This is a genomic window from Flavobacterium ginsenosidimutans, assembly GCF_003254625.1.
Lineage (GTDB): Bacteria > Bacteroidota > Bacteroidia > Flavobacteriales > Flavobacteriaceae > Flavobacterium > Flavobacterium ginsenosidimutans.
The window spans coordinates 1-115,343 of record NZ_QJRJ01000071.1 but is presented as its reverse complement, the minus strand read 5'-3'; the positions used below and the strand labels follow the sequence as shown (position 1 = coordinate 115,343).

102 protein-coding genes (1 of these 102 running past the window's edge) are annotated in these 115,343 nt (G+C 34.1%); 52 read left to right on the top strand and 50 right to left on the bottom strand.

All coding sequences use genetic code 11. The features are described from left to right. The 4 genes from DM444_RS06105 to DM444_RS06090 all read left to right on the top strand — a co-directional run. A protein-coding gene (locus DM444_RS06105; protein WP_111284915.1) for an OmpA family protein crosses the window boundary here: on the top strand, nt 1-134 show its 3' portion. 1,003 nt of this gene lie to the left of the window's left edge; the window shows 134 of its 1,137 coding nt (coding positions 1,004-1,137); its start codon lies beyond the left edge, outside the window; its stop codon occupies nt 132-134. A 190-nt stretch (nt 135-324) separates the two neighbouring features. Beyond that, the gene (locus DM444_RS06100; protein WP_111284914.1) at nt 325-843 is read left to right on the top strand and encodes a ferritin; all 519 of its coding nucleotides are present in this window, start codon (nt 325-327) and stop codon (nt 841-843) included. An 81-nt stretch (nt 844-924) separates the two neighbouring features. Continuing rightward, a complete protein-coding gene (locus DM444_RS06095; RefSeq protein ID WP_111284913.1) occupies nt 925-1,110 on the top strand; it encodes a hypothetical protein in 186 nt (61 codons plus the stop codon). Nucleotides 1,111-1,192: 82 nt separating this feature from the next. Then, nucleotides 1,193-1,885 carry a DUF2461 domain-containing protein gene (locus DM444_RS06090; RefSeq protein WP_111284912.1) on the top strand — a complete coding sequence of 231 codons (693 nt, stop codon included), beginning with the start codon at nt 1,193-1,195 and terminating at the stop codon, nt 1,883-1,885. 314 nt (nt 1,886-2,199) lie between these two features. Here the strand turns inward: DM444_RS06090 and DM444_RS06085 are convergent, their stop codons facing one another. Next, on the bottom strand, nt 2,200-2,532 hold the full coding sequence (locus DM444_RS06085) for a single-stranded DNA-binding protein (protein ID WP_111284911.1): 333 nt from the start codon (nt 2,530-2,532) through the stop codon (nt 2,200-2,202). Nucleotides 2,533-2,709: 177 nt separating this feature from the next. On the opposite strand from DM444_RS06085, the gene DM444_RS06080 reads away from it, so the two are divergent. The 12 genes from DM444_RS06080 to DM444_RS06025 all read left to right on the top strand — a co-directional run bounded on the left by DM444_RS06080 (nt 2,710) and on the right by DM444_RS06025 (nt 16,070). Further along, nucleotides 2,710-4,239: a bifunctional GNAT family N-acetyltransferase/carbon-nitrogen hydrolase family protein gene (locus tag DM444_RS06080; RefSeq protein WP_111284910.1), complete on the top strand. Its 1,530-nt coding sequence runs from the start codon at nt 2,710-2,712 to the stop codon at nt 4,237-4,239. Further along, nucleotides 4,236-4,583, top strand: a complete 348-nt coding sequence (locus tag DM444_RS06075; RefSeq protein ID WP_111284909.1) for a hypothetical protein — start codon at nt 4,236-4,238, stop codon at nt 4,581-4,583. The genes DM444_RS06080 and DM444_RS06075 overlap by 4 nt, the downstream gene beginning before the upstream one ends. 16 nt (nt 4,584-4,599) lie before the next feature. Continuing rightward, the gene (locus tag DM444_RS06070; RefSeq protein ID WP_204251665.1) at nt 4,600-6,993 is read left to right on the top strand and encodes a M28 family peptidase; all 2,394 of its coding nucleotides are present in this window, start codon (nt 4,600-4,602) and stop codon (nt 6,991-6,993) included. 94 nt (nt 6,994-7,087) lie between these two features. Next, complete coding sequence (locus DM444_RS06065) at nt 7,088-7,924, top strand: Rossmann-fold NAD(P)-binding domain-containing protein (RefSeq protein ID WP_111284908.1); 837 nt, start codon at nt 7,088-7,090, stop codon at nt 7,922-7,924. A gap of 135 nt (nt 7,925-8,059) precedes the next feature. Beyond that, nucleotides 8,060-8,629 (top strand): hypothetical protein, encoded by a 570-nt coding sequence (locus DM444_RS06060; RefSeq protein ID WP_111284907.1) that lies wholly within the window; start codon nt 8,060-8,062, stop codon nt 8,627-8,629. A 217-nt stretch (nt 8,630-8,846) separates the two neighbouring features. Then, on the top strand, nt 8,847-9,323 hold the full coding sequence (locus DM444_RS06055; RefSeq protein ID WP_111284906.1) for a methylated-DNA--[protein]-cysteine S-methyltransferase: 477 nt from the start codon (nt 8,847-8,849) through the stop codon (nt 9,321-9,323). 190 nt (nt 9,324-9,513) lie between these two features. After that, nucleotides 9,514-10,227 carry a 3'-5' exonuclease gene (locus DM444_RS06050; protein ID WP_111284905.1) on the top strand — a complete coding sequence of 238 codons (714 nt, stop codon included), beginning with the start codon at nt 9,514-9,516 and terminating at the stop codon, nt 10,225-10,227. Between the two features lie 68 nt (nt 10,228-10,295). Continuing rightward, a complete protein-coding gene (locus tag DM444_RS06045) occupies nt 10,296-11,369 on the top strand; it encodes a winged helix DNA-binding domain-containing protein (protein ID WP_111284904.1) in 1,074 nt (357 codons plus the stop codon). Between the two features lie 110 nt (nt 11,370-11,479). Further along, nucleotides 11,480-12,919: a nucleoside recognition domain-containing protein gene (locus tag DM444_RS06040; RefSeq protein WP_111284903.1), complete on the top strand. Its 1,440-nt coding sequence runs from the start codon at nt 11,480-11,482 to the stop codon at nt 12,917-12,919. Nucleotides 12,920-12,939: 20 nt separating this feature from the next. Beyond that, nucleotides 12,940-13,620: a hypothetical protein gene (locus DM444_RS06035; RefSeq protein WP_111284902.1), complete on the top strand. Its 681-nt coding sequence runs from the start codon at nt 12,940-12,942 to the stop codon at nt 13,618-13,620. Between the two features lie 21 nt (nt 13,621-13,641). Further along, nucleotides 13,642-14,385 carry a hypothetical protein gene (locus tag DM444_RS06030; protein WP_111284901.1) on the top strand — a complete coding sequence of 248 codons (744 nt, stop codon included), beginning with the start codon at nt 13,642-13,644 and terminating at the stop codon, nt 14,383-14,385. A gap of 80 nt (nt 14,386-14,465) precedes the next feature. Then, nucleotides 14,466-16,070, top strand: coding sequence for a fumarate hydratase (locus DM444_RS06025; RefSeq protein WP_111284900.1), 1,605 nt, complete (start codon nt 14,466-14,468; stop codon nt 16,068-16,070). Between the two features lie 126 nt (nt 16,071-16,196). Here DM444_RS06025 and DM444_RS06020 read toward each other — a convergent pair whose 3' ends face one another. Beyond that, entirely contained in the window at nt 16,197-16,697 is a 501-nt protein-coding gene (locus tag DM444_RS06020; protein WP_111284899.1) for a PAS domain-containing protein, read from the bottom strand. A gap of 101 nt (nt 16,698-16,798) precedes the next feature. Further along, entirely contained in the window at nt 16,799-17,881 is a 1,083-nt protein-coding gene (gene dinB, locus DM444_RS06015) for a DNA polymerase IV (protein WP_111284898.1), read from the bottom strand. A gap of 139 nt (nt 17,882-18,020) precedes the next feature. On the opposite strand from dinB, the gene DM444_RS06010 reads away from it, so the two are divergent. Both DM444_RS06010 and DM444_RS06005 read left to right on the top strand, forming a co-directional pair. Then, nucleotides 18,021-18,755 (top strand): metallophosphoesterase family protein, encoded by a 735-nt coding sequence (locus DM444_RS06010; RefSeq protein WP_111284897.1) that lies wholly within the window; start codon nt 18,021-18,023, stop codon nt 18,753-18,755. Between the two features lie 50 nt (nt 18,756-18,805). Then, the gene (locus DM444_RS06005; protein WP_111284896.1) at nt 18,806-19,333 is read left to right on the top strand and encodes a DUF6646 family protein; all 528 of its coding nucleotides are present in this window, start codon (nt 18,806-18,808) and stop codon (nt 19,331-19,333) included. A 101-nt stretch (nt 19,334-19,434) separates the two neighbouring features. Here DM444_RS06005 and DM444_RS06000 read toward each other — a convergent pair whose 3' ends face one another. From DM444_RS06000 to DM444_RS05975, 6 genes are all read right to left on the bottom strand, one after another. Beyond that, entirely contained in the window at nt 19,435-19,878 is a 444-nt protein-coding gene (locus DM444_RS06000; protein ID WP_111284895.1) for a hypothetical protein, read from the bottom strand. Between the two features lie 172 nt (nt 19,879-20,050). Beyond that, the gene (locus DM444_RS05995; protein ID WP_111284894.1) at nt 20,051-20,707 is read right to left on the bottom strand and encodes a CoA transferase subunit B; all 657 of its coding nucleotides are present in this window, start codon (nt 20,705-20,707) and stop codon (nt 20,051-20,053) included. Nucleotides 20,708-20,795: 88 nt separating this feature from the next. Then, a complete protein-coding gene (locus tag DM444_RS05990; RefSeq protein WP_111284893.1) occupies nt 20,796-21,497 on the bottom strand; it encodes a CoA transferase subunit A in 702 nt (233 codons plus the stop codon). Between the two features lie 166 nt (nt 21,498-21,663). Further along, nucleotides 21,664-23,970 (bottom strand): penicillin-binding protein 1A, encoded by a 2,307-nt coding sequence (locus DM444_RS05985; protein ID WP_111284892.1) that lies wholly within the window; start codon nt 23,968-23,970, stop codon nt 21,664-21,666. A gap of 9 nt (nt 23,971-23,979) precedes the next feature. After that, nucleotides 23,980-24,459 carry a gliding motility lipoprotein GldH gene (locus DM444_RS05980; RefSeq protein WP_111284891.1) on the bottom strand — a complete coding sequence of 160 codons (480 nt, stop codon included), beginning with the start codon at nt 24,457-24,459 and terminating at the stop codon, nt 23,980-23,982. Next, a complete protein-coding gene (locus DM444_RS05975) occupies nt 24,443-25,852 on the bottom strand; it encodes a PSP1 domain-containing protein (RefSeq protein ID WP_111284890.1) in 1,410 nt (469 codons plus the stop codon). The genes DM444_RS05980 and DM444_RS05975 overlap by 17 nt, the downstream gene beginning before the upstream one ends. A gap of 355 nt (nt 25,853-26,207) precedes the next feature. Between DM444_RS05975 and DM444_RS05970 the strand changes: the two genes are divergently transcribed. Genes DM444_RS05970 through DM444_RS05950 form a run of 5 tightly spaced genes read left to right on the top strand, consistent with a single transcriptional unit; the run spans nt 26,208 to nt 31,251 of the window. Then, entirely contained in the window at nt 26,208-27,389 is a 1,182-nt protein-coding gene (locus DM444_RS05970; RefSeq protein ID WP_111284889.1) for an ankyrin repeat domain-containing protein, read from the top strand. A gap of 28 nt (nt 27,390-27,417) precedes the next feature. Beyond that, nucleotides 27,418-28,767: an ankyrin repeat domain-containing protein gene (locus tag DM444_RS05965; protein ID WP_111284888.1), complete on the top strand. Its 1,350-nt coding sequence runs from the start codon at nt 27,418-27,420 to the stop codon at nt 28,765-28,767. Between the two features lie 20 nt (nt 28,768-28,787). Next, nucleotides 28,788-29,330, top strand: a complete 543-nt coding sequence (locus DM444_RS05960; protein ID WP_162614925.1) for a hypothetical protein — start codon at nt 28,788-28,790, stop codon at nt 29,328-29,330. Between the two features lie 43 nt (nt 29,331-29,373). Continuing rightward, nucleotides 29,374-30,438: an ankyrin repeat domain-containing protein gene (locus tag DM444_RS05955; RefSeq protein ID WP_111284886.1), complete on the top strand. Its 1,065-nt coding sequence runs from the start codon at nt 29,374-29,376 to the stop codon at nt 30,436-30,438. Nucleotides 30,439-30,498: 60 nt separating this feature from the next. Further along, entirely contained in the window at nt 30,499-31,251 is a 753-nt protein-coding gene (locus tag DM444_RS05950) for a hypothetical protein (protein ID WP_111284885.1), read from the top strand. A gap of 353 nt (nt 31,252-31,604) precedes the next feature. Here the strand turns inward: DM444_RS05950 and DM444_RS05945 are convergent, their stop codons facing one another. The 6 genes from DM444_RS05945 to DM444_RS05920 form a co-directional block, all read right to left on the bottom strand. Beyond that, complete coding sequence (locus DM444_RS05945) at nt 31,605-31,835, bottom strand: ferredoxin (protein WP_111284884.1); 231 nt, start codon at nt 31,833-31,835, stop codon at nt 31,605-31,607. Next, nucleotides 31,835-33,076 (bottom strand): peptidase U32 family protein, encoded by a 1,242-nt coding sequence (locus DM444_RS05940; RefSeq protein ID WP_111284883.1) that lies wholly within the window; start codon nt 33,074-33,076, stop codon nt 31,835-31,837. Before DM444_RS05940 ends, DM444_RS05945 begins: the two co-directional genes overlap by 1 nt. Before the next feature lie 314 nt (nt 33,077-33,390). Further along, entirely contained in the window at nt 33,391-33,822 is a 432-nt protein-coding gene (gene tnpA / locus DM444_RS05935; protein ID WP_111284882.1) for an IS200/IS605 family transposase, read from the bottom strand. A 24-nt stretch (nt 33,823-33,846) separates the two neighbouring features. Beyond that, the gene (gene trhO / locus DM444_RS05930; protein ID WP_111284881.1) at nt 33,847-35,205 is read right to left on the bottom strand and encodes an oxygen-dependent tRNA uridine(34) hydroxylase TrhO; all 1,359 of its coding nucleotides are present in this window, start codon (nt 35,203-35,205) and stop codon (nt 33,847-33,849) included. Between the two features lie 213 nt (nt 35,206-35,418). After that, on the bottom strand, nt 35,419-37,089 hold the full coding sequence (locus DM444_RS05925) for a SulP family inorganic anion transporter (RefSeq protein WP_111284880.1): 1,671 nt from the start codon (nt 37,087-37,089) through the stop codon (nt 35,419-35,421). Between the two features lie 31 nt (nt 37,090-37,120). Then, complete coding sequence (locus tag DM444_RS05920; protein ID WP_111284978.1) at nt 37,121-38,083, bottom strand: polyphosphate kinase 2 family protein; 963 nt, start codon at nt 38,081-38,083, stop codon at nt 37,121-37,123. A 255-nt stretch (nt 38,084-38,338) separates the two neighbouring features. On the opposite strand from DM444_RS05920, the gene DM444_RS05915 reads away from it, so the two are divergent. From DM444_RS05915 to DM444_RS05905, 3 genes are read left to right on the top strand one after another with little or no spacing between them, the layout of a single operon-like run. Then, nucleotides 38,339-39,484, top strand: coding sequence for an efflux RND transporter periplasmic adaptor subunit (locus DM444_RS05915; protein WP_111284879.1), 1,146 nt, complete (start codon nt 38,339-38,341; stop codon nt 39,482-39,484). A gap of 18 nt (nt 39,485-39,502) precedes the next feature. Then, a complete protein-coding gene (locus DM444_RS05910; RefSeq protein ID WP_111284878.1) occupies nt 39,503-42,676 on the top strand; it encodes an efflux RND transporter permease subunit in 3,174 nt (1,057 codons plus the stop codon). Further along, nucleotides 42,669-44,036, top strand: coding sequence for an efflux transporter outer membrane subunit (locus DM444_RS05905; protein ID WP_111284877.1), 1,368 nt, complete (start codon nt 42,669-42,671; stop codon nt 44,034-44,036). The genes DM444_RS05910 and DM444_RS05905 overlap by 8 nt, the downstream gene beginning before the upstream one ends. 160 nt (nt 44,037-44,196) lie before the next feature. Here the strand turns inward: DM444_RS05905 and DM444_RS05900 are convergent, their stop codons facing one another. From DM444_RS05900 to DM444_RS05865, 8 genes are all read right to left on the bottom strand, one after another. Then, nucleotides 44,197-44,607 (bottom strand): BrxA/BrxB family bacilliredoxin, encoded by a 411-nt coding sequence (locus tag DM444_RS05900; RefSeq protein WP_111284876.1) that lies wholly within the window; start codon nt 44,605-44,607, stop codon nt 44,197-44,199. 128 nt (nt 44,608-44,735) lie between these two features. Beyond that, nucleotides 44,736-45,188 (bottom strand): ArsR/SmtB family transcription factor, encoded by a 453-nt coding sequence (locus tag DM444_RS05895; RefSeq protein WP_111284875.1) that lies wholly within the window; start codon nt 45,186-45,188, stop codon nt 44,736-44,738. 328 nt (nt 45,189-45,516) lie between these two features. Then, nucleotides 45,517-46,314, bottom strand: coding sequence for a tetratricopeptide repeat protein (locus DM444_RS05890; RefSeq protein WP_111284874.1), 798 nt, complete (start codon nt 46,312-46,314; stop codon nt 45,517-45,519). Nucleotides 46,315-46,317: 3 nt separating this feature from the next. Continuing rightward, nucleotides 46,318-47,523 carry a lycopene cyclase family protein gene (locus DM444_RS05885; protein WP_111284873.1) on the bottom strand — a complete coding sequence of 402 codons (1,206 nt, stop codon included), beginning with the start codon at nt 47,521-47,523 and terminating at the stop codon, nt 46,318-46,320. A gap of 18 nt (nt 47,524-47,541) precedes the next feature. After that, nucleotides 47,542-48,006, bottom strand: a complete 465-nt coding sequence (locus DM444_RS05880; protein ID WP_111284977.1) for a thioredoxin family protein — start codon at nt 48,004-48,006, stop codon at nt 47,542-47,544. 304 nt (nt 48,007-48,310) lie between these two features. Beyond that, on the bottom strand, nt 48,311-50,563 hold the full coding sequence (locus tag DM444_RS05875; RefSeq protein ID WP_111284872.1) for a TonB-dependent receptor: 2,253 nt from the start codon (nt 50,561-50,563) through the stop codon (nt 48,311-48,313). A gap of 214 nt (nt 50,564-50,777) precedes the next feature. Beyond that, a complete protein-coding gene (locus DM444_RS05870) occupies nt 50,778-51,683 on the bottom strand; it encodes an NAD(P)/FAD-dependent oxidoreductase (protein WP_111284871.1) in 906 nt (301 codons plus the stop codon). Between the two features lie 10 nt (nt 51,684-51,693). Beyond that, nucleotides 51,694-52,047: a MerC domain-containing protein gene (locus DM444_RS05865; protein ID WP_111284870.1), complete on the bottom strand. Its 354-nt coding sequence runs from the start codon at nt 52,045-52,047 to the stop codon at nt 51,694-51,696. 93 nt (nt 52,048-52,140) lie between these two features. Here DM444_RS05865 and DM444_RS05860 point away from each other — a divergent pair, with 93 nt between their 5' ends. From DM444_RS05860 to DM444_RS05850, 3 genes are all read left to right on the top strand, one after another. After that, nucleotides 52,141-52,533 (top strand): Fur family transcriptional regulator, encoded by a 393-nt coding sequence (locus DM444_RS05860; RefSeq protein WP_095930227.1) that lies wholly within the window; start codon nt 52,141-52,143, stop codon nt 52,531-52,533. A gap of 74 nt (nt 52,534-52,607) precedes the next feature. Then, a complete protein-coding gene (locus DM444_RS05855; protein ID WP_111284869.1) occupies nt 52,608-54,476 on the top strand; it encodes an Nramp family divalent metal transporter in 1,869 nt (622 codons plus the stop codon). Nucleotides 54,477-54,569: 93 nt separating this feature from the next. Then, complete coding sequence (locus DM444_RS05850; RefSeq protein ID WP_111284868.1) at nt 54,570-55,223, top strand: metal-dependent transcriptional regulator; 654 nt, start codon at nt 54,570-54,572, stop codon at nt 55,221-55,223. A gap of 129 nt (nt 55,224-55,352) precedes the next feature. Here DM444_RS05850 and DM444_RS05845 read toward each other — a convergent pair whose 3' ends face one another. The 8 genes from DM444_RS05845 to DM444_RS05810 all read right to left on the bottom strand — a co-directional run bounded on the left by DM444_RS05845 (nt 55,353) and on the right by DM444_RS05810 (nt 61,804). Beyond that, nucleotides 55,353-55,751: a hypothetical protein gene (locus DM444_RS05845; protein WP_111284867.1), complete on the bottom strand. Its 399-nt coding sequence runs from the start codon at nt 55,749-55,751 to the stop codon at nt 55,353-55,355. A gap of 182 nt (nt 55,752-55,933) precedes the next feature. Continuing rightward, nucleotides 55,934-56,716 (bottom strand): enoyl-CoA hydratase/isomerase family protein, encoded by a 783-nt coding sequence (locus DM444_RS05840; RefSeq protein WP_111284866.1) that lies wholly within the window; start codon nt 56,714-56,716, stop codon nt 55,934-55,936. A gap of 10 nt (nt 56,717-56,726) precedes the next feature. After that, nucleotides 56,727-58,142 carry a sensor histidine kinase gene (locus DM444_RS05835; protein WP_111284865.1) on the bottom strand — a complete coding sequence of 472 codons (1,416 nt, stop codon included), beginning with the start codon at nt 58,140-58,142 and terminating at the stop codon, nt 56,727-56,729. A gap of 124 nt (nt 58,143-58,266) precedes the next feature. Further along, nucleotides 58,267-58,815: a CopD family protein gene (locus tag DM444_RS05830; protein ID WP_111284864.1), complete on the bottom strand. Its 549-nt coding sequence runs from the start codon at nt 58,813-58,815 to the stop codon at nt 58,267-58,269. Beyond that, nucleotides 58,815-59,387 carry a hypothetical protein gene (locus DM444_RS05825; RefSeq protein ID WP_111284863.1) on the bottom strand — a complete coding sequence of 191 codons (573 nt, stop codon included), beginning with the start codon at nt 59,385-59,387 and terminating at the stop codon, nt 58,815-58,817. Before DM444_RS05825 ends, DM444_RS05830 begins: the two co-directional genes overlap by 1 nt. A 7-nt stretch (nt 59,388-59,394) precedes the next feature. Further along, nucleotides 59,395-60,408, bottom strand: a complete 1,014-nt coding sequence (gene hemH, locus DM444_RS05820) for a ferrochelatase (protein ID WP_111284862.1) — start codon at nt 60,406-60,408, stop codon at nt 59,395-59,397. A gap of 157 nt (nt 60,409-60,565) precedes the next feature. Then, entirely contained in the window at nt 60,566-60,928 is a 363-nt protein-coding gene (locus tag DM444_RS05815) for an FEKKY domain-containing protein (protein WP_111284861.1), read from the bottom strand. Between the two features lie 3 nt (nt 60,929-60,931). Next, nucleotides 60,932-61,804 carry an AraC family transcriptional regulator gene (locus DM444_RS05810; RefSeq protein ID WP_111284860.1) on the bottom strand — a complete coding sequence of 291 codons (873 nt, stop codon included), beginning with the start codon at nt 61,802-61,804 and terminating at the stop codon, nt 60,932-60,934. Nucleotides 61,805-62,031: 227 nt separating this feature from the next. Here DM444_RS05810 and hemA point away from each other — a divergent pair, with 227 nt between their 5' ends. The 10 genes from hemA (at nt 62,032) to DM444_RS05760 (ending at nt 70,844) form a co-directional block, all read left to right on the top strand. Then, complete coding sequence (hemA, locus tag DM444_RS05805) at nt 62,032-63,282, top strand: glutamyl-tRNA reductase (protein WP_111284859.1); 1,251 nt, start codon at nt 62,032-62,034, stop codon at nt 63,280-63,282. An 84-nt stretch (nt 63,283-63,366) separates the two neighbouring features. After that, nucleotides 63,367-64,290: a hydroxymethylbilane synthase gene (gene hemC, locus DM444_RS05800; protein WP_111284858.1), complete on the top strand. Its 924-nt coding sequence runs from the start codon at nt 63,367-63,369 to the stop codon at nt 64,288-64,290. Then, nucleotides 64,290-64,955, top strand: coding sequence for a uroporphyrinogen-III synthase (locus DM444_RS05795; protein WP_111284857.1), 666 nt, complete (start codon nt 64,290-64,292; stop codon nt 64,953-64,955). Before hemC ends, DM444_RS05795 begins: the two co-directional genes overlap by 1 nt. Nucleotides 64,956-65,005: 50 nt before the next feature. Further along, entirely contained in the window at nt 65,006-66,031 is a 1,026-nt protein-coding gene (gene hemE / locus DM444_RS05790) for a uroporphyrinogen decarboxylase (protein ID WP_111284856.1), read from the top strand. 72 nt (nt 66,032-66,103) lie between these two features. Then, complete coding sequence (locus DM444_RS05785) at nt 66,104-66,481, top strand: hypothetical protein (RefSeq protein ID WP_111284855.1); 378 nt, start codon at nt 66,104-66,106, stop codon at nt 66,479-66,481. A 1-nt stretch (nt 66,482) separates the two neighbouring features. Continuing rightward, nucleotides 66,483-67,028, top strand: a complete 546-nt coding sequence (locus DM444_RS05780) for a GNAT family N-acetyltransferase (RefSeq protein ID WP_111284854.1) — start codon at nt 66,483-66,485, stop codon at nt 67,026-67,028. Then, nucleotides 67,025-67,930 (top strand): oxygen-dependent coproporphyrinogen oxidase, encoded by a 906-nt coding sequence (gene hemF, locus DM444_RS05775; protein WP_111284853.1) that lies wholly within the window; start codon nt 67,025-67,027, stop codon nt 67,928-67,930. The genes DM444_RS05780 and hemF overlap by 4 nt, the downstream gene beginning before the upstream one ends. Nucleotides 67,931-68,366: 436 nt before the next feature. Further along, nucleotides 68,367-68,825, top strand: coding sequence for an IS200/IS605 family transposase (tnpA, locus tag DM444_RS05770; RefSeq protein WP_111284852.1), 459 nt, complete (start codon nt 68,367-68,369; stop codon nt 68,823-68,825). Nucleotides 68,826-68,927: 102 nt separating this feature from the next. After that, nucleotides 68,928-69,866 carry a DUF4421 family protein gene (locus tag DM444_RS05765; RefSeq protein ID WP_111284851.1) on the top strand — a complete coding sequence of 313 codons (939 nt, stop codon included), beginning with the start codon at nt 68,928-68,930 and terminating at the stop codon, nt 69,864-69,866. Between the two features lie 81 nt (nt 69,867-69,947). Continuing rightward, the gene (locus tag DM444_RS05760) at nt 69,948-70,844 is read left to right on the top strand and encodes a fructose bisphosphate aldolase (protein ID WP_111284850.1); all 897 of its coding nucleotides are present in this window, start codon (nt 69,948-69,950) and stop codon (nt 70,842-70,844) included. 47 nt (nt 70,845-70,891) lie between these two features. Here the strand turns inward: DM444_RS05760 and DM444_RS05755 are convergent, their stop codons facing one another. From DM444_RS05755 to DM444_RS05735, 5 genes are all read right to left on the bottom strand, one after another. Next, nucleotides 70,892-72,757, bottom strand: coding sequence for a hypothetical protein (locus DM444_RS05755; RefSeq protein WP_111284849.1), 1,866 nt, complete (start codon nt 72,755-72,757; stop codon nt 70,892-70,894). A gap of 4 nt (nt 72,758-72,761) precedes the next feature. Continuing rightward, nucleotides 72,762-73,394: a hypothetical protein gene (locus DM444_RS05750; protein WP_111284848.1), complete on the bottom strand. Its 633-nt coding sequence runs from the start codon at nt 73,392-73,394 to the stop codon at nt 72,762-72,764. A 75-nt stretch (nt 73,395-73,469) separates the two neighbouring features. Beyond that, a complete protein-coding gene (locus DM444_RS05745) occupies nt 73,470-73,991 on the bottom strand; it encodes a hypothetical protein (protein WP_111284847.1) in 522 nt (173 codons plus the stop codon). An 80-nt stretch (nt 73,992-74,071) separates the two neighbouring features. Next, nucleotides 74,072-74,503, bottom strand: a complete 432-nt coding sequence (locus tag DM444_RS05740) for an Imm12 family immunity protein (protein WP_111284846.1) — start codon at nt 74,501-74,503, stop codon at nt 74,072-74,074. A gap of 133 nt (nt 74,504-74,636) precedes the next feature. After that, complete coding sequence (locus tag DM444_RS05735) at nt 74,637-75,404, bottom strand: hypothetical protein (protein ID WP_111284845.1); 768 nt, start codon at nt 75,402-75,404, stop codon at nt 74,637-74,639. A 276-nt stretch (nt 75,405-75,680) separates the two neighbouring features. Here DM444_RS05735 and hemB point away from each other — a divergent pair, with 276 nt between their 5' ends. The 3 genes from hemB (at nt 75,681) to DM444_RS05720 (ending at nt 77,612) form a co-directional block, all read left to right on the top strand. Next, a complete protein-coding gene (gene hemB / locus DM444_RS05730) occupies nt 75,681-76,676 on the top strand; it encodes a porphobilinogen synthase (RefSeq protein WP_111284844.1) in 996 nt (331 codons plus the stop codon). 1 nt (nt 76,677) lies between these two features. Next, nucleotides 76,678-77,076: a c-type cytochrome gene (locus tag DM444_RS05725; protein WP_111284843.1), complete on the top strand. Its 399-nt coding sequence runs from the start codon at nt 76,678-76,680 to the stop codon at nt 77,074-77,076. Between the two features lie 86 nt (nt 77,077-77,162). Continuing rightward, on the top strand, nt 77,163-77,612 hold the full coding sequence (locus DM444_RS05720; protein ID WP_111284842.1) for a GyrI-like domain-containing protein: 450 nt from the start codon (nt 77,163-77,165) through the stop codon (nt 77,610-77,612). Nucleotides 77,613-77,990: 378 nt separating this feature from the next. Here DM444_RS05720 and DM444_RS05715 read toward each other — a convergent pair whose 3' ends face one another. Continuing rightward, entirely contained in the window at nt 77,991-80,048 is a 2,058-nt protein-coding gene (locus DM444_RS05715) for a M13 family metallopeptidase (RefSeq protein WP_111284841.1), read from the bottom strand. Between the two features lie 226 nt (nt 80,049-80,274). On the opposite strand from DM444_RS05715, the gene DM444_RS05710 reads away from it, so the two are divergent. The 3 genes from DM444_RS05710 to feoB all read left to right on the top strand — a co-directional run bounded on the left by DM444_RS05710 (nt 80,275) and on the right by feoB (nt 83,382). After that, nucleotides 80,275-80,940, top strand: a complete 666-nt coding sequence (locus tag DM444_RS05710) for an SCO family protein (protein WP_111284840.1) — start codon at nt 80,275-80,277, stop codon at nt 80,938-80,940. Between the two features lie 103 nt (nt 80,941-81,043). Continuing rightward, nucleotides 81,044-81,283, top strand: a complete 240-nt coding sequence (locus tag DM444_RS05705) for a FeoA family protein (RefSeq protein ID WP_008465698.1) — start codon at nt 81,044-81,046, stop codon at nt 81,281-81,283. Beyond that, complete coding sequence (gene feoB, locus DM444_RS05700; protein ID WP_111284839.1) at nt 81,283-83,382, top strand: ferrous iron transport protein B; 2,100 nt, start codon at nt 81,283-81,285, stop codon at nt 83,380-83,382. Before DM444_RS05705 ends, feoB begins: the two co-directional genes overlap by 1 nt. 813 nt (nt 83,383-84,195) lie before the next feature. Here the strand turns inward: feoB and DM444_RS05690 are convergent. The 3 genes from DM444_RS05690 to DM444_RS05680 all read right to left on the bottom strand — a co-directional run bounded on the left by DM444_RS05690 (nt 84,196) and on the right by DM444_RS05680 (nt 86,907). Next, nucleotides 84,196-84,849, bottom strand: a complete 654-nt coding sequence (locus DM444_RS05690; protein ID WP_111284837.1) for an HD domain-containing protein — start codon at nt 84,847-84,849, stop codon at nt 84,196-84,198. A 270-nt stretch (nt 84,850-85,119) separates the two neighbouring features. Continuing rightward, the gene (locus tag DM444_RS05685; protein WP_111284836.1) at nt 85,120-86,115 is read right to left on the bottom strand and encodes an acyl-ACP desaturase; all 996 of its coding nucleotides are present in this window, start codon (nt 86,113-86,115) and stop codon (nt 85,120-85,122) included. A gap of 45 nt (nt 86,116-86,160) precedes the next feature. Continuing rightward, entirely contained in the window at nt 86,161-86,907 is a 747-nt protein-coding gene (locus DM444_RS05680) for a lysophospholipid acyltransferase family protein (protein WP_111284835.1), read from the bottom strand. Between the two features lie 206 nt (nt 86,908-87,113). On the opposite strand from DM444_RS05680, the gene DM444_RS05675 reads away from it, so the two are divergent. The 6 genes from DM444_RS05675 to DM444_RS05650 all read left to right on the top strand — a co-directional run bounded on the left by DM444_RS05675 (nt 87,114) and on the right by DM444_RS05650 (nt 91,889). Continuing rightward, entirely contained in the window at nt 87,114-87,383 is a 270-nt protein-coding gene (locus tag DM444_RS05675) for a hypothetical protein (RefSeq protein WP_162614924.1), read from the top strand. Then, nucleotides 87,371-88,123 (top strand): hypothetical protein, encoded by a 753-nt coding sequence (locus DM444_RS05670; RefSeq protein ID WP_111284833.1) that lies wholly within the window; start codon nt 87,371-87,373, stop codon nt 88,121-88,123. Before DM444_RS05675 ends, DM444_RS05670 begins: the two co-directional genes overlap by 13 nt. A gap of 1 nt (nt 88,124) precedes the next feature. Then, nucleotides 88,125-88,529 carry a ribonuclease P protein component gene (gene rnpA / locus DM444_RS05665; protein WP_111284832.1) on the top strand — a complete coding sequence of 135 codons (405 nt, stop codon included), beginning with the start codon at nt 88,125-88,127 and terminating at the stop codon, nt 88,527-88,529. Nucleotides 88,530-88,599: 70 nt separating this feature from the next. Next, a complete protein-coding gene (locus tag DM444_RS05660; protein ID WP_111284831.1) occupies nt 88,600-89,442 on the top strand; it encodes a DUF4349 domain-containing protein in 843 nt (280 codons plus the stop codon). A gap of 2 nt (nt 89,443-89,444) precedes the next feature. Continuing rightward, nucleotides 89,445-91,082, top strand: coding sequence for a S41 family peptidase (locus tag DM444_RS05655; RefSeq protein ID WP_111284830.1), 1,638 nt, complete (start codon nt 89,445-89,447; stop codon nt 91,080-91,082). A 3-nt stretch (nt 91,083-91,085) separates the two neighbouring features. Beyond that, nucleotides 91,086-91,889: an OmpA family protein gene (locus DM444_RS05650; RefSeq protein WP_111284829.1), complete on the top strand. Its 804-nt coding sequence runs from the start codon at nt 91,086-91,088 to the stop codon at nt 91,887-91,889. 168 nt (nt 91,890-92,057) lie between these two features. On the opposite strand, the gene DM444_RS05645 is transcribed toward DM444_RS05650, so the two are convergent. Genes DM444_RS05645 through DM444_RS05635 form a run of 3 tightly spaced genes read right to left on the bottom strand, consistent with a single transcriptional unit; the run spans nt 92,058 to nt 94,250 of the window. Continuing rightward, nucleotides 92,058-93,104, bottom strand: a complete 1,047-nt coding sequence (locus DM444_RS05645) for an alpha/beta hydrolase family protein (RefSeq protein ID WP_111284828.1) — start codon at nt 93,102-93,104, stop codon at nt 92,058-92,060. Continuing rightward, complete coding sequence (locus DM444_RS05640) at nt 93,067-93,915, bottom strand: hypothetical protein (protein ID WP_111284827.1); 849 nt, start codon at nt 93,913-93,915, stop codon at nt 93,067-93,069. The genes DM444_RS05645 and DM444_RS05640 overlap by 38 nt, the downstream gene beginning before the upstream one ends. Before the next feature lie 14 nt (nt 93,916-93,929). After that, complete coding sequence (locus DM444_RS05635) at nt 93,930-94,250, bottom strand: 4Fe-4S cluster-binding domain-containing protein (RefSeq protein ID WP_111284826.1); 321 nt, start codon at nt 94,248-94,250, stop codon at nt 93,930-93,932. 419 nt (nt 94,251-94,669) lie between these two features. Here DM444_RS05635 and DM444_RS05630 point away from each other — a divergent pair, with 419 nt between their 5' ends. Then, nucleotides 94,670-94,987, top strand: coding sequence for a helix-turn-helix transcriptional regulator (locus DM444_RS05630; protein WP_111284825.1), 318 nt, complete (start codon nt 94,670-94,672; stop codon nt 94,985-94,987). On the opposite strand, the gene DM444_RS05625 is transcribed toward DM444_RS05630, so the two are convergent. From DM444_RS05625 to DM444_RS05595, 7 genes are all read right to left on the bottom strand, one after another. Further along, nucleotides 94,984-95,430, bottom strand: coding sequence for a GNAT family N-acetyltransferase (locus DM444_RS05625; protein ID WP_111284824.1), 447 nt, complete (start codon nt 95,428-95,430; stop codon nt 94,984-94,986). The two genes, DM444_RS05630 and DM444_RS05625, sit on opposite strands and share 4 nt — an antisense overlap. Nucleotides 95,431-95,584: 154 nt before the next feature. Further along, nucleotides 95,585-96,226: a DUF1579 domain-containing protein gene (locus DM444_RS05620; RefSeq protein ID WP_111284823.1), complete on the bottom strand. Its 642-nt coding sequence runs from the start codon at nt 96,224-96,226 to the stop codon at nt 95,585-95,587. A gap of 183 nt (nt 96,227-96,409) precedes the next feature. Further along, nucleotides 96,410-97,378 (bottom strand): DUF4837 family protein, encoded by a 969-nt coding sequence (locus DM444_RS05615; protein ID WP_111284822.1) that lies wholly within the window; start codon nt 97,376-97,378, stop codon nt 96,410-96,412. A 46-nt stretch (nt 97,379-97,424) separates the two neighbouring features. Further along, nucleotides 97,425-99,236, bottom strand: coding sequence for a LysM peptidoglycan-binding domain-containing protein (locus DM444_RS05610; RefSeq protein WP_111284821.1), 1,812 nt, complete (start codon nt 99,234-99,236; stop codon nt 97,425-97,427). 110 nt (nt 99,237-99,346) lie between these two features. Next, nucleotides 99,347-100,534 carry a phosphoglycerate kinase gene (locus DM444_RS05605; protein ID WP_111284820.1) on the bottom strand — a complete coding sequence of 396 codons (1,188 nt, stop codon included), beginning with the start codon at nt 100,532-100,534 and terminating at the stop codon, nt 99,347-99,349. A 157-nt stretch (nt 100,535-100,691) separates the two neighbouring features. Then, nucleotides 100,692-101,648 (bottom strand): PorP/SprF family type IX secretion system membrane protein, encoded by a 957-nt coding sequence (locus tag DM444_RS05600; RefSeq protein ID WP_263523707.1) that lies wholly within the window; start codon nt 101,646-101,648, stop codon nt 100,692-100,694. Between the two features lie 43 nt (nt 101,649-101,691). After that, on the bottom strand, nt 101,692-115,326 hold the full coding sequence (locus tag DM444_RS05595; RefSeq protein WP_204251664.1) for a T9SS type B sorting domain-containing protein: 13,635 nt from the start codon (nt 115,324-115,326) through the stop codon (nt 101,692-101,694). Nucleotides 115,327-115,343 lie beyond the last annotated feature (17 nt).

Here is a 115,343-nt window from a genome sequence, read left to right as displayed (position 1 = left end):
AAACTATTTTTGAAAAAGCAGGAATCGCTTCTTCTCGTTTAAATGTTGTTGCAAATGGTGCAGATACATCTATCCAAAAAGATTCTGATGAAGCTAGAAGATTAGCTAGAAGAGTTACTTTTATTGTAAAATAATTTCTTTTTAAGATTTGACTAAAAGTCCTTAAGATTTGTTCTTAAGGACTTTTTTTGTTTAAGAAACAATTCCAGAAATTGTCCCCTTGCTAAAAATTAATTGAGTGTTAATCCAAAAGGCTCATGTTTTCAAGGTTTCTAAAAAGGGTAATCAATAATTTTTCTTAATTTTACAAAAAAGACATCTATTATGCTATCAAAAAATATTGAATCAGCTTTAAACAAGCAAATCCGCATAGAAGCAGAATCTTCGCAAACTTATCTTTCTATGGCTTGTTGGGCTGAAGTACAAGGATTAGAGGGAATTGCTCAATTTATGTACACACAGTCAGACGAAGAGCGTGCACATATGCTTAAACTAGTTAAGTATGTAAACGAACGCGGAGGTCACGCTCAGGTAACAGATCTTAAAGCGCCAAAAACAACATATTCTACTTTCAAAGAAATGTTTGAGGAGCTTTACAATCACGAACTTTTTGTTTCGAAATCTATCAACGAATTGGTGCATATTACTTTTGAAGAAAGAGATTATGCGACTCACAATTTCTTGCAATGGTACGTTTCTGAACAAATTGAAGAAGAAGCTACAGCAAAATCTATCTTAGATAAAATCAACTTAATTGGAGATGACAAAGGTGGACTTTACTTGTTCGACCGTGATATTCAGCAATTAACAGTTACTAGCTCAATCGCTATCAATCCTAAATAAAAAAGTTAAAGTTTATTTAGAATATTTAAAAATAACTTTTTTGGTTTATATTTGTCTCTGTTTTTATAATACAGAGGAAAATTGAGCAAGAAAGAAAAAGACAAGGACAAGAAAAAGGATAAAAAAGACAAAAAGAATAAAGTTATCCTTGATAAAATTAAGAAGATTGAAAATTGTAAATCTTCTTGCTGTGAGAAATATAAGAAAAGTGAAAAGAAACGCTGCTCACGTTGTCCCATGTTTGATTTATTCAAAAAAACTGCTTAACAAAATATACAAAACCCACCAGAATTCTCGGTGGGTTTTTTAATTTTAGAAAATAATTATCTTACGATTTTTAAACTGCATTATGGAAAACACCAATACAATCCCAAAATCGAGCTTGGATTTTTTAGTCCAGCTTAAAGAAAACAATAACAGACCTTGGTTTGACGAGCACAAATCTGAATATTTAATTGAGTTAAATCATATTGAGAATTTTGCTGGTGCATTATTAAAAGAACTTTCCAAAACTGATGTCTTAGAAAATACTTCAGGCAAAAAAAGCGTTTATAGAATCTATCGCGACATTCGTTTTTCCAAAGATAAAACTCCTTTTAAAACATTTTGGGGCGGAAGCTATACTCGTGCCACTGCTGCGAGACGTGGTGGCTATTATTTTCATCTCGAAAAAGGAAATAGCTTTTTTGCAGGTGGCTTTTGGGGTCCAAATACAGCAGATTTAAAACGAATAAGAACCGAATTTGCTCACGATCCAGAAACCTTCCAAGAAATACTGAATTCGAAATCTTTCAAAAGCAATTTTGGAACTCTTCAAGGCGAACAATTAAAAACATCTCCAAAAGGTTTTGATTCAGATCATCCTGCGATCGATTTACTTCGCTTCAAACAGTTCTTGGTGATAAAACGTTTTACCGATGACGAAGTATTAAGTCCGCAATTTTTAGAACTGGCTCTTGATGCTTTTAAAAATATGAGGCCTTTTTTTGATTATATGAGCGAAGTGCTGACGACTGACGCTAATGGGGTATCAATTTTATAAAAATAATTTTCTGTAAAATATAAACCCGACAAGTTTTTGAAACCTGTCGGGTTTGGTATGATTATTCCGTTAGGAATATCTCGTTGGTAGAAAAAAATGATTTTGTCTAGATCGTGTCCTGTAGGGACACCTGTTATGCGGAATAACATCCGCTTTAACAATCAAACGTTCCTACGGAACGTAAAACCATAATTCAAATCGAGTTCTACCGATGAAACATTCCTACGGAATGAATTGTTTTTAGAGATAAACAGCGATTAGCTAAACCCGACAAGTTTCAAAAACCTGTCGGGTTTAGCTATTTTGCAAAAGCGTTATTTACTCAGCAGTAAAATTTCATTTATTACAACCTCAGTTATATATCTCTTTTCTCCGTTTTTGTCATCATAGCTTCTGTGCGTCAGTTTTCCTTCAACAGCAATTTCTTTTCCTTTCACAACATACTTTTCAATTATCTCAGCTGTTTTCCCCCAAGCTGTTATACGATGCCACTCGGTTTGCTCTACTTTTTCGCCTTTATCATTTCTATAAATCTCATTTGTTGCGATTGTCAAATGTGCTAGTTTTCTACCGCTTTCTAATGTTTTAATTTCTGGATCATTACCAACATTCCCGATTAATTGTACTTTGTTTCTAATTGCACTCATGGCGTATACTATTTTTATGTTACTATTAAATTGAATCGTTCATCAAATTCAACACGGCAAAGATGCAAAACCCAAGTACTGACAGTCGGTTGCTAACTATTTACTATCGACTGTAAGTATTTGTAAGCGTTTGTAAATGGAAATTGTTTTTTGTATATTTGAGATAAATCTTACGATATGCAGACAAAAATTAAAAAAGTCGAATTACGAAATCTTGAAATTGAAGACTATAAACAATTAAAAAAATCAATGATCGAATCGTATCCAGAAATGGCCGATTCCTATTGGGGATCTGATGATATTGAAAGACTGCTTTCAATTTTTCCAGAAGGACAACTGGTGATTTTGGTTGACGGAAAAGTTGTTGGCTCTGCCCTATCTCTTATTGTCGATGAAAAATTAGTAGAGAAGAGACACAATTATCAACAGATTAGCGGTGACTACACTTTCTCTACTCACAATGATAATGCTGAAATTTTATACGGAATTGATGTTTTTATTCATCCAAACTACAGAGGCTTGCGTCTTGGCCGTCGATTATACGATGCTAGAAAGGAACTTTGCGAACAATTAAACTTAAAAGCGATTGTTTTTGCGGGAAGGATTCCGAATTACAGAGAACATGCCAAAAAAATGTCTCCCAAAACGTATATTGAAAAAGTACGAACCAAAGAATTATACGATCCCGTTCTTTCTTTCCAATTAAGCAATGATTTTCACGTTTTGAGAGTCATAAAAAATTATTTGGAAGGAGATGAAGAATCGAAAGAATTTGCAGTTTTACTGGAATGGAATAATATTTATTATGATGATAGTCCTAAACTGATTAATCTTAAGAAAAATATTATTCGTTTAGGATTAATTCAGTGGCAGATGCGTCCGTTGAATAATGTCGAAGCACTTTTTGAACAAGCTGAATTTTTCATCGATGCCGTTTCGGGTTATGGATCTGATTTCGCTTTGTTTCCAGAATTGTTTATTGCGCCGTTAATGGCCGATTATAATCATTTGTCTGAAGCAGAAGCCATTCGTGAATTAGCACGTCACTCTGACCCTATTAGAAAGAAGTTTCAGGAATTTGCCATTTCATACAATATCAATATTATTACTGGAAGTATGCCTTATTTAGAAGGTGGAAATCTCTATAATGTTGGTTTCTTATGCAAAAGAGACGGGACTTCAGAAATGTATACCAAAATTCATATCACGCCAAACGAAGTTGTTCATTGGGGTATGAAAGGTGGATCGCAATTTAAAACCTTCGATACAGATTGTGGTAAAATTGGAATTCTAATTTGCTACGACGTTGAATTCCCTGAACTTTCTAGACTTTTGGCAGATGAAGGAATGGATATCTTGTTTGTGCCTTTTTTAACAGATACACAAAATGGTTATACACGCGTAAAACATTGTTCTCAAGCACGCGCCATCGAAAACGAATGTTACGTTGCAATAGCTGGCTGTGTTGGAAATCTTCCGAAAGTAAATAATATGGACATTCAATATGCACAGTCATCTGTATTTACTCCTTCTGATTTTGCTTTTCCAAGTAACGGAATCAAAGCTGAAGCTACTCCAAATACAGAAATGACATTAATTGTAGATGTTGATCTTAATTTATTGAAAGAACTTCACGAACACGGAAGCGTCAAAACATTAAAAGACCGAAGAACAGATCTTTACGAAATTAAAAAATTGAATTCATGAAAACATGCCTCGAATGCTCAGCCAAAATTTTCGGTCGCGAAGACAAGAAATTCTGTTCAGATAGCTGCCGAAATGCCTACAATAACAAAATAAATAAAGATAGTACGAATTTCATGCGAAATATAAACAACAAGTTACGCAAAAATTACCGTATTTTGGCAGAGTTAAATGTAGACGGAAAATCGAAAGCTTCAAGAGACAAAATGCTGAACAAAGGCTTTGATTTTGAGTTCTTTACAAACATTTTACAAACCAAGACAGGAAATACATATTATTTCTTGTACGATCAAGGCTATCGTTCCTTGGACAATGATTATTTTATGCTTGTTAAAAAAGAAATATAGTTAGTATTTATTCACCATGAGAAAAAACCAAACCTCAATTCTAGCCATAGCCTGCGTTTTAGCTTTACTCGGCATTATATATGCCACGATGATGCCGCAAGGAATCTCTAAAGATGACGAAGCGCTAGCTGAATTCTCAACCGAAAGAGCCTTAAATCAGGTTGAGATTATTGCGCAGAAACCGCACTACGTCGGATCGACAAATCACGAATTAGTTGCCAATTATCTAAAACTCGAATTAAACAGAATAGGCTTAGAAACGAGTATTCAGGAAGGTTTTACTCTAAATGATAAAGGTCTTTTAGTAAAGTCAAAGAATATTTTAGCTCGAATTAAAGGAACGGACAATACAAAAGCACTTTTGCTTCTTTCTCATTACGATAGCGCGCCACATTCTTTCTCAAAAGGTGCAAGCGACGACGCTTCTGGTGTCGCAACAATTTTAGAAGGTGTACGTGCCTTTTTATATTCTAAACATCCTCAAAAAAACGATATTATTATATTATTCTCAGATGCTGAGGAATTAGGATTAAATGGAGCTGCATTGTTTGTGAATAAGCATCCTTGGGCAAAAGACGTTGGTTTGGTTTTAAATTTCGAAGCAAGAGGAACTTCTGGACCAAGTTACATGCTGCTGGAGACCAACAAAGGAAATGAGGCCTTGATTAAGGAATTTACTAAAGCAAAACCTTCTCATCCAGTTTCAAACTCTCTCATGTACAGCATTTACAAAATGCTTCCGAATGATACTGATCTAACCGTTTTTAGAGAACAAGGAAATATCCAGGGTTTCAATTTTGCTTTTATCGATGGTCATTTCAATTATCATACACAGCAGGATGATGTACAGCATTTAAACAAAACAACACTTGCGCATCAAGGCACTTATATCATGCCTTTGATAAAATACTTCTCAAACATTGACTTAAACCAAACAGAATCTACTCAAGATAATGTTTATTTCAGTGCTCCATTTTCTTTCATCAATTATCCGTTTTCTTGGGTAATGCCAATGACACTAATTGCTTTTGGCTTATTGGTTTTCTTTATTTTCGTTGGAAAAGTAAAAAGAATCATCACTTTTACAGAAATTTTCAAAGGTTTTGTTCCTTTTCTTGGCTCAATTATAATTGCAGGATTGGTGACATTTTTAGGATGGAGGTTAATGCTTGAAATTTATCCGCAATATTCTGATCTTTTAAACGGATTTACTTATAACGGACACGCTTACATAGGCGCTTTTGTTACTTTGAGTATCGCAATTTGTTTTGCTTTCTACCACCATTTCTCTGAAGCTAAAATTACCATGAATCATTTTGTGGCTCCTTTATTGCTTTGGATTATCATAAACGGGTTTTTAGCAAACAGCTTAACCGGCGCTGGCTTCTTAATCATTCCCGTTTATTTCGGAATACTTTTATTCGGAATATTTGTCTTTACACAGCATTACAGTTTAGGAATGAATTTAATTTTCAGCATTCCAGCTTTAGCCATTATTGCTCCGTTTATCGTAATGTTTCCAATTGGTTTAGGACTAAAAATTTTATATGGAAGTGCTATTTTAACCGTTTTATTATTCGGATTGCTGCTTCCAATTTTTGGAGCATTCGCTAAAAAAGGCGCTTGGATTGTAATTTTCTTTATCGCTTCGATCTCATTTTTCGTCTACGCAGGATATAATTCAGGTTACGAACAAGGTAAAGCCAAATCAAACAGTCTATTGTATGTTTATAATGCAGATAATAATTCTGCTGTATGGACAACTTATGATACTAATTTAGACGAATGGACTAAATCTTATTTAGGACAAACGAATCAGAAAGCGATTGGTTTGAATACACTGCCTCTTTCAAGCAAATACAATTCAACATTTACTTACAGCGCTATAGCGCCAGTTGTGGAGGTTCCAAAACCAACAATTCAATTTTTGAGAGACAGCGTTATTGGAAACAATAGATATTTGAAAATCAGGATTACTCCAAATAGAAAAGTAAATCGTTATGACATTTACGCTAATCCAAAAATGACGTTTTATAACTTTAAAGCAAATGGCGTAGCGACTTCAGGAGAAAAAGGAAATCGTCTGCAGAGAGAAGACAGCAAAATTTTATGCTATTATGTTGTAGGCAATGAACCGCTTGAAATGGAATTCTACATCAATAAATCGTCTATTTTTAATATGGATTTAATCGAAAGTTCATTTGATTTAATGAGCAATCCATTATTAAATGTTAAACCAAGAGAAAACTGGATGATGCCAACTCCTTTTGTTTTGAATGATGCAGTTTTAATACAGCAGAAAATCAAAAGATATACACCACCAGTAAAACCGATAGAACCAGTTGTGGTCAAAGATAGTTTAACGGTTGCAAAAGATAGCGTAACAGCTCCAGCTGTAAAACCAGAATAAAAAACACAAAGGCAGATTTAAATCTGCCTTTTTTATTAACTGTAACCAAAAATTCTTTACTCCTCTTTACCTTTGCGTCTTTGAATCTCAAAAAATGAAACAAATAAGCATATTAGGCTGTGGCTGGCTTGGTCTTCCTTTAGCAAAAGCATTAATTGAAAAAGGAAATTCAGTAAACGGATCAACAACTTCCGAAAACAAACTTTCTATTTTAAAAAATTTAGGAATAAATCCTTTTCTTGTCCTCCTGAGCGAAGTCGAAGGAAGACTTGAAAGCGAAAGTGTTTCTGAGAATATCAATACTTTTTTAGCGGAAAGCGAAATTTTAATTATTGATATTCCGCCAAAATTAAGAGCTGCCGATCCAAATTCTGAAAAGAAGATTTTTGTCGAAAAAATTCAAACTTTAATTCCTTTTATAGAAAAATCAACCATTAAAAAAGTACTTTTTGTGAGTTCAACTTCTGTTTATAGCGATGATAATAGCCTTATAAACGAAGAAACTATTCCTAATCCAGAGACTGAGAGTGGTAAACAATTGGTTTTAGCAGAAAATCTTCTTAAAGAAAATCAAAACTTCGAAACCACAATTCTACGCTTCGGCGGATTAATTGGCGAAGATCGTCATCCTGTAAAGTTTTTAGCTGGAAAAGAAAACCTTGAAAATCCAGATGCGCCAATCAATTTAATTCACCAAAAGGATTGCATTAGCATTATTGAGGAAATAATAATCCAATCGAAATGGAATGAAATTTTTAATGCCGTTGCACCTTTTCATCCAACGAGAGAAGAATATTACACAAATAAAGCGATCGAAATGAACTTGGAGAAACCGAAATTCAGTTTTGAAAAATCGAATATCAAAAAGGTTGTTTCGAGTGAAAGAATAGAAAACTATTTGAACTATAAATTCTGTTTAGATAATTATTAAACTCTAAAATATTAGGTTTGGTAAAGTTGAAATCCTCATTTAAACTTAAAGTGATATAAATACATCTTTTTGAGGCTATTAAAAACGCATCCATAAAACATTTTTGCAAAAAATTTTAAAGCGAAAATCATGTCAATGGAACACAAATCATTTTTGTTTAATACATCAGCCTTTACAAAAGAATTATCAGAAATTATTCTTACTGCTGGAGAAACAGACAACGAAAAATTGCTAATTTCTTTTATAAACCAAAATTTAAACGATTTAAAGTCACCTTATTCAGGAGAAGAACTTACCGCTCAATGGATAGAAGAATTAGAAACCGAAGACATTCAAGAACTAGCCGATTTTGCAATGACAAAATATTATAATCCTGATGAAGAATTAGGGTTATCCTATAGCTGGGAATTATTATTAGAGTCATTTGATGAATTAGACCTTAAGTTCAATAATGAATATTATATACTTGGCAAATCATTAGATTCTGAAAATTTTACTCTAGACCCAGGCAAAATGGGACTTGGTTTTATTGACTCTCAGCAAATTTCAAGCATTCATAAAGAACTAATAAGCTTAAAACAAAACTTCATAGATATCTTCGAGACTGAGAGCTTAGATAAAGAAATTATACAAGCTTATGAAGAATTAATTGAGATTTACGAAGAAGCAAAAGAATCAAACTGTGGTTTATTAATGACTTTTTAATTGATTATTTATATTTCTATATTTAATAAAAGTCAGAGAGATATATTATTTTTCACAAACCTTCGACTTCATTCAGGCTAACAATCGTATAAACCGTGTGATGCAAAAACAATAAACTTAAATTACTTTATGTAATTTATATGGTTTAAAAAAACTTTGCTCCCGATAACTATCGGGAATGCGAAACCTTCCTATCTTTGTAATTAACTCAAAAATCATGGAAACAGTCTACATCAATTCACCTCTAGGAATCACCAAAATCATTGGAGATGAAAATGGTATTGCCGTGATTTCTGTTTCTGATGTTGGCACAAATGAAGTTTCTAAGAAAATTCCAAAGGTTTTACATGACGCCGTTTCACAATTAAATGAATATTTTGAAGGCAAAAGAACCGATTTTGATCTAAAACTAAATCCGCAAGGAACCGAATTTCAGCAAAAAGTCTGGAAAGCATTATTAGAAATTCCATATGGGAAAACGGTAAGTTATATGGATCAAACCAAAAAATTGGGAGATGTAAAAGCAATTCGTGCCGTAGCTTCTGCAAATGGTAAAAATCCGCTTTGGATCGTTGTGCCTTGCCACCGCGTTATTGGCACAAATGGATCTTTAACTGGATACGCCGGCGGATTATCACGTAAAAAATGGCTTTTGGAACACGAAAGTCCATCTGCACAGCAAAGCTTGTTTTAGTATTTGCTACTAATTACACAAATTATCCCTTATTTTTCTTCCCTTTAACTTTCTTTATTTTTTACATTTCAATATTTAAATAAGAAAATTCATTCAATTATATATTTCATGCTCCATAAAAAATCAAATTTGTGTACATTTATAGCAAATAAAAATTAGAATAAATTCGTGAATTCGTGGCTAAAAAAATATGATTGAAAAGATAAACCTTAATAACATTCTCTTTCTTGATATAGAAACTGTTCCTGAAGAAGAGAATTTCAATTCGCTTGACGCGGAAATGCAGTCACTTTGGGATTTAAAAACGCAATATCAACGTAAAGATGATTTTACACCAGAAGAATTTTACGAACGCGCCGGAATTTGGGCTGAATTTGGAAAGATTATTTGCATTTCAGTTGGCTTCTTTACGATTAAAGGCGATGTTCGTAATTTTAGAGTGACTTCTTTTTTTGGTGAAGAAAAGAAAATCCTAAAAGACTTTTCAAATCTGATCAACAATCATTTCAAACAGCCACAGCATTTGTTGTGCGGACATAATTCTAAAGAATTCGATATTCCGTTTATTGCAAGGCGAATGATCATCAATCAAATGCCAATTCCAGACAAACTTAATTTATTCGGGAAAAAACCTTGGGAAATTCCACATCTCGACACTTTAGAATTATGGAAATTTGGCGATTATAAGCATTTTACTTCTTTAAAATTGTTGACTAAAATTCTTGGTATTCCTTCTCCAAAAGGAGATATTGACGGAAGTCAGGTTGCTCATGTCTATTATGTCGAAAAAGATATTGACCGAATTATTACCTATTGCGAAAAAGATACAATTGCTGTTGCCCAAATTTTCTTGCGCTTACGCCGAGAAGATTTGCTTATTGAAGATGAAATTATTCATGTTTAACTAGAGGTACAAAGGGTCAAAGTTGCAAAGGAACAAAGGTTTAAACTCATAATCTTTAATTTTTTTAAATGACGCATTCTGAAATTTCACATCATCGTTTGGTTGCCCAAAAGCTTTATAAAACAAGTTCTTGTTTGCCACAAGAAATTGTAAAACATTTTGGTGCTATGCAGGCTCAAGATTACGCAATGGCGAAATGGGCTATTGGCTCTCGATGCGATTTTTCAGAGAAAGAAATTGAAGAAGCTATTAATTCGGGCCAAATTGTTCGGACCCATATTCTGAGACCAACTTGGCATTTTGTTTCGGCAGAAGATATTTATTGGATGATGGATCTTTCTGCACCTCAAGTGAAACGTTTTACAGCTTCTGCAGCGAAAAAATTTGGTTACGATGACAAAAAGCTAAATCAAACCAATAATTCGATTGAAAAACTATTAACAGGAAATAATCATTTGACTCGAAATGAAATCATGCAGGAACTTGGAATTACCAAAACTGGAAGTGACGATTTTTTGAGCGCGGCGATTATGATGAATGCCGAATTGGATGGTTTGGTTTGTAATGGAAAAATGAAAGGCAAACAAATCACTTATGCTTTGCTCGAAGAAAGAGTTCCTAAACCAAAAACTAAATTGACCAAAGAAGAAGCGTTAGCAAAACTTGCTCAACGTTATTTTGAAAGTCATGGACCAGCAACAGTCTCCGATTTTTCGTGGTGGTCAGGTTTTCCGCCTACAATTTGTCAAAAAACAGTTAACGCAATAGAGTTGCAATTAAATCATGTTACCATTGATAATCTGGAATATTGGTTTAAAAAAGATGGTTTTGATGCGGATGTCTTTCGCGAAAGCGTACATTTTCTTCCTGCTTTTGATGAGATTTTAATTTCGTATAAAACACGTGAAGCGTCTTTCAATACAGAACATCAATCGAAAGTTTTTACCAACAATGGCATTTTTAAGCCCATAATTTTAGAAAATGGAAAAGTAATCGGAATCTGGAAAAGAACCGTCAAAAAAGATCATGTTAAAATAGAAACAGAATTTTTCAAAGAAACTGAAAGTTCGAAAAAAGAAATCCTGTTTGAAGGGATTAAATCTTTTGAAACGTATTTGGAAACCAAAATTATTATTGAATAGATTGATTTTTAATTAAAATTTTACCGTTAAGATCTATTTCCACTTGTTTCGTTACTAAAATCTTTATGCTTATTATTGCTAAATAATTACATTTACAAAAAATTAGAATTATGGTATTAAGCAGATTTTGGTTAACGATTTTTATTTCTTCGATTGTTTTTATTGTAGTCAGTTTGTTTACTGCCAATACTTATACCATTGATTCTGTTTTGAATGGAAAGAAAGACGATCCTGTTTTAGTTTCTGAAAAATATCTTGAAGAACTTCCTGCTTTTATCAAAGACAGCATAAAAAAAGCGCCAGATCAAACCATGATTATCAATCGTGATACGCTAAATGCCGACACGACTTATGTTTTTAAAAGCAAAACGGTAAAAATTTATTGCGGTCTTCAAAAATCAGATGGTTTATTGCCAACTTGTAAAAGCACTTTGGTTGATTTAATTTTGCCGCTTATTGCCTATTTAGCTTTTTTCTGCGGATTAATGGAACTTTTAATCGTTTCTGGAGCTTCTGGAAACTTAGCCAAAGCTTTGAGTCCGGTTTTTGTGAAAGTATTTCCGAGTATTCCTAAAAATCACCCTTCGATTTCCTACATGACATTGAACTTCGCTGCCAATTTCCTCGGATTGGATTCGGCAGCGACACCATTCGGATTGAAAGCAATGGAAAGTTTACAGGAAATAAACCCCGAAAAAGATAAAGCGAGTGATGCGCAAATCATGTTTATGTGTCTTCATGCTTCTGGATTAACTTTAATTGCAACTTCGATTATTGGATATCGCGCTGCGGCAAATGCAAGTAATCCTGCCGATGTAATGCTTCCGTGCATAATTACTTCGTTTATTGGAACCATTGCGGCTTTCTTGATTGTTGGAATCAAACAAAAAATCAATTTCAAAAGTGCTTCGCTTCTTATTGGTTTAATGGTTTTGATCGCGGCTATTGTTGGTTTGCTGATGTATGTGAATCACTTGGATTTAATTGGAAAAAACTACTTTACTTCTAACCTTTCGGGATTAATTTTACTTTCGATTATTGTTTTCACTTTGATCTTCTCATTCAAACATGAGAAAAAATTCAAAGATGCCAATACAACAGTATTTGACACTTTTGTGGTTGGAGCCAATAACGGAGTTAAAACCGGAGTTACTATTTTTCCTTATGTTTTAGGGATGTTAGTTGCGATTTCGCTATTTAGAAATAGTGGCTTATTTGAAATTATAAGCGACGGAATCGGATTTATCTTTTCGAACTTAGGCGTAAGCAAAGAAATTACCAATGCGTTGCCAGTTGCCATGCTTCGTCCGTTTAGTTCTGCTGGATCAAGAGGTTTCTTAATTGATTCGATGAATACCTTTGGAGCAGATTCTTTAACAGCAAGACTGAGCAGTATTTTCCAGTGCAGTGCTGAAAGTACTTTTTATGTAATTGCAGTTTATTTTGGATCTGTAAATATCAAAAACACACGTTACGCTTTAGGCACAATGCTTTTGGTTGATTTGATCTGTGTTATTACGGCGATTTTTGTAGCGACTTGGTTTTTTTAATTTAAACCCGAAAACGAAATATGAATTTATTCAAGAAAATTTTTGCTAAAGAAAAACAGGTCGTAAACAAAGAAGAAGATCAAATTTTAGAACAAACTCCAATTGTTGAAGAAGAAAAGCCCGTTGAAGAAGTAAAATTGGAAGAAAAGCAATTCGAATCCAACAAAATTGATTGGCTTATAAATGATTCTATTTTGACTTTTTTGCCTCGTGAATTATTTATGCATTATTGGGACAGCAATACCGAAAAAAACCTGCAAGATCCGTCTTGGCAAAATCAGGGTATTTATTTTTGGGATTACAATGAACCGTTTAAAAGAAAGTCTCTTCCTGATTTTTTTGAAAATTTCGAGAAGAAACCATTTGTCTTTAATAAATTTCCTGACTATATTTCACTGATGTCTGCAAAAGTTATTCCGTGGTTTGGAATGCCTGGCGGAGGAGACAAACTTTCTCTTCGATATGAAGACAGCTCAATAACTTTAGAAGAAGCTCATAAATTGGATATTATAAATTATATTGAAATTATAGAGTTAAATTATGATAATTTAAGTGTTTTGAATGATCGAGATAATTATCATTTTCTAATAAATCCTAATGAAGTTAAATTCGAAAACCAGCTTTTTTATCTCAATGGAGAAAGTATTTCTTTAGCTGAACTTTACCAAAAAAAGAAGCTTTTCGTAATATCTTTAAAATAAATAATCTTAACCACTACAAATATGAAACTAGCCCCCCTCTTCTTCGTATTGCTTTTGATCGGATGTCAAAAAACAAAACCTACAGACGCTGCTCCAACAATTGCAGAAATTATTGAACCACAAGAAACAGTAGCTGTTACAAATGATGAAAAGATCATTAAAACTGACACTGTAGCCATTTACACTGACGGAACAGAATCTACAACAGATTATATTCTTGCGAATTTAATAGATCAGCAGGCAGATAAAGACAGTATTGTAACTGTAAAATACAGATTAGATTTTTATCAGAATAAAACCAAAACAGCATCTTCAGGAATTGCAATTACAGGCTTTCAAAAAGGTTCTGAATGGATCGCCTCTTACGGGTTAACATCTGAAACTTCTAAAAACTCTCCTTTCATACAAATCTCAGTTGGATATCCTGCTTGCGGTTATACGCATGATAATTACTTGTATTATTTAAAAAACAAAGAATTGCAACAGGTTCACCAATGGAGCACAATGTCTGACAGCGGCTGGGGAAGCTGGGTCGAAATTGTAAATCCTACAGCCAAATCTGAACCAAAATCTTTTTATTGCAAAACTGTTGCATTTACACCTGCAGACGAAGATGAGAATATAGACATGGGAATCCTACAGCATTCAGATTCAATATCTTTCGAATTAAAAGACAGTAAATGGAAAAAGATTTTGTTGTCTGCAAAGGACAAGCCTTACTTCGAAAAAAAGATGACTTTTGATCAATTCAACAGTACAGAATAAAATGCATAAAACTGTTTAAGAGTTCTTATTCAAATTCTTTCTTAGGTAAATAATTTCTAAATTTGTAAAAAAACAAAACAATGATCGATTTTATATACCAAGATCCTTACCCGATCTTAAAGGATGATACGCAGTATCGCAAAATCACTTCTGATTTTGTGAAAGTTGAAAAATTTGGAGAACGCGAAGTTTTAACCGTTGACCCAAAAGGTTTGGAATTATTGGCTGAAGAAGCATTGACAGATGTTTCATTTATGCTAAGAACAACACATTTACAAAAACTTAGAAAAATTCTTGATGATCCAGAAGCAACAGACAATGATCGTTTTGTGGCTTATAATTTGCTTCAAAATGCATCTGTTGCTGCCGAAGGTCAACTTCCAAGTTGTCAAGATACAGGAACTGCGATCGTAATGGCTAAAAAAGGCGAAAGCATTTTTACAGGTGTTGATGATGCAGAATGGTTAAGCCGAGGTATTTTTAATACTTATCAAAAAAGAAACTTACGTTATTCGCAGATTGTTCCGATTTCGATGTTTGAAGAAAAAAATTCAGGATCAAATCTTCCGGCGCAAATTGATATTTATGCTAAAGAAGGAACTTCTTACGACTTTTTGTTTATGGCAAAAGGTGGAGGATCTGCAAACAAAACATATTTATACCAACAGACAAAATCTTTGCTGAATGAAAAATCATTAGACGAATTCATTCGCATAAAAATCAAAGATTTAGGAACTTCTGCTTGCCCTCCGTACCATTTAGCTTTGGTAATTGGCGGAACTTCTGCGGAAGCAAACTTAAGCGCTGTTAAAAAAGCATCTGCAGGATATTATGATCATCTTCCAACTTCAGGAAATATGGCTGGTCAAGCTTTCCGTGATTTTGAGTGGGAAGAAAGAGTTCAGAAAATCTGTCAAGAAAGTGCAATTGGAGCGCAATTTGGAGGAAAATATTTCACACATGATGTTCGTGTAATTCGTTTGCCACGTCACGCAGCTTCTTGCCCAGTTGGACTTGGAGTTTCTTGTTCTGCAGATAGAAATATCAAAGGAAAAATCACGAAAGATGGAATTTTCGTTGAGCAATTAGAAGTAAATCCAAAACAATTTTTACCAGAAACAGCTCCGCATTTAGAAGCGCCAGTAGAAATTGATTTAGATCAGCCAATGGCAGATATTTTGGCGAAATTGTCTCAATATCCAGTTAAGACTCGTTTAAAACTAAACGGAACTGTAATTGTTGCCCGAGATATTGCTCACGCAAAAATCAAAGAATTATTAGACGCTGGAAAACCAATGCCTGATTATTTCAAAAATCACCCAGTATATTACGCAGGTCCAGCAAAAACTCCAGACGGAATGGCTTCTGGAAGTTTTGGACCGACAACTGCTGGACGTATGGACGTTTATGTAGATGAATTCCAGAAAAATGGCGGAAGTATGATTATGCTGGCAAAAGGAAACCGCACAAAACAGGTTACGGACGCTTGTAATAAATACGGCGGATTCTATTTGGGTTCTATCGGAGGGCCTGCTGCTATTTTGGCTCAAGACAACATTCTAAAAGTAGAAGTTGTTGATTTTGAAGAATTAGGAATGGAAGCTGTTCGTAAAATCACAGTTAAAGACTTCCCTGCATTCATTATTACAGATGATAAAGGAAATGACTTCTTTGCTAACTTATAATTTCTTTTGCCACAAAGGCACTAAGACACTAAGTTCTATAAATATAAAAACCGCTCAAAAAGCGGTTTTTTTTGTTTCTTGGATAAAAAACTTAGTGTCTTAGTGCCTTTGTGGCAATCACAAAACCTAAGCGCTTAAATCTTGCTTTTCAAAAGCTATAAAATGTGATGCTTCTCCTTTCAGGTTGAAAACAGGAAATGCATTGATTATACATTTATAAGTATTTCCATTTTTTCTATAATTTTCGAGTGTTTTCTCAAAAGGGATTTTCAGTTTCACAGCATCTCTGATTTCTCTCAAGTCTTTTTGGGAAGTTGCAGGCCCTTGAAACATTTTCGGAGTTTTACCCAGAATTTCCTCTTCTCTATAACCTGTCATTTTCTTTATTCCGCTTGACGCGAAAACGATCCTCAAATCCAAATCTGTAACTAAAACAACTTCATCCTTAATTCTTTCCTGAATATTGAGCTTTTTCTCATCCCAAGTAAATTCAGTCGAAATTTGGCTCACTTTTTTTAGATCAGCACTTAACGCTTTTAGCTCATTCACATATTCATAGTGAAAATCCCAAGCTAAGATTGGAACTGAATTTCGCTCTAAGAAATCGTCAATGTTTTTATTTTTCATATAAAATGCATTAAATGATCAATAAATCTTTTTACTCAAAGATAGAGGAAAAATCTTGTTATTAGTCACAAAAACTATCATTTTTAATATCGAAAGCGTTATCAAAATGTAAACTTTAATTGAACCACAACTGCTTTTTTTACTTCATTATTCAAGTTACTCAATGAAATGCCAAGAAGCCGCACAGAATCTTTCATTTTTTCCTGATATAATAACTCTTCTATATTTTCCATAATTAATTTTTTATCTGAAATAAAATACGGCAGCGTTTTACTTCTTGTTTGTTGAGAGAAATCACTGTATTTAATTTTCAGTGTAATTGTTTTTCCAGAAAGATTGTGCCTTTGAAGCCTCTTTTCTAAAGATGCAGCAATTCGTTCCAATTGTTCCATCATAAAAATTTCAGAAGACAAATTCACATCAAAAGTATGTTCTGCAGCTACAGATTTAGTAATTCGGGAAGATTTTACTTCACTATTGTGAATACCTCGAACAACATGATAATAAAATGCTCCAGATTTTCCGAAGTGCTTTTCTAAGAACTCTAAAGATCTATTTTTTAAATCGGTTCCTGTGAAAATTCCGAGTTGATACATTTTTTCAGTTGTCACTTTTCCAACTCCATAGAATTTACGAATTGGCAAATCTTCCAAAAAAGCTTCCACTTCATCTGGATTTACCGTTTTCTGTCCGTTTGGTTTGTTGTAGTCGCTGGCGATTTTAGCCACAAATTTATTTATCGAAATTCCTGCTGATGCGGTTAAGCCTACTTCATTAAAAATTCTTGCTCGAATTTCCTGTGCCAAAAGACTTGCGCTTGGATTTCCTTTTTTGTTTTTGGTAACATCCAAATAAGCTTCGTCAAGCGAAAGAGGTTCAACCAAATCAGTATAATCGTGAAAAATTTTATGGATTTTGGATGAAATCTCTTTGTAACGATCAAATCTCGGCCGAACAAAGATAATGTCGGGACAATATTTCTTGGCTAAAACTCCACTTATGGCACTTCGAACACCAAATTTTCTAGCCTCATAACTTGCCGCCGAAACCACTCCTCGATTTTCTGAACCTCCAACAGCAACTGGTTTTCCTCTTAATTCCGGGTTGTCCATCTGCTCTACCGATGCATAAAAAGCATCCATATCAATGTGAATAATTTTGCGATATGTTGGTGTTTCAGACATGCTACAAATTTAAAAAGGATAGCAATAAAAAAGTGCTGTAAATAGTTATAAATCATATCAATTTTTAAAGAATAGAAATTCGATGAGCCCAAACCAATTATTCTTTTTATTTTTGTTCTTCTACTCGAAAAATTAAATAATGCGAACATTTGTTATAGGTGACATTCATGGCGGATTACTTGCACTTGAACAAGTGATACAAAGAGCCGAAGTTACTACTGAAGATACTCTAATTTTTTTGGGCGATTATGTTGACGGCTGGAGTCAGTCTGTTGAAGTAATCGACTATTTGATTGATTTAAAAAGCAAACAAAACTGCATCTTCATACGAGGAAATCACGATCAGCTGGCATTAGACTGGCTAGAAAACAGACATGATGATTTTGATGAAGAAATGTGGTACAAACATGGCGGAAAAGCAACTGTTGAAGGATACGCCAAAATCTCTGAAGAGAAAAAAAGAACTCATATCGAATTTCTAGAAAATCTTCAGGATTATTATCTTGATGATCAAAACCGTTTATTTGTTCATGCCGGTTTTACCAATTTGAATGGCGTGAAATGGGAATACTTTTCAAAACTATTTTATTGGGATAGAACACTTTGGGAATCAGCTCTTGCATTGGATCCAAAATTAAAAGAAGACGATTTACACTATCCGAAACGTTTTACCGTTTACAAAGAAGTTTATATTGGCCACACGCCCGTGACAAGAATAGGAAAAACTATTCCAATAAACAAAGCCTGCGTTTGGAACGTAGATACGGGCGCAGCATTTAGAGGTCCGCTTACAATTTTAGACGTCGATACCAAGGAATATTGGCAAAGCGAACCGCTAAACGAACTGTATTTTAACGAAAAGGGTAGGAATTAATTTATTTAAAATTTACATTTGCCCTGCAAAATATTAATATTTAAAATTTTATGAAAAAGGTTATTACATTCTTGTTTTTAGTTTCATTCGGATTTATTAATGCACAAAGCGCCTTTACAGGAAAAGGTGACACGAGAGTAAACGTAGGTGCTAATTTACAAGATGGTGGTTCTGGAATTCAGGGTTCTATTGATTTTGGTTTAGGAGAAAATTTCTCTGTTGGTTTTGTTGCAAATTACTTATTAGGAGTTGATAATTTCAACGGTTTTTATCACGGAAGTTCTTCTGCTTATTATGATGAGTCTCCAGATTTCTCAGATCGTTTTGATGCAAAAGCAAGAATGAATGCTAACTTATCTAGTGTAATTGGTGTTGAGCAATTAGACGTTTACCCTGGATTAAGCTTAGGTTTACATAATTTTGGAGGTCACGTTGGTGGTCGTTATTTCTTTACTGACGGATTTGGTGTTTTCACAGAAATCGGATTTCCAATTGCAAAATATGGTTCAAACAATGATCCTTTTTATCATTTAAATAATCAAGCTGCTTTTAGTTTAGGAGCTTCGTTTAGTTTATAGTTTTTAAAAGTTGCTAAGATGCTGAGATTCTAAGTTTCTAAGACTTTAAAACGAAAAAACCGCCTTTAGGGCGGTTTTTTCGTTTTTTATTTAATGTGAATTTATGATCTGCTGAACTTTCTTTTTAACGCATCAATAAACTCATTAAGTGTAATTCCGTTATATTCTTTTGGATCATCTTCTACTAATAATTCTGCAATATCTTTTTTCCTATATGGCACAAATAAAGACAAGTACCAACTATCTGTCTCCGTAATTGCATTCCCATTCAAAAATGACGTCAGAAGATAAAAGAACATTAAAAGCCTAACAAAAACAAAAAACTTTCTATAACCTTTACTTAAATCATTCTTTTTGTTTTCCGATATCGCTTTAATAGTAAAATATATTAATTGAATGATAAAAACTAGTATAAGAATATTTGACAAATATCTTAAACTTTGATAGTCAACTAACAACATTAAAAGTGATATTACAATTGAAACTACTGCATTTGCTATAAACAAATAACTTCCCCATTTAATATCGATTTCAAACTTTTCCAAAGGCGTATTTTTTTAAATCACAGCAAATGTAAAGAAAAAGATTACGTTTCCATTATACGCTCTAGCAGAAAACAAAAAAGAGAACTCCATTAATGAAGTTCTCTCTATCTAAATCACTGTACAGCTTTGCAACTTGAACCTTTGCCCCTCTGAACCTTTCTACCTAAAAAAATCAAATCACCATTTCAGGAATTTCACCTTCAATGATCAAATCAGCTTCTGTTGATGCGATGATGTGCTCGACTGAGATACCTGGCGCTCGTTCTAAGAGCTTAAAACCTTTTTCTGTTACTTCGAGAACTGCAAGCTCAGTTACAACCTTTTTAACGCATCCTACGCCTGTTAATGGTAAAGTACATCTTTTTAAGATTTTAGACTCTCCTGCTTTGTTTACGTGCATCATGGCAACGATTATATTTTCGGCGGAAGCCACCAAATCCATTGCGCCTCCCATTCCCTTAACCATTTTGCCTGGAATTTTCCAATTGGCGATATCTCCGTTTTCAGAAACCTCCATTGCTCCCAGAATCGTCAAATCGACTTTCTGACTGCGAATCATTCCGAAACTGAAAGCCGAATCAAAGAAACTTGCACCAGGAAGTGTCGTAATGGTTTGTTTTCCTGCATTGATAATATCTGCATCTTCTTCTCCTTCAAAAGGAAAAGGTCCCATTCCAAGAACTCCATTTTCACTTTGAAATTCTACTGCTATATCTTCTCGAACGTAATTCGCAACCAAAGTAGGAATCCCAATTCCAAGGTTTACGAAATAACGATCTTTTACCTCTTTTGCAATTCGTTTTGCTATATCTTCTTTACTAAGTGCCATATCTTTAATGTGTCAATTAGAAAATTTGATAATTAGATAATTCTTACGCTATGTGTTTAATTATCCAATTGTCACATTTTCTCATTATCTAATTTCTAGTTCTTACTGTGCGTTGTTCAATTCGCTTCTCAAATTTTTCTCCTTGAAAAATGCGCTGCACCATAATTCCCGGAATATGAATCTGATTTGGATCTAAAGTCCCAACGGGAACCAGTTCTTCAACTTCCGCAATTGTAATTTTTCCAGCTCCAGCCATACAAGCATTAAAGTTTCTAGCTGTTCCTTTGAAAATCAGATTTCCTGCTTCATCACCTTTCCAAGCTTTTACAATAGCAAAGTCAGCTTTGAAAGCTTCTTCCATGATATGCATTTTTCCGTTGAATTCTCTTGCTTCTTTTCCTTCTGCCACTTCAGTTCCGTAGCCTGCTGGTGTAAAGAAAGCTGGAATTCCGGCCTGAGCCGCACGACAGCGTTCTGCTAGAGTTCCTTGAGGCGTTAATTCAACTTCAAGTTCTCCAGAAAGCATCTGACGCTCGAATTCGGCATTTTCGCCCACATAAGACGAAATCATCTTTTTGATTTGTTTTTTCTGCAACAATAATCCCAATCCAAAATCATCGACTCCTGCATTGTTAGAAATACAAGTTAAATCTGAAATCGAAGTATTTACTAAAGCCGCTATTGTATTTTCAGGAATACCACATAATCCAAAACCACCAAACATGATGGTCATACCGCTTTTAATTCCGTCAATAGCATCCTGAACGCCATTTACTTTTTTTGTTATCATAACAAACTGTCTTTATTGCTGAATATTTTTGATAAAAATAAGATTTTTAGATGGAATTATAACGATTTCGTAAAAATAAAACCAAAAGAAAAATCCCTTTACTAATCTTTTGAAAAGAGTTGTAAAGGGACTGAAATATAATTAGATACGTTTTATTGCAACATTGTTACAATTCAAATTCGTCTGTATTTTGTTCCGTTTGTGTAGTGTCTTTTACCACAGCTGGCCTAGCATAACAATCTACTTTTATTGAAAGGTTTGCTGGACGCTCAAATTCTCCTTTAGAAATCTGAAGGTTTTTATCGGCATAACATTTTTTCATGTAATACCCCCAAACAGGTAACGCGGCAGTTGCTCCTTGTCCATAAGTCAAACTTTTGAAACGTGCTGAACGGTCTTCGCATCCAACCCAAACTCCAGTTACCAAGTTTGGAACCATTCCCATAAACCAACCATCAGATTGATTTTGAGTTGTACCGGTTTTACCTGCAATAGGATTTGTAAACATGTATGGATAACCTGTCCAACGATTGTCTCCACTTCCGCCGCCTTGAGTACGTAAACGTACACCAGAACCACTTTCTGTTACCCCTTGAAGTAATTTGATTACTGCAAAAGCAATATCTTTATTTAAAACGTCATGAGATTCTGGAATTGGTTCGTAAATAACCTCTCCACTTTTGTTTTCAATTCGGCTTAAAAACTGTGGTTTTACATAAACTCCCTGGTTCGCAAATGTACTATATGCCGCAACCATGTCTTCAACTGTAATATCTACAGCTCCCAATGCGATTGAAGGCTGAACTGGAATTTCTGTTTTTACTCCTAATTTCTTCGTCAATTCTACAACAGCTTCTGGACTAGTTCTATCAATTAATTTAGCTGAAACTGTATTGATAGAAGCCGCTAGAGCTTGTTTTAAAGTTACCATTCCGCGGTATCTGTAATCTGAGTTTCTTGGTTCCCAGTCTTCTGTTACGTGGTGACGTCCTTTATGAATCATGAAAGGTCCATCCAAAATAGAATCACATGGAGACATATTTAATTGTTCAATAGCTGTTGCGTAAACGAAAGGCTTAAAAGTCGAACCAACTTGTCTTGCTCCTTGTCCTACGTGGTCGTATTGGAAATATTTGTAATTGATTCCTCCAACCCAAGCTTTAATTGCTCCAGTCTGAGGCTCCATTGACATTAAACCAGATTGCAAAAAGTGTTTGTAATAGCGAATAGAATCAAGCGGTGTCATAATCGTATCGCGTTCCCCTTTCCATGTAAAAACACGCATTTTTGTTTTTACTTTGAATGAAGCAATGATATCATCTTCGCTTTTATCCATATCTTTCATCTGAGCCCAACGAACAGAATTTTTCATTGCCTGCATCATGATTCGGTCTGTTTCTGCTTGTGTAATATTCACGAAAGGAGCATTTTTATTGTTTTTCATATCAATAAAAAATTGTTCCTGCAGATTTTTCATATGTGCCGCAACAGCTTCTTCCGCATATTGCTGCATTCTAGAATCTATCGTTGTATAGATTTTAAGACCGTCTTTGTAAATATCATATTCCGATCCGTCAGGTTTTTTGTTTTCAGTAACCCATTTTTTCATGTAATCACGAAGATACTCTCTAAAATAAGTTGCCATACCTTCACGGTGGCTTTCTAATTTAAATTTCAAAGTAATTGGTAAAGCTTGAAGTCTTTCTTTTTCAGATTCTGAAATCATTTTTGCTTTTGCCATTTGAGACAAAACCACATTACGACGGTTTTTTACTCCCTGCGGATTTCTTACTGGATTGTATAAACCTGAATTCTTGAACATTCCAACCAAAATAGCAGATTCGTCTACTGTCAAGTCTTTCGGCTCTTTAGAAAAATAAGTCTGAGCTGCAGAACTTACACCAACAGAGTAATTTCCGAAATCATAAACGTTACAGTACATCGCCAAAATTTCATTCTTCGTGTATTGTCTTTCTAGACGAATGGCGATAATCCATTCTTTAATTTTTTGAACAATTCTAAACGGTAAAAACTTAGATCCTTCACCGTGAAACAATTGTTTTGCAAGCTGTTGTGTCAATGTACTTGCACCACCATTTGTTCCTAAAGTAAAAACTGCTCTTAAAGTTCCGCGTCCATCAATTCCCGAATGTTCGTAGAAACGTGCGTCTTCAGTTGCAACAAGCGCTTCAACCAAATTTTTAGGTAAATCTGAATATTTAAGCTGAGATCTATTCGTTTTGAAATATTTACCAATTACGACTCCATCAGAAGAGATAATTTCAGTAGCAAGATTTGAATCTGGATTTTCTAAATCTTCAAAGGAAGGCATAGAACCAAATAATCCCCAAGAAGCAAATAAAAAGAAAGCTAAAACTCCAAGTAAAGAGTAGGCAAAAATTCGCCAAAATTTCTTTTTGTAATAATTGATATCCTTAACGGTATTGGATTGATTGTTTTTTTTAGCAGCCATATTATTTATCTAATCTTTTTGTTCTATTCTAAAACCAACGTCTGTAATTCCTTCTAAAGCTTCAACACCAGGAATTTTACCTGATTGTCTTACAGCTTGTTTGATGTGAACTTTATAATTTCCTCTAAACTTTACATCTTCTTTGTAATAAAGCTTACTTTCTTTTATATCTGAAAATCCGTTTCCTAATAAAGTTCCGTCTGGCTCAGCCATTTGGTATTCTAAGGTATCCACTTTTGTAAATCCGTTTGGCATTTCCATTGAAACAATCAAAAACAAATTATTAAACGGATAATTGTTATTGTCTCGTATGTTTACAAACAGATTGTATTTTTTTGTAGAATCTAAAACCGGCAGATTAAAAGTTACAATACTGTCTTTATGCCAAGCACTTCCAACAGATTTGTACTCATCGAATACTCTTTTTTTATCGCAAGAAAAAAGAAGTATCGCTGCCAAAAGAAGAATTCCGCTATTTTTTATTCTCATTTTTAGTATTCGTTATTGGTTTTCTAGGTTCAGCAGGTTTATTTTCATTTGAATTTTGCTTATTCGGATTGTTTTTGTTCGAATTATGCTTTTTCTTATGATTTGGCTTGTTTGGATTGTTTGGTTTAGCCACATTTCCGTTGTTCACATTTCCGTTGTTCGCATTACCATTGTTCGGATTATTATTTCCTGCTGGTTTAGCGTTATTAGCATTTTTTTCTTGCTGTGGTTTCACTGGAACTGCAACACCAGCCGCCTCTGCATTTTGCTTACGTTTGCGATTTGGTTTTTTCTTTCTTTTTGGCTGATCAAAACGAGTTAAACTCTCTTGACCCATTGCATTATTGAAGTCTTTTTCAGGCTCTGAAGTAACCTCAACAGCAAAATCTTCTAAAGAAGAAACCTTATTTTTCTGCTTGTTTTCAGCTATAATTTCTTTTACCTGATCGATTTTTAAAACATGCCAGTTTGCAAAGTTGTTTGTATAAGCAAACCACATTAACCCTTTAAAAATATCTTGTTTTTGGCAGACAGCATCTCCTTTTTCAGTGATCAGTTTTGTATCATAATCAGGGAAATCTTTTAATGCGTCCATGTAAGTATCTAACTCATAGTTCAGACAGCATTTTAATTTCCCACATTGTCCCGCTAATTTCTGCGGATTCAATGATAACTGCTGATAACGCGCTGCAGAAGTATTTACACTTCTGAAATCGGTTAACCAAGTCGAACAGCAAAGTTCACGTCCGCAAGAACCAACTCCACCTAAACGAGCCGCTTCCTGACGGAAACCAACTTGTTTCATTTCTACTCTCGTACTGAATTCTTTAGCAAAATCTTTAATCAGCATTCTAAAGTCAACACGATCGTTTGCTGTGTAGTAAAAAGTCGCTTTTGATCCGTCTCCTTGAAATTCGATATCCGAAATTTTCATTTCCAATTTGTGCTGAATCGCCAATTCACGTGCGCGAACCTTCATTGGCTCTTCACGATCACGCGCTACAGACCAAATATCGATATCTTTTTGAGATGCTTTTCTGTAAATTTTTGGAACTTCGTTACTTTCGTAATTCACCCCTTTTTTCTTCATTTGAATTTTAACTAATTCTCCTGTAAGAGTCACAATTCCAATATCATGTCCTGGCGAAGCAACAGTTGCTACAATATCGCCAATACTTAAAGTTAATTTCTCCGAATTTCTAAAAAATTCCTTACGTCCGTTTTTAAAACGAACCTCAACACAATCAAAAATCGCCTCTCCATTAGACGGGCTCATGTTTGAAAGCCAGTCAAAAACCGTCAATTTATTGCAGCTATCGGTGCCGCAAGTCCCATTATTTTTACAACCTTTTGGTGCGCCACCGTCTGAGGTTGAACAACTTGTACATGCCATAATTATATATGTAGTGCTGCCAGAATGCAGCTTAAGTTCATAAACGTTTGATCGGTAAAGATAGTATTTTTTTTATTTGGCTATTTATAGATTAGTTGTAAAGGGTTGTTAAATAAAAAATGAATTGTTTTATAAATCAAATTCATTACAAAATAGAAGCTTATTCCTACTTTAAAACAAAAAAGCCTACAAATGATGTTTATGTTTGTTAATAAGTTGTAAAAACCCCTTTTTAATTTTTATCCTGAAATATATTTCTCATTTTTATGTTTTATCTTACAGCATGGTTTGCGAAGCCAACAATTACAAGCCAAATTGCAATTAAAACTTATCATCATTTTTAAATATATTTCAAATGCAAACACAAAACCAGATTGAAAACTTCCTTTTTCAGGGAAAATTTGACGCGGCCAGAGAATGCCTAAATAACGGGGAAAAATTTAACGATCAATATCTTAAAAACAATTTTTCTCAAATATCAGCCAAAATTATTGAAGCCAAAGAAATTGATTTCATTGAAAGACTAATTAAAGCCGGATTTATCGAAACCGACATTTATGAATTAGACAGTTTTGACCAATCGATTTTTAGTCCTTTAACCCGATATTTAAAAGATGACGACGAATCGATCATTTTTTTCAAAGAATTGATGTCGAAAATGGATAACCTTAACGACGAAATCAGCGACAAAACTCTTCTTGGTTATTTTCTTGAAAAAGGAATTTCGCCAAAAATAGTTCAAGTTTTAGTTGAAGATTTTGGAGCTAACACACAGTATAAGAACAATGCAGGAGAAAATTTTATCTATAACATTTTGAATACTTATGGTCTTGATCCAGAAAAAGTAAAAGAATATATTACCATTTTGATCAATAATGGCGTTGACATCAACGAGAAAAATATTGTTGGAACTACTCCCTTAATGTGCGCAGTTAAAAGAAATCGAAAAGAACTTCTTCCATTTTTACTAGAAAACGGTGCCGATGCCAACGAAACCGACAACCAAAACAATACTGCTTTTTATTATGCTGTTGCAGAGCAGCTTTCGTATGATATGTACGACGCTTTAGCATCTGTCTCCTCGCCAGATTTTAATATCGTGAATAAAGACGGACGAACTTTGTTTACTAATTTCATCAGTTCTGTTTCTGTTTCTCCAAACGATATAACTTTTTTAGAAAGACTTTTATCTGATGGTGCTGATGTGAATTTCTGCGCGCAATATTACGGACAACCCAAATCAGGAATTGATTTTATTGTCGAAAAGAAATCGGATATCTTGAAATCGGTTTTAGAGAATGTTTCTTTAGATGTGAACGAACAAGACAATCAAGGAAATACCATTTTGCATAAAGTCTGCGCTTACAATGTCAACTACGATGCAGAAATGGCTAAAGAAACCTATAGAAAAGTGAAATTATTACTAGATCAGGGCGCAGATATTTCGATTACGAACGATAAAGACGAAACGGCCTTGATGCTTGCCTCTGGAGACAACCTGAAAATTAAAACGGTTGAGCTTTTAATGAAACAATAAAACAATCATTTACTAAAATACCACATACATGTCAATGTCATTTATAATTGCCTGTGAAAACGGCAACCGAAAAATAGCCGAATTACTGCTTCAAAATAAAGAAGTAGATGTAAAATATACAGATGAAAAAGGAAGAACGGCTCTTCATTACGCCGCGCACAGAGGTTATCTTGATATCGTAAAAATTCTAACCGAAGATGGTGCAGATATTAACTACGAAGATCATCAAGGAGAAACGTCTTTGTATTTTGCTTGTCTTCAAAAACAGAAACAAACGGCCCTGTATCTTTTGGAAAATGGTGCTGACATTACCAAAAATGATAAATACGGAAATAGTCTTCTGCATTTAGTTGTTCAAACGGCTCAAATCGAAATTGCAACAAAGTTGCTTCAATGTGGAGTCGATGTTAATTTACTGAATAACAATGGAGAAACTCCTTTATTATTGGCTTCAGCAAAACTAAATCGAGAAATCATTCAATTGCTTTTAGACAATAAAGCCGATATTAATGTAACCGATAAACAAGGAAATACTCCATTACTTTATGCTTGTTATACCAAATCGATTCCGATGGTAACTTTGCTTTTAGACAACGGCGCTAATATAAACTATACGAATCATTCTGGTGAAAATGCACTTTTAATTGCCTGTTATGAAACCAATCGAATGTTAGCTAAATTATTGATTGAAAGAGGATCAGATGTATTTACTTCTAGTAATAATGGATATTCTCCAATTTGGTACGCCTGCGCGAATAATCAAAAGGAGATTGTCTCTTTATTTTTAGAAAATGGAGTTGATGTAAATTACAGTAAACCTGTTGCGGGCGATACCTCATCTATGAATGATTATTTGGATTGGATTGTCAGCGCTACTAATATTTCTAACGAATCTAGTTTTACACTAAACAGTTCTTATAATTATGGCGGAGAAAGTCTTCTGCATGTAGCAACCAAAAAAGGCAATCTGAGTATGGTAAAATTGCTTATCGAAGCTGGAGCAGACATCAACATTCAGGACGAATCTGGAAATACGCCTTTACATTACAGCGCAGCCAACGGAAAGAAAGATGTTGTAAAATATCTATTGGATAATAAAGCCGATGCTTCTATTGTAAATGTGAAAGAGCAAAAAGCAATTGATTATTCAAACGTAAAAGGCTTTAATGAAATTACAGAATTGATTCTGAAATATGCGCCTTCGGGAACAGTTGTAAACCCAATTCAAACAACACAAACTGAAACTTCAAAAGCAGACGCTTTAAATTCGATGGAAACCAAAAAGAAAGCATTATTAGACTTAAAAGAACTTTTGGATGCTGGAATTTTGAATTCAGAAGAATTCGAAAGTGAAAAAAGTAAAATTTTAAAAGGATAAATAATAAAATGAATTTAAAAATGAAAAAAATCTTAAATACCACAATTCTATTCTTAGTATTAATCGCTGGAAGTTTAGTTTCTAGTTCTTGCACCAATCTTTCGCCAGAAAAAACCTTTGAAATAGCTGTTTTAAATTCGAACTTATTATCTCGTTTTGGAAGTAAAGAAATCAATGAAAAACTGCAATCTGAAGCACAGATTTATGATGAAAACCAAAAAAAGATGGTTCCTTCTTCTTACTACGATGCTTTTAAATATGATATTACCAATTTAGAAACTCGTTTTCAAACTATTAAAGATATAGCCGAAGATGATGACAATAAAGAACTTCTTCAGGCCTCAAAAGATTTATTCGCATATGCGATTGCCAAACAAAAAGAAGGTTATTTACCAATTGCAAAGCTGAAAGACGAAAAAGCTTCACAAGAACAAATACAAAAAGCAATTGCCGATTTCGACGCATCAACACAAAGCGAAATTGATGCAAAGTTTACCAAATTGATGAATGTTGCACAAGCATATGTAGATAAACATAATATCAATGCTAAAATAGGTATTTGAAATCAAATATCTTGATGAATGATTTTAAAAAGTAATAAGAATAATGGCAAAGAAAAAGAAAACACTTCCCAAGAATTTTAACGAATTAATTGAAAAGAAAGACATTGAAGCGTTAAAAACGGTATTTGAAACTTGTGAATTGGATGCAAGGGGCGGCTACGGAAAAACAACAGCATTAAGCTTTTGGGGTATTCCTGATGAGCTTATACATTGGCTAGTGCAAAATGGCGCAGATTTAGAAGCCGTTGATACTTATAACCGTACTGCATTACATCAAAACACAATGATGCGCACTGGCAAGGTTTCAACTTTATTAGAACTCGGTGCAAATGTACATGCAAGAGACAATTATGGAGATACGCCTTTACATTTTGCTGCTGGAAGCGGTTTTAATACAGATGCCGTTAAAAAACTGATTGAATATGGAGCAGATATCAATGCTTTGAATAACTACAAACAAACTCCTTTAGAAAGAGCGTTGATTAGAGCAAGCAACATTGACCTTCCAAATTTGGCCGAAATATCAAAAATACTTTTAAAGTCTAACAGCGAAATAACTCAAACTATGAAAGATGCTGTCATCCGAAAAGGAGAAGATTTTGAATTTCATCGAGAAAATTTCAATAAAGATTATTTAGAAGAGACAGACAATGCATTAAACGAACTTTATAAAATGTATAATGTTCCGCCTGTAAAAAGACGAATTCTGCATGATGGCGAATCGCCAATTTTTGTAACAGGAACAACTTGGGAAAAACAGTATGAAGAACTATGGGAACTCTTAATACCATCTAGTGGCAGTTCAAAAACCGTACAAGGCGAAGTGGTACGTATTGCGGGAAAAGTAAGAGATGAAATATATAGAAATGGCGGTGGAAATTGGAATATTGATTTTAAAAAAATGCTAGATGCTTTTTTTATCCATTTGTCTTCAAATAATTCATTTTCTGATAATGAACTTGCAAAAGCAGATTTAATTATAAAAGATATTCGAAAAAATGGAGATGGAGAAATCGATGAACTTAATTTTTTATGCGAACTCGCAACTAAATGGGTTCTTGCTAATACGACGCCCATTTTGCTAAGCAAACCAAATTACAAAAGATAAGATCATCAAACGCTTTGAACGACACAAAATGGTTGTTTTGATAAAATATAAAAAACTATTATGATTAGAAACCTACTTTTTACAGTCAGTATCTTAATCCTTATTGGATTTTCAAGTTGTAACAAAACCAAAGAAAAAACCGAATCTGGTCAGGTTTCAGAAATTCCGACTATTCCAGAAGTTTTTGAGGGAGACACAACTTCAATCGAAATAAAGAAAAAGCCTGAAGATTTTATTCCGAAAGGATATGTTCCTTTTGATACAATTAAAGGCGATTTTAACAAAGACGGACTGGAAGACTGCATATTAATTATTAAAGGAACAGATAAGAGTAAAATAATTCAGCATGAATATCGTGGAGAATTAGACAGAAATCGCAGGGGAATTATAGCATTATTAAACAAAAATGGTGGTTATGAATTAGCTGCTAAAAATTACAGCTGTTTTTCTTCCGAAAATGAAGAAGGTGGTGTTTATTATGCCCCAGAACTTGACCTTGAAATAAAAAACGGAAAATTGTACATAAACTATGCTCACGGAAGATACGGTTATTGGAGTTACACTTTCAGATATCAAAATTCGGATTTTGAACTCATTGGTTACGATGCAAGTAGTAATCACGGACCAATTGTACTAACAGAAACTAGCATCAATTTCCTTACTCGAAAAAAGATTGTAAACCAGAACGTAAACGAAAACACATACGACGGTGATGAAATTTTTGAAAAAACCGAAAGTAAAATCAACAAAAACAAACTTCTAAAATTATCTGAAATTAAAGATTTTGATGAGCTCGAATTTTCAGAAGAATGATTTGAAAAGACGAAATTATAAATGAAAATCAAACGTTCCTACGGAACGTAAACAACAATTTAATCGATTTGGGCTACCTATGAAATGTTCCTACGGAACAAAAAAATCTATTTCTTATCCATTTTTCGTTTTAAACATTATTTCTATTATCGGTCAAATGTTCCTATGAAACAAAATCTATATTTCTTTTCTCGTTCCGTAGGAACGTTTTATCGGTAGAAAAAAAAATTACGGTATTCAATTACGTCCTGTAAGGACGTTTGAAATTTGCGTAAACATTGAACGCAAGATAAAAATCAATAAAAAAGACTTCCTTAGAGAAAGTCTTTTTTATTATTATTTCTAAAATCTTATTATGTTTCCTTAACCGTAATAATCTTCACTGGACAAGCTTTTGCGGCCAACTCACAACTTTCGACAATTGTATGATTTGGTGATTTTAAAGTAAAAAAGCCTTTTGCATTCTGCGAATGAAGCAATACCGATTTACCATCTTTTTTTGACATTTGAAAATGAACTGGATCCATTTCAACGCAATAATTACAGCCAATGCATTTGTCTCTTTGTAAAGTAATGATAACCATTATGACTCAACAATTTTATATAATTTGTCCGACATTCTGATTCTAAACGGAAGTTTGAAAGTACAATCGTCTCCTTTTGTTGCTTTTTCTGCCGTAAGATCGTTCACAAACATTTCGTCGATAATCATTTCCTGAGCACCTGTACTTGGACCTGTTACCAAAATTTTATCTCCGACTTTAATATCGTAAGCTTCAATTTTGAATTGTCCAACTTCTGCTTTTGGGAAATAATGCGTTCCTTTTCCAACATAAACTTTCTTTTGAGTTGCTGCAGATCCAGGAATATCACTCCATTCGCCTAATTCTTGTCCCAAATAATAGCCTGACCAGAATCCACGATTGTAAACCGTATTTAAAGCTTCCATCCAAACTGCGCTTTTTTCTTTTGAGAAAGTGCCATCATAATAGGCGTCGATTGCTTCACGATACGTTTTAATGACAGTTGCCACATATTCTGGCGCACGTCCTCGCCCTTCGATTTTTAAAACCTGAATTCCAGAATCAATTACTTGATCTAAGAAGTCGATTGTACATAAATCTTTAGGCGACATCATATACTCGTTATCCAATTCGATTTCGAAACCTGTTTCCTGATCGATAACAGTATACTTTTTTCGGCAGTTTTGTTTGCAGGCACCACGATTCGCAGATGAATTATGCGAATGCAGACTTAAATAGCATTTTCCTGAAACGGCCATACACAAAGCCCCGTGACCAAAAATTTCGATTTCTACTAAATTTCCGTTCGGCCCCTTGATTTGTTCTTTTTCAATTTGTTCCGTGATTTTCTTTACTTGACGTAAACTCAATTCACGGCTTAAAACCATCGTATCGGCAAATAAACTGTAGAATTTAATGGTTTCAATATTGGTAACGTTCAATTGGGTAGAAATATGAACTTCCATTCCAATCGATCTTGCCATTGCGATTACCGCTTGATCGGATGCAATTACAGCAGTTATATTCGCTTCTTTGGCTTTATTCAATAATGTTTTTACGACAGATAAATCATGATCGTAAATAATTGTGTTTAATGTCAGATAGCTTCGAACATTTTTTGCTTCGCAGCGATTGGCAATTTCTTTTAAATCATCAATCGTAAAATTCACTGTCGATCTTGCACGCATGTTGAGTTGTTCAACACCAAAATATACAGAATCACAGCCATTATCTAAGGCAGCCTGAAGAGACTCAAAATCTCCCGCAGGAGCCATTAGTTCAATTGTATTGTTAATTGTCATTTTTGATTTATTATTCAAATGACAAAAATAATGTGGGTATAGATTAGATTTCTATGATTTTTATCATGTCTATATTTTAAAAATTATTCGTAGAAGTATTAATAATCGTTGTCGATATCCGTTGTGTTCCTGCGGTTGAAACCGCAGGCTATATTTTTCTTTGTGTATGTTTTGTCAAATATAGCCCGTGGTTTCAACCACGGGGAACGTATCGTTAGACATTGCAATTTCAATTGCAGGAACATAATCGCTGCGGATATCCGTTGCGTTCCTGCGGTTGAAACCACGGGAAACGTATTGTTTAGTCAAGCATTCTATTTATCTAATCCATGCAATTTTACAAAATCATCAAATTCATCTTGTCCATTTTTCTTAAGATGATGTTGTTTTTGATTTTTAATGTAATTGAAAACAGCATCTAGCTGAGATTCGCTGACAGAGAAAGCACCAAAACCAGTTTGCCACGCAAATTTTTCAAGGATAAATTCTCCTCTATTCATAAAATGAGAAGAACTTCCTTTGATTTGCTTTACAATATCTGTGATCGTTCTTTGTGGATTTTGTAAAAATAAAACATGCACATGATCTGGCATTCCATTAATGATTCTAACTGGGCAACCAAGTTCTGTTAACTCTTGCCAAATGTAATCATAGAGAGTTTTCTCAATTGAAAAATCAATCAGATCCTTACGGTTTTTGGTAGCCCAAATTACATGAATCCATAATTTGGTAAACGATTGTGACATAAATAAATTAGCATAAAAATTTTGCTAATTTACAATTTTATACAATTTATCTGACAAACGAATACGAAATGGAACCTCAAAAGTAACCTTATCACCAACTTTAGCAGATTGAGTTTCTGCTCCGTTAACAATGATTTTGTCTAAAATCAATTCCTGATCTCCAGTTGTTGGACCAGAAATAAGGATTTTATCACCGCTATTTAATTCTTGATTTTCTATAGTGAATTGTCCAACTTGCGCTTTTACATAATAATGTTCAGCTTTTCCAAGAAGTACTTTTTTTACTTTTATTTTCTGACGGATGTCAGCTGGTTTTTGCGCAGTTGCCAAAGCAGTCTCTGGCAATTCGCCTGAATGTTTGAATTTTAGATTTTCAGATTTTCCTTTTCGGAATACTTTGTTTCCAACTTGTTTCCCAGTTCTTAAACGAACTTGGTCAACCAATGGCATGCGGATGATTTCTAAACATTCTGTAGAACAGCAGTTTTCCATTGCCGCTTTACATTCATCACATTGAATAAATAATAAATGGCAACCATCGTTTTCACAGTTGGTGTGGTTATCACAAGGTTTTCCGCATTGGTGGCATTGCGAAATAATATCATCTGTAATTCTTTCGCCTAGACGATTATCAAACACGAAGTTTTTACCAATAAACTTACTTTCTAAACCTTCTTCTTTCAATTGTTTCGCATAGTTGATGATTCCACCTTCTAATTGATACACATTTTTGAAACCTTGGTGTTTAAAATAAGCACTTGCTTTTTCGCAACGAATTCCTCCAGTACAATACATTACCAGATTTTTATCGTCTTTGTGATCTTTAAGCTGTTCGTTGATAATTGGCAAACTCTCTCTGAAAGTTTCAACATCTGGAGTAATCGCACCTTTGAAATGTCCAACTTCACTTTCGTAGTGATTTCTAAAATCTACAACAATTGTATTAGGATCATCAAGGATTTCGTTGAATTCTTTGGCTTTCAGGTGAACGCCAATATTAGTTACATCAAAAGTATCATCATTTAAACCGTCAGCAACGATTTTGTGGCGTACTTTGATAGTCAATTTTAAAAATGAATGATCGTCTTGTTCTATAGCAACATTCAATCGTATACCTTTCATGAAATCGTAAGCTTCAAGCGTTTCTCTAAAAGCTTCAAAATTTTCGGCAGGAACACTCATCTGAGCATTTATTCCTTCGTTAGCAACATAAATTCGGCCTAATGCATCAAGGGCATTCCAGGCTACGAATAAATCATTACGAAATTTTTGTGGATCTTGAATTTTGGCATACGCATAGAAAGACAACGTAAGACGTTGTTTACCTGCATCATCGATCATGATGGCTCTTTCTTCTGCGCTCAAAGTGTTATACAGTTGCATGCTATAAACAGTTTTAAGTTAAGAATATATGATTTTTTAGATTTTCTTTAAAATCTGCGGCAAATTTAGGGTTTATTTTGAGATTAAAAATTCTATTTCCTCAATTATCTGATTTTTTTAACATCTATCAGATATTAAATGCTCCTTTTAACTTTCAATTAAAGAAATCCAACTATCAAAACACCTTAACTTTCGTTACTTGTAATTAAGCGATTACTTGTTTTGTGTAACATGCATAACTACATCATCTACAGATACCGAACGACTTATATGTCCGACAAGTGATTCAATATCTTCTTTGCGAAGACTATCACGAACATCCGAACGGGCTTCGGTAATTTTTAGGTCAATATTCTTTTCACGTAAATCAAGAAACAAATTTTTTAAAAAACGAACTCCAGCAATATCAATTCTAGGAGAAGAATTTAGATCTAATATTACCGTTTTTAAAGGAATCAATTCACTATAGATTTTTCCCCAAATTTGTTCTTTGATGTACTCGACATTAAAATAAAATATTGAAGATTCTACTCTAACAATCAAGACGTTTTCAATCTTTTCATTATCGGGATGTCTTTTCAGATCTGTATACTGTTTCGTTCCAGGAACTCTGCCCAAAAATGCAACATTTGGTTTTGATGCAGCTTTTAACAACAATAATAAAGTTACTAAAGTAGCAAGCAATACTCCAGCAAGAATTCCCCAAATAAGTACGCCCGCAAGCGCAATCATAACAACGGCAAATTCTTGTTTGTTTATTTTATAAAGATGTTGCATTTCTTTGAAATCAAAAAGACCTCTTATAGCCACAAGAACAATCGATGCCAGAATTACCGTTGGCAAATTTTGAAGATATCCTGTTAAAAACAAAAGACAGCAGGCAATTGTCGCCGAAGCAAACAAAAGTGATAACGGTGTTTTTGCACCTGCGGAATTATTTACTGCAGATTGCGACAAGCCTCCCGCGACAGGATAGCCTTGTCCAAGTGCTACAGCGGCATTGGCAACTCCAAGTGCCAAAAGCTCTTGACGCGGATTTATGACATATCCATTTTTTTGTGCCAATGTTCGACCAGCAGAAACACTTTCGATATATGATAATAAAAAACAAGCCATTGCAAGTGGCAAAACTCCTTCAACATCTCGAATTCGAAGGGCGGGAAGATGAAACTCTGGAAGTCCTGTTGGGATGACTCCAACTGTTTTAAATCCTGCGTCTTTTAATGATGTTGAAGAAATGAGAATAATCGACAAAATCACAATTAGAATAGCAACAGGCAATTGAGGAGCGATTTTTTCACCAGCAATTAATACTAAAATTGCAATTGTTCCAAAAAGAAAAACGCTCATATTCATATCTGGAATCTGCTGAAAAAGAATTATAATTCGTTGTACGAAATTATCTCCACCGCCCTGTACACCAAATAACTTGGGCAATTGCGTTAAACCAATTGTTATCGCCGCTCCCGCTTTGAATCCGACTAGAACTGTTTCGCTAATAAAATTAATAATGCCACTCAATCTCAAAAAGTAAGCTATTATAGCCATTCCGGCAAAGACCAATGCTGTAAGAGAAGCAATTTCCGACCATCGCTGAACATCTCCATTTGCCATACTCGCTATAGTCGTTCCAATTAATAATGAAATCGCAGATGTCGGACCAATTGCAAGTTGTCTACTTGTTCCAAAAAAAGCATAAAATATTCCGCCAAGAAGATAACCGTAAATTCCGTATTGCGGAGGTAATCCAGCTAAAGTTGCATAAGCCAAAGACACAGGAATTCCGTAAGCCGCAAGAGTTATTCCTGCAACAAAATCCTTTTTTAGGTCCTTCTTTTTGTACTCTTTAATCCAGTCTCCAGCAGGCAAAAATTTAGAAGTCATAATTAAAATGGCTAGACATAGCTGTAAAAAGTTAATCTTTCTCGTTGAGCAATGCTTTTTTTACTTCATTTAGTTCGGCAATTTTTTCGGGGCTAACTTTAGGATACTCTAAATCCATTTCATCTAAAGCATGAATTATTGCAGAAGCAATTATAATTCGGGCATAATATTTATTGTCGGCAGGAATAACATACCAAGGAGATTTTTTGGTAGATGTATTTCTAATCAATTCCTCATAAGCATGCATATAATCATCCCAAAAACCACGTTCTTTAGCATCGGCTGCACTAAATTTCCAGTTTTTATCAGGATTATCAACTCTTTCAATAAATCTTTTCTTTTGTTCTTCTTTCGAAATATTCAAAAAGAATTTGATCACAATCGTTCCGTTTCTATTGAGATACTTTTCAAAGTTTCGAATATCCTCAAAACGATTGTCCCAAATATCTTTAGTTATTAATTTTTCAGGGATCTTTTGTCCTTTTAATATTTGTTCATGAACTCGAACTACTAAAACTTCTTCATAATAAGAACGATTAAAGATACCAATGCGGCCTCTCTCTGGAAGATGTTTCTGGCAACGCCACAAATAATCATGGTCTAATTCTTCAGAACTTGGTCCTTTAAAAGAAGAAACTTGACAACCCTGCGGATTGATACCCGACATGACATGCTTAATCGCGCCGTCTTTTCCGGCAGCATCCATTGCTTGAAAAATAAGAAGTACCGACCATTTATCCTGTGCATATAAAGTATCCTGCATAGCAGCCAGCGCTTTAACTCCCATTTTTAATGTTTCTTTTACTGCCGATTTATTTTCGGCACTATCGTAAGAAGTAGGTTTACCTTTTAGAGTAAAATCTTTATCGTCGCCTATACAATATTGCTCTGAGAATTTTTTTGCTCGATGTAGCAGTTCTTTTTTAGTTATTTTTTTTAAATCACTAGAATCCGACTCTAAATCTTTGTTTTTTTTCTTGTTATTCTTTGACATAGTAGAAAAGTTATGAATTAATATTCCTGCCTTTTTTGAATAAATCATTCTTACAAAATGCAGTTCATCGATATAAGGTGTCTTTTTATCTATATTCTCACTACTTACTGAAAACCAGATAAATAATATTTTAACTAAAATTAGCAAAATTCGCACAATATTTAATCAGCTAACCAAAAAATCGCTAACTTAGCTCTTGCACTTTATTGGTTTTTAGTTAGTTGTGTATAATAAATTTTAATCAAAAATTTTACAATGAACAAAATCTACTCCTCAGCAATCTTACTAAGTCTTTTGATGTTTTCTTGCAAAAAAGAAACACCGTCAAGCCCCAAACCACTAGAAATTTCAGTTACGACTGTTTTACAGCAAGATGTAAAATTAGAATCTGAGTATACGGGGCAGACTTTTGGTCAATCTGATATACAAATCAATCCCAGAGTTGATGGTATTATCGAAAGTATGAACTTCAAAGAAGGAAGTTTTGTTAAAAAAGGACAATTGCTTTACACTATTGATCCTTTACCGTATAAAGCCAAACTTAGTGAAGCCGAAGGAGTTGCAGCAGAATCGCAAGCACGTTTGTCCAAAACAAAATCAGATTTGGATATGATAACGCCATTAGCAAAGTCGAATGCGGTTAGCCAAAGAGAATTAGTATCTGCAAAATCAGCTTACAGTGCTTCGCTAGCGCAGATAAAAGCTTCTTCTGGTTCAGTGCAAAATGCAAGAATAGAATTGGGCTATTGCCAAATTACTGCACCAATCTCAGGACTAATTGGTTTGTCCAAAGTGCGGGTTGGCGATTATGTAAGACCTGGACCAGCATCCGTTTTAAATACAATTTCTGATCTTGGAGATGTCAGAGTTCGTTTTACTATAAGCGAACAGGAATTTCTTCGTCTTTACAGAGAGTTCAACAAACCCAATTCAGATTTAAAAGGGTCTGGAGCAACTGTTTCCATAAAATTATCAGACGGTTCAGTATATCCTCAAACAGGAAAAGTAAGTTTTGCCGACAGACAAATTGATCCATCAACTGGTGCGATTACATTTGAAGCGGCTTTTCCAAACCCAGATAAATTACTTCGTCCAGGTCAATATGTAAAAGTTGCGCTGTTAACAGACATTCGCAAAGAAGCAATCGTAATTCCGCAGCGCGCCGTTATAGAAGTGCAAGGTATTTATCAAGTTTACGTAGTAGGCAATGATAATAAAGTACAAATGCAAATCGTAAAACCTGGCCCAGCAATTAAAAACGGATATATTATTGAAGAAGGATTAAAACCTGGCGACAAGATAGCCATGGGAGGTACTTCTTTATTGAAAAACGGAAGTGTTATTACTCCCAAAAACATTCAATGGAAATTGGGCGATCCTGAAACTGTAACTGCAAAGTAATCTAAATCACATACTATTATGGGAGAATTTTTCGTACGAAGACCAATCGTTGCGATCGTAATCAGTATTATAATTGTGATACTTGGATTACTGGCATTGCAAAAAACACCTATTTCGCAATATCCGGATATAAATCCGCCTGTTGTAAAAATCACTACATCTTTTACTGGAGCAAATGCGTTGAATGTTGAGCAAGCCGTTGCTACTCCTATTGAGCAAAAAGTGAATGGTGTTGAAAACATGTTATACATGAAATCTATCAATACCTCTGATGGTGCTTGTACCATTGAAGTTACTTTTGACGTAGGAACAAATCTGGATAATGCCAACATGCTTACCCAAAACAGACAAAATCAATCAGCTCCTTTTATGCCTTCGAGTGTAAAACAACAAGGGGTTGTAGTAAAAAAATCTTTGTCATTTCCGATGATGTTGTTCACTGTTACGTCTACCAATCCGAAATACGATGCTAAGTTTTTAAATAACTATGCGAGTATTAATATCGTAGATCAATTGGCTCGTATAAAAGGAGTTGGAGAAGTAACTCTTTTTGGAGGTAGCGATTACTCCATGCGTATTTGGTTAAAAGCAGATATGATGAGCAAACTTGGCGTAACTGTCGATGATGTCAAAAGTGCTCTAAATGCGCAAAACATGATTAGCCCGGGAGGAAAATTCGGAGCAGAACCTGCACCTCCAAATACTGAATTTACTTATGGAGTAACTCTTCAAGACCGATTAGTTACTGAAAAAGAATTCGGGAATATTGTCGTACGAAGTAAAGAAGATGGAGCACAAGTTCTATTGGCTGATATTTCCCGAATCGAATTAGGAACAGAAAACTATAGCTCAAGTGCAAGACGAAATAGTTCTCCAAGTGCTGTTGTGGCGATATACCAAATGCCCGGAAGTAATGCGCTTGAAGTAGCCGAAAATGCGAAAAGCACTATGAAGCAATTAGCCGAAAAATTTCCGCAAGATATCGTATATCAAGAATCTTTAGATACAACACTTGCCATTACTGCTGGGGTTGATGATATTGTTCATACCCTTTTTGAAGCCATTATATTAGTTATTCTTGTAGTGTTTATTTTCCTTCAAAACTGGCGCGCTACTTTAATTCCGTTAATTACAGTTCCAGTTTCGCTGATTGGTACCATTGCGGTTTTCCCAATGTTAGGATTTTCTATTAATACACTTTCCCTTTTAGGATTAGTATTAGCAATTGGAATTGTGGTCGATGATGCCATTGTGGTTGTAGAAGCCGTAATTCATCATATTGAACATGGGAAAAATCCACGAGAAGCAACAATTCAGGCTATGAAAGAAGTTTCTGGACCTGTAATTGCGATTGCATTAATTCTATGTGCGGTTTTCATTCCAGTGGCGATGACACCTGGTATTACAGGACGTTTCTACCAGCAGTTTGCCATAACGATTGCTGTCTCGGTCGCCTTTTCGGCATTTAGTGCGCTATCTCTAAGTCCCGCGCTCTGTGCTATGTTATTAAAACCGACCAAACCAATTGACCAGCAAAAAGGATGGCTTGCTAAATTCTTCTCTTGGTTCAACAGAGTTTTCGAAAATGTAACTGGAAAATATATTGGTGGAGCCACATTTTTTGCCAAAAAAGCCATTCGTATTGTTATTTTATTGGCTGTTATACTTGTTTCGATTGTTTTCTTAGGAAAAAAGATTCCGCTTGGATTCATTCCTGAAGAAGATCAAGGATATGTTTTAGTGAATATTGCCTTGCCGCCTGCTTCATCATTACAGCGTACAGATGAAATTTCTAAAAAGGTGGACAGTTTCTTAAAAGAAGAAGAATCTATTTTATCATACACCACAATAAATGGATTTAGTATGCTTACAAACTCCTATCAGCCAAATAATGCTTTTATTTTCATCTCACTTAAACCTTGGGAAGATCGAGCAGAAACCGCTAAACAGTTTGTAGATAGATTCAATAAAAAACTAGCGACTCAAATTACTACTGCGACCTGTTTCTCATTTGGTCCGCCAGCGATTCAAGGTTTGGGAGCTTCGGCTGGATTTAGTTTAATGCTCCAAGACCGAGGAGGGAATCCGCCTCAATATTTGGCCGAACAAACGCAAAACTTTATAGCTGCCGCACAGCAGCGTCCTGAAATAAAACGAATTTACACAACTTTTAATGCTGGTACGCCCCAAATTAAATTGGATATCGACAATGATAAAGCAATGAAATTAGGAATACCCGTTTCTAAAGTCACCGAAGCACTCGGGGCATTTTTAGGAGGAAGTTATGTAAATGATTTTAACCGTTTCGGACGTCAATATAAAGTTTATGTACAAGGTGAAGCCATTAATCGTGTGAGACCAGAAGACTTAAACCTGATTTACGTCAAAAACAACAAAGGCGATATGCTTCCAGTATCAACATTAGTCACCGCAACAAAAGTTACTGGTCCCGACTTTACGAATCGTCTGAATTTATTCCGATCGGCAGAAATTGGAGGTAGTCCAAATGATGGCTATAGTAGTGCTCAAGCCTTAACTGCTTTGGAAGAAGTAGCCAAACAGACTTTACCCGCAGATATGAGTTACGATTACATCAACTTATCTTATCAGGAAAAGCATTCACCTGGAGGATCATCGGTATTTATTATGGCATTGGTCTTTGTATTCTTAATTCTTGCCGCGCAATACGAAAGCTGGAAGTTACCTTTTAGCGTATTACTTGGAGCGCCTTTTGCTGTATTTGGAGCATTTTTAGGGCTTCTTTTAGCAAGATTTGGAAGCGATGCATATGTGAATAACGTTTTTGCACAAATCGGACTCGTTCTCCTCATTGGATTGGTGGCTAAAAATGCCATTCTTATAGTTGAGTTTGCCAAAGAAGAATATGAAAAAGGAAAACCTCTGTATGAATCGGCAATGTATGCAGCCCGACTTCGTTTCCGACCGATCTTAATGACTGCTTTTGCTTTCATTCTCGGGGTAGTTCCGTTACTAACCGCTACAGGTGCAGGTTCGCAAGCTCGTATCGTAATGGGAATGGCGGTATTTAGCGGTATGTTAATCGCCACCATTTTAGGAGTATTAATTGTACCCGGTCTATTTGTAATGATTGAAAGAATCGGGAAAAAGAAAGATGAAACAATCGTAGCGACAGAAAATAATGTAGAATCAAATACTACAGATCATGAGTAAGAAGTACAAAATAATCGTCATTATTTTAGTCTTATCCTTATTTCCTGTGGGATGTATGGTTGGACCAAAATATAAAAAGCCTGAACAATTAAAATCAGAGTCTTATAAAAACGAGAGAAATTTAGACAGCGTCGCTTCGGTAACCAATTTGAAATGGTTTGATCTGTTTAATGATGATGTTTTAAAGGATCTGATAACAAAAGGCCTTCAGAATAATTATGATCTAAAAATTGCTGTTTCAAGAATAGAACAGCTTCGTGCAGAATTGGGATATGCCAAAGCAGATTTACTTCCCGCTTTTCAATATGGAGCTACGATAAACAGTAATGAAAAATACATTACTCCATCGACTGCAGGAGCTAGTATGTCTTGGGAACTTGATTTCTGGGGAAAATTTCGTCATGAAAACAATGCTGTAAAAAATGAACTTCTAGCGACTGAAGAAGCTCGAAAAGTAGTGTTATCAGAAATTGTTGCGAACATTGCTATAGCATATTTCCAAATGAGAAATTTTGATGATCAGCTAGAAATCACCAAGCAAACCCTTGAAACGAGAGAGAAGTACTATGCAATTATAAACGAGAGATTTACAAAAGGGTACATTTCTGAAGTTGATAAAGTACAAATCGAACAGCAGGTTGCTATTGCCGAGGCCGCAATTCCTAACATTCAAAGACAAATAACTTATTACGAAAATACAATTGCGTTGCTTACTGGTCAACTTCCTACTGAAATTCCTAGAGGAAAAAGTAATACTGAATTGCAGATCCTCAGTAAAATTCCATTATCGATTCCATCTGCTTTATTAGAAAACAGACCAGATGTAAAAGCTGCGGAATTAAGATACGCAGCGGCAAATGAAAGAATTGGTGTTGCTCAAGCCATGCGTTTTCCTTCTATTAATCTAGCGGCCATTGCCGGATTTGCGAGTGCCGATTTAAGCAATCTATTCTTAGGAAGTTCTTATATGCAAAATGCTTCCGGCGGAATTGCAGGTCCTATTTTTGCATTCGGAAAAAATAAAAGAAGAGTTGAAATAAACAGACAACAGGCAGAACAGTTCAAATTTCTTTATCAAAAAACATATATTGGTGCCGTTTCTGAAGTAGAACAATCCATACAAAACGTTAGAACTTATCAAGAAGAATGGAAAGCACGTAACAGACAAGTTCAAGCTGCTTTAATCAATTACAAACTATCTTATGAAAGATATGACAGCGGTTACGTTTCATACCTAGAAGTTTTGGATGTAGAAACTAACCTTTTTAATGCTCAATTAAGTCTTTCGCAATTATCCGAAAGACAATTAAGTTCAATGATCGAATTGTACAAAGCACTTGGCGGGGGATGGAATCTCTAAGGTTCTGAGATTCTAAGCTGCTAAGGTTCTAAGTTTTTTGAACCGAAACGCATAAAAAACAAAAAGCACTATTTTCATAGTGCTTTTTGTTTTTTAAATCTTTGTCACTTCAATCCTAAACTTAGTATCTCAGAATCTTAGCAACTTAGTATCTTAAAAATTAGCAGAACTCGTTAAACGCATCCTGTAAATTCTCAGCGATTAATTCAGCTGGACGTCCTTCGATGTGGTGACGCTCTAACATGTGAACCAATTCTCCGTTTTTAAACAAAGCCATAGATGGCGAAGATGGAGGAAAAGGGAACATATGTTGTCTTGCAGCATCAACAGCTTCTTTGTCAACACCTGCAAAAACAGTAATTAAATGATCTGGTTTTTTAGCATTATCCAAACTCATTTTTGCTCCTGGACGTGCGTTTCTTGCAGCACAACCACAAACAGAGTTTACAACAACTAAAGTGGTACCTTCAGCTTTGATAGCATTCTCAACAGCCTCAGCACTATGTAAATCTTGAAAACCTGCAGCTGTTAATTCAGCTTCCATTGGTTTTACCATGTCTAGTGGATACATATTTTTGTCTTTTAAAATTTTACTTTTGAACTGCAAAGTTACAAAGTTTACTCGCAACTAGTTAATTTGAAGTATAAAGTTTTGTTATAGTTTAATATTAAATTTTATATAGTACGTGTTCTCTCTTTTTACGTCAATTTTTCAGCAATCCCTTCGGTTTTCTCTTTTGATTTTTTATGCGAAAACTGATAATTATATTTTTTCAAATGACTATTCCTACTTTGTACTTTATGCTTAGTAGTTAAAACTGTTTCTTTATTTTCTTCAGAAATTTCAATTGTCGAAAGATAACTGCTGAAATATTTTTTTAAAGCATTAATATTATCTACCCCAACAGAATAAATGGTCTTTTTGCCATCATACTGTACAGTAACCAGATTTGCTTTTTTTAACTCCAGCAAATGCTTAGATATCGTGGATTGCGCCAACGGAATTAATTCAACTATTTCACCACAAGTTCTATTATTTCTTTTCCATAAAAGAGTCATAATCTGAATTCGAGTTGCATGACCAAGAGCTTTACAAATTTTACCTATCTCCTCTGTTTCTTTATCAAATTTTAAATGTTTTGTAATTCCCATTAAATCGCCAATTGGTTTATTATCGTAAACAATCGATCATAATTGATAAACAATATCTTTTAGTTCGTTTCTCTATAGATTAGCAAATCTAAATGTAATTGAACTTTCCAACAGCCTCTAAAAGTTTTTGGAATGGGAAAATAAGACATTTTTATAGTCTCAACTTTTTTTAAGAAACCAGAATTTACTTGGTATCAACTATTTTTTGCGATAAAACATTTAAGATCTATCTTAATCGAAACTTCTTTTCGAAATCAGAAGGACTACTTGATTAAATACTGCATTTTAGAAAACGAAACATACTTGTCAATTGGAAGTCAAATCAATTTTATTTACTGAATTTCTTCTGATAAGGATAAGTTTCATAGACCGTATTGTCTTCATTAATCGAAAATCCTTTTGCGGCATCTTCTCTTGCCAAGCCAACTAGAGCTATAACATCATCCTTAGGTTTTCCTTGCTTGAGCCAACAAATCGCTTTATAATATTTAACATCAGAGAATTCAGGATAGATTTTTAAAGCTTTATCAAAAATAGCAATCGCCTCATCCCATTTTTTGAGTTCATATTTTGCAATTCCCTGATAGAAATAAGCTGTCGGATGTTCTAATTGCTGCCTGTTTTTGTAAATATCGTTCACATAATCATCCAAAAGCTTTTCTGCTTTTTCATATTCGTTTAACTGAAGATAACAGATTCCTTTATAAAAGCTAAAAGAATGATCCATAACATAGCTATTTCCATACAGTTTTATGGCTTCATCAAAATCTACGATAGCATCTTTATACTCATGAGAAAAAATGCATTTTATAAAAGCGCGATAAGAAAGCCATCGTTCTTTATTATAGAAAACAGCTTTATCTAGAAAAGGCATACCAACTTCGTACTTTTTACATTTAAAATAAGGCATGGCTTTCTGCTGCCATAAATAGGCAACAGTACTGTCTTTTTTCAAACCTTGATCAAGACAATCTTGCCATTCAGTCATTTCAAAAATATAATTGTGTTTTTCAGCGCAATTGCTTAAAAATTCTTCCACAATAGCATCATGTGCCTTGTTTGTCGAAACTTGACCGAAAGATAAAAGAGTAAAAAATAAACTAAATCCTAAAATAATGTTTTTCAATGGTTATGTTTTTGAGTTAAACTTATTTGAAAGAAAAATCACTCTAAATAACGCTTTAATAAACGGAATTTTTGGACACTTTAAAATAACTTTAACATCTTCAAAAAAACTCGTTTCTTCATCTAAAAACTTGAAAATCAATTTCGGATTTCCTTTTTTAAACAAAGAAGAAAAAATAGAACTTCCCAATTCGTTATGACGATAGAGAATATCCAAAAGCAATAAATCGTAAAACCAAAATTTGGATTTTTTATGAAACAATTTCATACTGAGCGATCCCGATCCTTCGGGAGAAGTATCATTCTGAATAAACCTCACCAATTCCGACGATTTTTTGTCTGAGTTTTTAAATGTATAACCTGTACTCGCTTTTGTCCAGCCGCCAGCCGTACCAATATTCAACACTCGTTTGGTATTTTTTCCCCAGAAAGGATAACACGTCATCGGGATACTTCCCTGCTCCTTTTCCAGAATTTCATATTGTTCGATTCCGAGGTTTTTCAGATAAATTTTAATCTCGTTTTCATATTCTTCTTTTGGAAGAAGTTTTTCCGAAAACAAAGTATATTCAACCAAAGCTTCTGTTTTTGAAGTTGGCAAAACATACATAAATCTTGTATTTCCTTTTTGTTCAACAGAAAAATCCATGAAAGTGACTTCTTCTGAATTGAAAACTCCTTTTTCGGTTTTTACAAACCAGCCCACAAAATGCTGCTGCAAAACGGGATATTTGTTTTGCCTTTCGGCTAAAGCCTTAGTATAAATACTATTGAAAAGATAGTTGCAAGTAAATCGATTTTCTTCTGTTCCAACAAAAACGTGAGTTTCCAATTCGTTGATATCGGTTACTTTTTCGTTTAAAAAAGTAATATTCGGTTGTTTCAAAATAGCCTCAAAAACGAAATCATAAAAATCTAAACCCTTGATTTTATTGTATGAATAAGGTTTTAAGTCTAAATCACGTTTGAAATTTTCATTGGCAAACAAAGCCAAATCCCATTTTTTTGAGATAACCGAATTCCAAACACTTTCTTCTTTTTCCCAAAAACACCAAGTTCTGTCATTGATTTTCTTCGAATCCTGATCTAGAAGCAAAATAGATTTATCAGAGAATTTCTCAGACAAAATCATTTTATAAACCGTCATCAAAGATGCTAGTCCAGTTCCTGTAAAAATGTAGTCGAAATGTGGGATTTGCGAAGAATTCATTCTCAAAAATAAGAAAATTTACTTTTCCAGATTTTCCAAAAGGACTTTAAAATCTTTGAGCGCCAAATAATTGTTGTATTGAAAGATAATTTCATTCTTATCATTCAAAACACATAAAATGGGATAAGCAATTTGGTTGTTTATCTTTCCAAGCTCCAAAGCCAATTCATGAACACCAATATTATTTCCCGAAGGCTGGTATTTGAAAGTATGATTTGCAAAATTAATATCTCGTTTTTCTTCCGCATTGAAATCAATGAAATAGAAATCTGAGTTTAATTTCTCTGTTATTTCCTGATTTTTAAAAGTTGTCGCTTTCATTCTTTGGCAAAACTGACACCAATCGGTATGGATGAAAACAATGATTTTTCGTTTTTGAATTTGCTGTAAGCTGTCTATTTCTTCAAAAGTTCTGCTTTTCAATTGGCAAAATCCTATTGAAGTTATTCCGAAGAAGAGAATAAATAGAAATAGATTTTTCATTATTATTTGTTTTTTTAGCCATTGATTAAAAGAATTAGAAAGGATTTTTTTCACTTCGTTTGTCACCCTGAGCGATCCCGAGGCTTCGGGAGAAGGGTACTCCAATTGGAACGGGGCTTCGACTTCGCTCAGCCTGACAGAGAAATAATCTTTCTGAAAAAATTTTAAACACATAGAAACATAGATTTTTTTTGCTTTTAAAGATTACAAAAGAAGCTAGCTTCCACACATAACTATGTGAATTGACGCAAGTGAAACGCCTTTTTACACAAAGTTAAACTATGTTTCTATGTGTTTAAAAAAATCACCTAAAAGTATATCGCAATCCCAAAAACCCGCGAATTGTTTGGTTTTGACCATAAACATAAGTCGTATCAAATGTTAATCCGTATGGATTGTCTGGCGTTACCAATACTTTTCCAGCTGAATCATATTGTACATTTTTATCAAATGGATCATTCGTTCTTGAAATCAAAAACGGATTATTTTGCATTGGTGTAAAGTTCAGCAGGTTTTTAATTCCTCCATAAACTTCAAAATCTTTCCATCCTGAATAAGTAAACTGAATATTCTGAATACTATACCAAGGCGATTTCGGACTTCTCGGATCTGTCTCGCTCAGCAAAGGCAATTTCATCGGACTGTAAACATTTCCCGTATAATCCATAGATAAATTCCAAGGTTGAATTTTGTATGAAACACTCCAAGTTCCAGTGAAATTCTCTGTTAGAAATGGTCTTTCAGAAATTCCGTTCTCCACATTTTTGTTATCCAAAACCGTTGCTCCAACAATAAATTTTAATCCAGATGGAAAATTAAGATCAATATTTGTGCTAATTCCTTGACTTAAAGCGTAACCATCAATATTGTCGTAGATAATTTCGTTTGGATTGGTTTCATAATCTGAAATAATCTTATTGCTGAATCTCGTATAGAAAGCAGTCGTTTCAATTCCCATAAAGGTTCCGTTTCCAAAATTGATTTTCTGGATATAATTCAAATTCACGTTTACAGATTGTTCTGGTTTCAAATCATTTTTGATAATAACATCTCTTGACCCCGTTAACGCCGCGTGATCTTCGGTAAACAAATTCACGACTCTGAATCCAGTTCCAGCATTTAATCTAAAAATTGTGTTTTCATTGGCCTTAAATCTGTAAGCAAATCGCGGTGTAAAAATAGAGCCATGAATGGAATTGTAATCGTAACGCATTCCTAGCAAAACCTGACTTTTTGGAGAAAAGGTAATTTCGTCCTGAATAAAAATTCCTGGTAACCAAGTATTTTCGGCCTCTTTAGTTGCGGTTGTATTATCGTCATAGTAGGTATATCGACTTGCAATTCCTGCCAACAAATCGTTTCGTCCAATCTTTTTATCCCAAGTCAGCTGTAAAAATCCAATTTTCTGATTCGCGATATACGATGTTGTTCCATAACGGCTATCTTGATAATGAACATTTCCAGAGAACGAAAGCATCAATTTTTCTTCAAAAGGCAATTGGTAACTTCCAATTAATTCGGCTCTTTTGGTATAAATACTTTCTCCATAAATTTCATCTCCGCCACGGTATTTTTTCTCCCAACGAATATCTCCGCCCCAGCGATCTTCGTACATTCCGCGCGCTGCAATGGTAAAAAGACGATTATAATTTCGCTTAAAACTCCATTTATTAAAAACAGAAATTCGTTCAGAAAGCGTTACATCGGTAAAATTGTCTTTGTCTTTATCAATAACCTGATCGTAGTTGAAGTAATTAATTCCGATCAATGAAGTCGCTTTTTTTCCAACATTAAATTTCGTTCCTAAATCGAGATTGCTTTCAAAATAAGAAGTTGTAAAATAATCAGCAGAAAAAGTTGGCGCATTAGTTGGATTTTTAGTGATAATGTTAATCAAACCGCCAACGGCTTCACTTCCATAAAGAGACGACGCAGGACCTTTTACAATCTCGATTCGTTCCACCAAAGAATTCGGAATTCCAGACAAGCCATAAACTGTAGAAAGACTGCTCACAATTGGCATTCCGTCAATCATTACTAAAGTGTACGGACCTTCTAATCCGTTTATATGAATATCGCCAGTGTTGCAAACACCACAATTCAGTTGCGGACGAACACCGTTTATGTTTTGAAGTGCGTCGTAAATACTTGGCGTTGGATTTTTCTTGAAGAAAACTGGCGAATAAACCTCAACTGGAACAGCGCTTTCTAATCGTTTTACAGGTTTTAAAGTTCCCGAAACTACCACTTCGTTCAATTCATTTTGATCTTCTTCTAATTCAAAATCCAAGTTCAGATTTTCATTTTCTAAAACTGAAATTCTTTGGGTTACAGATTTGAATCCAGTCGAAGTCACTTGTATTTTATAACTTCCTTTTGGAATATTTTTGAGTATATAAAAACCCAAAGAATCCGTTTGAGTTTTAAAGTTTGTATTTAATAAACGTACCTTAATTTCTTGAACAGCAGGAATTGATGCTTCTACTTTTCCTGAGATATTTTGAGAATAAAAGTTTTTAGTTGAAAGTATTAATATTGCCAAAAATAAATATTTCATTATTATAAAATTAAATTTAGACAAAACTAAAAATTAAATTTGACAAATACTTATTCTTAAAACAAAATTTTCAAACTGATTGAATTCAATATGTTACATTTCCATTTTTAAGAATCGTAAGTGTTTTTGTTTAATCTCGCAAAGATGCTAAGTCGCAAAGCTTTTTCATAAAACTTGGCGACTCTGCGACTTGCGAGAGAATTTTGCGCATGCATTAAAAATCTTCATCAATAAGTTCTTTGTTAATTACCGCTCCCGCGAAAGAACCCGTAGAAACCGCAATTGCTACAGATCGCATTGGAGTTGTGCAATCTCCACTTGCAAAAAGACCTGGGATATTTGTCTTTTGCATGGCATCAACTTTTAATAAACCTTGTTCATTGATCTCACAACCTAAAGTCTCAGGAATTGGACAATGCTGTTCAAAAGGCGGTCTTGTATAAATCGCTTTAACCTCAATTCTTTCTCCGTTCTTAAAAATGATTTTTTGAATATAGCCTTCATTATGCCCAAAAGAATCTATTTCTTCTTCGAAAATCTGAACACCATGATTTTTAAGAATTTGAGTTTGCTCTAGACTTAACTCCGATTTTCCGTTGGTACACAATCTCAAGTCTTTTGTCCAATTGGAAATTAGTTTGGCATATTCAAAGCCCATTTCTCCATTGGCAATAATTGCTGTTTTTTCATTTTTGACTTCATAACCATGACAATATGGACAATGCAAAACCGAAATTCCCCAACAATTCGCAAAACCTCCAATCTCTGGAAGCAAATCTCTAACTCCAGTTGCAAACAAAACTTTTTTAGAAGTAAAAATAATTCCTGATTCAGTTTCAATTTCAAAACCATTTTCCATTTTAAGTGCTTTTACAGCAAGTCCATTATAGAATTGAACGGTTTTGTAAATGTCCACTTGAAGTTTGGCTTTCGTCGAAATAACTGCTGGCTTTTCACCATCTTGCGTAATAAAATTATGAGAATGTGGAGTTTGTCTATTGCAAGGCAAACCGCTGTCAATAACCAAAACCTGACGCAAAGAACGTCCTAAACTCATTGCGGCAGATAATCCGCTGTAGCTTCCGCCAACGATAATCACTTCAAAATGCTTCTGTTCCATATTTCTATTTTTAATGATTTTGTTTTCTGTGTAATTTGTAATTGATTAAATGCCCGATGATCATTCCAATTCCTCCAAAATAAATCAGATCAAGATGAATTTCGAAAAAGAGTTCTGTCAAAATACTAATCCAAATAAGCGCCATTGAAACAACCAAAATTGACGAGACCAAGAGAGCTGATTTTTTTATAATTTTGAGAATTGCAAATAGACCTATCGAAGCAAATAGTAAATCTATAATTGGATTGTGACTCAACCCCAAAGGAAGGATCGTTAAAAGAGGAAAAATCAAACAATGAACCAGACAAATGGTCGCGCTTGAAATTCCTAAAATATCATAAAAAGTTGTGCTTATTTTCTTCATTATGTGTACTTTTGCTTAATGCAATTTTGTTGCAAATATATACAATTTTATCAATTGCAACATTGTTGCGTTTAATTTTTAATTTCATAAAAAATGAAAACCACACGTAATACCGCAGCAAAGACAGCTGTTTTAGAGGTGTTTGAGAAATCTAAAACCGCTCTTTCGCACACCGAAATTCACAAACAATTAAATGATTTGTGCGATCGTGTTACCATTTACAGAATTCTAGATCGATTAATTAATGAAGATGTTATTCATAAAATTTCGAATTTGGATGGAACGGTAAAGTATGCCAAATGCAATCATTCGCATCAGCGCGTACACATTCATAACCACGCTCATTTTAGCTGTGAGAATTGTCATGAAATTACTTGTCTTGAAACTGTAAAACCGAGTTACATCATGCCACATAATTATAAAGTTAATGAGATCAATTTTACCTTATCAGGATTGTGTCCGAATTGTTTAAATTCTAACATTTAACTTTTAGACTTGTCTAAAAATATTGTTTCGCGAATGTGATTTTTCTATATATTTGTGAAAACAATACTTTTACAATGACTAAATCTTTAGAAGAAGTCCACGAATCGGTTTCGACCGAAAACAAAAAAAAAGGTTTTAGAAAAATTTTAGCCTTCTTAGGCCCTGCATATTTAGTAAGTGTTGGCTACATGGATCCAGGAAACTGGGCAACAGATATTGCCGGCGGAAGCCAATTTGGTTACACTTTAGTTTGGGTTTTATTGATGAGTAATTTAATGGCTTTGCTTTTGCAGAGTTTGAGTGCTCGCCTCGGAATTGTAACACAGCGTGACCTTGCGCAGGCTTCGAGAGAAACCTATTCCAAATACATCAACTACATTTTATATTTTCTTGCCGAAGTTGCAATCGCGGCGTGCGATCTTGCCGAAGTTCTCGGAATGGCAATCGGAATTAACCTTCTTTTCGGAATTCCGTTACTCGAAGCTGTTTTAATAACCGTTTTAGACACTTTTTTATTGCTTTTCTTGATCAATAAAGGAATTCGTAAGATGGAAGCCTTCATTATTGCTTTAGTAGCGATTATTGGCTTTTCTTTCATTTTTGAAATGATTTTTGCAGAACCAGAAGTTCATAAGGTTTTAGCGGGACTTATTCCTTCGATTCCAAACTCAGCGGCTTTGTATATCGCCATCGGAATTATTGGAGCAACCGTAATGCCGCACAACTTGTACTTGCATTCTTCTTTAGTGCAAACGAGAAAATTCGATAGAACTCCAGCGGGAATCAAACAAGCTTTAAAGTACAATTTGATCGATTCTACGATTGCTTTGAATCTTGCTTTCTTTGTAAATGCGGCCATTTTAATTCTCGCAGCAGCGACTTTCCATAAAAATGGAATGTTTGAAGTTGCCGAAATTCAAGATGCACATCAATTTCTTGAACCTCTTTTAGGAACTAAATGGGCACCAATATTATTTGCCGTTGCTTTAATTGCCGCAGGACAAAGTTCAACCGTTACAGGAACACTTGCGGGACAAATTGTAATGGAAGGTTATCTTCATTTCAGAATTCAGCCTTGGGTTCGTAGAATTATAACTCGCTTAATAGCAATTATTCCTGCCGTAATTGTAATATTGATTTATGGCGAAAGTGTGACAGGGAAACTCTTAATTCTGAGTCAGGTTATTTTGAGTTTACAGCTTGGTTTTGCGATTATTCCGTTGATCCATTTTGTGAGTGATAAATCAAAAATGAACGGGTTTCATATTTCCAGAACCACACAAGTTGTTTCTTGGATTATTGCTTCCATCATTGTTTCTCTGAATGCAAAATTAGTTTACGACGAAATCACTTCTTGGCTAGAAAACTCAGATAATCCAATTATTCTTTGGCTGACAGTTATTCCATTAGCTTTGGGATTCTCGGCTTTATTGCTTTATATCATTTTTAAACCTTTTATTGCTAAAGCGAAATCAAAAACCGTAAATCATTCACCACATAATTTAAAACTTCACTTTGCTCAAAAGAAATCACAAGAAGTGAAAAATATTGCCATATCTGTAGATTTTTCTAAAGCTGATGAAGCCGCGCTTAATCACGCCTTCGAATTAGGCGGAATGGATGCCAAATATACGCTTATCCATATCGTTGAAACTGTTGGGGCTTTAATGTACGGAATTCACATTCACGACCACGAAACTACTATCGATGAAAAATTACTATTGCAGTACAAAGAAATGCTCTCAGAAAAAGGATTCAATATCGAAATAGAACTTGGTTTTGGAAAACCATTCAAAACAATCCCAGAAATCATAAACAGTGGTTTCTTCGATATTCTAGTAATGGGAACCCACGGCCACACTGGTTTGAAAGATATTCTCTTTGGCACAACCGTAGACAAATTGAGACATAAAATTTCGATACCTTTGCTGATTGTTAAATGAATTAGGTGCAAAGGTTCAGAGTTACAAAGGCACAAAGGTTTTTCACTTTGAGCCTTTGTCCCTTTGTTCCTTTGAGCCTCAAAAAGAAAAGAAATGACTTTTTCAGAAGAAAACTACTTAAAATCGATATATCACCTGACGGCAGCTTTGGAAACTGAAGTCAGTACGAATGCTATTGCCGAAATCATGGAAACGAAAGCTTCCTCTGTTACTGATATGCTTAAAAAGCTAGCAGAGAAAGATTTGGTTAATTATAAAAAGTACCAAGGTGTTTCTTTGACTGAAAATGGAAAACTGGCAGCCAAAATGATTGTTAGAAAACACCGTTTGTGGGAAGTTTTTTTGGTTGAAAAACTAAACTTCAGCTGGGATGAGGTTCATGATATCGCTGAACAATTAGAACATATAAAATCGGAACAATTGATTAATCGTTTGGATGATTTTCTTGGAAATCCAACTGAAGATCCACACGGCGATCCAATTCCAGATGCAAATGGAAGAATTATCAAAATTGAAAAACATTTGCTTTCTGAGTTGTCAGAAAATCAAACAGGAGTTTGCGTTGGTGTAAAAGATACTTCTTCGGAGTTTTTGAAATATCTGGACAAACAAGGAATTGCTTTGGGCTCTAAAATTGAATTTCTGTCTAAAGAATCTTTCGATTTATCTGTTCGAATTAAAGTTAATGATAGAGAATTATCGATTTCGAATAAAATTGCTTCTAATTTGTTTGTGAAACTGGTTTAGATAGTTATTCCGTAGAGTTCCGCAGAGATACATAATTTTATTTTTTTGTCAGGCTGAGCGAAGTCGAAGCCCCGCAAAGTGATTCAGCGAACGAGGCTTCGACTTCGCTCAGCCTGACAAAAAAATTATTTACACGATTCCTTTCTCAATCATTTCCAGCATAACTGGAGAAGCATTTTTAAAAGTTGGTGCTTGCTCGATAATACTTCCTGCGTTCTTTTTATTTACTTTGAAAGTTACATCTTCAGCAGTTGTAAATAAAAGTGCGGTTAAAAAAGGATTTTTTATATGAGTACCTAATATCAATAAAGCTTCGTCTAAAGTATGAATGCTTTCAATTTCTTCTGTTTTATATCTAAAAGTCAGAGAAATTGAAAATGTATTATCTTCATTCAAAACCAATCGGAAATAAACATTTTTAAGTTCGGTATCGCCCATAGTTTTGGCCAAAGTGAGTTTTGCGAAAGTTCCGCTTCGGATGCTTTCTTTAACTCGTTCACAAAAAAGGGCAAATATTGGTTCGTACATTTTTTTTTAAAGGTGCTAAGGTTCTGAGATGCTATCCCGAAGCGTCAGGACTAAGGTTTTACAATCTTTGTCTATTATTTTAACCGCAAAGGTCGCAAAGTTTTTTCGCAAAGGGCACAATGAAAATTAAAAACTTTGCGAACCTTGCGTAAATCTTAGCGACCTTTGCGGTTAAGAAAAAACTATTTTCCTGTAAATTCGGCTTTACGTTTTTCTAAAAATGCTGTGGTTCCTTCTTTAAAGTCTTGCGTTCCGAAGCATTTTCCGAATGATTTTATTTCGACATCAAAACCATTTTTACCATCAGCAAAATTAGCATTGATTGCTTTTATCGCTTTTCCTATTGCAAAAGGAGCATTTTTGATGATTTTTTGTGCGATGACGTTTGTAAACGACAGTAATTCTTCCTGAGGTATAACATGGTTTACTAAACCGTAATCTTTTGCTTGTTCGGCAGTAATCATTGCAGCGGTCATGATCATTTCCATTGCACGGCCTTTTCCAACTAATTGCGGCAAACGCTGTGTTCCACCATAACCTGGAATTAATCCTAAAGTAACTTCTGGAAGTCCCATTTTTGCATTATCAGAAGCAATTCTAAAATGACAAGCCATTGCCAATTCTAGTCCGCCTCCTAATGCAAATCCGTTGATTGCTGCAATAACTGGTTTTTTAAGACCTTCGATTAAATCGAAAAGTGATTCTTGTCCTTCAGCAGCCAATTGCGCGCCTTCAACAATCGTATAATTAGCAAATTCAGAAATATCAGCTCCGGCAACAAATGCTTTTTCACCGCTTCCAGTCAAAATAATAACGCGGATATCATCATTTTTACCCAATAATTTAATCGCTTTACTCAAATCGCTAATTGTTGCTTTGTTCAAAGCATTCAATTTTGTCGGTCTGTTTATAGTAATTGTCGCGATATTTTCTTCAATAGAAATTAAAAGATTTTCGTAGTTCATGACGCTTTTTTTATGAGTTTGTGATAGGAAGAGAAACTCTAAACGTAGTTCCTTTTCCGTAAGTTGACTCAAAGGTAATTGTTCCTTTGTAATTTTCGATAATGTTTTTGATAATTCCTAAACCAAGTCCCATACCGCTAGTTTTGGTAGTGAACTTTGGTTCAAAAATTCTGCCAATATCTTGTTTCTGAATCCCAATTCCGTTGTCTTTTACGGCAATTTCAACATTGTTGTTTCGTCTTTTTACTGAAACTTCAATAGATTTTTGAAACTGACTTTCTGGAATGGCCTGAATTGCATTTTTAACCAAATTGGTAATCACACGGATTAATTGCGTACGATCCATTTTGGAAATGATTTCTTCTTCTTCTTTTTCAAAAGAGATATAATCTTCGTTGAAAATATCCAAAGCCAGTTCGACAACCTCAACTACATTCAGCGTTTCGTTTTGCTGTGCTGGCATCGAAGCAAAGTTCGAAAATGCAGAAGCAACAGCTGTCATTGTATCAATCTGCTGAATTAAAGTCTCGGAGTAATCGTTCATCTTTTGTTTTACATCTGGAGCAGAAGGATCAAATTTTCGCTGAAAACTCTGAACCGTCAAACGCATTGGCGTAAGCGGATTTTTAATTTCGTGCGCCACTTGTTTTGCCATTTCGCGCCAAGCTTCTTCACGTTCGCTTTGCGCTAATTTAATTGCACTCGTTTCCAATTTGTCCACCATTCCGTTGTAAGCTCTAATCAAGAAATTAACTTCTTTGCTATTTGCTTCTAAAACAATTTTCTCATTTTTCTGATCCAGATTGGTTTCTTCCAAACGTTCAGAAATGGTTTTCAACGATTTTGTAATATAAGTCGATAGAAAATATGCCAATCCGAAAGCAACAATTAACATAAAAGAATAAACCTGACTTAAACGAATCAGGAAAGTATTCAATTCATTATCATAATAACCATCGTCTTCCAAATAGGGCAGATTTAGGATTCCGAGCGGTTTGAATTTTTCGTCTTTAATTAAACTGTATGAAGATCGGTTTTTGACTCCGTCGATCGTTTTAATATCTACAAATCGCTTTTCGATAGAAGAACGAACCAATTTTAAAATGTATTCTGGAATTGGCGGTGCGATTTTATCAACGGCAAAAGACTCTTTTGAAGATTTTAGCAGTTTCCCGTCAAGACCATAAATATTGATTTCGATTTTGTGAATCTGTGCTAACTCGTGGATTTTATCTTTAAAAATTAAATCCAGATTTTGGGTCTTTAACGGATAAGTAGTTGTAGCCAGAACATAATTGATGTGTTCTTTTACTGCATTTTCTTTTCGTTCTAAACGTTCTTGATGATATTCTTTGGCCTCGGTTTTAAACTGAATAATCGAAATCGAAGCCAATAAAAAAGATGCCACAACAATCAATACAATCATCGACAGGAAAATCCTGGTACGAAGCGAAAGCATTGTCATTTTGAAATCTAGCATGGTTTTAGTATTCAGTCTCAGTCTCAGTCACAGTCCCAGAAAAACTGAAAACTGAGACTGAGACTGAAAACTATTTTCTTTCTCTTATTCTCTTATAAAACCTGAATCCCAGCATAATTAAAACCGAGAATAAAATAATTCCGATTACGCCGTAGATCCAGTTGATAGCGCTTTTTAAAACTACTAAAAAAACAACGGCAAACAAAATAATCGTTGCGCCTTCGTTCCATAAACGCATAAAATTATTGGAATATTTTACTTCATCATTTTGCAATTGCTTAAATATCTGATGGCATTTTCCGTGGTATAAATACAAAAGGAAAACGAAACATAATTTTACGTGCATCCAAGGCATTGTTATCCAAACGTGACCTGCATCTGTAAAAAACAGCATCCAAAAAGCAAAAATACTCGCCAAAACCGCTGACGGCCATGTAATAATGTACCACAAACGGTAGGCCATAATTTTGTATTGCGCTTGGAGGATTTCCTTTTCTGGCGAAGGTTTTTCATTGGCTTCAATTTGGTAAACAAACAAACGCACAATATAAAACAAACCCGCAAACCAAGTTATTACAAAAATAAGATGCAGCGATTTTAGATAATTATAATATTCCATTACTTCTTAAATGTAGATTTTTTAAAAAGATCAATCATTTCTTTACCATCATCTTCATCTTCATAAACTATCGAATTGACAAAGATCTTATCATTAAAACCTCGAGAAAAAATCACTAGCGTTACCACTTTTTTTCCATCCTCAGTTATTTCTATTTGAGCTCTTCTAAATGGCAAACCCGAAATATTTTCAGTACTTACTGAATAATCTCCCATTTTACCTTTTGGATAAATTTTGCCAACATCCTTTAAAAGAAGAAAATCTTTTAATCTCATATTTAGATCAAGCGCTCGAACATCATTTCCAAAAAAATCTTCGTAATTCACTGAAAAATAATTGGCTTCATCTTTCTTAAAAACAACAATCGAATGTTTCTTTTTAGCTAAAGCCGTATCTCCTTTAATATCGACTTTTTCCTTTAAATCTACTTTCTCATAATCATCTGGAACAGAAATCTGCCAATCGAATGTTTTATCATAAAAATTATTATCTGCAAGAGAATTGTTTTTTTTGCAACCTGAAAGAGTTACCAAAACAAGAAATAAAACGGAAATACTTTTTAATTTATTCATCTAATATTTATTTAGCCCAATCGTTAATCCAGTTAGAAACAGTTTGACACCATTCGTCTTCATCATTTAAACAAGGAATTGCCAAGAATTCTTCTCCTCCATTTGCTTCAAAATCTTCTTTAGCACGCATAGCGATTTCTTCCAAAGTTTCTAAACAATCTGAAACGAAAGCTGGTGTTACAACTGCTAATTTTTTGATTCCTTTTGACGGCATGTTATCAATTTCAACATCGGTATAAGGTTCTAACCATTTATCTCCAGCCAAACGAGATTGAAATGTCAAACTATATTTATCTTCAGGAAGTCCTAATAATTTAACGACTTGTCTTGTTGTTTCATAACATTGGTGACGATAGCAGAATTCATGCGCCGGAGATGGCGTATTACAACAAGAACCATCAATTTTACAATGTGATTTAGTTACATCGGTTTTACGAATATGACGTTCTGGAATTCCGTGATACGAAAACAACAAATGATCGTAATCAAACCCAACCAAATGTTTTTGAATAGAATCGGCCAAATTTTTAATGTAATCCGGTTTATTATAAAATGCCGGAACATCTGTAAACTTCATGTGAGGAAATTTCTTCTTACGAATTTCTTCTGCTTTTACTAAAATAGTCAAAGTCGAAGCCATTGCATATTGCGGATATAAAGGAAAAAGCATCACATCTGTAACTCCTTTATCGTGTAATTCCTGAAGTCCTTTTTCGATTGTCATCGTTCCGTAACGCATTGCCAAAGAAACTGGAACGTTAACAAGAGGCTGCACTTTTTTCTGCATTCTTTCTGAAAGCACAACTAATGGAGAGCCTTCATCCCACCAAATTTTCGCGTAAGCGTGTGCAGATTCTTCTGGTCTTTTTCTTAAAATAATACCGCGAACTAATAACGCTCTTAATAAATACGGAACATCGATCACGTATTTATCCATTAAAAATTCATCTAAATAAGGTTTAACATCTTTTGGAGTTGGACTTTCTGGAGATCCAAGATTTACTAATAATACGCCTTTCATTATTGTTTTTTTGCATTAGGCTTTAAGCATTAGGCTTTAAGCTTTTATTTGTTTTTAAAAATTTCGTCAAAAGTAGAACTTGCAACTTTTTCGAAATATGATAATTATTACTTTTTAATTATGTTCTTATTTATAAAATTGATTCCTATTTAAGAACTCACTTTATATTATTAACTTCTATATGCAGTTTTTCTTCCCAGCCTTTTCCATTTCGCTTCTCAAGATAAACATCGGTTATTTTTCGATATTCATTTGCCGCAGCATCTAATTCTTTATCACCAACAATGCATCCGAGATTCTTAATGTATAATCCGTATTTATGATAAATAGCCGTTTTTCTATTATTCCTCGATAATTCTAATGAATCTTTTGGCGGAAGCGGCAAACCAAAACCAAATGTCTTTACGCTATCGGCTTCAATATCATGAAATGCCATATTTCTATATTCAGCAACAAGCGGACTTTCTTGAGATTTACAACTCAAAAAGACAATTAAAATTGGGAAAATAACTTTCTTCATTTATTAAACATTCGCATTAATCGACATCAAATACTTCTTTGGAGTTGTGGCAAACTTTTTCTTAAATGCCGCTATAAAGTGACTTCCAGTGCTGTAGCCAATTTTAAGTCCAACTTCGTTTACATTATAAGAACCGCTATCTAAAAGTTTTCGGGCGAAATCCATTTTGTAATCGAACAAGAAACCGTAAACTGTATCACCATAAATTTGTTTGAAACCCATTTTGAGTTTCTTCACGTTCAAACCAATTTCATCTGCCAATTCTTGCAGTCCTGGCGGTTCGGCCATATTTGCAATTACAATTTCTTTGGCTTTCCTAATTTTTAAAACATTGTCTTCGTCAATCAAAAACGGACATTGTTCTGCATTTGGGTCTTCAGTTCTATTGAAATATAAACTCAGTAATTCGTATCCTTTTCCTTTATAATAAAGATTTTTTATCGAAGGATGAAGATTGTAATGAAACAGCTGACTCAACACAATTGCCATTGACGGACTGATATTTCCTTCATTATAATACTTCTTGTCCTTATTATCAGCACTTAAAAAAGTAATATAATCGGCTTCGGCAGAAAATAACGCGTGAAATTTCTTGATGGAAACAATTACAGAAATCACCCAAGAGTTAGGCGCAAGTTCTAAATTAAGCGGTAATTCTTTCTGCGGATTGTACAAAAGCAGTGATTTTTCTTCCTTCAAATCCAAAGCATAATTGCCTTGATTGAATAAGAATTTTGCATTCCCTTTTATCCCGAAGTGAAACTGTATCAGGCCAGTACCTATTTCATGCTGCGCATAAAATGGCTCCAAACTGTCATTTTGAAAACGGATCATCGTAAAGTCGTCTTCAATTTTTATAATTTCTTGAGAACCCATAGCGATATTTTTTTGAAACAAAAATCAAAACAAACTTCAAATGTTATTTAGAACGACTCTAAACTAATCGCTTCAAAGGAGCTGATTTTGCTACAAAAGTAGTCCTTTTTACTCAAAAACACCTATTTAGGTTCAAAAAAACATACAGCGACATAAAAAGTACTTTTAGCGTTATTTTTATCGATGGTATAGTAATAATTTTGTTGCACTTTTATGAAAGTGAATTTATGGAAAACAATAACGTACCGAAACACCTTTATTTTTACTCAGTTGGTCTGAGTTATAAAAAAGCTGATGCTGAGGTCAGAGGTCAATTTAGTTTGGATGCCGTTGCGAAAACTCGCCTACTGGAACAAGCTAAAAACGAGGGAATAGAAAGTCTAATAGTTACTTCAACTTGCAACAGAACCGAAATCTACGGTTTTGCTGAACACCCATTTCAATTAATAAAACTTATCTGCGATAATAGTAACGGATCTGTAGATGCTTTTCAAAAAGTTGGTTTCGTTTATAAAAATCAAGAAGCAATCAATCACTTATTTCGCGTAGGAACTGGATTAGACAGTCAGATCTTAGGCGATTTCGAAATTATATCTCAAATTAAAACCAGTTTCATTCATTCAAAATCAATGGGATTAGCCAATGCTTTTATGGAAAGATTGGTAAATGCAGTAATTCAGGCAAGCAAAAGAATTAAGACTGAAACAGAAATTAGTTCTGGAGCAACTTCAGTTTCTTTTGCATCTGTACAATATATTTTGAAAAATGTTGAAGATATCAGCAACAAAAACATTCTCCTTTTCGGAACTGGAAAAATCGGAAGAAATACTTGTGAGAATTTAGTAAAACACACTAAAAACGAGCATATTACTTTAATCAATAGAACTAAAGATAAAGCAGAGAAATTAGCAGGAAAATTAAATTTGATAGTTAAAGATTACTCTGAATTACATTTAGAACTTCAAAAAGCCGATGTTGTAGTTGTAGCAACAGGCGCACAAAACCCAACGGTTGACAAAGCAATTTTAAATCTTAAAAAACCTTTGTTGATTCTAGATTTGTCGATTCCGAAAAACGTAAATGAAAATGTTGAGGAATTAGAAGGCGTAACTTTAATTCACATGGATTATTTGTCTCAATTGACAGATGAAACTTTGGAAAACAGAAAATTACACATTCCGGCTGCTGAAGCAATCATCGAAGAAATCAAAGAAGAATTTGTTACTTGGATGAAAGGCCGAAAATTTGCTCCGACAATCAATGCTTTAAAAGAAAAATTAAACGCTATTAAAGCTTCTGAATTAGATTTTCAAAGTAAAAAAATTGCCGATTTTAACGAAGAGCAAGCTGAAATCATCAGTAACCGAATCATTCAGAAAATCACTACTCATTTCGCAAATCATTTAAAAGACGACGATACCATGGTTGATGAAAGCATCGAATGGATCGAAAAAGTCTTCAAAATAAAAGCATCTTAGTTATTTTACCATTAAGACATTAAGAAAATTAAGTTTTATGCTTAATTCACTTCATGTCTTAATGGTAATTTTTAATAAAAAAACATGGCTGAAAAAACAATCAGAATAGGAACGCGCGATAGCGAATTAGCACTTTGGCAAGCACATACTGTCGAGAAAAAACTAAACGACTTAGGTTATAAAACCTCAATTGTGGCGGTTAAATCTCAAGGTGATATTATTCTGGATAAACCTCTTTACGAATTGGGGATTACTGGAATTTTTACCAAAACGCTTGACATTGCTATGATCAATGGCGATATTGATATTGCGGTGCATTCTATGAAAGATGTTCCAACGGCTTTACCAAAAGGTATCGTTCAAGGTGCAGTTTTGCCAAGAGCCAATGTTTTGGATATTTTAGTTCATAAAGGAAATCCTGATTTTACAAATCCAAGCACCATCGCAACTGGAAGTCTGCGTCGCCAGGCACAATGGTTCAATAAATATCCAAATCATACTGTAGTTGATTTACGCGGAAACGTAAATACGCGTATGCAGAAATTACAAGATAACGAATGGGACGGCGCTGTTTTTGCTGCTGCTGGTTTGGAAAGAATTAATCTGAAACCTGAAAATTTCATCAACTTAGATTGGATGATTCCTGCGCCGGCACAAGGAGCTATGCTAGTTGTGGCAATGGAGAATGACAATTATACTTTGGATGCACTTTCTCAGTTAAATGATATTGAAACTGAAATCTGTACGTATATCGAACGTCAGTTTTTGAGAACTTTAGAAGGCGGATGTACTGCCCCAATTGGAGCTTTGGTTACTTATAACGAAGACGAAGACACGCTGCATTTTCAAGGAGTTTTACTTTCAATTGACGGAAAACAAAAATTGGAAATCAACAAAACGGTCGATATTTCAGAATGGAAGAAATTAGGTTTCAACTCGGCTCAGGAGATTTTGAATAATGGCGGAACGGAATTAATGCAGAAAATTAAAGAATCCCTGAAAAAATAATGGCGAAACCAGTTCAAATACTATCTACCAAAATATTATCTCCTCTTCATAAACAAGAGCTGATGAAATATGGCATTGAATTAATCGAAGCCGATTTCATTAAAACCAAAAACAAATCTTTCGAATTAAAAGACCTCAACGAAAGTTTGATTTTTACCAGTCAAAATGCCGTTCACAGCGTTTTATCCGATCCAAAATCTGAAGAATTAAAAAAGAAAAACGTGTATTGCGTTGGGCTTAAGACCAAAACGCTTTTAAGCGATAATGGCTTTAATGTTGTGGCTTACACCGGTTATGCTTCTGATTTGGCTGAAATTATCACTTTGATTTATAGAAATGAAAGCTATACTTTTTTCAGTGGAAACTTAAGAAGAGATACTTTACCAGATGCTTTGAAAGAAAACGGAATTAAATTCAATGAAATTCAGGTTTACGAAACTACACTGCAACCTCAGAAAATAAAAGCAAATCCAGAAGCGATTTTGTTTTTTAGTCCGTCTGGAGTTAAAAGTTATCTGAAAGACAATACTATAAATAAACAAATCTGTTTCTGTATTGGCGATACAACAGCAGAAGCTTTATTGAAAGTAACAAAAAATATTATCATCGCTGATCAGCCAACAATTGAAGACGTGATCGAAGATGTAATTCACGAATATAAATAAAAACCTTTGCAACTTTGTCCCTTTGTGACTTTGCAACTAAATAAAAAAACATGTTAAAAAACGACCTATTTTTAAAAGCATTAAAAGGAGAAACAGTACAGCGTCCGCCAGTATGGATGATGCGTCAAGCGGGAAGATATTTGCCAGAATTTAGAGAACTTCGTGATAAATATGATTTTTTTACTCGTTGCGAAACCCCAGAATTAGCTGCTGAAATTACGGTTCAGCCAATTCGCAGAATTGCTCCAGATGCGGCTATTTTATTCTCAGACATTTTAGTAGTGCCACGCGCAATGGGAATTCATGTAGAATTAAAAGACAATTTGGGTCCGATAATTCCAGATCCAATTCGCAAGATGGAACAAGTAAACCAAGTTTTTGTTCCAGATGTAAATGAAACATTAGGTTACGTTTTCGACGCGGTGAAATTAACTAAGGAAATGTTGAATGATGAAGTTCCGTTAATTGGTTTCGCAGGTTCACCTTGGACAATTTTCTGCTATGCTGTTGAAGGAAAAGGTTCTAAAAGTTTTGACACAGCAAAAGGATTCTGTTTTTCAAACCCGGTTGCAGCACATACTTTATTGCAAAAAATCACCGATACGACTATTTTATATTTAAAAGAAAAAGTAAAATCGGGAGTAAATGCCGTTCAGATTTTTGATTCTTGGGGAGGAATGCTTTCTCCAGTTGATTATCAAGAATTTTCATGGAAATACATCAACCAGATTGTTGACGCTTTAGCTGATATCACACCTGTTATTGTTTTTGGGAAAGGATGCTGGTTTGCTCTTGGCGAAATGGGTAAAAGTAAAGCTTCAGCTCTTGGAGTTGACTGGACTTGTTCGGCTAGAAATGCTCGTTATTTGTCTGGTGGAAACATTACTTTACAAGGAAATTTCGATCCGTCAAGGTTACTTTCTCCAATTCCAACTATCAAGAAAATGGTTCATGAGATGATTGATGAATTCGGAAAAGACAAATATATTGTAAATTTAGGTCACGGAATTTTACCAAATATCCCTGTAGATCACGCAAAAGCGTTTATTGACGCGGTTAAGGAATACGGGAATTAATTAGTGTTCAGTTTTCAGTCGCAGTTTTCAGATTTCACTGCGACTGAAAACTGCGACTGAAAACTAAAAAACATGCTCAACAAAGGTTTACGAGACGAAGAAAAAATAAGAATTGATAATGTTCTCAAAACGTTACGAACTTTTGTTTTTGTACCTTATCCTTTGACTGTTTTACAAAAAACTGATATTGAAAATCAGCTGAAAGAATTTGCATTAAACATTGAAACTTTGATCGATTATTCGAACGAAGATTTAATCACATTATTAATGCGTCTACATTTTGATTGGGAACAATTAGAACAATTTGCCGATATTTTAATAGAATTTTCTAAAGCTGAAAATTATAATTTTGAAAATAAGGCTTTGGCTATTTACCAATATGTTCAAGCCGAAAGCAAAGTTTTTTCTTTTGGAATTAATACTAAAATCTCCTCTTTAAAAAACAAATAAAATGAGTTTTACAGATTGGAAAACAGACCGAATTCAAAATATTCTTCCCGAAGAGTTCTACAAACTGATTGATAAAAATAAAACTCATATTGGCAAAACATTTCCAGTAACACTTGCCAATTCAGATTCTCTTGAAAAAGCTCAAAATTTCATATCGCTAAGTTTAGATAAAGAGAAAAACAAAGAAGGTTTCCATTTTTATGCCCGAGATGTTAAAACCAATGAATTAATTGGTTATTTATGTGTGAAAACAATTGATTACCGCATCTCAAAATGTGAATTTGGATATTTTGTAGACGAAGATTATCAAGGAAAAGGAATTACGTCTAAAATGGTTTCAGATGCACTTGAATTTTGTTTCAACGAATTAATGCTGAACAAGGTTTTTATCTGCACATCTGAAATTAATGTCGCAAGTCAGCGAATTGCATTAAAACATAATTTTAAACAAGAAGGAATTTTAAGAGACGAATTTAGAAATGGAGACGGCACTTTGCAAAACTCTGTTTACTTCGGACTTCTTAAATCAGAATACATAAAATCATGAAAGACAAATTTTACGCATACATACAAAATTTACAAGACCAGATCTGTGCAGGATTAGAAGCTGTTGACGGAACTACAAAATTCCGTGAAGATCTTTGGAAACGTCCGGAAGGCGGCGGCGGAAGAACACGCGTTATTGAAAACGGTGCGGTTTTCGAAAAAGGTGGTGTAAACATTTCTGCAGTTCACGGAAAACTTCCAGAAACGATGCAAAAAATGTTTGGCGTTGGCGAAGCCGATTTCTTTGCCTGCGGATTAAGTTTGGTTATTCACCCGAAAAGCCCGATGGTTCCTACTGTGCACGCCAATTGGCGATATTTCGAAATGTACGATGAAAAAGGAAATGTGATCGAACAATGGTTTGGAGGCGGACAAGATTTAACTCCATATTATTTGTTTGAAGAAGATGCAATTCACTTTCATCAGACTTGTAAAACAGCTTGCGACAAACACAATCCAGAGTTTTATCCAAAATATAAAAAACAATGCGATTCTTATTTTTGGAATGCGCATAGAAATGAAGCTCGTGGTTTAGGCGGTTTATTCTTTGATTATTGCAAAGCAAATGAATCAATGTCAATGGAAAATTGGTACGATTTCGTAACCGAAGTTGGAAATAGTTTCCTTGAAGCTTATGTGCCAATTGTAGAAAAAAGAAAAAACCTTTCTTATACTCCCGAACAAAGAACTTGGCAGGAAATCCGTCGTGGGCGTTATGTTGAATTTAATTTGGTTCACGACAAAGGCACATTGTTCGGGTTAAAAACAAACGGAAGAATTGAAAGTATTTTGATGAGTTTGCCTCCGCATGTGCAATGGGTTTACGATCATCATCCAGAAGTAGGAAGCGAAGAAGAAAAATTGATCAACGTTTTGGCAAGTCCGCGCGAGTGGATTTCGTAATCTAAAATTTTATTTAATTTGATAAATTATATGTCGCCCCTCTGGGGCTTCTTTTTTTGTTGTCGATTCAATTTCTATAAATATTTTGCTCCGCTGGAGCATTTTTTTATGCTTATTAAAGAGGGTTGTATATAATTATAACCAAATATATTTCGCTCCGCTGGAGCTCTTGGTCTGATCTGACCTTTTCGACTCTATAAATATTTCGTTCCTCTGGGACTTAACACTTATCTAAAAAAGCTCCAGCGTAGCGAAATATTTTTAGAATAATTCGCCACACACAAAGCCCCATAGGGGCGACATATTTATAGAAATTAACATCTTCCCCAGTCAAAAGCCCCAGCGGGGCGGCATATTTATTCAACACAAAAAACCAATACTTATCTTACAAATTAAATTTATTAATTAGCTTTACTGTTTAATAATTTTAATTAAAATGGCAAACACCTATTCTCAATTGTACGTTCAAATTGTTTTTGCTGTTAAGGGAAGACAAAACTTAATTTCGACAAAATGGAAAGATGAAATCTACAAATACATTACAGGAATTATCACTAATCAAAAACAAAAACTGATTGTAATTAATGGAATGCCAGATCATATTCATATCTTAGTTGGAATAAAACCAGACATTTCAATATCAGATTTAGTACAAGACATTAAAACCAATTCATCAAAATTCATAAATGAACAAAAATGGATAAATGGCAAATTTGAATGGCAAACTGGTTTTGGTGCATTTTCATATAGCCATTCGCAGTTGACTAATGTGATAAAATATATTGAAAATCAAGAAGAACATCATAAAACAAAAACATTCAAAGAAGAATACATTGCATTTTTAAAACTATTCAATATTGATTTTAAAAATGAATATGTTTTTGATGAAGTTTAATATTGTTTCGCTCCGCTGGAGCTTCAATTTTGGTTGTCAATTTATTAGCTATAAATATTTTGCTCCGCTGGAGCATGTTGGAAAATTAAATACTTATTATTGATGAATTTAAAGTTAATTAGGATATTGTTCTTCACCAGTATTTTTGGATGTTTTGCCCAAAACGACACATTACAGAATCCGTATTTTAAATCTTATAGTGATAAAATTACCGCCAGCGTTTATTATTTAGACACTTCTAACAGTTTCGAAATTGCTTCAGATAATCAGGATCCGAAAATATATGTAAGTCTAATTCCCAATCGACGAGAGCAGATTGGTTTCAATTTAAACTATAAAATCATTGACGTTACAATTGGTTTTGCCCCTAAATTCCTTGGCGGAAATAAAGGCGATTCTAATTCTAAACATTTTAATTTCAACACCCGTTTTTATTACAAAAAATGGATGCAGTCTTTTACTTTCATCAACCAAAAAGGATTTTACATCAGTGATGACAACATAACTGCAGAATTGCCTCATATGCGCACTACCAAAATTGGCGGATCGACTTCTTATGTTTTTAACGATAAATTCTCTTTCAAAACATTGGTAAGTCAAAACGAATGGCAGACTAAAAGCTCTGGAAGTTTCATTCCGTCATTTTCTTTTTATTATACCAATCTGGATTTAAATACTTCCGATTCTTCGCCTGGTGATATTTATGTTTTTACTTTGGCTCCCGCCTATTTTTACAATTTCGTAATTAGTAATCGGGTTTTAATTGGAGCTGGACTCGCTTTGGGAGCTGGAATCAATGATATTGACGGCGATACCTCAGCTTTATATCAGGCCGATTTCAATTTAAAACTGGCTTATAATAAAGATCGCTTTTTTGGATTTGCAAGTCTTAACACCGTAAGTTTTGCGCAAGATGAAAAAGTAGATCCAAGATTGAATGATAATATTGCGACTGTAAAACTTTCTGTTGGTTACCGATTTGATCCTCCAAAAAAGGTAAAAGAAGTTTACGATAAAGTCAATGAAAAGATTGGCCTTTAAGAAATCTTAATCTGAAATAAATAGCAAACACGATAAAAATGCTTAAATTACAGTGATTTATGTAAACTAAAATTCATTATTATGGAAAATAGGAACAAAGAACAATTAAATCTCATGCATTCCGGAAAAGGATTTATCGCGGCACTAGATCAAAGCGGCGGTAGCACACCAAAAGCATTATCGCAATATGGCGTTGAAGAAAATCAATATTCAAATGACGAAGAAATGTACACTCTTGTACATGAAATGAGAACCAGAATTATTAAAAGTCCCGCTTTTGACAGCCAATACATTCTTGGTGCTATTTTGTTTGAAAACACAATGGACCGTAAAATTGACGGACAATGGACCGCTGAATATTTATGGGAGAAAAAACAAATCATTCCGTTTTTGAAAGTAGATAAAGGTCTTGCTGATCTTGCCAATGGCGTTCAGTTAATGAAACCGATTTCTAATTTAGACGAATTGCTTGATCGCGCTGTAGATCGAAAGATTTTTGGAACCAAGATGCGTTCTGTTATTAAAGAAGCAAATCCGACTGGAATTCAAAAAGTGGTAAAACAGCAATTTGAAGTTGGTCTGCAGATATTTAAGAAAGGTCTTGTGCCGATAATCGAACCTGAAGTTGATATTTATATTTCGGATAAAGAAAAATCAGAACAGATTTTAAAAGACGAAATCAAGAAACAGCTGGATTTACTGGATAAAGATGTAAAAGTAATGCTGAAACTTTCCATTCCAACGGTAAAGAACTTCTACAGCGATTTAATGTCCGATCCGCATGTGGTTCGAGTTGTGGCACTTTCAGGCGGATATTCCAGAGAAGAAGCCAATCAGAAACTAGCTGAAAATCACGGATTGATTGCAAGTTTTTCAAGAGCATTATCAGAAGGCCTTAGCGCTGGACAATCTGACGCTGAATTTAATTCGCAATTAGGCAATTCGATTAAAGAAATTTACGAAGCTTCTATTCAATAAAAACATAAAAAAAATCCCTGAAGTTGTTTCAGGGATTTTTGTTTTAATTATTTCAAAGTCATTTCGTCGGCTAAATCTAATGTCTGCAAAATGATGTTTTTATCAGACTTAAAAGAGTTTAGTTTAAAAATAAATTTCAATTTATTATCAACTAGCTTTTTAGGCGATTCAATCGAAACATCTGAAAACTGAGAAGAAATTTTTGTCATTCGATCCAATTCTGAATCTTTAGCGTTTTTCCCAAATGTTTTGATTGTTTGCGCAATATTCATCTTTCCTGAAATGTAATTTTTGCTCAAATCTTTCTTGGTGTCTTTAGCAAAAGATCCTTTTCCTGTTCCAAAATAATCTTTTGTATTGGCAACAATCACAACATCTTTGTCTTTCAGAATAAAAATATCACCGTAATCTTTTGTTCCAACAATAGTGTACGCATTTCCGTTTTGAACTAGTATTTTTTTACGAACTCCAAGTTGCAGCAATTTGTCTCCAAATGTTGGATGCGTAGATGTAAAAATCACAGAAAACAACGGAATAGATTTTTTAACTTTCTCTTCGGTTATCTTTTCTTCAAAATTCTCGTCATAATCGTATTTTTTGGTCAAAACCTCAACATCTTTCACATCATATAAAAAAGCGCTTAAATCGCCGTCAAAAAGTTTCGCTGTGGCTTCTTCATCAACAATGGTAGAAATCAAATCTGTGATAATGCTGATATCTTCTTTTCCGAATTTCGGATTTTGAAATAATTCTGTCGTTAACGATGGAAAATTTTCAAGTGCTGCTTTTGTATTGAAATGATACGAAACATATCCTAAAGGCTTTTCGGCAGGAAAATAATTGAAGATATTTTTATTGATTTTTCGATTGCTAATTTTGCTTACAACTTCAGCAATTTCAGTTGAATATTCTACAACCTCCTCGATTCGGGCATTGTCATTATCAAAATAAAAATCGACATTTATTCCTTTTATAAAATTCCCGAAATTCTTCTGCATTGGCAGATATTTATCATAACCGCCAAATAATCCCAGCGGATAATTATACAGCGAATAAAAACTCGACATTACGCCGCCATAATTTACCCAAGACGAAATATCGGCTGCAGCATTTATTTTTGGAGAACTTGGTGCTATAAAACCATTTTCGAAAAGCGCTTTAATAATCTGACTTTGCTTCTCGGCCAATTTTCTATCAAATTCTGCTTGTTCAACAGTGTATTCTTCGTATGAATTTCCATCATACAAATAATCTTTTTCGGTCTCCGCTACTGTGGTTTCTTCAATTATTGGTTCATCATGCATTACAGATGGTTCCGCAATTTTTGGTGTATCGACAACCATTGGAACAGGAACTTCTATAACCGTTTCTGAATAAGCATCTGATACTTCAATAGAATCACTCGAAACGGTAGTTTCAGCTACATCATAAAATTTAGAAGGAAGTCTTTTTGTCAATTCAAATACAACCAAATAATTGTCATTCCACACAAAAGATCTTTTTACTCCGCTTGGCGTAAAAACAGCATATTTGCCGAAATCTTGAATTCCTCCTTTTCCTAACGAATCACTTTTTTCACCAGCTCCTAATTTTTCAACCAGATATTGCTTAACGGCTTCTTTACTTTTTACAGGAATAGTAACTTGGTAAAATGGAACGCTGTCTAAGAAATTGCCATGAATCGTAATTTTTTCATCTAATTTGATGATTGACGCATATTTTCGAAGATCAAAATCAGGTTTTTTGCTGATGTATTTTGTGATAATCGGATGATTCAAAACTTCGTCAATGCTGACTTTTTTAGAAAGCTGATTTCCGTTAAACTGAACAAAATAATCGTATTTGTCTGGACTCGTTTGTCCAAAAGTAAAATACGTGGCAAATAGAAAAATTAGAGTGTAAAAATGCTTCATAAAATCAAGGCGTTAATTGGATGGTATTATTCATTAAAGTCGATTTCTTAAATACGCTGTACATACTTTGTTTTAAAAAAACCGTCTTTTTGTTTTTGGAAATTTTGCTGTTTGCATTGTCAACAGCTACAATATCTTTATCGAAAGTATAAATAGAAATAATACTCGCTTCTTCTAGATCTTTCTTTTTCTTTGGGTCGTTTAATACTTTTTCAGGAACGGGATAAGATGCAATTCTTTCGAAAGTTTTGCCACTTCCGCTAAAGTGAATCTGATCGCGCTGATTGTTGATTGTATTTACAACGGCATTCAGTGCTTTCAGATTGGCGTAGTTCAGTTTGATGATAAAGACATAATTGTCAAAATCTGTTTTGGTGCTTACGTTGGAAATTCCGTTTATCTTTAAAGCTTTTTCTTTAAAGTCACTGAGTTTAGCGGTAATTTCCTGTTCGTTTGGAATTTTTACGCCATCGACTTCTTCGAGCCAAATAGCCGATTTGGTTTTAAACCAAGATTTGGAAAAATCTACAATTAGAGTATATTCACCACTTTGATCGTCGTGATGTTTGATTCTTTCTGTAATCTCAAAACAACTCGTTAAAAACAGACAGCAAAATAAAGCGAGAATTTTCTTCATTAGACAAATTTAGATGGAATATTCTGAAAAACCATGATATGTCTAAATTCTTAGTTCGATAGCGTGGATTTATTTTTAATATACTAATATTGTAAAATCAGAAAAATCGATTGAGTTTCCATCAAAATCTTCTTTTACCTCGCCTATTAGACCGCATGGAATATTTCCTTGAGAATAGATTTCTAAAAGATAATTGAAAAATATAGGGATTCTTTTATTTATCAAAATATAGTGATCTTCCATTGCTGCTCCTAGAACATTCCACAAGACATCATCAATAATACTTTTATCAAGATTATTTTTTTCTACAAAAAATTTTGCTGTAGTCTCTATTTGTTTCAAATTACTTTTGTTGATTTCTGTAATTCTATTCCAATCCTGATAATCATTACGATTATTTTTATGTAGAAAAACCGTTAATCTGTTTCTTGCTTCCATTGTCAAATCTTCCCAATTCTGAGAAATTATATTCTTTTGCATTTCATCAAAAGACTTCATAAACTTAATTTTAATTGGAAAATCTGCAATAGAGAACTCTTTTCCACAATTAGAAAACCATTCAATATTATTTATTTTTTCAAAAAATGGATTATTCATATATATTTCAATTATAAATTAATTCTCAAAACAAAAAAATCAATATTTGCGGGCACGGATTGCAAATCCGCGCTATCAGCTTATTCTCCAAGTTTAAAATTATTCTCAATTACATTTTGAAATATCTTTTTATCAAAATCTAATTTATTTTTTTGAAATTTCATAGCAATTTTATCAGCGCTTTCTAGCAATAATTTCTTCAAATTATTTAAAAAAATAATTTCATTTTCCGATTCATTCCCAATCCAGACTGATTCATCAATACATAAATCGATTAAAATCTTTTTATTCTTTTTTAAATATTTAATATTATACACACCCGTTGACTCATAAAATTTTGTAATGTCTCCATTTAAACAAAGAAAGATTGTTATGATTTCAACATCTTTTCCCAAATTAACAGGAAGGAAATTTTGTTTTATTCTTTTTCTAAAATTAATCACTATACCGTGTACATTTTCAAAATTTACATGTGGAATTCCACCAATTCTTCCATTTAAAAATATTTCCATATTATTTTTATTTTCGATAGCCCGCAACAGTGAGATTCAACCTAATGCCTCAAAACAAAAATCAATCTTTGTGGGCACGGATTGCAAATCCGCGCTATCGGGTTGCAAATCCGCGCTATCGGCTAAATCCGCGCTATCGAGTTAAAAAATCAATTGTAAAATCCTTTATTTTTTGAATTTTATCCTGAAGCACAATCGTTCTGTTTTTGTTTACGATTAGAAAAACACTTGAATTAAGTGCAGAGACGTGAATATATTCATCTTTATAATTTTCTAATTCAACAAATGAATCAGGAAAATCATCATTCTGCAAATTGTCAAGTTCATTTAAAACAACATTTAATGAAACAAAATAAAATTTATTTCCTCGGGTTCTACTTCCAGTTTTTAGATTATTATATCGAATTTTAATTATAGGCGAAACTTCTCGATCCCAATCAATTGTGGAAACTATATCTCTTCTCAATAATTTTACTTCCTCTGAACTTTCATTTCCATTAAATTCGCAATTGTAAATAGGGAATGTTACAATTGTGTTTAAATAAAGATCTTTATCTTGTGTTTCAAAAATTGAATGGTATTTATAAGGTAAAAACGCTATTCCATTCATTTCCATTTCATTGTAAAAAATGTTGTTAAGTTTTACAAACTTATCAAACTGTATGTTTTTGTTATTTTCATCTACAATCTTTAAAAATTCGCATATCTTTTTTTCCGATAATTCCCCTCGTACAATTAATAGCAATAATTTTCCTTTAATACTTGAAAAATTTATGAAATGAGTAAATACATATATTGGAGTAACTACACGATAACAATACCATTTTGGAACAAAACTTTGTTCAAGACTATAATATTTTTCTATTTTGGAACGAAAACATTCCTCTGACTCTGAGTTCATTTGCTTTATATTAAAAAATAAGATTTTTCCTAATTTTGCAAATCTACTTCAAATAAAAACATCAAACCAAATTTTTAGATAATATTAACTCATTCTACAGCAAGCCAAACGCCTTATTTTGTTCCTTTTTTCTTTAACTTTGCGCCACTCATTAAAAAGTGAGATAAACTTCAAAAAAAAATAAAAACAACTGCAGTTTTAGAAATAGATTTTCAGTCTGAGTTTCAAAGAAATCAACTAAAAGTCTAAAATCTAAAATCTAAAATCTAAAATTATATGTTCCCATTACAAAGAGGCAGAAGATTAAGAGTAAATGAATCCATTCGTTCTTTAGTTCGTGAAACCAGTTTAAGTCCATCGGATTTTATGTTTCCAATGTTTATTGCTGAAGGCGAAAATGTAAAAGTCGAAATTCCGTCAATGCCGGGAATTTTCAGAAGATCAATAGATTTAACAGTTGAAGAAGTAAAAGAACTTTTTGATTTAGGAATTCGCGCCGTAAATATTTATGTAAAAGTTAGCGAAAACCTAAAAGACAATACTGGAAAAGAAGCTTGGAATGCTAACGGATTAATGCAGCAAGCTATTCGTGCTATAAAAGCAGCTTGTCCAGAAATGATCGTTATGCCAGATGTGGCTTTAGACCCATATTCTATTTATGGTCATGACGGAATCATAAAAAATGGTGATGTAGAAAACGACAGCACAGTTGATGCTTTAGTAAAAATGGCTATTTCTCACGCAGAAGCTGGTGCCGATTTTGTAGCGCCAAGCGATATGATGGACGGACGTGTTTTACGCCTTCGCGAAGGTTTAGATGCTGCTGGATTTCAGAATGTTGGAATTATGAGCTATTCTGCTAAATATGCTTCTGCTTTTTATGGTCCGTTTAGAGATGCTTTAGATTCTGCTCCAAGAGAAGCTGATGTTGTGGTTCCAAAAGATAAAAAAACATACCAAATGGATTATGCAAACCGAATCGAAGCGATCAAAGAAGCTTTATCTGACGTTGAAGAAGGTGCAGATATGGTTATGGTAAAACCAGGAATTGCTTATTTGGATATTGTTCGCGAAATTAAAAATACAGTGCATGTTCCTGTAACCGTTTATCAGGTTTCTGGAGAATACGCAATGGTTAAAGCGGCATCTGAAAGAGGCTGGTTAGATCACGACAAGATTATGATGGAACAATTAATGTGCATCAAACGTGCAGGTGCTAATCTTATTTCAACATATTTTGCTAAAGAAGCAGCAATACTTTTAAAGAAATAAGATGAAAAAGGTTTTATTTTTATCTGCTGTTTTAGCTTTTGCTTCTTGTAAAAAAGAAGGTTCTGAATCTACAAATACAACAACTGAATCGGTTTCTGAAGGCGAATCGGCGAAAGCCAAAACTCCAGAGGAATTAGGAAAACAAATATTTGAAAGCAATGGAAATTGTTTTGCATGCCATCAGCCGGATCAAAAAGTAATTGGCCCAAGCATTAAAGAAATTGCCAAAATCTACAAAGACAAAAATGGCAATATCGTTACTTTCTTAAAGGGAAATGCAGAACCAATTGTAGATCCGAGTCAGTTTGAGATTATGAAAACCAATTTTGCTATTACTCAATCAATGTCTGATGAAGAATTAAAAGCAATTGAAGCTTATATTTATAGTTATTTAAAGTAAGAATTTTTTGTAATTTTTAACTACTGCTGACATACTGTTGTCATTAAACACTTTTAAATTTGCTCAATAATTTAAAAAATTAAATAATGAGCATTAAAAGATTTAGCATTATTGGTATAGCTATTAGAACAACAAATGAAGGTGGCAAATCTGGAAAAGATATACCTCAGCTTTGGAACAAATTTATCTCGGAAAATATTGGAGATAGAATTCCGAACAAGCTAGACAACGCTATTTATTGCGTTTATACAGATTACGAAAAAGATCATACAAAACCTTATACGACAATTATTGGATGTAAAGTAAGTGGTTTGGATGAAATTCCAAATGATATGATTGGAAAAACAATTGAAAATAGTACTTACGAAAAGTTTACTGCTAAGGGAAATTTAACTGAAGGTGCTGTCTATAATGAATGGCTTAAAATTTGGAATTCTGATTTAAACCGATCTTTTACATCCGATTTTGAAGTTTACGATCAAAGGTCGGCAAATTTACAAAATGGAGAAGTTGACATCTATATCGCTTTAAAATAAAACAAAAGGAACTCTCTTTTAAAAGCTCTTTTATTGCAAGCTTCGGAGAAGCGAAATATTTATACCAAAAAATAAATATTTACAATATAAAGCTCCAGCGGAGCGACATGTAGTAGATTATAAAAAACATGTCGTTCCGCTGGAGCTTTTTTCATTTGTCTTATTGAAATTCTATAAATATTTTACCCCGCTGGGGTATTTTGCTGTAGAAATTTATATCAAAATCAAACGTTCCTACGGAACGCAAATATAATGGGATCGTCAATATTTTTTTTGCTACCGATGATATGTTCCTACGGAACATTGTTTGATTATCTCAAAATAAAAAAGGGCGGTCTCGAAAATCGAGACCGCCCTTTTTTTTATTATAAAAATTGATTACCAGATTTTAACTCGTTTTTCTGGTTCAACATACATTTTATCACCTTTCTTAATATCGAACGCTTTGTAGAAAGCATCAACATTCTGAATTGGAACGTAAGCTCTATACATTCCTGGAGAGTGCGGATCTGTTTTCACTTGATTTTTGATCGCTTCGTCTCTAGTTTTTGTTCTCCAAACCGTAGCCCAAGAAATAAAGAAACGTTGTTCTGGTGTAAATCCGTCGATTAAACCTGGATTTCCATGAGCTTTCAAATACAATTGCAATCCGTCAAAAGCAGCATTGATTCCGCCTAAATCTCCGATGTTTTCACCTAAAGTAAAATTACCATCAACGTGAATTCCTGGCAAAGGCTCAAGAGCACTGTATTGATTTGCTAAATCTGTTCCAAGAGCAGTAAATTGTTTCAAATCATCTTCTGTCCACCAGTCAACTAAATTTCCTTCTGCATTGTAACGCGCACCAGAATCATCAAATCCGTGAGAAATCTCGTGACCAATTACTGCTCCAATTCCACCATAATTAACCGCTTCGTCAGCTTGGTAATTGTAGAAAGGCGGCTGTAAAATTGCTGCTGGGAATACAATTTCATTATAAGATGGATTGTAATAAGCATTTACCGTTTGAGGAGACATATGCCATTCTGTTTTATCAACAGGTTTAGACAATTTATCGATGCTTTTCTTAAAATTCCATCTTGATACGTTTTTAGTGTTTTCATAGTAGCTTCCTCCTTCTGCAACACTTTTAATCTCAAGCGCTGAATAATCTTTCCATTTATCAGGATATCCAACTTTAATCGTAATTTTATTCAATTTTTCAATTGCTTTTGCCTTTGTATCTTTAGACATCCAGCTTAAATTGTTAATACGATTTTGGTAAGCTGTAATTACATTATGAATCATGTCAACAGCTTTTGTTTTAGCTTCAGCAGGAAAAACTTTCTCAACATACAATTTTCCTAGAGCCTCACCAACTGTTCCGTTCACTACATTTAGCGCTCTTTCTTCAGCAGGAAGCTGTTTAATTGCACCTCTTAATGTTTTGCTGTAAAAATCAAAATTAGCTTGATCAATTGCTGTTGTCAATTTACTTGCAGCATTGTTTAATAGATCCCATTTTAGGTATTCTTTCCATTGTGCAACTTTGTTTGCTTTGAAAACAGTTTCTAAAGCCGTCATATATTTAGGCTCAGAAACAATTACAGTTTCTAATTTAGTAATTCCTAAACCGGCAAAATATTCGTTCCATTTGATAGCTGGAGTTAATTTTTGAAGTTCAGCAATTGTCATTGGGTTGTATTGCAAACGGCTGTCTCTTCTTTCAACTCTGTTTAATCTTGGTTGTGACAATTCTGTTTCTAAAGCTAAAATTTCAGCAGCGCTTTGTTTCGCTTTTTCTGGAGATTCTCCAATAAACTGAAGCATTCTTGCAACATGCAATTCATATTTCGCACGTTTTTCTTTAGAATCTTTATCATCAGAAGTGTAGTAATCTTTATCAGAAAGTCCTAATTGGCTTGGCCCTAAATTTACAGAGTTTTTAGAACTGTCTTTATCATCAGCTCCAATGTAAATTCCGAAAAAACCAGCGTTTCCTTCTTGTTCCATTTCAACCAAATATTTCTGAACATCAGCAATATTTTTAATTGCGTCGATTTTTTTCAGATATGGTTTTAATGGTTCGATTCCTCTTTTATTTCTTCCGATAGAATCTAGATAAGTATTAAACAGGTTAACTGCTTTTCCTTGATCTGTATTTGATTTATACTTTGGATTTTTTGAAGCTTCTTGTAAAACTGCCATTACATCTTTGTCAGTTTTTTTAATCAGCTCGTTAAAACTTCCCCATGTCGTACGATCACTTGGGATTTCTGTTTTTTCTAACCAAGTTCCGTTTACATATTTGAAAAAATCCTGACTTGGGCTTATTTTCGTATCCATGTAAGATACATTAATACCTGGCTCTTTTGGCGCTGTTTGAGCTTGAGCTGCAGTTATTGCAAACATTGCAGATATCACACCAAACACAGGTTTAGCAAATTGTTTTTTCATAAAAAATTATAGTTTAAGGGAAAATACAAACATATTGTTATTATTTCAAAAATTGTGTTAAAATTCTAACTGTAAAACCAAAAAGACAGATAAATTTCACAAATAGAACCTGAACACTGAGCTATATGTATACAGATACTCGTAAAAGTTACAAAAGGCTGTTAAAAAAATAATTCAGTAAAGTTTTTAGAATCTGCTTTTTGTATTTTTGCGCCAAATTATTTTTATGAAATCGCTTTTATATAAATACCGCAAATTCTTTATTGTTTTAATAGTGTTTTCGGTTGTTACGATATCTTTGTTTTACTCGGCTTTAAAACCAAAAAAGACACTTCCAATTTACAATCCGTCTGATGTAAATCCTGAATTGGTTGACAGTACAATTCAATATAAAAGCAAATACCACACCATTGCCGATTTTTCTTTCATCAATCAAAACGGTGATACTATTACCCAAAAAAATTACGAAGGAAAAATCTATGTTGCTGATTTCTTCTTTACAACTTGCGGATCGATCTGTCCAAAAATGTCAACAAATTTGGTTGATGTTCAAAAAGCAGTTTTAAATAATCCAAAAGTAATGTTGCTTTCTCATACCGTTTTTCCAGAAGTTGACAGTGTTTCTGTTTTGAAAGCATACGCCATTAAATATGGAGTTGTCGACAGCAAATGGAATTTAGTTACTGGCGATAAAAAAGAAATCTACACTATGGCCAGAAAATCGTATTTGGCTGTTAAATTAGGAAGACCAGATCAGCTTTATGATATGGTACATACAGAGAATTTTGTTTTGGTCGATCAAAAACGTCGCGTTAGAGGTTTTTATGACGGAACAAACAAAGAAGACATAAAACGTCTTTTAGAAGACATCGAATTCCTTTCTCAAGAGTAAAATCCCTTATTTTTAGAAACATTTAGCATTTGTAGAAGTGTTAAATGCCTTGAAATAAAGAATAATTGCCTACTTTTGCAATCTAAATTCAATCTAAATAAGCTTGCAAAATACAATACACACTCTGAAAAAAGGCGAAAAAGCCATTATCAAAGATTTTGATATCGATCTTATTCCACTTAAATTATTAGAAATGGGTTGTCTTCCTGGCAGTTTAGTTGAATTGCTTCAGGTTGCTCCTTTTGGCGATCCTTTATATTTAGATATTAATGGTTCTCATGTTGCAATCCGTATTGAAACAGCTCGTGAAATTGAAGTTGAACTTATCAAAACCAATTTGTAATGAGTGTCCAGAATATCAATGTTGCTCTTATCGGAAATCCAAATACCGGAAAAACCTCTGTTTTTAATCAATTAACGGGTCTTAACCAGCAAGTTGGAAATTACCCTGGAATAACGGTTGAAAAGAAAATGGGTTTCTGCAAATTAACCCACAATATAAAAGCCAACATTCTGGATTTGCCAGGAACATACAGTTTGAACGCGAGTTCGATGGACGAAAGTGTGGTTATTGAACTTCTATTAAATAAAAACGACAAATTATATCCAGACGTTGCAGTAGTTGTAACAGATGTCGAAAATCTAAAAAGAAACTTACTGATTTACACTCAAATCAAAGACCTTGAAATTCCGACGATTTTGGTGATCAATATGTCAGATCGTATGGAACGCAAAGGAATTTCTTTGGATATTCCATATTTAGAAGAAAAACTTAAAACTAAAATTGCTTTAGTAAGTTCTCGTAAAGGTCTAGGAATTGAAGAATTAAAAGAATTAATTGTTTCTTATAAAACCATTCCGCACGAACCTTGTTTGAATGCTTCAGTAATTGATCCTGACTATTTCGAAAAATTACAAAAAGCATTTCCAAATCAATTGATGTATAAATTGTGGCTGGTAATTACGCAAGATGTCAATTTTTCAAATTTAGACCGTAATGAAATCAGAAGCACTTTTACCAAATCGCATTCCGAATTAAAGCGTTTACAGCAAAAAGAAACCATCAAAAGATATCAGTTTATCAATGATGTTTTAAAAGAAGGTTTAAAGATTGATGCTTCGATGGCAAAAGATATTCGAGCAAAATTGGATCGTGTTTTAACGCACAAAGTTTGGGGTTACTTCATTTTCTTTGCCATTTTATTTTTGATTTTCCAATCGATTTTCAGCTGGTCAACTATTCCTATGGATTTCATTGACAGCACTTTTGCTTCATTAAGCAGTTGGGTTGCCGAAGAACTTCCAAGCGGTATTTTGACAGATTTACTTTCGCAGGGAATTATTCCGGGTATTGGTGGAGTTATTATTTTCATTCCGCAAATTGCTTTCTTGTTTTTATTTATTTCGATCTTAGAAGAAAGCGGTTATATGAGCCGTGTGGTTTTTTTAATGGATAAAATCATGCGTAAGTTTGGCCTTTCAGGAAAAAGCGTTGTGCCTTTAATTTCAGGAACAGCTTGTGCAATTCCTGCGATTATGGCAACAAGAAATATTGAAAACTGGAAAGAACGTTTGATTACTATTTTGGTAACGCCATTCACAACTTGTTCAGCAAGATTACCTGTTTATGCTATTATTATTTCTCTAGTTATTCCGAGTAAAAGAGTTTTTGGAGTTTTAAATCTTCAAGGATTAACACTTATGGCTCTTTATGTTCTAGGATTTTTTACAGCCATTTTATCGGCTTATATCTTGAATAAAGTTTTAAAATTAGATTCTAAAACGTATTTCGTAGTTGAAATGCCAAGCTATAAAATGCCCCTTTTCAAAAATGTTGGAATCAATGTTGTAGAAAAAACCAAAGCATTTATTGTGGGCGCGGGTAAAATCATCTTAGCAATATCTGTTATTTTATGGTTTTTAGCTTCTTACGGACCTGGTAAAGAATTCAACGAAGCAGAAACTATTGTAAAAGAAAGATTTGCGAATACAACTTTGGATGAAACCCAATTTGAAAATGAAGTTAATTCTCAAAAACTAGAGAATTCTTATATCGGATTAATGGGAAGAGCGATTGAGCCAGCAATTCAGCCTTTAGGTTACGATTGGAAAATCGGAATTGCATTAATAAGTTCATTTGCAGCGCGTGAAGTTTTCGTAGGAACTCTTGCAACTATTTACAGTGTTGGAGATACTGATAACGAATCGACTATAAAAAGCAAAATGCAGGCAGAAATTCGTCCAGATACAGGGAAAAAAGTATTTGATTTTGCGACTGGAATTTCGCTACTGTTATTTTATGCTTTTGCTATGCAGTGCGCCAGTACATTGGCCATTACTAAAAAAGAAACCAATTCATGGAAATGGCCAGCAATGCAGTTGGTTTTCATGAGCGGTCTCGCTTATTTTACCGCATTAATTGCGTATCAACTTTTAAAATAAAAAGTTATGTTTCAAGAAATTATAGCCTTTGCCATATTAGGATTAGCCGTCGCTTTTTTGATTAAAAAGTTTTTTTTTAAATCGAAAAAGAAAAAAGACTGCGGCAATGGAACTGATTGTGGATGTTCTTAAAAAGGGACAAAGGTTCACAGGTACAAAGTAAAAAAAGCTGTTCATTTTGAATGGCTTTTTTTATGAATAAAAATGTCTTATTCTGTTATTTTAAAAACCTAAAATAGCTTATTAGTATATTTTCTAAAACTATTTTTGTCTTCTAAATTTATTAAAAAATGAGACCAGAAGATAGAATGGAAGTAATACGAGACAATAGAGTTGCTCGATTACTGTGGTTTGCAATAGGTTTTTTCTGCGCAACCATTATTACTTATTTGACATGAAAGAGTATCATTAGTTTTTTCTCGGTTTTATCTAATTAAGAATATAGAATAAGGAATATAGACTGTAACTTTAAAACTGTGATTAAAAAATGTCTTATTATAATGGTTTAAAAGCTTTTCAAGGCACCATCACACCTTAATTAAAATTATTTTTGAATTTTTAAAAATACATTTGAAATGACAAGGTTTGAAAAAAGGGAAAACACAAGAAATAGAAGGGTTACAAAATTATTATGGTTTTCTTTTGGATTTTTATTCGCTTTTGGAATAATGAGTCTTTTAAAATCCTGATTATAAATCTGCAAAGCTTTAATAATTTAAGATCAAATTTGAAAATAAAATGGCTCTAGATTAGAGCCATTTTTATTTTTTGTTCTGAAAACTTGATTTTATAGGATAAAAGAATGCGACGATACTATTTCAACCCTTCCCACTCTGCATAAAACTGAGCGAGGAAAGATTCCATGAAGCGGTGTCTTTCTGCAGCGATTTCTTTTCCTTTTTTGGTATTCATTTTATCTTTTAGCAGTAAAAGCTTTTCGTAGAAATGATTAATAGTTGGAGCATTGTTCTTTTTGTATTCCTCTTTTGTCATATTGGTTACAGGAGCAATTTCTGGATTATATAAAGCTCGGTTCTTAAATCCGCCGTAATTAAAAGCTCTTGCAACACCAATGGCACCAATTGCATCTAAACGATCGGCGTCTTGCACAACATCCAATTCGACCGATGAGAACTTTCTTTCGAAATTTCCGCCTTTATAAGAGATATTTTCAATGATATTGACAACATGAGCAATGATGTCCTCAGAAACATTTTCGGCTTCTAAAAACGCTCTTGCTGTTTTTGGCCCAATAGTTTCATCTCCATTATGAAATTTACTATCCGCAATATCATGCAATAAAGCACCTAATTGTACCACTGTAAGATCACATTCTGTTTCTTTCGAAATTAAAATTGCATTCTTATAAACTCGCTCAATATGAAACCAATCATGTCCGCCTTCGGCATCATTTAGTTTTTCTTTAACAAAAGCAATGGTTTTAATAATCAGTTGTGAATCGCTCATATAGAGGTTTTTACAGTTTATAAAAAATGTTGATTGCTAAAGATTTTTGAATCTTCAACAATCAACAAATATATTTTAATCGAATTAAAGCAACAAAGTTGCTTTAAAGAATTTCAACTTTCAGATTCTCATTTTATGTCTTCCTGAGCGAAGTCGAAGGACATCCCGTATGGATTTAGCATGAGATCCTTCGACTTCGCTCAGGAGGACAAGCTTTATAAAAATCATCATACCAAAAAATTAAAATTCTGAAATCTAAAATCTAAATTTTTAAAGTCTCGCTGGTTCAACCCATTTGAAAATATGTGATTCTTGTGGAATAACAATTCTTTCAGAGATTTTTGCCATACGAGCAGGTAATTTCATTAAGTAATCACGAGCTTTTTCTGCTTCATCTGTCAAATTAGAAATTTTATCAATCTCCCATTTGTTGATTAGCTTTTGCATGATGTCAACATAATCGTTTGCAGTATAAACTCCAATGCGTTGTGCTGAATCTGAAAATTGTTCAAAAGCTGTGCTTATTTTTTGACCAGATTCTCTCAAGAAGTGAGCCGGCATAACGATTTTCTGCTTCATCATGTATTGAAACGCCAACATCATTTCGCTTGGATCAACTTGAAAAATCCTAGTAACAAACTCGCTATAGGCATGGTGGTGACGCATTTCGTCTCCTGCAATCATTTTACACATTTTAGACAACTTGTTATCGCCAAATTTCTTAGCTATCTGAGCTACTCTATTGTGCGAAACATAAGTTGCTAATTCCTGAAAACTAGTGTATACAAAGTTTTTGTATGGGTCAGTTCCAGTTCCAATATCAAAACCGTCGTTGATCAAATGCTGTGTTGTCATTTCGATTTCACGCATGTTTACACGACCAGACAAATACAAGTATTTATTTAAAAGATCTCCATGACGGTTTTCTTCTCCAGTCCATTGTTTTACCCACTTAGCCCAACCGTTTCCTTGATTTCCTTCTTGCTGATCTATTCCTTCTACATCCATTAACCATGACTCATATGTAGGCAAAGCTTCTTCTGTGATGGTATCACCAACAAGCGTAACCCAGAAATCGTAAGGAAGTTCTTTAGCAATCTCACGTAATTCTTTTACCTCTTCAAAGAAGTTTTCTCCTTGAGAATCTGGTAAGAAATCCGACGGCTGCCAAATTTTTTCCACTGGAATTAAATACTGTTCAACGAAGCTATCCACGTTTTTTTCCAAAAACTGCATTACTTCTAATCTAATGTTTTTTATAGACATTACTTATTATAGATTTGGGTTGTACATTTTAGCTCGGACTAAAACTTAAACCTGTTTATATTCATTTATTCCTTCTTTAACTGCTTTTTCAGTAATCTCCATCAGCTCATCGAACTTGTAATCTTTAACAGCCAAAGCTTTGTGAGCTGTAAATTTGAGGTGATTTCCTAAACCAACAGGAAAAAAACCAAACTTTACCATTTTCCAAGAATTATTGATACTTACGGGTACAACGTATGCAGATGGTGCATATTTGCATAAAATTTTTAAACCGCTTTGCGCAAATTCTTTTGGTACTCCCGTTTTACTTCTTGTTCCTTCTGGAAAAATAACGGCAGATCTTGTGTTTTTTTCGATATATTCAGACAAGCTTTTAATAACGGGTATCGCTTGTTTAGGGTCTTTACGGTCAATTAGGACAGATCCTCCGTATTTCAAATTAAAAGAAACACTTGGAATTCCACTGCCTAACTCCTTCTTACTTACAAATTTACAATGAAAACGTCTAAAGTACCAAATCATTGCCACGATATCGTACATACTTTGGTGATTTGCCACAAAAATAATTGGCACACCTTTAGGAACCGTGTCCACTCCTTCAATTGTATATCTTGTTCCCACAAGATTAGTACATTTTAAAAGGCAGAAATTTAAATAATCAACACTTTTTTTGTGAGCCTGGTAGCCAAATACATTTAAACAAATCCACTGAATTGGATGAAAAACAGCCAAACATAAACCAAATAATAAATAGTAAATTACCGATATTGGATAAGATATAATTTTTTCCATGCTTCAAAAATTAATGCGCAAAAGTAGTAAATATATTTTTAGACTTATTAAAATTGAAAACAATAACTGTTTTTATGGTTTAATTGTACCTTTGTACCAGAATTTGCAAATTTTTTCTGAATTAAATGAGCTGAAGCTCCAATAAAATGACGGATTTATATCAGATAAAATTTGTAAATTTGACAGTAAACTTCTTTTATAAAGTCATGAAAAGCAAGATCGCACGTTTTGTAATAAAACAACACAGGGAAAAACTAAATCTTAATGAAACAGACATTTTAATTAAATCTGCTTCACAAAGTTCAAGTTATGCTATTAGGGAATCTAAAGCTTTAGGATTAACTATAAAATCAATTTCAGGAAAAAAAATAATTGAAAAACTGCCAAACGGAGAAATCAGAGTAATTCGAAATCTTCAAGATAAATCCATTTCAGATAATGGTTTGAAAAAGGGAATGGTATTATGCAGGAAATAAAAAAAAGACTGAGAGTATTTGCTGGACCAAATGGCTCTGGTAAAAGCACTCTTTTCGAAGAATTTTCAAAACATTACAATACTGGATATTTTATCAATGCGGATTATATTGAAAAGATTCTCCAGATCAAAGGTTTGATAGATTTAGATTCATACAACATTAAAGCCAAGTCGGAAGATTTAACGAATTTCTTAAAAAAAGAAAACACTAAAACCCTTATAGATACTGCTAAAGCAAAGGGATTTGAAATTTCTCTAGATATAAAAGAGAACTTTATCATTTCTCTTTCAAAAAACCCTAATAGTTATGAAGGCTCTCTTATTTCTTCATTTTTGAGGGAAAAACTTCTAAATGAAAACAAAAGTTTTTGTTTTGAAACCGTTATGAGTCACGTTTCAAAATTGGATGATATTAAAGATGCAAATTCCCTTGGTTATACAACATACTTATACTTTGTCTGTATTGATGATCCCGAAGTTAATATTTCTCGAGTAGAAAATAGAGTTCAGAAAGGCGGACATGCCGTTGATAGTCAAATTATAAAAGACAGATATACAAGAACTTTGAACAATCTATTTCCTGCTATAGAAATTTCAAACAAAGCGTATTTATTTGACAATTCTGGAGAAAAGTTAACGCTAATTGCAGAAATATATGATGCAAAAACTTTAAAACTTCATATTAATGAAGAAGATTTCCCAAACTGGTTTAAAGAATTTGTATTAAATCATTTCATATAAAATGAACTTCACTTACCCTAAAAACGAGCGTTTAAAGAGCAAAACGACCATTGGATTATTATTTTCTGAAGGAAAATCAGTGTCTAAATATCCGCTTCGTTTGGTTTACCGTCAAGCGGAAGCAAATTCAGAAGAAGAAACAAAAATTGGCGTATCAGTTTCAAAGAAATATTTTAAGAAAGCCGTTGACCGAAATTACTTCAAAAGAGTTTTGAGAGAAACCTATCGTTTGAACAAACATTTACTTTTGAATAATCTAGATCGGCCTTACTCGATAATGTTTTTTTATCAGACGAAAGACCGTTTGTCTTACGAAGAAATCAACACCAAAATGATTCAATTGTTTGAGAAATTTTCAGCACAAATCAACAAATCTGAAGATTCTGAAAACAAAACAGAATCGTAAATCTCAAAACGTAAGATTATTAATCAACTTAGACAAAAAAATCGTAGTTTTAGCTCTAAATTGAAATTCTATGCGACATATTTTCTTTTTATCTTTTTTGTTTTTAATTCTTTCCGGATGTAAAAAATCTGAAGCTTTAAATGAAGAAGCTTATGCGATTCAAACTGTACAAATGCCTGCAAAAGCAGAAGCTAGCTCTGCTGATAAAAATTTTGATCCAGTAGCTGCACCTGCCCCAAAAGTCAAACAAGAAATTGAACAGAAGATTATAAAGGAAGCAACTTTACGATTTGAAACTGATAATTTAGAAAATACTTTCGGCCAAATTCAAAAAGCGGTTGCAAGTAGTAAAGCGAGAATTATAAACGATTCTGAAGGAAAAGATTATGGCACTGTTTTTAGAAATCTAATCGTAAAAGTACCAAGCCAGAATTTTGACCGTTTTATAAATGATGTTTCTAAAGGTGTTTCTTATTTTGAAGTTAAAAATATTTCTGCTCAAGATGTAACAGAACAATATATTGATCTGACTTCAAGATTAAAAACCAAGAAAAAACTGGAAGAACGTTATCTTGAAATTTTAAAGAAAGCGAACAAAGTAAGTGAGATTTTAGAAATTGAAGAACAAATCTCGACCATTCGAGAAGAAATCGAATCTAAAGAAGGTCAGTTAAAATATTTAGAAAGCCGTGTTTCTGAAAGCACAATTACAATAGAATTTTACAAAACAATTGCCGAAAAGGAAGGCGTTAAAATATCATACGGTTCCAAGCTTTGGAACGCCATTAAATCTGGATTCTATACTTTATCCGATTTGTTGATTTCATTGTTAAGCGCTTGGCCGTTTGTATTTTTATTTGTTGTATTTGCCTATTTTATTAGAAAAAGATTAAAAAGAAGAAAAAAAGAATAATCATGTATCCGTATTTCAAAAAGAAATTTATTATACCAGTCGCTGCGGCGGGAATGTTGTTTGTTGGAACCAGTTTTAAAGAGGACTTTTTTGAGATTGCCAAACAGATCGAAATTTTTACAACTTTGTTTAAAGCCGTAAATACCAATTATGTTGACGAAACAAATCCTGGCGATTTGATGGATAAAGCCATCAAAAGCATGTTGGCAAGTTTAGATCCGTACACGGTTTATTTCAATGAACAAGATGTTGTAAACTTCAAAATCAATAACACTGGAGAATATACAGGAATCGGCGCTTTGATTTCTAGAAAAAAAGATCGTCTGATTGTGCGTGAACCTTATAAAAATTATCCAGCTGACAAAGCAGGACTTAAAGCGGGTGACGAAATTATCCAAATCGGTGATATTTTAATTGCAGATTTTAAAGACGATGCTTCGCAATTATTGAAAGGAACAAAAAACACCAAAATCAACATAAAATATCTTCGTCAAGGAAAACCGAGTTCTACAGTTTTGGTTTTAGATGAAGTGGATATTAGATCAGTTCCTTTTTATGGAAAAATTGACGACAAAACAGGATATATTGTTTTATCTCATTTTAGCAGAAAAGCTTCAAATGAAGTAAAAGAAGCTCTTGAAAAACTAAAAGCTGACGGTGCTAAACAAATCGTTTTGGATTTAAGAGGAAATCCTGGAGGTTTATTGAATGAAGCTATTGATATCTGTAATTTGTTTGTTCCAAAGAATGAAGTGATTGTAACTACTAAATCTCGAATTGAAAAACACAATAACACTTATAAAACTCAAAAAGAACCAGTTGACACTGAAATTCCATTGGCGATTTTAGTAAACGGAAGAAGTGCTTCAGCTTCTGAAATTGTTTCGGGTGCTTTACAAGATTTGGATCGCGCAGTGGTTTTAGGAAGCAGAAGTTTCGGAAAAGGTTTGGTACAACGTTCTGTTGATCTTACTTATGGAACTCAATTGAAAGTAACTATTTCTAGATATTACACGCCTTCTGGAAGATGTATTCAAGCTTTGGATTATGCACATAAGGACAAAAATGGTGTTGCACAAAAAACAGATGCTAAAAATTTCAATGCTTTCAAAACCAGAAAAGGAAGAACGGTTTATGACGGCGGAGGAGTTTTGCCAGATATCGAATTGGAAGAAGCAAAAATAAGTCCAATTGCAACTGCCTTAATTAAAAACGATGGTGTTTTTGATTATGCTACAAGCTATTATTATAAAAATCCGAATTTGGGAGATAAAATTCCAACTTTAACCGATGCCGATTATATAGCTTTCAAACAGTTTTTGAAAACCAATAAAATCACTTTCGATACAGAAACCGAAATTGCTTTGAAAAATACTTTAGCTGCAGCTAAAAATGAAAAAATAGACGAAACAATTGCTCCTGAATATCAGCAGTTATTAGCCGCTTTAGAGAAAAGCGAAAGCACGTTATTGGATAAAAACCAAAAAGAAATTAAAAACATGATTTTGGAAGAGCTGATTAAGAGATACCAATATCAAGAAGGTTTGTACCAGTATTACCTTAAAAACAATTCGGAAATTAAAAGAGCAGTTAGTGTATTAAATAATCAAACAGAATATAAAACGATTTTAAAAATGTAATAAATGAAGCTGACTCTGGCCTTATTTCTGTTCTTTTTTTATACAGTCACGGCGCAGCAAAAACCTGTTGAAACGATTTATTTTGAATTTGACAGATATGATTTAACAAGCAAACAAATCAATGTTGTTTCTGATTTTATAAAAAACATTGACACATCAAAAGTGGAGTCGATACAGATTTATGGCTATTGTGATGATAGAGGTACCGATCAATATAATTACAGATTATCTATCAATCGTGCCAATACAATTCAAACCTTACTAATAAGCAAAGGATTCAATCAAAGTAAAATTGTTATCCTGGAAGGAAAAGGCCGAATTGTTGTAAAAGCAGATACAGTTGAAAATTTATACGAAACCCGTCTTCGAAATCGGCGGGTTGATTTAATTGTCATTAAAAAAAATAGCTTTGGAAAAGGCATTCACAATTCCTTCAAAGACAAATTAAAAGTTGGCGATAAGGTTTATCTGGAATCCATTTTATTTGAAATTGGAAGTGCGAAATTAACTCCAATTGCGAAAAAAGAATTAGACAAAGTTGCCGTAACGCTTCAAAAACACAGAAACTTAAAATTTGAAATACGTGGACATGTTTGCTGTACACCCGAAATCTATAGTGACGGAATTGACAGAGACACCAAAGAAAGAAGACTTTCCTGGAATCGCGCCAAAACTGTTTTTCATTATTTAATTTCCAAAAAAATATCAAAAAGCCGCATGACCTATGTCGGATGCGGCAATCAATACCCGTTAGGAAAGGGCGATAGATACGATCGACGAGTTGAGTTTTTGATTACGCAAATTTGATTTATTTCTAAATTTAGGAAAAAGAAAAAGTCCACAGAGCTCTCCAAGCATAGAAAACAAACAAACAAACAAACACAAATCATAAAAATGATTCATTAATTTCCATTACAGAAAATGTAATAAATATTATTCTAGACCTTAATTTTTGATAACATAAATTAGGTAAATTTAAACTTCTTTAAGCAAAAGCCATTCAACAATATCTTTAAAGACATCATCCCAATGATAAGTAGTTTCTAATTCCTCACCATTAGCATTAATCTTTCTAAATTCAAAATTATGCCCATAATTTGGATAACTTTTGAGTTTTAAATTTTTCTTATTTAATAAAAATGGCAACAAATCATTTTGCAAAGAACCAATGTCTTTAGTACCGTAAACAATTAAAAGTGGATTTTTATAATGTTTAAAGCTTTCAAAACTCAAGTTTTGATTATAACTTAACCAATTCTTATACTTGATGTTATTGCTATAATTATTTTTATCATATTTAATAGTTAGATAATCTTTCAAATCTTCTTCTACATTCTTTTGAGATTGGTCATCAGTATCTCTATCAATACTATAAAATCTTTCTTTTAAAATACTTTCAGCAATCCTGTTAAATGGATTAGCTGACAAGCAAACCATCTTTGCAATTTTTTTATTATTTTCTGCCGCTTTAGCAACTACACGATATCCCTCAGAATGTCCAATTACAAATAATGGTTCATTTTTAAAATGTTTATTCTTACTAAGATCATTAACAACTGAAACAACTTGTTTTACACGATATTCTAAATTATCATTCTCTATAAAATTTTTAGGAACTTCTCCTTTTTCATTTACATATCCGCGGGAATCTCTATCATAACTTCCTATTAAAGGAATCCCTTTTCTCCCTATAATAACAAAATTAAACTTTGATCGATAATCATCAATTTTAAAAGGAATTATTGAGCCTGTACTAATGTCATCATAAAAAAGAATTGGCAAGGGTAATGATCCCTGTACAAAAACTAATGTTGGTTTAGGAACGGATGTTTTTTGTTTTGTAGTAAGATAAATAATCGTGTCATTTTTTGTTCTCAAGATGGTTTTATAAAAACCAGCCTGTTCTAAATAAAATTTTTCATCGTTTTGAGAATAAATATGATCTATAAAAACGAAAAAACACAATATTACTATTTGTATCCCTTTATTCACTTGAGAATTTATCTTTAATAATTTCGTCATAATTTAACTTTTGTAATTTTATCTTTTGCAAAACTTCTTGTGATAACCGCTGCAATAGTTCATTCTGGATATGACATATAATCTGAATGATTTCTTTGCAATAGATAGAAGGATTGTTAAATTTTTTTTCCAACGAATATCTGTGTCCTATAAATCCTCCTCCGCATATTGGCTTGAACAAACAACTCTCACAAGTTTCACACAATTTATCATGACTATAATAATATAATCTTGCTAATTCGGAGTGCTTGTAAATTATATTCAAGTCATGGTTGAGTACATTAAAACTTGTTTTAGTAAAACCATCTCCACAAGTTTTCAATGTATCAACTGTTTCAATACTTCCATCAGTTTCTATAACTAAAGTTTTATTTATTCCACAACCAAAAATTTCTGATTCACCACCAAATCCAAGAATCAGATTAATAAGATCAGAAAATGGTCTGACATTTGGTTTTTTTGATTCGTTATCATTTATCCATAAATCAAACATTTCTACAAGCCAATTGCCAATTTTAGGCACTTTATTACTATCAGAATTTATATAATTATAATCTTGAAATAAAAAATGAACATTATTTACTTCCAATTTTTTAAAATGCAGATAAACTTCTTTTGGATCATCACTTACATCAATTACGCATAAACAATTAGCAAAATCATCTCCAAATACATTTTTAATCGAGTTAAATCCATTTACAATTTGAAGATACATATTCTCTCCTTTATGGCCTACTCTATTAATACTATTAGATTTTGGCGTTCCATCAATGCTAATTCCGACTTGAATATTTAACTCTTTAAGATGCAATGCTATTTCTTCGTTTAATAATGTACCGTTAGATTCATACCATATTCAATACGAATTTCTTTTGGTATTATTCTTTTTTGAGTTTTAATAAAGTTCTCATAAAATCCAATGCCTGCCAATAGAGGTTCACCTCCATGAAAAACTACCAAAAATTCGCTAAGATTATTTTCAATACAATTATCTTTTATTCGCAATAGTAATGATTCGATAACATTCTGAGTCATAAATTTAGGCTGCAATTTATAACTTGTATCACCCATATTATATACGTAACAATAACTACAATTCAAATTACATCTACTTGCAACTTTAACTACAAGATTGTTAGTTACCATAAAATTATTCAATTAAAATGGGCGATCACTCGCCCAATAATTAATACATTTTTTTTAACGTCTTACATAAGTACTTTCAGTATATGTTCTGCCTGCTGGCGGATCACGATCCTCCATAACACCTCCAAATATCTTTTGCATTTCCGTTCTTAATAAAGGTCTTAATGAATCATCCTTTTTTTCAACATTACTAGTCTTGTCTAAAAAAAAACTTTACTTTTTCTTTCTTCATAATAAAAAATTTAATTTTTTAAAATCATAATTAATAACTAATTCAAATTTATAGGCTCTTCTTCAAAAACATTATTCAAAACTATGCAGTTTTTATGCGAATTGATTAATTAAAAAAATCAAAATGAAAGATTAAATTTTTAAAAGTTTAAAAAAAATGATATAATTGTAAGAAAAAAAATACAGTAATGAGAAGAAAATTAATCTTAGCGAGACTTGAAAAAGGTTATTCTCAAGAAAAATTGGCTGATTCAATTGGGATGAGTCAATCTGCTTACAGTAGACGTGAAAATGGAAGTATAAAAATAACTGTCAACGAGTGGAAGAGAATTGCTAAAGAATTAGATGTTAAAATAGAAGAAATTTGTGAATTTGAAGAAAACAAAAATTATGCATTATCACAATCATTTAGTATCCCTTCTTTCGTTATAGAACATATTGAATTATTAAAAAAGGAAAATAAAATATTAAAAAATGAGTTAAGTCGATTAAAAAAAACTAGCTAATCCCGAACCATTTCAATATGCGGAATATCATCTTCCAAATACATTTCGCTAGTTTGGACAAAACCATGGCTTTCGTAAAATTTCTTTAAGTACAATTGTGCACCAATAGTGATTTGATCTTTTCCAAAATTGGATTTAATTCCAGCAATTGCTTCTTTCATTAATTCGTGTCCCCATTTTCTATCGCGATAGTTTTGGTCAACAACTACTCTTCCAATCGAAGCATTATCAAAGCTTATTCCAGCATCAAATAATCGCGAATACGCAACAATTTTGCCTTCAAACTCTCCAATTAAATGCAATGCTTTCTTGTCTTTGCTATCAAGATCCAAATAAACGCAATTTTGTTCGACTACAAAGATTTCACTTCGCAATCTGAGCAAATCATATAACTCGTCTACAGTTAATGCCTCAAAAGGCTTTATTTTCCATTTTAGTTCCATTCTTATTTTTATGTTTTGCCGCGAAGGCACAAAGACGCTAAGTTATATTATTTTTTTAGCTGTGCTAAAGTTTCTCATAGAAATTGCAAAGACACAAAGTTATATCTCTTAGAATAAAACTTTGTGCCTTTGATTCTTTTACCTAAATAGAAAATTATTTTTTCGTCATTATAATTTCCATGCTTTTAAATTCAGAACCATTTTTTACATCGTACATTTCCATTTTACGAGTCTTTGGATCTACAATAGTATACACTTCGCGATAAGGTGTTTTTTCACCATTAACAGGATTCACCATTTCGCCTTTTAGTTCCATACTTTTTGTTTTTTCATCGTATTTTCCCATTGCAACCATCATTCCGGTTCCCATATTGTCAATAAAGGTTGTGGTGTATTCTTCGCTGGCATTGTTGTAGGCCAAAGTGCTTTTGCCTTCAAAAGGTTGTCCCATCATGGTACCTTGATAACTTGCTTCTTGGTAACGTCCGCCTAAAACCATTTTGATGTTTGCCGTAGAAGTTGCTTTTTCAGCTTTTCCATTTGGTTCTGACCAAAAAGTCATATCGCAATTCCAAGTTCCAACTTCGTCTGCCATTAATTTGTGTGCTGCACTTGGAGTTGCATAAGCTACCCAAGCTTTCATTTGCGCTGCAGAATCAAGCGGTTCTTCAACAACTGGTTCTTCCGTTTTAACACCGTCTACAGCTTTTGGGGTTGGCTCCTCTGTTTTTACTTCTTTTTTACACGAAATAAAACACAGGGCTATAATTGCGAATGTTGTGGTTAATTTTTTCATAACTATTTGTTTTTATGTTTGTTATGAATAAAATTACGAAATTTTTTGCTTCAGGTTTCACGTTGGATATGCTTTATCTTTTTAACTGCAAAGTTCACAAAGGTTTTACGCAAACACCACTAAGTAAATTTTTAAGGAAGTAACGTTCTCAGAGATTGAAACATGAAACTTTAAACAAAAAAACTATCTTTTATCAACTCTAACTGTTTTTATGATTGCTTCTAAGTCTAGCATTAAATCACGTTCTTGATGTGATGGCGAATAACAGAATCCTTCGATCACTAAAACTCTATTAAAAGTTTTATCTAAAATTGCATAATTGATAAAAGGACCACTCATAAAATCGTTCTTTAATTCCCATGTTCCTTTTGTTTCAAAAGCATCTCTGCTGTCTAAAGTAATTTTTGAAAAATAGGGCGCATAGGCTTCGCTGGTAATCATTTGCGTATTGGGTTCACGTCCTTGTATATATTTCCCAATAGAGTCTCGCATTTTTACTATAGCATTTACGACGTCTTTTTTCTTTTTGAAATTGTTCAATGGAATCTGATAAATCAATAAGCTTGTATTCCCACTTATGATTTCTTTTTTTAACCAAATAAACTTCTTTTTGTGTAGCATGTATTCATATCCCGTTGGAATTTGAATATTGATATGAAATTTATTTTTTATGATGGCTTTATTCAGCAAAGAAGCGCTGTTATCTTCCTGAATTTTTTGAATTTCGGCATCGTGAATAATCTTTATTATTTGAGGCGAATTCAATTCAAGACTACAAATAATATCATCGACAGATTTTCCGTAAATTCGAAAAGTGTTGTGTGGTAAAGTTTTACTTCGAATGATTTCGAATTTTTCTGCGGCTGTTTTTTTAACCACAATAATGCTTCGGCTATCTGTAACAAAGCCTTCCAATAATCTTGCAGGATATTGATTTATGGTAAAAAGAGGTTCTTCTTGAGTAAGTCCAAGAACCGGCGAAGCAAATTTATTTCTGATGCTGTCTCCTACTTCTCCATACCATAATTGATCGTCAATAATGACCGAAATAGTATTGGTTTTTCCTGAAACTGTTTCATTTTGCTTTTCACTCTTGAAACATGAAGTCAGTAAAAACGGAAGTAATAGCAATAAAAAATGGGTTTTATTCATTTTTTTAATTTATGAAATAAAACCCAAATTTAATAAGATTTTTCTATTATCCGTTTATTTTAAGTTTCATTCCCGGTTTAATATCTTCATCTTTAATACCATTCCATTTTTTAATATCTGAAATTGTTACTCCAGGATATTTTTTAGAAATGCTGTATAAAGAATCTCCTTTTTTAACGTAATAATCTTCACTAACGTTTTTAGAAGGTGCTTTTTTCTTGAATGTATCAACCGAGTTTGATGCAATTGCTGTTGAAACTGGCTCTTCTATAACTATCGCTGCTTTAGAAATAATAAGCGTTTTTCCTAAACCAATGTTATTTGAAGTTAAATTGTTAAGTTCTTTTAACTCCGCAATAGTCGTACCGAATTTTTTTGCAATGCTACCTAAATTGTCTCCAGCTACTACAACATAATCCATATCTACAGCTGATTTCTCTTTTTCATCAGCAGAAGCAATAGCTTCTTCTTTCTTATCTACAATTGGAGCACTTTTAACAGGCGCTTCTTCTTCAGATTTTATCTTAATATTTCTACCAATGGCAACTGAATTCGATTTTAAGTTATTCCATTTTTTTAGTTCACTGATGCTAACATTGTATTTAGATGCAATTGCTCCTAAATTATCTCCTTTTCTAACTTTATAGAATTCGAAATCTCCATTTTCAATCACAGCTGGTTTTGCTGCCGCTGGTCTAGCTTTTGGAGCATATTTTACCGCCAATCTAGAATTTGTTGATTTCATTTCAGAATCATACTTGACGTAAGCATAAATCTGATCTTCGTTTGAAACGAATGTTGCTACTTTATCTTTTGGAAGACGAATGAAGTGCTGTTCTCCTTGATAAAAAGGAACAACTCCCATTTTATAAGACGGATTTAAAAGCTGAATCTGAGATTGTGGCATATCTAATAAATCGGCAATCTGTTTGAAAGACATTTGATTTTTGACCGCTACTGTATCAGTTTCAAAGTTTTTAACCACTGCTCTTTCAGGGTTAATTCCATGTTCTTTATGATATTCAAAAAGATACATTGTTGCTAAGAAAGCTGGAACGTAACCTTGTGTTTCTTTTGGAAGGTAATTGCGAATGTCCCAGTATTTTGTTTTTCCGCCAGAGCGACGAATTGCTTTGGTAACATTTCCTGGACCTGAATTGTAAGAAGCTAAAACCAGTTCCCAGTCACCAAAAATATTGTACATTTTGGTCATGTATTCTGAACATGCGGCAGTAGCTTTAAGAGGGTCGCTTCTTTCATCAATATAAGAATCAATTTTTAAAGCGTATTGTTTTCCGGTTCCGTACATAAACTGCCAAAGTCCCGTTGCGCCCATTTTAGAAACTGCTTTAGGATTTAAAGCAGATTCTACAACGGCTAAATATTTTATTTCCAAAGGAACGTTTTGTTTTGCAAAAGCATCCTCAAAGATTGGGAAATAATATTCTGATAAAGCCATTAATCGAGAAAACGATTTTTTACGGTTCTTAAGAAATGACTTTATTATATTTTCTAAACCTTGATTGTATTCGATTTCAAAAGGTGATTTCTGATTCATCGCAACTAAACGCCGTTTCAGCAATTCGGTTGGAAGTTCTTCATCTACAGTAACATCTTTGTTGATGGTTTGTATGTCTTTAGTCAAATCATCATAAATATCTAGACTTACTAATTCGTTCATCCAAAGACTATCAACTTTTGAAGCTAAATGGTCTCTTTTGAATGTACTTTTAATAGAATCTAAATATGATAGTTTAACCTCAGGCTTAATCTCTAGATCTGTCTTCGCCGTTTCCTGTGCACAGACAGCTAACGAAAAGAAAGCCGAAACCACAAGTGATAATTTCTTTACAATCATATAACATTATTTTAAAATTCTGTAATTCAAACAATTACAAGAGTTGTATTTTTGCAAATCTAAGCCCTTTATTGAAGAAAACTGTTTAAAAAAATGTTAATTGTGATATTTTAGTCTAAAATCGCAGCGATTCCAGGCAAAATTCTTCCTTCTAACATTTCAAGCATAGCCCCGCCTCCTGTAGAAACGTAACTCATTTTATCTTCAAATCCGAACTGTTTTACTGCTGCAACAGAATCTCCACCTCCAACTAATGAAAATGCTCCGTTTTCTGTAGCTTCTGCGATATAATCTCCTAATGCAATTGTTCCTTTAGAGAAAGTTTCCATTTCGAAAACTCCTAATGGACCATTCCAAAGAATCGTTTTAGAACCTAAAATTACTTTTTTGAAGTTCTCTAAAGATTTTGGACCTGCATCTAAACCTTGCCATCCGTCAGGAATTTCAGTTACGTCTACAACCTTAGTATTTGCACTGTTTGAGAAATCGTCTGCAGCAATAACATCAACAGGAATATGAACCTGAACTCCTTTTTCTTTTGCTAATCTTAAGATTTCAAGAGCTAAATCTAATTTGTCATCTTCGCAGATAGACTCACCAATTTTTCCGCCTTGAGCTTTAATGAAAGTAAATGTCATTCCTCCACCAATAATCATGTGATCTACTTTATCTAAGATATTTTCGATAACCGTAATTTTAGAAGAAACTTTAGAACCTCCAAGAACAGCAGTTACAGGTTTTTCACTGTTTTTAAGAACTTTATTTAAACTGTCAATTTCTTTTGCCAATAATGTTCCAAAAGTTTTATCGTTTGGAAAAAATTGTGCAATAATAGTAGTCGATGCGTGTGCTCTGTGAGCTGTACCAAATGCATCATTTACATAAATATCTCCAAGAGAAGCTAATTCTTTAGCGAAAGCTACATCTCCAGCTTCTTCTTCAGAATGAAAACGTAAATTTTCTAATAAAAGAACTTCGCCTGGTTTTAAATCTTTTGCTGCAGTTTGAGCTGGTTCTCCAACACAGTTTTCAGCAAATTTTACTTTAACTCCTAAAATTTCAGAAGCTGTTTTTAAGATATGTTTTAGAGAGTATTTCTCTTCTGCTCCTTTTGGTCTTCCAAGATGTGACATTAAAATCACACTTCCGCCTTGTGCTAAAATAGTATCAATTGTTGGCTTTGCTGCTTCAATACGTGTAGTATCAGTTACATTAAAATTCTCATCCAATGGCACGTTGAAGTCAACACGGATAATTGCTTTTTTATTTTTAAAATCGAAATCATTTAAAGTTTTCATCTGCTAATTTTTTTAATTTTTTGAAAGAATAACAAATATAGGACTTTTACCGTACTCTAAATTTCAAAAAAGCAAAAATAATCCATTAATAAAAACGAAAACGTTGTAAATTATGAAAATAAACAAATTAATTCTTAAAAATGATAAAATTACTTGTTTAATCGTGAACAGGACCTTGTGTACAAGGACAGTTACTGATAGATTGTAAGAAATCGAATCCGATTGTGATTGAATGCGTTCCTGAGTTATAGCCGCTAAGACCGTTAAACATCAACTGGTATGAATATGCAAAATAGAATTTTGATTTCATAAAACCAGCCATTGGTCCCATCGCCAAAGGCTTCGGGAATTGGTCATTTAAGAAACGGTAAGAAACTCCAATCCAATAATAGTCTTCGTAACGATTGTAACGTCTGTACTTGAAGTTGAAATCGGTAGTAGAACGTTGGTCACTCGCAAAATATTGAAGGAAAACCGATGGTTCGTATTCTATACGTCTATTTTCTCCATCTTTAAAAGTGAATCCAGTATATAACTGAAAGTTAGAAAGTAAATCTGGTTCGTTTGTTCTTTCTGAAGTCAAATTTTTCTTTAAAACGTTATTCGCATTAAAACTCACGTAGAAGCCTTTATTACGATATAAAGCACTAAGGTCAAAGTTGTTGTTTGATGTACGACGATCATCTGTTACCCCTCCATCTGTACCAGTAAAATTACCAGTTTCTAAACGGAAAGTATTTATGTTGTACGAAATACCAAATGAAAGATACTGTTGTGAATAATAATCTAAGATAAGGTGATGTGCAAACGATACCTTAGCTCCCGTCTGTTTTGTATTACCGTTACTATCATTATACAATGAAATACCTACTCCCGAACGATCTAAAACTCGAAAATCTGCATACACTGATTGGTTATCTGGTGCATCTTTAATTCCGACCCACTGTGTTAAACCGTTGGCTCTAATACGGAGGTTGTCTCCAATACCGGCATACGCAGGGGAAATAATGAAAGGGTTATCAGCTAAATACTGGGTAAACACTGGTAGGTTTAACTCTTGGCTGTAACTTGTTGTTACAGCCATGAGTACTAAGGATAAAATAAACTTTTTCATTGTATTAAATTTTTTAGATAACATCATTGGGGCTATAATTTTGTTATCTGTATAATGTGAAATGTCCAACAAACTCTCTAGGATCTTTCGGATCATTTAGTTTAAGAACGTACCAGTAATCACCTGTTGGCAATTCGTCTCCATGGTATCTACCGTCCCATTTTTCACCTACATGGTATTTCGCTACTACTCTACCATATCTGTCATAAATATCGAACGTTAGTTCTTTGTATGCTAATGCACCACAATCTGGACCAATTGTATCATTTTGTCCGTCACCATTTGGTGTAAAGAAGTTTGGCAAGCAGAAGTCATAGAATATTCCATTAACATCGATTGTTGCCTCACAACCATTTTTGTCTCTCACGATCACTTTATAAATACCTGTTTTGTAGATTCTATAAGTGTTAGATGAAGAGAATGATTCACCATTGAAACTATACTCGTAAGGAGCAACACCACCAGAAGCTTTCACTACGATCATGTTGATGTCTTTACTTTGATTAGTTACATCAATTAAACTTACTGGGTCAACTGCGTTCACATCAAAAATTGCAGTTGGCACTTCACATCCGTTAGTATGTCTTGCTACAATGAAGTGGCTTCCTGGAGCAACATTTGTAAAGACATTACTTGGTTGGAATGTTCCATTATTGTCAAGTGAGTAATCAACATCAGCTGGATTTGTAATTGAAGCATCAATTGTTACTACTACCATATTAGCTTGAGCATTGTTCACACAGTCATAAGTTACTTCAGCCGTTGGGTTTAGAATTACTGCACTTGGCATGTTTTCTACAAACTGAACTGTACATCCTTCTGCATCTTTCACATAAACTGTATGTGTTCCACCAGCAAGATTTGTGAAATCAAATATTGTCTGAGTTGCTCCACCTACTGTAAATGGTCCATTTTCATTATCTAAACTTACGCTGTATGGTAATGTACCACCTTTAACTTCAATACTGAATGCACCGTCTTTGTCTCCGTCACAAACTTCAGGAATCATAGAGTTTGGAACTTCAGTTATAATAACTGGATTAGGCTGTGTAATTTCAATATCTGCTCTTACATAACATCCATTTTCATCTTGAGCAATTACGATATAAGTTCCTGGAGCAAGTCTATCGTATGTTGATTTAGAATCAAACTGATTTAAGTCTGGTGAAATCGCATACTTGATAACTCCTGTTCCTCCTGTTGCTGTAATAACAATTTTACCATTGTTTTCACCGAAACATGAAACATTCGTTGCATCGAAACTAGCTTGTAAAGCAACTGGCGGTTCATTGATTGTAATTGTTGCTGACGCATCGTTACAATCTCCACTTACTACTTTTACAACGTAATCTCCAATTACTAAGTTATCGAATGTACCGCTTGCTTGTGGACCTTGAACGATAACACCTGCTGTATTTTCTAAAGTGTAAACATAGTTTCCTAATCCACCTTTAGCTTCAGCTACAATAACTCCTGTTGCTTCTCCTGTACATTTTACAACTGCATTTGTAACATCCACATCAATATCAAGTGGCTCTAATGCGTCGATCGCGATTTCATTTGAAACAATTCCAACACATCCAGCAGCATCTTTCACATAGTAGCTGTATTTACCAACAGCAACTGGGAAAGTAACTGATGAAGCGAATGAACCTATTGTTGTTGCAAAATTAGCATCTGTACTATAAGTATATGGAGCTGTTCCACCTACTGCGCTTAATGTTAATGTTGCTTGAGTTAAACAAGTTTGTGAAGTTGCTTCAACTAAACTTGGAACTACCTCTGTTGGTTCACTGATTACAATATTTGTTGATGTTGCTGAACAACTGAATCCGTCTGTAACTGTTATACTATATGTTCCAGCTCCTAATCCTGTGAAAATTGGACTAGTTTGTGGTCCAGAAGAAATTACTGGATTAGCTGATTCAATATTTAAAGTATACATGTAGTTACTTCCTTGTCCGCCTGTTGGAGGATCTACAGTAATTACAGCAGATTTATCTCCGTAACAAGTTAACATTGTTGCACTTGCTGTTGCATTAATCACAATTGGAGCAGGAACAACTAATACTTCTGTTGCTGTATCAATACATCCTACATTATCTCTAACATTGATTGTATAAGTTCCTGCAGATAATCCAGGGAATACAGATTGTTGAGAGTAATCTACTAAGATTGTTCCGTTCAATACCAATTGATATTCGTATTTATTATCCCAACCACCTGCAGCAGATGCTGAGATTTCACCGTCACTATTACCTGCAGCACAAGTAATATCTGATTTAGTAGTTGTCAATTCTAACTCTACTGCTGGCTGCTCTATTGTAAACAGAGTAGTTACAGTACAGAATGGATTGTTAACCAATGTTGCAGTAACTGTGTACTGACCTGCAGTTAAATTAGAAATTCTAAGTGGACCTGCATTTGTTGTTGTTCCATTACTTGGAACTGGACCAGTAATTACATAGTTGAATGCACCTGCATCATTTGTTGGGTTCAATTGATTATCAACAAAAGTTAAATCAACGCTTCCGTTAGCAGCACCGTAACAAATTTGTCCGTTTACTGTTACTGCTTTAATATCGAAAGTATTAGGATTATTAACATAATGTACTGATTGAATTGAACAACCTGTCGCTGGGTTATTAACTGTAATTAGATACTCTCCTATTGTTAATCCTGTGAATACACCACTTGTATTTGTTTGAGTGAATGTATTTCCATTTGTACCTGTAACTGTATAGTTAAGAAGTACTGGAGTACCACCTGTTGATGTAACAGTAACTGTGATATCTTCGTTAGAAGTACAAGTTACAGCTGTATCTACATTTACATTTACAGCGTCTAAACTAATAAATGGAGTAATAACTGATGTTGCAGCAGTAGTTCCCATACATCCATTGTCATCGTAAACGTTTACAGTATAGCTTCCTCCTAAGAAATCAGCTTCAGTATATACGTTTTCAGCACCTTTTTGAACTACTACACCGTTTTTCAAGAACTCGTAGATTACAAAGTTTCCTGAACCACCTGTTACTGTAGCTACAGTAATCGTAGCATAAGCTGATGTATTTGTTCCAGTTGCGCAACCGTATTGTGCAATAATTGGAGCTGCTACTGTAATTACTGGGTTTTCGATAATTCTGATATCTTCAGAATCTTCACAACCTCTTCCAGATGTTACAGTCACTGTATAATCTCCCGCTTGAAGGTTTTCGAATACATTAAGTGTTTGAGCTGGTCTGTTTACCGCAACACCTAAAGCAGTCGTACCTGTTAATGTATAAGTGTAAACTGGATTATCATTTACACCTGCACTGCTTGGATCTAAAGTAGCAGTGATTGACGCATCTGATCCACCTTTACAAGAAACATTAGTTCCTTGTAATGCAAGTCCTGTTATCACTGTTGCTGGAGCAATTTCAACTGTTACTTGGAATGCACATCCTGTAACAACGTCTCTTACTCTTACAATGTGTGTACCTGGAGCAACATTATTGAATACTGCTGGTGTAGTATTTACAGAAACACCACCATCTAAAGTATATCTATAATTTGCTGTTGCAGAACCACCTGAAGCAGTTGCTGTAATCCTACCATTATTTAATGTACAGCTTGGAAGCGCATTTACAACAGTATTAAGTTGTAATGCTGGTGAAATAGTCACAGCTGCTGTCGCAGTTGCTGTACACGCATTCGCATCTCTTACAGTAATATCGTAAGTTCCTGCTTTATTTACTGTAAATGTTGGGCTAGATTGGAATCCGCTTCCGATGCTATACTCATAAGGTGCAACACCTGAACCAACGCTAACAGTAAATGTATATTCACCTGCTGCTGTTGGACATTGGCTTGTCACGTTAGCAGTAATTGCACTTGGCAATGGATCCATCACAATTGTAATTGGAATAAATGTTTCACAATTATTAGAATCGATAACATAAGCTCTCCAAGCTGTATTTACTGCTGGATCTAATATCACATTATTGTTATTAGAATAATCAGCAGCTGTTGGAGTTCCAGTTCCTGCGATAAATGCATATCTGTAATTTGGAGTTCCACCTGCAGCAGTTACGCTTACTTTTGCACCTGAATTACAATTTGCATGAACATTTACTGTTTCAGTTAATGCTAATACTGATGGTTGACCAACAGTTACTGAAGCACTAGCTTTACAGTTTGTTACTTGATCTGTAACTTCAATTGTATAATTACCGATTGGTAAATTAGTTAAAGTTACAACTTTTCCTACTTGTGTAATAGTTCCAGTAGTTGGACCACCGATTAATGCAGCAGTATATGTTGTACCAAAATTATTCACGTCAAATTTCACAGAACCATTTGCACCGCCATTACAGCTAACATCATTAACTAATTGACCAGCAATTGTAATGTTAACTAATGGTTTAACAGTGTAATATTCTTGGTCTTTACATCCGTTAGCATCTGTTACTTGGAATAAGTATGTACCTGCATCAAGTAATGTAAACACACCACTAGCAGCTCCCGAAGTATTTGTTATTGCACTTGCTGGAGAAAGAATCTCGAAATGCAATGGACCAACTCCGTTTGTAACATTTACAGTTACTGTACTAGTTGTATTAGCTGTCGGAGCACAATAAATATCGGTTCCGTTAATTGTACTAATTGTTGGAGGATTCAATGCAGGGATAGTTACACTAACTGGTACTGCAATGATACAGTTGTTAGCATCTTTTACGTAAGCTGTAACTGTTCCTGAGTTATAAGTAGTGAACGTATTTGTTGCACTGTAATTTGCTCCTCCGTTGAAGCTATATTGGTAAGGAGCTGTTCCTGTTCCTGTAGTTACATTTACTGTAACAACTGCTGGTTGAGTAGCATTTCCTGTTCCACATGTTAAGCTTTGTGTCAATACCGCTGTCGCTGCAAGAGCCAATGGCTGAGTAATCGTAGCTGTTACAATTACTGACGTACATTGTTTCGCATCGCGAACCTCAATGTTATAAGTTCCTGCTGTTAAGCCTGTAAAGATATTTGAACTTTGGTAAGTACCTCCGTTAATTCTGTATTGGTATGGTAAAATACCATTAGCAGCTGTAACGATAATGCTTCCATTGTTTCCTCCAATACAGCTCACATTTGTTTGTGTGAATGTTGCTGATGGAGTTGTTGTTGGTGTAACTATTACTGGAATAGATACTGCCTGACATCCTTGACTGTCTGTTACTCTGAAAGTGTAAGTTCCAGCTGCAGTTGCAGTGTAAGGTGATGTTGCAGGGAAATATCCTCCTCCGTTATAATCAACCTCGAAACCAGCGTAAGTTAAAGTTCCTTGAGTTGCCAATAATGTAATCGTAGCTGATCCTGCACAAGTTAAATCTTGTGTTAAAATAGCTTGTAATAACAATTCTTGACGTAAAGTGTAAGGAGACTCAACAATACATCCGTTTGCGTCTTTAATATAGAATTTATAGTTACCTGGCGCATTCAATACAAAGTTAGGACTAGATTGGTATCCGTTACCAATACTATAAGTAAAAGGCGTAACACCTGTTCCTGTAATAGTAATTGGAACTGGAGCTCCTGCGTAGCAATACAATCCAGCTGATGAATTGATTGTTGGACGCGGATCAGTATCAATTGTGATATCCAATTTAGCAACACATCCGTTAGCATCAATTACATAAGCATCCCACTGAGTATTTGTATTTGGATCTAGTACTGCATTTGAAGCAGTATCGTAATCTAATGGATTTGGTGTAACTCCATCCTCAACAAATTGGTATTTGTAATTTGGAGTTCCGCCTGCAGCAGCAACTGAAACTTTCGCTCCAAAATTACAGTTTGCATTTACGTTTGTTACTGGATTAAGAACTAATGCTGTTGGTTGCGTAACTGTTATAGAAGCAGTTGCTATACATCCCGTTGTATTGTCTACTACTCTTACTGTATAAGTTCCAGGAACAAGACCTGTAACATCAACAGTATTTCCTGTTTGAACAAGTGTACCTGTACCTGCTGTTAATGCAGCTGTGTAGCTTGTTCCATAATTAGCAACTGTGAATTTCACAGCACCGTTTGATTCTCCGTTACAAACAACATTGCTTACTAATTGTCCTGCAATTGTAATGTTTGTCACTGGAAGTACTGTATATGATTCTTTATAAGTACAACCGTTTGCATCTGTTACTTGGAACAAGTAAGTATCTGGCGCTAAACCTGCAAACACATTAGAATTTTGTTTAGCCACAGCAACTGGAGAAAGAATCTCATATTGAAGTCCTCCAATTCCATTTGTTACACTATTAATAGTCACAGTACTTGTTGTTCTAGCAATAGGTGAACAATAAACTGGTGTACCAGTAATGTCCATATCTGTTGGAGGGTTCAATGCAGGTACAATTACATCAACTGGCACCGCAATGATACAGTTGTTAGCATCTTTTACGTATGCTGTAACTGTTCCTGAGTTGTAAGTAGTGAATGTATTTGTTCCACTGTAGTTTGTTCCTCCATTGAAGCTATATTGGTAAGGAGATGTTCCTGTTCCTGCAGTCACATTTACTGTAACAATTGCTGGTTGAGTAGCATTTCCTGTTCCGCATGTTAAGCTTTGTGTCAATACACCTGTAGCTGCAAGAGCTGTTGGTTGAGTAATCGTAGCTGTTACAATTACTGACGTACATTGTTTAGCGTCACGAATCTCAATATTATAAGTTCCAGCTATTAAGCCTGTAAATATGTTTGAGCTTTGGTAAGTACCTCCGTTAATTCTGTATTGGTATGGTAAAATACCATCTGCAGCAGTAACGATAATGCTTCCATCATTTCCTCCAATACAGCTCACATTTGTTTGTGTGAATGTTGCCGTTGGAGTTGTTGTTGGTGTAACTACTACTGGAATAGATACTGCCTGACATCCTTGACTGTCTGTTACTCTGAAAGTGTAAGTTCCAGCTGCAATTGCAGTGTAAGGTGACGTTACAGGATTATATCCTCCACCGTTATAGTCAACTTCATATCCTCCTGTGTAAGAATTTGTTCCTTGAGTTGCTAAGAATGTAATCGTAGCTGATCCTGCACAAGTTAAATCTTGTGTTAAAGTAGCTTGTAATAACAACTCTTGGTTTAATGTATACGGAGCTTCAACGATACATCCGTTTGCGTCTTTAACATAGAATTTATAGTTGCCTGGCGCATTCAATACAAAGTTAGGGCTAGACTGGTATCCGTTACCAATACTATACATTAGAGGTGCAACACCCGATCCTGAAATAGTGATTGGAACTGGCCCGCCTGAGTAGCAATAAACTGATGCTGTCAAATCAATAGCTGGAAGTGGATCAGTATCAATTGTGATATCCAATTTAGTTTCACATCCGTTAGCATCAATTACATAAGCATCCCACTGAGTATTTACTGTTGGATCTAATACTGCATTTGAAGCAGTACCGTAATCTGCTGGATCTGGTGTAACTCCATCCTCAACAAATTGGTATTTGTAATTTGGAGTTCCGCCTGCAGCAGCAACTGAAACTTTTGCACCAAAATTACAGTTTGCATTTATGTTAGTTACTGGATTAAGAACTAACGCTGTTGGTTGAGCAACTGTTACAGAAGCAAATGCCGTACATCCTGTAGTATTATCTGTAACTGTTACTGTATAAGTTCCAGGAACAAGACCTGTAACATCAACAGTATTTCCTGTCTGAACAAGTGTACCTGTACCTGCTGTTAAGGCAGCTGTATAGCTTGTTCCGTAATTAGCAACTGTGAATTTCACAGCACCGTTTGATTCTCCGTTACAAACCACATTGCTTACTAATTGTCCAGCAATTGTAATGTTTGTTACTGGATCAACAGTATATGATTTTTGATCTTTACATCCGTTTGCGTCTGTTACTTCAAATAAATAAGTAGCAGGAGCTAACATCGTGAATATACCTGAAGCTGCACCAGAAACATTTGAAGTTGCACTTGCAGGAGATAAGATCGTGTACGTTAATGAACCAACTCCATTTGTAGCGGTAACAGTAACTGTACTTGTTGTATTAGCAGCAGGTGCACAATAAACTGGCGTACCTGTGATAGTTGTTATTGTAGGTGGATTTAATGCCGGAACATCAACTCCGTCTACTAAAGTATAGATACATCCTTTAGCATCTTTTACTAAAACATCAAATGTTGTACCTACGTAAGTTTCAAATGTATTTGAACTTGTATAAGTCGTTCCATTATCAAAACTGTATAAGTATGGAGAAGTTCCGTCCACACCTGTAACAGTTACAACCGCTTTACTTGGCACATTTCCTGTATTACAAACTAATGCTGTTGTAATCGTAGAACTAGCAGATAAAGCTGTTGGTTGAGTTATTGTAATTGCTGCACTTGGGAAAATACAAGATTTAGCATCTCTAACAGTAATAATGTATGAAGTACCCGCAGATAATCCAGTAAATACATTTGATGTTTGGAATGTTCCTCCATTTAATTGGTATTGGTAAGGACCAACTCCTGAAGTTACATTTACAGTAATTGTTCCGTCTGTACCTAAATTACAGCTTACATGTGTCTGAGCAGTTGTAAACACAGTATTTGGAAGAGGGTCTAATGTAAATGTTGCAGTAGCTTGACAAGCTGTTGGCAATTTATCATCGCTTACTCTGAAAATATAATTTCCTAATACACTTGTTGTAAGCACATTTGATGTCATAGTAATATAACTTCCTCCACCATTTGTAGAATACTCATAAGTATAATTTGTATTGTAGCCTCCTGTAGCAGTTAAAGTAATTTGTGCAGCTGGACTCGCTGTACAATCCAATTCTTTTGTTAATTCCACACTTAACTGTAACTGTGGTTTAACTTCGTAAGTAGTGGTTGCAGTACAGCCATTACCATCTTTAATAACTAAAGTATAAGTACCTGGAGCATTATACGTAAAGTCAGGGCTTGTTTGGAAAGTGCTTCCATTTACACTGTAAGTAGCAGCTCCACCAATAGTAAGATCTACATTTCCACCAACAGTTATTATAAATGGATTACCATCGTAACAAATTTCTGCTGGAGCAGTAATCGTTGGGTCTGTATATTTATCCAATGTAACTGCAGCAGACTTAATACAACCATAAGCATCTTTTGCATAGGCAACATAGTTTCCAGCATTTCTGTTAAATGTATTAGCAGAAGCCCATCCAGCAGTTAATGCTGTAGGTGCAGGATCTGTATCTAATAATAATAAATAAGTGTATGGGCCTGTACCGTCTTTAGCTACAGCTGTAATAATTCCTGAATTCGCATTACAGTTTGCCTTTTTAGAAACTGAAGCTGTAACTGACAATTCAACTGGAGACTCTTCAATGTTAAAGTTTGCAGAAGAAATTCCACATCCTACATTACTTCCAGAAGTTTCACTTACCAATACATAGTAACTTCCAACAGGTAGTGGTGTAGCAGCAGCTAAATTAATAACTGCAGATCCTCCAGCTGCTATTGTTCTTGTACCTGTATTTCCAGTTGAAACATTTGTAAATGCATTAATAATATCATAAGAAATATCTACTGATGTTGCATAAGTGTTTCTAACTGTAAAACTTACGTTCCCATCATTTGCACCTGTACACGTAATGTTTCTAGGAACAAAAGTATCAAGTACTAAAGTTGAACTAGTTGGAATTGGTCCGTTAGATGATTGGAAATAATAACAACGAGTATCTTCATCATAAACAATGAATGAATATGTTTTTCCAGGAGTAAGTCCTGTAAAAGTAGTTGTTTTACTGTTCGCTGGAATTTCTCCCTGCCATCCACCAACACCATCAGCAGTCCAAACTTGACCAGGACCATTATAGATGTTAAAATGGAATGGACCATTTCCTGCGAAAGCAGATAAAATACGAACTGTTGCTTGACCACCCGCACAATTTGCAGTTACATCAACTTGAATATCAAGTTCATTAACTGGAGCAGCAATCAATACATTTGAAATTTGTGCTGTACATCCATTTTGATCTACAACTCTAATTTGGTATAATCCAAAATCAACTACTTCAAAAACAGCACTTCCTCCTGATTGTCCTGTAATTGATTTATTATAATTGTTGATTCCTGTTACATAATAATCATAAAGAGGTGTTCCTCCCACTACTGAATTAATAGTAATTGTTCCTTGAGTAATTCCAGAACCATTACATCTTAAAGGTGTTGTTGCGTAATCAATTACAATAGGATCAGGTTGGGTGATTGTTATTGGGAATGTATCAGTACATCCTTTTGCATCAGTAATTGTAATTACATAATCACCAGCTGCTAATCCAGAAGTTTGTTGTCCGTAATCAACGCCTGTAGTTGTATTTAAAACAGTATATACAAATGGAGCTTGTCCTTTTGAATTGTCAATAGCAATAGAAATTGCTCCCGAATTATCTCCATTACAGCTAATAACCTGAGTTTGTGTTACACCAGTAATATCTGGAAATACTGGAGCTGTTATAACAACGGTAGCAGTTGCTGGACAACCATTTCCATCAGTAACAGTAAATGTGTAAGTTCCTGCTGTATTTGTTGTAAATACATTTCCTGCGAAAGTTCCTGTATTTGGAGAACTAGTGTAAGTATATGTTCCATTTCCTCCACCAGCAGTTAGAGTAACTTGAGCTGCAGTTGGTGCGCTACAAGTTATATCTTTATTCAACACTGCTGAAAGTGTCAATTTAGTATCAACGATAACGACATTACTATTTGCAGTACATCCGTTACCATCTTTAATTCTTACTGTGTAATTTCCAGGTGTAGTAATTACAAAAGTATTACCTGCCTGATAAGATGCACCGTTATTTATGCTATAAGATAAAGGCGCAACAAGACCTGCTCCTGGTGTAGCAGTAATAGTGTAGCTACCTACACCAAAACACTGACCTGTAGCAGAAGCTGTAACTGTAGGAACAGCATCTCTTGCAATTGTAACATCTAATTTGAATGTACAATTATTTGCATCAATAATATAAACATCCCAGTTTAAGTTAACCGCTGGATCTAAGTTTGCTTTATTATTATTTGAATATGTTCCAACTGCAGCACCGTCTTGTACAAATGAATATCTGTAAACTGGTGTTCCTCCAGTTGCAGTAACTGTAACTTCAGAAGTACCAACAAAACAGTTAGCATTTACAGTAGCGTATGTTGCTGCTAAAGCCGCTGCTGGCTCGTTGATTGTAATTGAAGCCGGAGCTGTACAACCTGTAACTTCATCAGTTACTACGATTGCATAAGTACCAGCAGTTAAGTTTGATAATGTAACTGTAGCAGTATTAACAGCTGTTACAGGTGTTCCACCATTAACTGTATAAGAATAAGTAGAACCAAAACCAGCAACATTTAATCTGATAGATCCTGTGTTACCACCATTACATAATACATCGCTTAATTTATTAGCTGTAAGAGTAATTGGTGTTACTGGCTTAACAGTATATGATTCTGTATAATAACATCCGTTTGCGTCTGTAACTTTAAACATGTAAGTTCCAGGAGCAAGATTTGCGAAAGCATTTGATGTTTGTTTTGCAATAATTACTGGAGACGGAGCAATTGTTTCATATTCTAATCCACCTACTCCGTTTACAGCTGTTAAAGTAACAGTTGTTGTAGTTGCAGTACATGTTACTGCTGGAGAAGCAAAAGTTAAATCTGTTGGAGGATTTAATTTTAATAAAGTTCCAGAACCTGTTACAGGACATCCTTTTGCATCTCTAACTGCGTATGTAAATGCTTGATCCGTTCCGTTGTCATTTAATGTTAATACATTATTTGAGCTATAACCACTTCCGTTGAAGCTGTATTGATATGGTGCAGTACCAGTTCCTGCAGTTACATTGATCGTAACTGTTCCTGCCACTTTTCCGTTTGAAGTGTTACAAGAGAATGGCACTGTAGCAATTGTAGCTACTAAAGTAGCTGGCTGAGTAATAGTCACAGCCACTGAACCTGTACATCCTTTGCTATCTTTAACATAGAATGTATAAGAACCAGCTGCTAATCCTGCAAATGTTGGACTAGCTGTGAAACCTGTTGTAGCATTGTTGCTATAAGTAAATCCGCCAGATCCGCCAGCACCTGTTAAAGTAACTGATCCATCTGAAGCTCCATTACAGCTAGCGTTTGTTTGAACCGCTGTAACAGTTGGATTTGTAATTGGATCAACTGTAACTACAGCTGTTTTTTGACATCCGTTAGCATCTGTAATTACAAATGTATAAGTATCTGCATTAGCAGGAGTAACTGAATAAGTAAATGTAGGGCCTGAAATTGGAGCGCTTGCTGCACTTGGAGTACCAGATCCTTTTTTCGTTGTATAAGTATATGGTGCTCTACCTCCTGTAATTGTAACTGTAATAGTTGCATTTGGAGTAGAAGTACAATCTAATTCTTTACTAACTGTACCAGCTGCTGTTAATTGAGGATAAACTGTTGTTGCTGTTGTAGCAGCTACGATACAGTTGTTTTTATCTTTCACATAAACTGTGTAAGTTCCTGCAGCAACTGTAAATGTATTACTTGCTTGGAAAGCACCAGTTGGGCCGTTAATTCCATAAGATAATGGAGCAAGACCAGTCGCTGTTGCTGTAATAGTAAATGTACTTCCTGAACCTGCACATTGGTTGTTTACTGTTACGTTAGTAATTGCTGGCAATGCATCTACAACTACTGTAACAGAAGTTTTAGTTGTACAACCATTTGCATCTTTTACATAAACATCCCAACCTAAATTAGCTCCAGAATTTGTATCAACTGTCAATACATTACTATTTACATATGCAGATGTTGGAACAGTTGATGGGCTTTGCGCGTAAGCGTAAGTATAATTTGGTGTACCACCTGCGGCAGTAACCGTGATTTGCGCATTATCATTATTACAATTTACATTTGTAGAAACTGCTGTTGCAGATAAAGCTACAGCTGGCTCATCAATAGTGATGCTTGCTGTGTTTGTACAACCTGTTGCAGTATCTGTTACTTGAACTGTATATGTTCCTGTAGCAACATTAGATAATGTCAGTGTGTTTCCTGATTTTGTAAGCGTACCTGATCCTAATGTTCCTGCTGTTAAAGTGAATGTATAAGCACCCACTGTAGCATTTCCAGATACTGTATAAGTACCAGATCCTGTAGCGCCTCCTTTACAAAGAGCGTCGCTTGTTTTATTTCCAACAACTGTAATAGGTGTTACTGGACTTACAACATAAGGCTCTGTATAATAACATCCGTTTGCATCTGTTACTCTGAAAGTGTAAGATCCAGGAGCAAGATTTGCGAAAGCATTTGATGATTGTTTTACAATAATTGCAGTAGACGGAGCAATTGTTTCATATTGTAATGTACCAACTCCGTTTACAGCTGTTAAAGTAACAGTTGTTGTAGTTGCAGTACATGTTACTGCTGGAGAAGCAAAAGTTAAATCTGTTGGAGGATTTAATTTTAATAAAGTTCCAGAACCTGTTACAGGACATCCTTTTGCATCTCTAACTGCGTATGTAAATGCTTGATCAGCTCCGTTGTCATTTAATGTTAATACATTATTTGAACTATAACCGCTTCCATTGAAACTGTATTCATATGGTGCAGTACCTGTTCCTGCAGTAACATTAATTGTAACTGTTCCTGCCACTTTTCCGTTTGAAGTGTTACAAGAGAATGGCACTGTAGCAATTGTAGCCG

What these genes read in the sequence shown, in the direction of transcription:
- DM444_RS06100 (WP_111284914.1), top strand. Translation starts at nt 325, where the DNA reads ATGCTATCAAAAAATATTGAATCAGCTTTAAACAAGCAAATCCGCATA.
- DM444_RS06090 (WP_111284912.1), top strand. Translation starts at nt 1,193, where the DNA reads ATGGAAAACACCAATACAATCCCAAAATCGAGCTTGGATTTTTTAGTC.
- DM444_RS06085 (WP_111284911.1), bottom strand. Translation starts at nt 2,532, where the DNA reads ATGAGTGCAATTAGAAACAAAGTACAATTAATCGGGAATGTTGGTAAT.
- DM444_RS06080 (WP_111284910.1), top strand. Translation starts at nt 2,710, where the DNA reads ATGCAGACAAAAATTAAAAAAGTCGAATTACGAAATCTTGAAATTGAA.
- DM444_RS06075 (WP_111284909.1), top strand. Translation starts at nt 4,236, where the DNA reads ATGAAAACATGCCTCGAATGCTCAGCCAAAATTTTCGGTCGCGAAGAC.
- DM444_RS06070 (WP_204251665.1), top strand. Translation starts at nt 4,600, where the DNA reads ATGAGAAAAAACCAAACCTCAATTCTAGCCATAGCCTGCGTTTTAGCT.
- DM444_RS06065 (WP_111284908.1), top strand. Translation starts at nt 7,088, where the DNA reads ATGAAACAAATAAGCATATTAGGCTGTGGCTGGCTTGGTCTTCCTTTA.
- DM444_RS06060 (WP_111284907.1), top strand. Translation starts at nt 8,060, where the DNA reads ATGGAACACAAATCATTTTTGTTTAATACATCAGCCTTTACAAAAGAA.
- DM444_RS06055 (WP_111284906.1), top strand. Translation starts at nt 8,847, where the DNA reads ATGGAAACAGTCTACATCAATTCACCTCTAGGAATCACCAAAATCATT.
- DM444_RS06050 (WP_111284905.1), top strand. Translation starts at nt 9,514, where the DNA reads ATGATTGAAAAGATAAACCTTAATAACATTCTCTTTCTTGATATAGAA.
- DM444_RS06045 (WP_111284904.1), top strand. Translation starts at nt 10,296, where the DNA reads ATGACGCATTCTGAAATTTCACATCATCGTTTGGTTGCCCAAAAGCTT.
- DM444_RS06040 (WP_111284903.1), top strand. Translation starts at nt 11,480, where the DNA reads ATGGTATTAAGCAGATTTTGGTTAACGATTTTTATTTCTTCGATTGTT.
- DM444_RS06035 (WP_111284902.1), top strand. Translation starts at nt 12,940, where the DNA reads ATGAATTTATTCAAGAAAATTTTTGCTAAAGAAAAACAGGTCGTAAAC.
- DM444_RS06030 (WP_111284901.1), top strand. Translation starts at nt 13,642, where the DNA reads ATGAAACTAGCCCCCCTCTTCTTCGTATTGCTTTTGATCGGATGTCAA.
- DM444_RS06025 (WP_111284900.1), top strand. Translation starts at nt 14,466, where the DNA reads ATGATCGATTTTATATACCAAGATCCTTACCCGATCTTAAAGGATGAT.
- DM444_RS06020 (WP_111284899.1), bottom strand. Translation starts at nt 16,697, where the DNA reads ATGAAAAATAAAAACATTGACGATTTCTTAGAGCGAAATTCAGTTCCA.
- dinB (WP_111284898.1), bottom strand. Translation starts at nt 17,881, where the DNA reads ATGTCTGAAACACCAACATATCGCAAAATTATTCACATTGATATGGAT.
- DM444_RS06010 (WP_111284897.1), top strand. Translation starts at nt 18,021, where the DNA reads ATGCGAACATTTGTTATAGGTGACATTCATGGCGGATTACTTGCACTT.
- DM444_RS06005 (WP_111284896.1), top strand. Translation starts at nt 18,806, where the DNA reads ATGAAAAAGGTTATTACATTCTTGTTTTTAGTTTCATTCGGATTTATT.
- DM444_RS05995 (WP_111284894.1), bottom strand. Translation starts at nt 20,707, where the DNA reads ATGGCACTTAGTAAAGAAGATATAGCAAAACGAATTGCAAAAGAGGTA.
- DM444_RS05990 (WP_111284893.1), bottom strand. Translation starts at nt 21,497, where the DNA reads ATGATAACAAAAAAAGTAAATGGCGTTCAGGATGCTATTGACGGAATT.
- DM444_RS05985 (WP_111284892.1), bottom strand. Translation starts at nt 23,970, where the DNA reads ATGGCTGCTAAAAAAAACAATCAATCCAATACCGTTAAGGATATCAAT.
- DM444_RS05980 (WP_111284891.1), bottom strand. Translation starts at nt 24,459, where the DNA reads ATGAGAATAAAAAATAGCGGAATTCTTCTTTTGGCAGCGATACTTCTT.
- DM444_RS05975 (WP_111284890.1), bottom strand. Translation starts at nt 25,852, where the DNA reads ATGGCATGTACAAGTTGTTCAACCTCAGACGGTGGCGCACCAAAAGGT.
- DM444_RS05970 (WP_111284889.1), top strand. Translation starts at nt 26,208, where the DNA reads ATGCAAACACAAAACCAGATTGAAAACTTCCTTTTTCAGGGAAAATTT.
- DM444_RS05965 (WP_111284888.1), top strand. Translation starts at nt 27,418, where the DNA reads ATGTCAATGTCATTTATAATTGCCTGTGAAAACGGCAACCGAAAAATA.
- DM444_RS05960 (WP_162614925.1), top strand. Translation starts at nt 28,788, where the DNA reads ATGAAAAAAATCTTAAATACCACAATTCTATTCTTAGTATTAATCGCT.
- DM444_RS05955 (WP_111284886.1), top strand. Translation starts at nt 29,374, where the DNA reads ATGGCAAAGAAAAAGAAAACACTTCCCAAGAATTTTAACGAATTAATT.
- DM444_RS05950 (WP_111284885.1), top strand. Translation starts at nt 30,499, where the DNA reads ATGATTAGAAACCTACTTTTTACAGTCAGTATCTTAATCCTTATTGGA.
- DM444_RS05945 (WP_111284884.1), bottom strand. Translation starts at nt 31,835, where the DNA reads ATGGTTATCATTACTTTACAAAGAGACAAATGCATTGGCTGTAATTAT.
- DM444_RS05940 (WP_111284883.1), bottom strand. Translation starts at nt 33,076, where the DNA reads ATGACAATTAACAATACAATTGAACTAATGGCTCCTGCGGGAGATTTT.
- tnpA (WP_111284882.1), bottom strand. Translation starts at nt 33,822, where the DNA reads ATGTCACAATCGTTTACCAAATTATGGATTCATGTAATTTGGGCTACC.
- trhO (WP_111284881.1), bottom strand. Translation starts at nt 35,205, where the DNA reads ATGCAACTGTATAACACTTTGAGCGCAGAAGAAAGAGCCATCATGATC.
- DM444_RS05925 (WP_111284880.1), bottom strand. Translation starts at nt 37,089, where the DNA reads ATGACTTCTAAATTTTTGCCTGCTGGAGACTGGATTAAAGAGTACAAA.
- DM444_RS05920 (WP_111284978.1), bottom strand. Translation starts at nt 38,083, where the DNA reads ATGTCAAAGAATAACAAGAAAAAAAACAAAGATTTAGAGTCGGATTCT.
- DM444_RS05915 (WP_111284879.1), top strand. Translation starts at nt 38,339, where the DNA reads ATGAACAAAATCTACTCCTCAGCAATCTTACTAAGTCTTTTGATGTTT.
- DM444_RS05910 (WP_111284878.1), top strand. Translation starts at nt 39,503, where the DNA reads ATGGGAGAATTTTTCGTACGAAGACCAATCGTTGCGATCGTAATCAGT.
- DM444_RS05905 (WP_111284877.1), top strand. Translation starts at nt 42,669, where the DNA reads ATGAGTAAGAAGTACAAAATAATCGTCATTATTTTAGTCTTATCCTTA.
- DM444_RS05900 (WP_111284876.1), bottom strand. Translation starts at nt 44,607, where the DNA reads ATGTATCCACTAGACATGGTAAAACCAATGGAAGCTGAATTAACAGCT.
- DM444_RS05895 (WP_111284875.1), bottom strand. Translation starts at nt 45,188, where the DNA reads ATGGGAATTACAAAACATTTAAAATTTGATAAAGAAACAGAGGAGATA.
- DM444_RS05885 (WP_111284873.1), bottom strand. Translation starts at nt 47,523, where the DNA reads ATGAATTCTTCGCAAATCCCACATTTCGACTACATTTTTACAGGAACT.
- DM444_RS05880 (WP_111284977.1), bottom strand. Translation starts at nt 48,006, where the DNA reads ATGAAAAATCTATTTCTATTTATTCTCTTCTTCGGAATAACTTCAATA.
- DM444_RS05875 (WP_111284872.1), bottom strand. Translation starts at nt 50,563, where the DNA reads ATGAAATATTTATTTTTGGCAATATTAATACTTTCAACTAAAAACTTT.
- DM444_RS05870 (WP_111284871.1), bottom strand. Translation starts at nt 51,683, where the DNA reads ATGGAACAGAAGCATTTTGAAGTGATTATCGTTGGCGGAAGCTACAGC.
- DM444_RS05865 (WP_111284870.1), bottom strand. Translation starts at nt 52,047, where the DNA reads ATGAAGAAAATAAGCACAACTTTTTATGATATTTTAGGAATTTCAAGC.
- DM444_RS05860 (WP_095930227.1), top strand. Translation starts at nt 52,141, where the DNA reads ATGAAAACCACACGTAATACCGCAGCAAAGACAGCTGTTTTAGAGGTG.
- DM444_RS05855 (WP_111284869.1), top strand. Translation starts at nt 52,608, where the DNA reads ATGACTAAATCTTTAGAAGAAGTCCACGAATCGGTTTCGACCGAAAAC.
- DM444_RS05850 (WP_111284868.1), top strand. Translation starts at nt 54,570, where the DNA reads ATGACTTTTTCAGAAGAAAACTACTTAAAATCGATATATCACCTGACG.
- DM444_RS05845 (WP_111284867.1), bottom strand. Translation starts at nt 55,751, where the DNA reads ATGTACGAACCAATATTTGCCCTTTTTTGTGAACGAGTTAAAGAAAGC.
- DM444_RS05840 (WP_111284866.1), bottom strand. Translation starts at nt 56,716, where the DNA reads ATGAACTACGAAAATCTTTTAATTTCTATTGAAGAAAATATCGCGACA.
- DM444_RS05835 (WP_111284865.1), bottom strand. Translation starts at nt 58,142, where the DNA reads ATGATTGTATTGATTGTTGTGGCATCTTTTTTATTGGCTTCGATTTCG.
- DM444_RS05830 (WP_111284864.1), bottom strand. Translation starts at nt 58,815, where the DNA reads ATGGAATATTATAATTATCTAAAATCGCTGCATCTTATTTTTGTAATA.
- DM444_RS05825 (WP_111284863.1), bottom strand. Translation starts at nt 59,387, where the DNA reads ATGAATAAATTAAAAAGTATTTCCGTTTTATTTCTTGTTTTGGTAACT.
- hemH (WP_111284862.1), bottom strand. Translation starts at nt 60,408, where the DNA reads ATGAAAGGCGTATTATTAGTAAATCTTGGATCTCCAGAAAGTCCAACT.
- DM444_RS05815 (WP_111284861.1), bottom strand. Translation starts at nt 60,928, where the DNA reads ATGAAGAAAGTTATTTTCCCAATTTTAATTGTCTTTTTGAGTTGTAAA.
- DM444_RS05810 (WP_111284860.1), bottom strand. Translation starts at nt 61,804, where the DNA reads ATGGGTTCTCAAGAAATTATAAAAATTGAAGACGACTTTACGATGATC.
- hemA (WP_111284859.1), top strand. Translation starts at nt 62,032, where the DNA reads ATGGAAAACAATAACGTACCGAAACACCTTTATTTTTACTCAGTTGGT.
- hemC (WP_111284858.1), top strand. Translation starts at nt 63,367, where the DNA reads ATGGCTGAAAAAACAATCAGAATAGGAACGCGCGATAGCGAATTAGCA.
- DM444_RS05795 (WP_111284857.1), top strand. Translation starts at nt 64,290, where the DNA reads ATGGCGAAACCAGTTCAAATACTATCTACCAAAATATTATCTCCTCTT.
- hemE (WP_111284856.1), top strand. Translation starts at nt 65,006, where the DNA reads ATGTTAAAAAACGACCTATTTTTAAAAGCATTAAAAGGAGAAACAGTA.
- DM444_RS05785 (WP_111284855.1), top strand. Translation starts at nt 66,104, where the DNA reads ATGCTCAACAAAGGTTTACGAGACGAAGAAAAAATAAGAATTGATAAT.
- DM444_RS05780 (WP_111284854.1), top strand. Translation starts at nt 66,483, where the DNA reads ATGAGTTTTACAGATTGGAAAACAGACCGAATTCAAAATATTCTTCCC.
- hemF (WP_111284853.1), top strand. Translation starts at nt 67,025, where the DNA reads ATGAAAGACAAATTTTACGCATACATACAAAATTTACAAGACCAGATC.
- tnpA (WP_111284852.1), top strand. Translation starts at nt 68,367, where the DNA reads ATGGCAAACACCTATTCTCAATTGTACGTTCAAATTGTTTTTGCTGTT.
- DM444_RS05765 (WP_111284851.1), top strand. Translation starts at nt 68,928, where the DNA reads ATGAATTTAAAGTTAATTAGGATATTGTTCTTCACCAGTATTTTTGGA.
- DM444_RS05760 (WP_111284850.1), top strand. Translation starts at nt 69,948, where the DNA reads ATGGAAAATAGGAACAAAGAACAATTAAATCTCATGCATTCCGGAAAA.
- DM444_RS05755 (WP_111284849.1), bottom strand. Translation starts at nt 72,757, where the DNA reads ATGAAGCATTTTTACACTCTAATTTTTCTATTTGCCACGTATTTTACT.
- DM444_RS05750 (WP_111284848.1), bottom strand. Translation starts at nt 73,394, where the DNA reads ATGAAGAAAATTCTCGCTTTATTTTGCTGTCTGTTTTTAACGAGTTGT.
- DM444_RS05745 (WP_111284847.1), bottom strand. Translation starts at nt 73,991, where the DNA reads ATGAATAATCCATTTTTTGAAAAAATAAATAATATTGAATGGTTTTCT.
- DM444_RS05740 (WP_111284846.1), bottom strand. Translation starts at nt 74,503, where the DNA reads ATGGAAATATTTTTAAATGGAAGAATTGGTGGAATTCCACATGTAAAT.
- DM444_RS05735 (WP_111284845.1), bottom strand. Translation starts at nt 75,404, where the DNA reads ATGAACTCAGAGTCAGAGGAATGTTTTCGTTCCAAAATAGAAAAATAT.
- hemB (WP_111284844.1), top strand. Translation starts at nt 75,681, where the DNA reads ATGTTCCCATTACAAAGAGGCAGAAGATTAAGAGTAAATGAATCCATT.
- DM444_RS05725 (WP_111284843.1), top strand. Translation starts at nt 76,678, where the DNA reads ATGAAAAAGGTTTTATTTTTATCTGCTGTTTTAGCTTTTGCTTCTTGT.
- DM444_RS05720 (WP_111284842.1), top strand. Translation starts at nt 77,163, where the DNA reads ATGAGCATTAAAAGATTTAGCATTATTGGTATAGCTATTAGAACAACA.
- DM444_RS05715 (WP_111284841.1), bottom strand. Translation starts at nt 80,048, where the DNA reads ATGAAAAAACAATTTGCTAAACCTGTGTTTGGTGTGATATCTGCAATG.
- DM444_RS05710 (WP_111284840.1), top strand. Translation starts at nt 80,275, where the DNA reads ATGAAATCGCTTTTATATAAATACCGCAAATTCTTTATTGTTTTAATA.
- feoB (WP_111284839.1), top strand. Translation starts at nt 81,283, where the DNA reads ATGAGTGTCCAGAATATCAATGTTGCTCTTATCGGAAATCCAAATACC.
- DM444_RS05690 (WP_111284837.1), bottom strand. Translation starts at nt 84,849, where the DNA reads ATGAGCGATTCACAACTGATTATTAAAACCATTGCTTTTGTTAAAGAA.
- DM444_RS05685 (WP_111284836.1), bottom strand. Translation starts at nt 86,115, where the DNA reads ATGTCTATAAAAAACATTAGATTAGAAGTAATGCAGTTTTTGGAAAAA.
- DM444_RS05680 (WP_111284835.1), bottom strand. Translation starts at nt 86,907, where the DNA reads ATGGAAAAAATTATATCTTATCCAATATCGGTAATTTACTATTTATTA.
- DM444_RS05675 (WP_162614924.1), top strand. Translation starts at nt 87,114, where the DNA reads ATGAAAAGCAAGATCGCACGTTTTGTAATAAAACAACACAGGGAAAAA.
- DM444_RS05670 (WP_111284833.1), top strand. Translation starts at nt 87,371, where the DNA reads ATGCAGGAAATAAAAAAAAGACTGAGAGTATTTGCTGGACCAAATGGC.
- rnpA (WP_111284832.1), top strand. Translation starts at nt 88,125, where the DNA reads ATGAACTTCACTTACCCTAAAAACGAGCGTTTAAAGAGCAAAACGACC.
- DM444_RS05660 (WP_111284831.1), top strand. Translation starts at nt 88,600, where the DNA reads ATGCGACATATTTTCTTTTTATCTTTTTTGTTTTTAATTCTTTCCGGA.
- DM444_RS05655 (WP_111284830.1), top strand. Translation starts at nt 89,445, where the DNA reads ATGTATCCGTATTTCAAAAAGAAATTTATTATACCAGTCGCTGCGGCG.
- DM444_RS05650 (WP_111284829.1), top strand. Translation starts at nt 91,086, where the DNA reads ATGAAGCTGACTCTGGCCTTATTTCTGTTCTTTTTTTATACAGTCACG.
- DM444_RS05645 (WP_111284828.1), bottom strand. Translation starts at nt 93,104, where the DNA reads ATGACGAAATTATTAAAGATAAATTCTCAAGTGAATAAAGGGATACAA.
- DM444_RS05635 (WP_111284826.1), bottom strand. Translation starts at nt 94,250, where the DNA reads ATGGTAACTAACAATCTTGTAGTTAAAGTTGCAAGTAGATGTAATTTG.
- DM444_RS05630 (WP_111284825.1), top strand. Translation starts at nt 94,670, where the DNA reads ATGAGAAGAAAATTAATCTTAGCGAGACTTGAAAAAGGTTATTCTCAA.
- DM444_RS05625 (WP_111284824.1), bottom strand. Translation starts at nt 95,430, where the DNA reads ATGGAACTAAAATGGAAAATAAAGCCTTTTGAGGCATTAACTGTAGAC.
- DM444_RS05620 (WP_111284823.1), bottom strand. Translation starts at nt 96,226, where the DNA reads ATGAAAAAATTAACCACAACATTCGCAATTATAGCCCTGTGTTTTATT.
- DM444_RS05615 (WP_111284822.1), bottom strand. Translation starts at nt 97,378, where the DNA reads ATGAATAAAACCCATTTTTTATTGCTATTACTTCCGTTTTTACTGACT.
- DM444_RS05610 (WP_111284821.1), bottom strand. Translation starts at nt 99,236, where the DNA reads ATGATTGTAAAGAAATTATCACTTGTGGTTTCGGCTTTCTTTTCGTTA.
- DM444_RS05605 (WP_111284820.1), bottom strand. Translation starts at nt 100,534, where the DNA reads ATGAAAACTTTAAATGATTTCGATTTTAAAAATAAAAAAGCAATTATC.
- DM444_RS05600 (WP_263523707.1), bottom strand. Translation starts at nt 101,648, where the DNA reads ATGAAAAAGTTTATTTTATCCTTAGTACTCATGGCTGTAACAACAAGT.